The organism is Streptomyces sp. NPDC031445 (genome assembly GCF_055581365.1).
The window spans coordinates 510,675-626,017 of sequence record NZ_JBVIJO010000001.1; the positions used below are offsets into that span (position 1 = coordinate 510,675).

General features: G+C 74.1%; 94 protein-coding genes and 2 pseudogenes (2 of these 96 cut by a window edge). 54 read left to right on the plus strand and 42 right to left on the minus strand.

What is annotated here, in order from left to right:
• Together ACZ5DC_RS02035 and ACZ5DC_RS02040 are read right to left on the minus strand one after the other, a co-directional pair.
• Positions 1-140 carry the 5' portion of a hypothetical protein gene (locus ACZ5DC_RS02035; RefSeq protein ID WP_468648441.1) on the minus strand. It extends 625 nt beyond the left edge of the window, so only the first 140 of its 765 coding nucleotides appear in the window; it begins with the start codon at positions 138-140; the stop codon falls past the left edge of the window.
• 166 nt (positions 141-306) lie between these two features.
• A complete protein-coding gene (locus ACZ5DC_RS02040; RefSeq protein ID WP_468648443.1) occupies positions 307-1,977 on the minus strand; it encodes a PucR family transcriptional regulator in 1,671 nt (556 codons plus the stop codon).
• A 352-nt stretch (positions 1,978-2,329) separates the two neighbouring features.
• Between ACZ5DC_RS02040 and ACZ5DC_RS02045 the strand changes: the two genes are divergently transcribed.
• From ACZ5DC_RS02045 to ACZ5DC_RS02070, 6 genes and pseudogenes are all read left to right on the plus strand, one after another.
• Positions 2,330-3,223 carry an FAD binding domain-containing protein gene (locus ACZ5DC_RS02045; RefSeq protein ID WP_468648445.1) on the plus strand — a complete coding sequence of 298 codons (894 nt, stop codon included), beginning with the start codon at positions 2,330-2,332 and terminating at the stop codon, positions 3,221-3,223.
• On the plus strand, positions 3,223-3,798 hold the full coding sequence (locus tag ACZ5DC_RS02050) for a (2Fe-2S)-binding protein (protein WP_468648447.1): 576 nt from the start codon (positions 3,223-3,225) through the stop codon (positions 3,796-3,798). The genes ACZ5DC_RS02045 and ACZ5DC_RS02050 overlap by 1 nt, the downstream gene beginning before the upstream one ends.
• A 2-nt stretch (positions 3,799-3,800) precedes the next feature.
• Positions 3,801-6,182 carry a xanthine dehydrogenase family protein molybdopterin-binding subunit gene (locus tag ACZ5DC_RS02055; protein ID WP_468648449.1) on the plus strand — a complete coding sequence of 794 codons (2,382 nt, stop codon included), beginning with the start codon at positions 3,801-3,803 and terminating at the stop codon, positions 6,180-6,182.
• Positions 6,183-6,335: 153 nt separating this feature from the next.
• Entirely contained in the window at positions 6,336-7,793 is a 1,458-nt protein-coding gene (locus ACZ5DC_RS02060) for an NCS2 family permease (RefSeq protein ID WP_468648451.1), read from the plus strand.
• A gap of 39 nt (positions 7,794-7,832) precedes the next feature.
• Positions 7,833-9,004, plus strand: a pseudogene (locus ACZ5DC_RS02065) (XdhC family protein).
• A 43-nt stretch (positions 9,005-9,047) separates the two neighbouring features.
• On the plus strand, positions 9,048-9,686 hold the full coding sequence (locus tag ACZ5DC_RS02070; protein ID WP_468648453.1) for a LysE family translocator: 639 nt from the start codon (positions 9,048-9,050) through the stop codon (positions 9,684-9,686).
• A gap of 28 nt (positions 9,687-9,714) precedes the next feature.
• On the opposite strand, the gene ACZ5DC_RS02075 is transcribed toward ACZ5DC_RS02070, so the two are convergent.
• Complete coding sequence (locus ACZ5DC_RS02075; RefSeq protein WP_468648455.1) at positions 9,715-10,155, minus strand: SRPBCC family protein; 441 nt, start codon at positions 10,153-10,155, stop codon at positions 9,715-9,717.
• A gap of 191 nt (positions 10,156-10,346) precedes the next feature.
• On the opposite strand from ACZ5DC_RS02075, the gene ACZ5DC_RS02080 reads away from it, so the two are divergent.
• Positions 10,347-11,360 (plus strand): DUF2278 family protein, encoded by a 1,014-nt coding sequence (locus ACZ5DC_RS02080; RefSeq protein ID WP_468648457.1) that lies wholly within the window; start codon positions 10,347-10,349, stop codon positions 11,358-11,360.
• A gap of 13 nt (positions 11,361-11,373) precedes the next feature.
• Here the strand turns inward: ACZ5DC_RS02080 and ACZ5DC_RS02085 are convergent, their stop codons facing one another.
• Positions 11,374-12,141 carry a polysaccharide deacetylase family protein gene (locus ACZ5DC_RS02085; RefSeq protein WP_468649895.1) on the minus strand — a complete coding sequence of 256 codons (768 nt, stop codon included), beginning with the start codon at positions 12,139-12,141 and terminating at the stop codon, positions 11,374-11,376.
• A gap of 177 nt (positions 12,142-12,318) precedes the next feature.
• Here ACZ5DC_RS02085 and ACZ5DC_RS02090 point away from each other — a divergent pair, with 177 nt between their 5' ends.
• The 5 genes from ACZ5DC_RS02090 (at position 12,319) to ACZ5DC_RS02110 (ending at position 20,366) form a co-directional block, all read left to right on the plus strand.
• Positions 12,319-14,016, plus strand: coding sequence for a trypsin-like serine peptidase (locus ACZ5DC_RS02090; protein ID WP_468648459.1), 1,698 nt, complete (start codon positions 12,319-12,321; stop codon positions 14,014-14,016).
• Entirely contained in the window at positions 14,013-16,280 is a 2,268-nt protein-coding gene (locus tag ACZ5DC_RS02095) for a tetratricopeptide repeat protein (RefSeq protein ID WP_468648461.1), read from the plus strand. The genes ACZ5DC_RS02090 and ACZ5DC_RS02095 overlap by 4 nt, the downstream gene beginning before the upstream one ends.
• A 71-nt stretch (positions 16,281-16,351) precedes the next feature.
• The gene (locus ACZ5DC_RS02100; protein ID WP_468648463.1) at positions 16,352-17,974 is read left to right on the plus strand and encodes a VWA domain-containing protein; all 1,623 of its coding nucleotides are present in this window, start codon (positions 16,352-16,354) and stop codon (positions 17,972-17,974) included.
• Positions 17,971-19,050 (plus strand): hypothetical protein, encoded by a 1,080-nt coding sequence (locus ACZ5DC_RS02105; RefSeq protein WP_468648465.1) that lies wholly within the window; start codon positions 17,971-17,973, stop codon positions 19,048-19,050. Before ACZ5DC_RS02100 ends, ACZ5DC_RS02105 begins: the two co-directional genes overlap by 4 nt.
• Entirely contained in the window at positions 19,047-20,366 is a 1,320-nt protein-coding gene (locus ACZ5DC_RS02110; RefSeq protein WP_468648467.1) for an ABC transporter substrate-binding protein, read from the plus strand. The genes ACZ5DC_RS02105 and ACZ5DC_RS02110 overlap by 4 nt, the downstream gene beginning before the upstream one ends.
• A 271-nt stretch (positions 20,367-20,637) precedes the next feature.
• Here ACZ5DC_RS02110 and ACZ5DC_RS02115 read toward each other — a convergent pair whose 3' ends face one another.
• Positions 20,638-21,480 carry a patatin-like phospholipase family protein gene (locus ACZ5DC_RS02115; protein WP_468648469.1) on the minus strand — a complete coding sequence of 281 codons (843 nt, stop codon included), beginning with the start codon at positions 21,478-21,480 and terminating at the stop codon, positions 20,638-20,640.
• Positions 21,481-21,597: 117 nt separating this feature from the next.
• Here ACZ5DC_RS02115 and ACZ5DC_RS02120 point away from each other — a divergent pair, with 117 nt between their 5' ends.
• Entirely contained in the window at positions 21,598-22,722 is a 1,125-nt protein-coding gene (locus ACZ5DC_RS02120; RefSeq protein ID WP_468648471.1) for a winged helix DNA-binding domain-containing protein, read from the plus strand.
• A gap of 112 nt (positions 22,723-22,834) precedes the next feature.
• Here ACZ5DC_RS02120 and ACZ5DC_RS02125 read toward each other — a convergent pair whose 3' ends face one another.
• From ACZ5DC_RS02125 to ACZ5DC_RS02135, 3 genes are all read right to left on the minus strand, one after another.
• A complete protein-coding gene (locus tag ACZ5DC_RS02125; protein WP_468648473.1) occupies positions 22,835-23,626 on the minus strand; it encodes a S1 family peptidase in 792 nt (263 codons plus the stop codon).
• A 211-nt stretch (positions 23,627-23,837) separates the two neighbouring features.
• On the minus strand, positions 23,838-26,660 hold the full coding sequence (locus tag ACZ5DC_RS02130; RefSeq protein ID WP_468648475.1) for a helix-turn-helix transcriptional regulator: 2,823 nt from the start codon (positions 26,658-26,660) through the stop codon (positions 23,838-23,840).
• Positions 26,661-26,861: 201 nt separating this feature from the next.
• The gene (locus ACZ5DC_RS02135; protein WP_468648477.1) at positions 26,862-27,692 is read right to left on the minus strand and encodes a response regulator transcription factor; all 831 of its coding nucleotides are present in this window, start codon (positions 27,690-27,692) and stop codon (positions 26,862-26,864) included.
• A gap of 115 nt (positions 27,693-27,807) precedes the next feature.
• Here ACZ5DC_RS02135 and ACZ5DC_RS02140 point away from each other — a divergent pair, with 115 nt between their 5' ends.
• On the plus strand, positions 27,808-29,481 hold the full coding sequence (locus tag ACZ5DC_RS02140; RefSeq protein WP_468648479.1) for an AMP-binding protein: 1,674 nt from the start codon (positions 27,808-27,810) through the stop codon (positions 29,479-29,481).
• The gene (locus ACZ5DC_RS02145) at positions 29,478-31,070 is read left to right on the plus strand and encodes an AMP-binding protein (protein ID WP_468648481.1); all 1,593 of its coding nucleotides are present in this window, start codon (positions 29,478-29,480) and stop codon (positions 31,068-31,070) included. Before ACZ5DC_RS02140 ends, ACZ5DC_RS02145 begins: the two co-directional genes overlap by 4 nt.
• 67 nt (positions 31,071-31,137) lie before the next feature.
• On the opposite strand, the gene ACZ5DC_RS02150 is transcribed toward ACZ5DC_RS02145, so the two are convergent.
• Positions 31,138-31,995, minus strand: coding sequence for a hypothetical protein (locus ACZ5DC_RS02150; RefSeq protein WP_468649897.1), 858 nt, complete (start codon positions 31,993-31,995; stop codon positions 31,138-31,140).
• Between the two features lie 683 nt (positions 31,996-32,678).
• On the opposite strand from ACZ5DC_RS02150, the gene gcl reads away from it, so the two are divergent.
• Entirely contained in the window at positions 32,679-34,466 is a 1,788-nt protein-coding gene (gene gcl, locus ACZ5DC_RS02155; RefSeq protein WP_468648483.1) for a glyoxylate carboligase, read from the plus strand.
• A gap of 83 nt (positions 34,467-34,549) precedes the next feature.
• On the opposite strand, the gene ACZ5DC_RS02160 is transcribed toward gcl, so the two are convergent.
• From ACZ5DC_RS02160 to ACZ5DC_RS02180, 5 genes are all read right to left on the minus strand, one after another.
• The gene (locus tag ACZ5DC_RS02160; protein ID WP_468648485.1) at positions 34,550-35,236 is read right to left on the minus strand and encodes a TIGR04222 domain-containing membrane protein; all 687 of its coding nucleotides are present in this window, start codon (positions 35,234-35,236) and stop codon (positions 34,550-34,552) included.
• 159 nt (positions 35,237-35,395) lie between these two features.
• The gene (locus tag ACZ5DC_RS02165; RefSeq protein ID WP_468648487.1) at positions 35,396-35,629 is read right to left on the minus strand and encodes a hypothetical protein; all 234 of its coding nucleotides are present in this window, start codon (positions 35,627-35,629) and stop codon (positions 35,396-35,398) included.
• 465 nt (positions 35,630-36,094) lie between these two features.
• Complete coding sequence (locus tag ACZ5DC_RS02170) at positions 36,095-37,558, minus strand: catalase (protein WP_468648489.1); 1,464 nt, start codon at positions 37,556-37,558, stop codon at positions 36,095-36,097.
• Positions 37,559-37,762: 204 nt separating this feature from the next.
• Positions 37,763-38,650: a 2-hydroxy-3-oxopropionate reductase gene (locus tag ACZ5DC_RS02175; RefSeq protein WP_468648491.1), complete on the minus strand. Its 888-nt coding sequence runs from the start codon at positions 38,648-38,650 to the stop codon at positions 37,763-37,765.
• A 27-nt stretch (positions 38,651-38,677) separates the two neighbouring features.
• Complete coding sequence (locus ACZ5DC_RS02180) at positions 38,678-39,526, minus strand: TIM barrel protein (RefSeq protein WP_468648493.1); 849 nt, start codon at positions 39,524-39,526, stop codon at positions 38,678-38,680.
• 149 nt (positions 39,527-39,675) lie between these two features.
• On the opposite strand from ACZ5DC_RS02180, the gene ACZ5DC_RS02185 reads away from it, so the two are divergent.
• From ACZ5DC_RS02185 to ACZ5DC_RS02225, 9 genes are all read left to right on the plus strand, one after another.
• On the plus strand, positions 39,676-39,951 hold the full coding sequence (locus ACZ5DC_RS02185; RefSeq protein ID WP_366748036.1) for a thiamine-binding protein: 276 nt from the start codon (positions 39,676-39,678) through the stop codon (positions 39,949-39,951).
• Positions 39,948-40,310, plus strand: coding sequence for a helix-turn-helix domain-containing protein (locus ACZ5DC_RS02190; protein ID WP_468648495.1), 363 nt, complete (start codon positions 39,948-39,950; stop codon positions 40,308-40,310). The genes ACZ5DC_RS02185 and ACZ5DC_RS02190 overlap by 4 nt, the downstream gene beginning before the upstream one ends.
• A gap of 151 nt (positions 40,311-40,461) precedes the next feature.
• Positions 40,462-40,974: a 2-oxo-4-hydroxy-4-carboxy-5-ureidoimidazoline decarboxylase gene (uraD, locus tag ACZ5DC_RS02195; RefSeq protein WP_468648497.1), complete on the plus strand. Its 513-nt coding sequence runs from the start codon at positions 40,462-40,464 to the stop codon at positions 40,972-40,974.
• A 4-nt stretch (positions 40,975-40,978) separates the two neighbouring features.
• A complete protein-coding gene (gene uraH / locus ACZ5DC_RS02200; protein ID WP_468648499.1) occupies positions 40,979-41,374 on the plus strand; it encodes a hydroxyisourate hydrolase in 396 nt (131 codons plus the stop codon).
• Between the two features lie 5 nt (positions 41,375-41,379).
• Positions 41,380-42,303, plus strand: a complete 924-nt coding sequence (gene pucL, locus ACZ5DC_RS02205; protein WP_366748032.1) for a factor-independent urate hydroxylase — start codon at positions 41,380-41,382, stop codon at positions 42,301-42,303.
• Positions 42,304-42,367: 64 nt separating this feature from the next.
• On the plus strand, positions 42,368-43,780 hold the full coding sequence (locus ACZ5DC_RS02210; protein WP_468648501.1) for a nucleobase:cation symporter-2 family protein: 1,413 nt from the start codon (positions 42,368-42,370) through the stop codon (positions 43,778-43,780).
• Positions 43,781-43,848: 68 nt separating this feature from the next.
• Positions 43,849-45,234, plus strand: a complete 1,386-nt coding sequence (locus tag ACZ5DC_RS02215; RefSeq protein WP_468648503.1) for an 8-oxoguanine deaminase — start codon at positions 43,849-43,851, stop codon at positions 45,232-45,234.
• Positions 45,235-45,513: 279 nt separating this feature from the next.
• On the plus strand, positions 45,514-46,881 hold the full coding sequence (locus tag ACZ5DC_RS02220; RefSeq protein ID WP_468648505.1) for a nucleobase:cation symporter-2 family protein: 1,368 nt from the start codon (positions 45,514-45,516) through the stop codon (positions 46,879-46,881).
• 179 nt (positions 46,882-47,060) lie between these two features.
• Positions 47,061-47,438, plus strand: a complete 378-nt coding sequence (locus ACZ5DC_RS02225; RefSeq protein ID WP_468648507.1) for a nuclear transport factor 2 family protein — start codon at positions 47,061-47,063, stop codon at positions 47,436-47,438.
• A 144-nt stretch (positions 47,439-47,582) separates the two neighbouring features.
• On the opposite strand, the gene ACZ5DC_RS02230 is transcribed toward ACZ5DC_RS02225, so the two are convergent.
• Complete coding sequence (locus ACZ5DC_RS02230; RefSeq protein WP_468648509.1) at positions 47,583-49,022, minus strand: MFS transporter; 1,440 nt, start codon at positions 49,020-49,022, stop codon at positions 47,583-47,585.
• A 118-nt stretch (positions 49,023-49,140) separates the two neighbouring features.
• Between ACZ5DC_RS02230 and ACZ5DC_RS02235 the strand changes: the two genes are divergently transcribed.
• Positions 49,141-49,542, plus strand: coding sequence for a winged helix-turn-helix transcriptional regulator (locus tag ACZ5DC_RS02235; protein WP_366748025.1), 402 nt, complete (start codon positions 49,141-49,143; stop codon positions 49,540-49,542).
• 13 nt (positions 49,543-49,555) lie between these two features.
• On the opposite strand, the gene ACZ5DC_RS02240 is transcribed toward ACZ5DC_RS02235, so the two are convergent.
• The 6 genes from ACZ5DC_RS02240 to ACZ5DC_RS02265 all read right to left on the minus strand — a co-directional run bounded on the left by ACZ5DC_RS02240 (position 49,556) and on the right by ACZ5DC_RS02265 (position 55,275).
• Entirely contained in the window at positions 49,556-49,978 is a 423-nt protein-coding gene (locus tag ACZ5DC_RS02240) for an acyl-CoA thioesterase (protein ID WP_468648512.1), read from the minus strand.
• Positions 49,979-50,031: 53 nt separating this feature from the next.
• Positions 50,032-50,652, minus strand: a complete 621-nt coding sequence (locus ACZ5DC_RS02245) for a hypothetical protein (protein WP_366748023.1) — start codon at positions 50,650-50,652, stop codon at positions 50,032-50,034.
• A gap of 143 nt (positions 50,653-50,795) precedes the next feature.
• Complete coding sequence (locus ACZ5DC_RS02250; RefSeq protein ID WP_468648514.1) at positions 50,796-51,398, minus strand: histidine phosphatase family protein; 603 nt, start codon at positions 51,396-51,398, stop codon at positions 50,796-50,798.
• A gap of 82 nt (positions 51,399-51,480) precedes the next feature.
• Entirely contained in the window at positions 51,481-52,041 is a 561-nt protein-coding gene (locus tag ACZ5DC_RS02255) for a DUF4232 domain-containing protein (protein ID WP_468648516.1), read from the minus strand.
• Positions 52,042-52,072: 31 nt separating this feature from the next.
• On the minus strand, positions 52,073-53,899 hold the full coding sequence (locus ACZ5DC_RS02260) for a trypsin-like serine peptidase (RefSeq protein ID WP_468648518.1): 1,827 nt from the start codon (positions 53,897-53,899) through the stop codon (positions 52,073-52,075).
• 167 nt (positions 53,900-54,066) lie between these two features.
• Positions 54,067-55,275, minus strand: a complete 1,209-nt coding sequence (locus tag ACZ5DC_RS02265) for a pyridoxal phosphate-dependent aminotransferase (RefSeq protein ID WP_468648520.1) — start codon at positions 55,273-55,275, stop codon at positions 54,067-54,069.
• Between the two features lie 81 nt (positions 55,276-55,356).
• Between ACZ5DC_RS02265 and ACZ5DC_RS02270 the strand changes: the two genes are divergently transcribed.
• Entirely contained in the window at positions 55,357-55,983 is a 627-nt protein-coding gene (locus tag ACZ5DC_RS02270; protein ID WP_468648522.1) for a winged helix-turn-helix transcriptional regulator, read from the plus strand.
• A gap of 56 nt (positions 55,984-56,039) precedes the next feature.
• Here ACZ5DC_RS02270 and ACZ5DC_RS02275 read toward each other — a convergent pair whose 3' ends face one another.
• The 4 genes from ACZ5DC_RS02275 to ACZ5DC_RS02290 form a co-directional block, all read right to left on the minus strand.
• The gene (locus ACZ5DC_RS02275) at positions 56,040-56,840 is read right to left on the minus strand and encodes a hypothetical protein (protein WP_468648524.1); all 801 of its coding nucleotides are present in this window, start codon (positions 56,838-56,840) and stop codon (positions 56,040-56,042) included.
• Entirely contained in the window at positions 56,840-58,102 is a 1,263-nt protein-coding gene (locus ACZ5DC_RS02280) for a VWA domain-containing protein (protein ID WP_468648526.1), read from the minus strand. Before ACZ5DC_RS02280 ends, ACZ5DC_RS02275 begins: the two co-directional genes overlap by 1 nt.
• Before the next feature lie 67 nt (positions 58,103-58,169).
• A complete protein-coding gene (locus tag ACZ5DC_RS02285; protein WP_468648528.1) occupies positions 58,170-58,424 on the minus strand; it encodes an NUDIX hydrolase in 255 nt (84 codons plus the stop codon).
• A 251-nt stretch (positions 58,425-58,675) separates the two neighbouring features.
• Entirely contained in the window at positions 58,676-60,199 is a 1,524-nt protein-coding gene (locus ACZ5DC_RS02290) for an IucA/IucC family protein (protein WP_468649899.1), read from the minus strand.
• A 131-nt stretch (positions 60,200-60,330) separates the two neighbouring features.
• Here ACZ5DC_RS02290 and ACZ5DC_RS02295 point away from each other — a divergent pair, with 131 nt between their 5' ends.
• Positions 60,331-61,830, plus strand: coding sequence for an IucA/IucC family protein (locus ACZ5DC_RS02295; RefSeq protein WP_468648530.1), 1,500 nt, complete (start codon positions 60,331-60,333; stop codon positions 61,828-61,830).
• 20 nt (positions 61,831-61,850) lie between these two features.
• Positions 61,851-62,765, plus strand: a complete 915-nt coding sequence (locus tag ACZ5DC_RS02300) for a HipA family kinase (protein ID WP_468648532.1) — start codon at positions 61,851-61,853, stop codon at positions 62,763-62,765.
• A gap of 51 nt (positions 62,766-62,816) precedes the next feature.
• Here the strand turns inward: ACZ5DC_RS02300 and aceB are convergent, their stop codons facing one another.
• Both aceB and ACZ5DC_RS02310 read right to left on the minus strand, forming a co-directional pair.
• Positions 62,817-64,442 (minus strand): malate synthase A, encoded by a 1,626-nt coding sequence (aceB, locus tag ACZ5DC_RS02305; protein WP_468648534.1) that lies wholly within the window; start codon positions 64,440-64,442, stop codon positions 62,817-62,819.
• A 184-nt stretch (positions 64,443-64,626) separates the two neighbouring features.
• Positions 64,627-65,235, minus strand: a complete 609-nt coding sequence (locus ACZ5DC_RS02310) for a nucleotidyltransferase family protein (RefSeq protein ID WP_468648536.1) — start codon at positions 65,233-65,235, stop codon at positions 64,627-64,629.
• A 144-nt stretch (positions 65,236-65,379) separates the two neighbouring features.
• On the opposite strand from ACZ5DC_RS02310, the gene ACZ5DC_RS02315 reads away from it, so the two are divergent.
• A complete protein-coding gene (locus tag ACZ5DC_RS02315; RefSeq protein WP_468648538.1) occupies positions 65,380-65,733 on the plus strand; it encodes a DUF5955 family protein in 354 nt (117 codons plus the stop codon).
• 11 nt (positions 65,734-65,744) lie between these two features.
• Here ACZ5DC_RS02315 and ACZ5DC_RS02320 read toward each other — a convergent pair.
• Positions 65,745-66,095: pseudogene (locus tag ACZ5DC_RS02320) on the minus strand (DUF6234 family protein); the annotation flags it as partial.
• 175 nt (positions 66,096-66,270) lie between these two features.
• Positions 66,271-67,068 (minus strand): IclR family transcriptional regulator, encoded by a 798-nt coding sequence (locus ACZ5DC_RS02325; protein WP_468648540.1) that lies wholly within the window; start codon positions 67,066-67,068, stop codon positions 66,271-66,273.
• Between the two features lie 275 nt (positions 67,069-67,343).
• On the opposite strand from ACZ5DC_RS02325, the gene allB reads away from it, so the two are divergent.
• From allB to ACZ5DC_RS02350, 5 genes are all read left to right on the plus strand, one after another.
• Positions 67,344-68,684 carry an allantoinase AllB gene (gene allB, locus ACZ5DC_RS02330; protein WP_468648542.1) on the plus strand — a complete coding sequence of 447 codons (1,341 nt, stop codon included), beginning with the start codon at positions 67,344-67,346 and terminating at the stop codon, positions 68,682-68,684.
• Between the two features lie 53 nt (positions 68,685-68,737).
• Positions 68,738-69,853: an allantoicase gene (gene alc, locus ACZ5DC_RS02335; protein ID WP_468648544.1), complete on the plus strand. Its 1,116-nt coding sequence runs from the start codon at positions 68,738-68,740 to the stop codon at positions 69,851-69,853.
• A gap of 124 nt (positions 69,854-69,977) precedes the next feature.
• The gene (locus tag ACZ5DC_RS02340; RefSeq protein ID WP_103811753.1) at positions 69,978-70,793 is read left to right on the plus strand and encodes an AIM24 family protein; all 816 of its coding nucleotides are present in this window, start codon (positions 69,978-69,980) and stop codon (positions 70,791-70,793) included.
• A 318-nt stretch (positions 70,794-71,111) separates the two neighbouring features.
• Positions 71,112-72,020, plus strand: coding sequence for a DMT family transporter (locus ACZ5DC_RS02345; RefSeq protein ID WP_468648546.1), 909 nt, complete (start codon positions 71,112-71,114; stop codon positions 72,018-72,020).
• Positions 72,021-72,215: 195 nt separating this feature from the next.
• Complete coding sequence (locus ACZ5DC_RS02350; protein WP_468648548.1) at positions 72,216-74,570, plus strand: MFS transporter; 2,355 nt, start codon at positions 72,216-72,218, stop codon at positions 74,568-74,570.
• Positions 74,571-74,666: 96 nt separating this feature from the next.
• On the opposite strand, the gene ACZ5DC_RS02355 is transcribed toward ACZ5DC_RS02350, so the two are convergent.
• Together ACZ5DC_RS02355 and ACZ5DC_RS02360 are read right to left on the minus strand one after the other, a co-directional pair.
• Positions 74,667-75,053 carry a guanyl-specific ribonuclease gene (locus ACZ5DC_RS02355; protein WP_468648550.1) on the minus strand — a complete coding sequence of 129 codons (387 nt, stop codon included), beginning with the start codon at positions 75,051-75,053 and terminating at the stop codon, positions 74,667-74,669.
• A 108-nt stretch (positions 75,054-75,161) separates the two neighbouring features.
• Entirely contained in the window at positions 75,162-75,362 is a 201-nt protein-coding gene (locus ACZ5DC_RS02360) for a hypothetical protein (protein ID WP_468648552.1), read from the minus strand.
• 192 nt (positions 75,363-75,554) lie between these two features.
• Here ACZ5DC_RS02360 and ACZ5DC_RS02365 point away from each other — a divergent pair, with 192 nt between their 5' ends.
• The 3 genes from ACZ5DC_RS02365 (at position 75,555) to ACZ5DC_RS02375 (ending at position 78,880) form a co-directional block, all read left to right on the plus strand.
• Complete coding sequence (locus tag ACZ5DC_RS02365; protein WP_468648554.1) at positions 75,555-76,826, plus strand: sensor histidine kinase; 1,272 nt, start codon at positions 75,555-75,557, stop codon at positions 76,824-76,826.
• Between the two features lie 100 nt (positions 76,827-76,926).
• Positions 76,927-77,610, plus strand: a complete 684-nt coding sequence (locus ACZ5DC_RS02370; RefSeq protein WP_468648556.1) for a response regulator — start codon at positions 76,927-76,929, stop codon at positions 77,608-77,610.
• An 85-nt stretch (positions 77,611-77,695) separates the two neighbouring features.
• On the plus strand, positions 77,696-78,880 hold the full coding sequence (locus ACZ5DC_RS02375; RefSeq protein ID WP_468648558.1) for a cytochrome P450 family protein: 1,185 nt from the start codon (positions 77,696-77,698) through the stop codon (positions 78,878-78,880).
• Between the two features lie 40 nt (positions 78,881-78,920).
• On the opposite strand, the gene ACZ5DC_RS02380 is transcribed toward ACZ5DC_RS02375, so the two are convergent.
• Positions 78,921-79,937, minus strand: a complete 1,017-nt coding sequence (locus tag ACZ5DC_RS02380) for a Gfo/Idh/MocA family oxidoreductase (protein ID WP_468648560.1) — start codon at positions 79,935-79,937, stop codon at positions 78,921-78,923.
• A 130-nt stretch (positions 79,938-80,067) separates the two neighbouring features.
• On the opposite strand from ACZ5DC_RS02380, the gene ACZ5DC_RS02385 reads away from it, so the two are divergent.
• The 7 genes from ACZ5DC_RS02385 (at position 80,068) to ACZ5DC_RS02415 (ending at position 88,581) form a co-directional block, all read left to right on the plus strand.
• Entirely contained in the window at positions 80,068-80,805 is a 738-nt protein-coding gene (locus ACZ5DC_RS02385) for a GntR family transcriptional regulator (protein ID WP_103811762.1), read from the plus strand.
• Between the two features lie 163 nt (positions 80,806-80,968).
• The gene (locus ACZ5DC_RS02390) at positions 80,969-81,973 is read left to right on the plus strand and encodes a sugar ABC transporter substrate-binding protein (RefSeq protein ID WP_366747996.1); all 1,005 of its coding nucleotides are present in this window, start codon (positions 80,969-80,971) and stop codon (positions 81,971-81,973) included.
• Entirely contained in the window at positions 81,970-83,013 is a 1,044-nt protein-coding gene (locus ACZ5DC_RS02395; protein ID WP_468648562.1) for an ABC transporter permease, read from the plus strand. Before ACZ5DC_RS02390 ends, ACZ5DC_RS02395 begins: the two co-directional genes overlap by 4 nt.
• Entirely contained in the window at positions 83,010-83,780 is a 771-nt protein-coding gene (locus tag ACZ5DC_RS02400) for an ATP-binding cassette domain-containing protein (RefSeq protein ID WP_468648564.1), read from the plus strand. The genes ACZ5DC_RS02395 and ACZ5DC_RS02400 overlap by 4 nt, the downstream gene beginning before the upstream one ends.
• 125 nt (positions 83,781-83,905) lie before the next feature.
• Entirely contained in the window at positions 83,906-85,051 is a 1,146-nt protein-coding gene (locus tag ACZ5DC_RS02405; RefSeq protein WP_468648566.1) for an ROK family glucokinase, read from the plus strand.
• The gene (locus tag ACZ5DC_RS02410; RefSeq protein ID WP_468648568.1) at positions 85,048-85,629 is read left to right on the plus strand and encodes a sugar kinase; all 582 of its coding nucleotides are present in this window, start codon (positions 85,048-85,050) and stop codon (positions 85,627-85,629) included. The genes ACZ5DC_RS02405 and ACZ5DC_RS02410 overlap by 4 nt, the downstream gene beginning before the upstream one ends.
• Before the next feature lie 96 nt (positions 85,630-85,725).
• Complete coding sequence (locus ACZ5DC_RS02415) at positions 85,726-88,581, plus strand: DEAD/DEAH box helicase (RefSeq protein ID WP_468648570.1); 2,856 nt, start codon at positions 85,726-85,728, stop codon at positions 88,579-88,581.
• A gap of 865 nt (positions 88,582-89,446) precedes the next feature.
• On the opposite strand, the gene ACZ5DC_RS02420 is transcribed toward ACZ5DC_RS02415, so the two are convergent.
• Entirely contained in the window at positions 89,447-89,698 is a 252-nt protein-coding gene (locus ACZ5DC_RS02420; RefSeq protein WP_468648572.1) for a hypothetical protein, read from the minus strand.
• Between ACZ5DC_RS02420 and ACZ5DC_RS02425 the strand changes: the two genes are divergently transcribed.
• The gene (locus ACZ5DC_RS02425) at positions 89,616-91,373 is read left to right on the plus strand and encodes an SWIM zinc finger family protein (protein ID WP_468648574.1); all 1,758 of its coding nucleotides are present in this window, start codon (positions 89,616-89,618) and stop codon (positions 91,371-91,373) included. The genes ACZ5DC_RS02420 and ACZ5DC_RS02425 overlap by 83 nt on opposite strands.
• Positions 91,374-91,827: 454 nt before the next feature.
• Here the strand turns inward: ACZ5DC_RS02425 and ACZ5DC_RS02430 are convergent, their stop codons facing one another.
• Positions 91,828-93,063 (minus strand): MFS transporter, encoded by a 1,236-nt coding sequence (locus tag ACZ5DC_RS02430; RefSeq protein ID WP_468648576.1) that lies wholly within the window; start codon positions 93,061-93,063, stop codon positions 91,828-91,830.
• 145 nt (positions 93,064-93,208) lie between these two features.
• Between ACZ5DC_RS02430 and ACZ5DC_RS02435 the strand changes: the two genes are divergently transcribed.
• Together ACZ5DC_RS02435 and ACZ5DC_RS02440 are read left to right on the plus strand one after the other, a co-directional pair.
• Complete coding sequence (locus tag ACZ5DC_RS02435) at positions 93,209-96,565, plus strand: AfsR/SARP family transcriptional regulator (protein WP_468648578.1); 3,357 nt, start codon at positions 93,209-93,211, stop codon at positions 96,563-96,565.
• Positions 96,566-96,629: 64 nt separating this feature from the next.
• Positions 96,630-98,354 carry a RecQ family ATP-dependent DNA helicase gene (locus tag ACZ5DC_RS02440; protein ID WP_468648580.1) on the plus strand — a complete coding sequence of 575 codons (1,725 nt, stop codon included), beginning with the start codon at positions 96,630-96,632 and terminating at the stop codon, positions 98,352-98,354.
• A gap of 80 nt (positions 98,355-98,434) precedes the next feature.
• Here ACZ5DC_RS02440 and ACZ5DC_RS02445 read toward each other — a convergent pair whose 3' ends face one another.
• Together ACZ5DC_RS02445 and ACZ5DC_RS02450 are read right to left on the minus strand one after the other, a co-directional pair.
• Positions 98,435-98,899 (minus strand): SPW repeat protein, encoded by a 465-nt coding sequence (locus ACZ5DC_RS02445; RefSeq protein ID WP_468649902.1) that lies wholly within the window; start codon positions 98,897-98,899, stop codon positions 98,435-98,437.
• 254 nt (positions 98,900-99,153) lie between these two features.
• On the minus strand, positions 99,154-101,211 hold the full coding sequence (locus ACZ5DC_RS02450) for a SpoIIE family protein phosphatase (RefSeq protein WP_468648582.1): 2,058 nt from the start codon (positions 101,209-101,211) through the stop codon (positions 99,154-99,156).
• Between the two features lie 256 nt (positions 101,212-101,467).
• On the opposite strand from ACZ5DC_RS02450, the gene ACZ5DC_RS02455 reads away from it, so the two are divergent.
• The 6 genes from ACZ5DC_RS02455 (at position 101,468) to ACZ5DC_RS02480 (ending at position 107,243) form a co-directional block, all read left to right on the plus strand.
• The gene (locus ACZ5DC_RS02455) at positions 101,468-102,295 is read left to right on the plus strand and encodes an alpha/beta fold hydrolase (RefSeq protein ID WP_468648584.1); all 828 of its coding nucleotides are present in this window, start codon (positions 101,468-101,470) and stop codon (positions 102,293-102,295) included.
• Between the two features lie 196 nt (positions 102,296-102,491).
• Positions 102,492-103,421 (plus strand): RNA polymerase sigma factor SigJ, encoded by a 930-nt coding sequence (gene sigJ / locus ACZ5DC_RS02460; protein ID WP_468648586.1) that lies wholly within the window; start codon positions 102,492-102,494, stop codon positions 103,419-103,421.
• Between the two features lie 84 nt (positions 103,422-103,505).
• Positions 103,506-104,444, plus strand: a complete 939-nt coding sequence (locus ACZ5DC_RS02465; RefSeq protein ID WP_468648588.1) for an NADP-dependent oxidoreductase — start codon at positions 103,506-103,508, stop codon at positions 104,442-104,444.
• Complete coding sequence (locus tag ACZ5DC_RS02470; protein ID WP_468648590.1) at positions 104,441-104,923, plus strand: cupin domain-containing protein; 483 nt, start codon at positions 104,441-104,443, stop codon at positions 104,921-104,923. Before ACZ5DC_RS02465 ends, ACZ5DC_RS02470 begins: the two co-directional genes overlap by 4 nt.
• Positions 104,924-105,627: 704 nt before the next feature.
• A complete protein-coding gene (locus ACZ5DC_RS02475) occupies positions 105,628-106,353 on the plus strand; it encodes an alpha/beta fold hydrolase (protein ID WP_468648592.1) in 726 nt (241 codons plus the stop codon).
• 38 nt (positions 106,354-106,391) lie between these two features.
• The gene (locus tag ACZ5DC_RS02480) at positions 106,392-107,243 is read left to right on the plus strand and encodes an alpha/beta fold hydrolase (protein WP_468648594.1); all 852 of its coding nucleotides are present in this window, start codon (positions 106,392-106,394) and stop codon (positions 107,241-107,243) included.
• 70 nt (positions 107,244-107,313) lie between these two features.
• On the opposite strand, the gene ACZ5DC_RS02485 is transcribed toward ACZ5DC_RS02480, so the two are convergent.
• The 6 genes from ACZ5DC_RS02485 to ACZ5DC_RS02510 form a co-directional block, all read right to left on the minus strand.
• Positions 107,314-110,064: a helix-turn-helix transcriptional regulator gene (locus ACZ5DC_RS02485; protein WP_468648596.1), complete on the minus strand. Its 2,751-nt coding sequence runs from the start codon at positions 110,062-110,064 to the stop codon at positions 107,314-107,316.
• A 174-nt stretch (positions 110,065-110,238) separates the two neighbouring features.
• Positions 110,239-111,354 (minus strand): AraC-like ligand-binding domain-containing protein, encoded by a 1,116-nt coding sequence (locus ACZ5DC_RS02490; RefSeq protein WP_468648598.1) that lies wholly within the window; start codon positions 111,352-111,354, stop codon positions 110,239-110,241.
• 128 nt (positions 111,355-111,482) lie between these two features.
• Positions 111,483-111,749: a WhiB family transcriptional regulator gene (locus tag ACZ5DC_RS02495; protein ID WP_366752602.1), complete on the minus strand. Its 267-nt coding sequence runs from the start codon at positions 111,747-111,749 to the stop codon at positions 111,483-111,485.
• A 74-nt stretch (positions 111,750-111,823) separates the two neighbouring features.
• Entirely contained in the window at positions 111,824-112,309 is a 486-nt protein-coding gene (locus ACZ5DC_RS02500) for a DUF1269 domain-containing protein (RefSeq protein ID WP_468648600.1), read from the minus strand.
• A gap of 217 nt (positions 112,310-112,526) precedes the next feature.
• Positions 112,527-114,164, minus strand: a complete 1,638-nt coding sequence (locus tag ACZ5DC_RS02505) for a helix-turn-helix domain-containing protein (RefSeq protein WP_468648602.1) — start codon at positions 114,162-114,164, stop codon at positions 112,527-112,529.
• A gap of 34 nt (positions 114,165-114,198) precedes the next feature.
• Positions 114,199-115,343, minus strand: partial view of an ATP-binding protein gene (locus tag ACZ5DC_RS02510; protein ID WP_468648604.1) — the final stretch only. Its footprint extends 1,180 nt past the window's final position; only the last 1,145 of its 2,325 coding nucleotides appear in the window; its start codon lies beyond the right edge, outside the window — the gene reads right to left on this strand; its stop codon occupies positions 114,199-114,201.

Consider the following 115,343-nt stretch of genomic DNA (forward strand, 5'->3'; position numbering starts at 1 on the left):
AGCAGGGCGGCCCGCTGCAACGCCGGGGCGGGGCGGTCGGCGGGCAGCAGAGCCGCCGCGTCGGCCCAGCAGGCCCGGCTGCGCAACCGCCATACCGCGGTCTGGAGCGGATCGTCACCGGTGGTTCCGTTACCAGACATGGCGGTATGCGCCACGTTGCCCTCCCCGAGCACGCCATCGAGCTGTTGAGTGGTGGCGGCATTCCAGCACCGATCGCGGGGCCCGGCCAAGAGGGTGGGTGAAAGATTTCACAAAGTCGTGGGGCGCGGGCGTGACCCCGCCGGGCCGCCGCACGCCCCGCTGACCTCAGCTCATGCGCAGGGCCAGGAAGAAGTCCAGCTTGTCCTCCAGGCGGGACAGGTCCCGTCCCGTCAACTGCTCGATCCGGCCGACCCGGTAGCGCAGCGTGTTGACGTGCAGGTGCAGACGGGTGGCGCAGCGCGTCCAGGAGCCGTCGGAGTCGAGGAACGCCTCCAGGGTCGGGATCAGCTCGGCCCGGTGCCGGCGGTCGTACTCCTTCAGCGGGTCCAGCAGGCGGGCCGTGAAGGCACGCCGGACGTCGTCCGGGACGAACGGGAGCAGCAGGACGTGCGACGCCAGCTCCTGGTGACCGGCCGCGCAGACACGGCCGGAGCGGGCGGCGGCGACCCGGCGGGCGTGCCGGGCCTCCTCCAGGGCGCCGCGCAGGCCCTCCGCCGAGTGCACGGCCGCGCTGACCCCGAGGGTGAGCCGGCCGTCGTCGTCCAGGCCGGCCGACAGCGGCTCGCGCACCGATCGCAGCAGGGCGTCGGCGAGCAGGCCGGTCTCGGAGCCGTCGTGCTCGGCGGCGACCGCGGGCAGCGGCACCAGGGCGACGGCCTCGTCGCCGGTGTGCGCCACGGCTATGCGGTCGGAGGGCTCGGGGCCGGTGGCCAGCGGGTCGACCAGCACCTCCTCCAGCAGGGACTGGGCGACCGGGCCGCCCTCGACCTCGCCGCCCTCCCACTCCACCCGGGCCACCACGACCTGCCAGTGCGGAGCCGCCCCGAGCCCGGGGAGCAGCACCGGGGCCGCCACCCGGAGCCGGGCGGCGATCTCGGCGGGCGCGGCGCCCGTCTGCACCAGCTCCAGCACCTCCTGGGCGAGCCGGCGGCGGACCGTGCGGCCCGCGTCCCGGCGGTCCCGCTCGACGGCGATCAGCTGGGTCACGCCCTGCAGCAGGTCCAGGCGCTCGCCGGGCCAGTCACCGGCGTCCGCCTCGACGGCCAGCAGCCAGTCCGACAGGACCGTCTGGCGGACATCGCGGGCGGCCTGCGGGGAGCGGGCGGAGGAGCCGACCGGGAAGAGGGAGTAGGCGGTGCCGGACACGTGGACGCGGTGCGGGCCGCGGCGGCCGGTGCGGGTGGCCGCCAGGTGCTCGGCGGCGAGCCGGGCGCAGGTCTCGGCGGGCAGCGGGCCCGCCGCCTTGGAGCCGGCGATCATCCGGCCGGTGGGGGAGAGCACCCAGGCGCGCAGGTCGAGGTCGGAGCCGAGCAGGTCCAGGACGACGTCCGGGCCGCCGCCGGCCGGACCCGAGGTCATCATCCGGCGGTGCCGGTCCACGACGGCCGCCAGGTCCCCGGCGCGCTCGCCGGAGACCTGCCGCACCACGTGTTCGGTGATCGTCGCGAACGCCACCGACTCGTGCACGGCGAACAGCGGCAGCCGGTGCTTCGCGCAGGCCAGCACGAGGTCGTCCGGCACATCGCCCAGCTCGGCCTCGCCGGCCGCGAGGGCGGCCACCCCGGCCTGCACCAGGAGGCGTACGAAGGGCTCGGAGTCGGCGGCGTCCCGGCGCCAGGCCAGCCCGGTGAGCACCAGCTCACCGCCGGAGAGGTAGCGGCTCGGGTCGCGCAGGTCGGTGGTCATGACCCCGCGCACCGCGCGGTCCAGTTCGTCCTCGCCGCCGAGCAGCCGCAGGCCCAGCGCGTCGGTGTCCAGCAGTGCGCGCAGCCGCATCTCGTCGCCGCCGTTCTTCTGTCTCGAAACCTACGATGAATCTTGGAGGAGCACCGTGGAGCGGCCCGGTGAGGGGCCGCACCGGCCGGAGTCTGGGGCCGCCGCGCCGTCACCTGTGTTTCTCCGGGAAAACGGAGAGGTGAGCGATGACCTCCGTTCATACGAATCTACAAGATGCTCCCGCTGGCCAGCGAACTCCTTCATGGTTTCGGTGACTGACCCCGTCGGAGCACAGGACGGTGTACTGAGGCCACTCCGCGTGAACAGCACATGAACGAGCCGGGCCCGCCGCACACGGATTGGCTCAATCTGCACGACCTCAAGAGCACTGAGACGAAGAAGAGAGCCGGTCATGGACTTCCTTCGCCCCGCCAGCTGGGAGGAGGCGCTCGCCGCGAAGGCCGAGCACCCCACCGCTGTGCCGATTGCGGGTGGCACCGACGTGATGGTCGAGATCAACTTCGATCACCGCAGGCCCGAGTACCTCCTCGACCTGGGCCGCGTCGGCGACCTCTACGAGTGGGAGGTCGGCGAGGACACCGTGCGGCTGGGTGCCTCCGTCCCGTACACCGCGATCATGGAGCACCTCCGTGCCGAGCTGCCGGGCCTCGCGCTCGCCTCGCACACGGTCGCCTCCCCGCAGATCCGCAACCGCGGCGGCGTCGGCGGCAACCTCGGCACGGCCTCGCCGGCCGGCGACGCCCACCCCGCCCTGCTCGCGGCCGGCGCGGAGGTCGAGGTGGAGTCGGCGGCCCGGGGCACCCGGCGCATCCCGGTCGACGCGTTCTACACGGGCGTCAAGCGCAACGCGCTCCGGCCGGACGAGCTGATCCGCGCCGTGCACATCGACAAGGCCGACGGCCCGCAGCAGTACTCCAAGGTCGGCACCCGCAACGCCATGGTCATCGCCGTGTGCGCCTTCGGCCTCGCCCTGCACCCGCACACCCGGACCGTGCGCACCGGCATCGGCTCGGCCGCGCCCACCCCGGTGCGGGCCACGGTCGCCGAGGAGTTCCTGAACGCGGCCCTGGAGGAGGGCGGCTTCTGGGACAACGGGAAGATCATCACCCCGTCGGTCGCCAAGCGGTTCGCGGACCTGTGCTCCGCCGCCTGCAACCCGATCGACGACGTCCGGGGCACCGCGAGCTACCGCCGGCACGCGGTCGGCGTGCTGGCCCGCCGGACGCTGACCTGGACCTGGGAGTCGTACCGCGGCGCCCGCCGCGCCACCGAGGGAGCTGCGTGATGCGCGTCAACTTCACCGTCAACGGACGTCCGCAGGAGGCCGACGACGTCTGGGAGGGCGAGTCCCTGTTGTACGTGCTGCGCGAGCGGCTCGGCCTGCCGGGCTCCAAGAACGCCTGCGAGCAGGGCGAGTGCGGTTCCTGCACGGTCCGCCTCGACGGCGTGCCCGTGTGTTCCTGCCTGGTCGCGGCCGGCCAGGCCGAGGGCCGGGACGTCGTGACCGTCGAGGGCCTGGCCGACCACGCCAGGCAGCGCTCCTGCGGGACGGGCGCCCGCGGCGGCACGAGTCCGGACGAGGCCCGGGGGCGGCAGGCCGAGGGCGCCGGCCCGCACACCGGCGAGGGCGCCGGACTGAGCCCCGTCCAGCAGGCGTTCATCGACGCCGGCGCCGTCCAGTGCGGCTTCTGCACCCCGGGCCTGCTCGTCGCCGCCGACGAGATGCTGGAGCGCAACCCGAATCCGAGCGACGCCGACATCCGCGAGGCGCTGTCGGGCAACCTGTGCCGCTGCACGGGCTACGAGAAGATCATGGACGCGGTCCGCCTGGCGGCCGCCCGCCAGTCCGAGGGGGTCTGAGCATGCCGGCCAACGGCGCACCCACCAAGATCACCCAGGGGTCGCAGACCAAGGGCGGCATCGGGGAGTCCACGCTCCGCCCGGACGGCACCCTCAAGGTGACCGGCGAGTTCGCGTACTCGTCCGACATGTGGCACGAGGACATGCTGTGGGGCCAGATCCTGCGCTCCACCGTCGCGCACGCCGAGATCGTCTCCATCGACACCTCCGAGGCCCTCGCCCTGCCCGGCGTGTACGCCGTCATGACGTACGACGACCTGCCCACCGAGGTGAGGAACTACGGCCTGGAGATCCAGGACACCCCGGTCCTCGCGCACGGCAAGGTGCGCCACCACGGCGAGCCCGTCGCGATCGTCGCCGCCGACCACCCGGAGACGGCCCGCCGCGCCGCGGCGAAGATCAAGGTGGACTACAGGGAGCTGCCCGTCATCACCGACGAGGCCTCCGCGACCGCACCGGACGCGATCCTCGTCCACGAGCACCGCGACGACCACCACGCCGGGCACGTGCCGCACCCGAACATCGTGCACCGCCAGCCGATCGTCCGCGGCGACGTGGAGGAGGCGCGCCGGCGCGCGGACGTGATCGTGCGCGGCGAGTACACCTTCGGCATGCAGGACCAGGCCTTCCTCGGCCCCGAGTCCGGCCTCGCCGTGCCCGAGGAGGACGGCGGCGTCCACCTCTACATCGCCACCCAGTGGCTCCACTCCGACCTGCGCCAGATGGCGCCCGTCCTCGGCCTGCCCGAGGACAAGGTGCGCATGACCCTGGCCGGCGTCGGCGGCGCCTTCGGCGGACGCGAGGACCTGTCCATGCAGATCCACGCCTGCCTGCTGGCACTGCGCACCGGCAAGCCGGTGAAGATCGTCTACAACCGGTTCGAGTCCTTCTTCGGGCACGTCCACCGCCACCCCGCCAAGCTCCACTACGAGCACGGAGCCACCCGCGACGGCAAGCTGACCCACATGAAGTGCCGGATCGTCCTGGACGGCGGCGCCTACGCCTCCGCCTCCCCGGCGGTCGTCGGCAACGCCGCCTCGCTGAGCGCCGGCCCGTACGTGATCGACGACGTCGACATCGAGGCCGTCGCCCTCTACACCAACAACCCGCCCTGCGGCGCGATGCGCGGCTTCGGCGCGGTCCAGGCGTGCTTCGCCTACGAGGCGCAGATGGACAAGCTGGCGAAGGAACTGGGCCTGGACCCGGTGGAGTTCCGGCAGCTCAACGCCATGGAGCAGGGCACCGTCATGCCGACCGGGCAGCCGGTCGACTCCCCGGCGCCGGTCGCCGAACTCCTGCGCCGCGTCAAGGCGATGCCCATGCCGCCCGAGCGCCAGTGGGAGTCCAGCGAGGGCGCCGACGTGCGCCAGCTGCCCGGCGGACTGTCCAACACCACGCACGGCGAGGGCGTCGTACGCGGGGTCGGCTACGCGGTCGGCATCAAGAACGTCGGCTTCTCCGAGGGCTTCGACGACTACTCCACCGCCAAGGTGCGCATGGAGGTCGTGGGCGGTGAGCCCGTCGCCACCGTGCACACCGCGATGGCTGAGGTCGGCCAGGGCGGAGTCACCGTCCACGCGCAGATCGCCCGCACCGAGCTGGGCGTCGCACGGGTGACGATCCACCCGGCGGACACCCAGGTGGGCTCGGCCGGTTCGACCTCGGCCTCCCGGCAGACGTACGTCACCGGCGGCGCCGTCAAGAACGCCTGCGAGCTGGTCCGCGAGCGGGTCCTGGAGATCGGCCGGCGCAGGTTCGGCTCCTACCACCCCGCCTGGGCCACGGCGGAACTGCTGCTGGAGGACGGCAAGGTCGTCACCGACGGCGGGGAGGTCCTCGCCGACCTGGCCGACGTGCTGGAGGACGAGGCCGTGGAGGTCGAGGAGGAGTGGCGGCACCGGCCGACCGAGCCCTTCGACCTGCGCACCGGCCAGGGCAACGGACACGTCCAGTACTCCTTCGCCGCCCACCGCGCCGTCGTCGAGGTCGACACCGAACTCGGCCTGGTCAAGGTCGTCGAACTGGCCTGTGCCCAGGACGTCGGCAAGGCGCTCAACCCGCTCTCCGTCATCGGCCAGATCCAGGGCGGCACGACCCAGGGCCTGGGCGTGGCCGTGATGGAGGAGATCGTCGTGGACCCGAAGACCGCGAAGGTCAGGAACCCCTCCTTCACGGACTACCTGATCCCCACCATCCTCGACACGCCGACCATCCCGGTCGACGTGCTCGAACTCGCCGACGAGCACGCCCCGTACGGGCTGCGCGGCGTCGGCGAGGCCCCGACCCTGTCGTCCACCCCGGCCGTCCTCGCGGCGATCCGGAACGCGACCGGGCTGGAGCTCAACCGCACGCCGGTGCGGCCCGAACACCTGACGGGAACGTGACCCTTCGGGGATCCAGCCGGTGATTCTCCGGGGGGCCTCGTCCCCCCGGCCCCCACTGTTCGTCTCGGGCCGTCCCCCGGGTCGTCCCATCCCAAATCCCGTGCCCGGACAAGGCGCCGCACGGGTGCACCTATGAACCTTGGGAGTTGGCCCATGACCCAGCAGTCAGTGGAGCCCGGGACCGCCGCCGAGGACGCGGGCGAAGGCAGCCTCGTCCCGGCCGGGCGGTCCTGGCTCGACCGGTACTTCCACATATCCGGAAGAGGATCCACGGTCGCGCGTGAGGTGCGCGGCGGCATCACCACCTTCATGGCGATGGCCTACATCCTCCTGCTCAACCCCCTCATCCTGTCCGGCAAGGACGCCGCCGGGGACACGCTCGGCCAGAAGGCGCTGATCACCGCGACCGCGTTCGCGGCGGCCTTCACCACGCTGCTGATGGGGTTCGTCGGCAAGGTGCCGCTCGCCCTCGCCGCCGGCCTCTCCGTCTCCGGCGTCCTGTCCTCGCAGGTCGCCCCCGCCATGACCTGGCCGCAGGCCCTGGGCATGTGCGTGCTGTACGGCGTGGTCATCATGCTGCTGGTCGTCACCGGCCTGCGCGAGATGATCATGAACGCGATCCCGCTCGCGCTCAAGCACGGCATCACCATGGGCATCGGCCTGTTCATCGCCCTCATCGGCTTCTACAAGTCCGGCTTCGTGCACCAGGGCAAGGCCACCCCGCTCGCCCTCGGTCCCGCCGGGGAACTCGCCGGCTGGCCGGTGCTGCTCTTCGCCGGCACCCTGCTGCTGATCTTCATGCTCCAGGCCCGGAACGTCCCCGGCGCCATCCTCATCGGCATCGTCTCCGGCACGGTCGTCGCCGCCGTCCTGAACGGCCTCGGTGTCATCGCCCCGGCGCAGTGGGCGGGCGGCGCCCCCCAACTGCACGGCAGCGCCGTGTCGATGCCCGACTTCTCGCTCTTCGGGCACGTGGAGTTCGGCGGCTGGGGCGACGTCGGCGCGATGACGATCGGCATGATCGTCTTCACCCTGGTGCTCGCCGGCTTCTTCGACGCGATGGCCACCATCATCGGCGTCGGCACCGAGGCGGGACTGGCCGACGGCGAGGGCCGGATGCCGGGCCTGTCCAAGGCGCTGTTCATCGACGGCGCCGGCGGCGCGATCGGCGGTGTGGCGGGCGGCTCCGGCCAGACCGTGTTCATCGAGTCGGCGACGGGCGTCGGCGAGGGGGCCCGCACGGGGCTCGCCTCCGTCGTCACCGGCCTGTTCTTCGCGGCCTGCCTGTTCTTCACCCCGGTCACCGCGATCGTGCCGCAGGAGGTCGCCTCCGCCGCGCTGGTCGTCATCGGCGCCATGATGCTGATGAACGCCCGGCACGTGGACTGGGCCGACCGCGCGACCGCGATCCCGGTCTTCCTGACCGTCGTCCTGATGCCGTTCACGTACACCATCACCACCGGTGTCGCCGCGGGCGTCATCTCCTACACCGCCATCAAGGCGGCACAGGGCAGGGCCCGCGAGACCGGCGCCTTCATGTGGGGCCTGACGGCCGTCTTCCTCGTGTACTTCGCCCTCCATCCCATCGAGGCATGGCTGGGCGTGCACTGACCATCCTTACACCCGCCACCCGTTCGAGGAGACCGACAGATGCTGGACATCGCCGAGGAGCTGGACCGGTGGGCCGAGCAGGGCCGTGACTTCGCCGTCGCCACCGTGGTGGCCGTCGGCGGCAGCGCCCCGCGCCGGCCCGGCGCCGCCCTGGCGGTGGACGCCGACGGCACGGCGATCGGCTCGGTCTCCGGCGGGTGCGTGGAAGGCGCCGTGTACGAGCTGTGCCGGCAGGCGCTGGAGGACGGCCAGACCGTCCTCGAACGCTTCGGGTACAGCGACGAGGACGCCTTCGCCGTCGGCCTGACCTGCGGGGGCGTCATCGACATCCTCGTCACGCCGGTCCGGGCGGACGGTCCCGCCCGGCCGGTGTACGCGGCCGCGCTGGCCGCCGCCGCCCGCGGGGAGGCGGCGGCGGTCGCGGGGAGGCGGCGGCGGTCGCGCGGATCGCCGAGGGCCCCGGGGAACTGCGCGGCCGGCCCCTCCTGGTCCGGCCCGACGGGTCGTACGACGGCGGCTTCGGCGCCCACCCCGAGCTGGACCGCACGGTCGCCGCCGAGGCCCGGGCCTTCCTCGACGCGGGCCGCACCGGCACCCTGGAGATCGGCGCACAGGGCTCGCGCTGCGGCACCCCGCTCACGGTCCTCGTGGAGTCCGCCGTACCCGCACCCCGGATGATCGTCTTCGGCGCGATCGACTTCGCGTCGGCACTGGTCCGGATCGGCGCGTTCCTCGGCTACCACGTCACCGTGTGCGACGCCCGCCCGGTCTTCGCCACCCGCGCCCGCTTCCCCGAGGCCGACGAGATCGTCGTCGACTGGCCTCACCGGTACCTGGAGCGCACCGAGGTCGACGGCCGCAGCGTCCTGTGCGTCCTCACCCACGACGCCAAGTTCGACGTCCCGCTGCTGAAGCTGGCGCTGCGGCTGCCGGTCGCCTACGTCGGCGCGATGGGTTCCCGCCGCACCCACCTGGACCGCGCCGAGCGGCTGCGCGCGGTCGGCGTCGGCGAGCGGGAGCTGGCCCGGCTGCGCTCCCCGATCGGGCTGGACCTCGGCGCCCGCACCCCGGAGGAGACGGCGCTGTCCATCGCGGCGGAGATCGTCGCGGGCCGGCGCGGCGGCAGCGGAGTGCCGCTGACCGGTGCGCACACCCCCATCCACCACGACACGGCGGCGGGGACGCCGGGACGGATCGGGTCGGTGGCCTGAAAAGCGTTTGCCGGCCGCCGCCGCCCCTGTGTTGCATGACGGCATGGTGTCCCCCGACCGGCTGGCGGCCTTCGCCGTCCTGTCCCTCCTGCTCATCATCGTCCCCGGCCCCAGCGTGCTGTTCGTGATCGGACGGGCGCTGGCCCACGGCCGCCGGGCCGCGCTGACCACCGTCGTGGGCAACACGCTCGGCGCGTACCTGCTCGTCGTCGCGGTGGCGTTCGGCGTCGGACCGGTCGTCGAGCGCTCGGTCCTGGTCTTCACGGTCCTGAAGCTCGCGGGCGCCGCGTACCTCGTGCACCTCGGCGTCAAGGCGTGGCGGCAGCGCGGCTCGCTGCGGGCCGCGGTCGCGGAGTCCGGCCCGGCGCGCGGTGGTCTGCGCACCCTGGGGGAGGGGTTCGCGGTCGGCGTGGCCAACCCCAAGACGATGGTCTTCTTCGCCGCCGTACTGCCCCAGTTCGCGGACCGCGAGCAGGGGCACGTGCCCGCGCAGATGCTGCTGCTCGGGCTCGTCTTCAACGCCATCGCGGTGATCTCCGACGCCGTCTGGGGCCTGGCCGCCTCGGCCGCCCGCGACTGGTTCGCCCGGTCCCCCCGCCGGCTGTCCGCGGTCGGCGGAACGGGTGGCCTGACGATGATCGGCCTGGGTGTGACGGTGGCCCTGACGGGCCGCAGGGACTGAGGGCCGTGCCGGGGCGCCCGCCCCTGGCTCACCCCCGGGTCAGCAGGTGGTCCGCCGCCCGGCCGAACAGCAGGCGGGAGGCCGACTCCAGGGGGCCGTCGAAGGCCCGGGGGAGGAAGCGGACGCTCAGGTCCTCCCGCCACACCACGCGGCTGCGGCCCCCGGGCGCCGGGTGGACCTCGATCTCCGCCCAGCCGAGGACCAGCCGGCCGCGTTTGTCCAGGCGGCACAGCGCGGGCGCGTCGCCGGCGGGCGGGCGCCACACCGTCACCTCCATCACGTCGTCGACGGCGAGCGGGCCGACCCCCGACCGGGCCACGAAGCGCGTGCCCTCACGGGTCGGCGGGGGCGTGAGCACCCTGATCCGGGTCAGCGGCACCGCGTCGGCGTGGCGCGGCCAGTCGGTGAGCCGGCGCCACGCCTCGCCGGGCGACAGCGGGACCGTGCGTTCGAAGGAGATGGTGGGCACGGCACGATCCTAGGCAAGGGGTCCCGGTCACCTGCGCGTTCAGCCGCCGCGCCGTCCCGTTCGCGTGGCAGGGGTCCGCCAGGAGTCGTACTCTGGGACCGTGGGCGCGCGGGCGGTGCCACGGGGACACCGCTTCCGCGCTTCCTGCCCGGGCCGGTCAAGCGGCCCGTCGTACGGGGGAGTTGATCGTCATGCCGGTGAAGAACTACGGCGTCCTGGTGGCCCGCGTCGTCGAGACACGGCGCGAGGGCGCGCGGGAGACACCGCACTACCAGATCCACCTGACGGACGACCACGGCACGCACTACCGCGCCGCGGTCAACGTGCTCTCCCAGGAGCACCCCTCCGAACTGCTCTACCTGGTCGCCGACGACTTCCGGCACCCGCTGACCACCGCCCTGGAGGGCCTGCCCGGCGGCTGGAACACCCTGCCGGCCGGCCCCGGCGGCCCGGCCCTCGACTTCGTGCGCGGCAACCTGTTCGACCCGGCCGGGATGCGTACGCTCCCGCCGGACGTCGAGGGACCGGACAACGACCTCGCCGACCTCCTCGACCACTACGTGCAGCGCGCGGTCGCGGCCCCGGAGGCGCGGGCGTACGTCTTCGGCTCCCGCTTCGGCCCCGAACCCGCCGTCAAGGACAAGGTGTTCGGCTTCCTGCCGGGCAACGGCGTGCACGACGTCCACATGAACCAGGGCAACAGCAGCCGCTTCCGGGGCGACGACGAGGTGTGGCAGGACGGCGGACTTCTGCTGCGCTTCCCCGCGCAGTCCCGCTGGGTCGGCATCTTCCTGGCCTTCCAGAGCCAGTCCTGGCACACCGACGACACCACCGGGCACACCCTGGAGGACGTCGACGGCACCCGGCCCGCGTCCGGCGCGCAGCCCGTGGTGATCATCGCCGCGGCGGTCAACCCGAAGGGCCCCGCCCCCGAGGCGGAGACCGTGACCCTCCTCAACGCCTCGCCCGAACCCGTGGACCTGACCGGCTGGCGGATCGTCAGCCGCCTCGGCCACGGCTCCCCGGTCCCGGCCACGGCCCCGCTCGCGCCCGGCGAGTGCCTCGCCGTGCCGCTCACCGAGGAGACCCCGCTCGGCAACCAGGGCGGCGAGATCACCCTCCTCGACGCGGCCGGCCTGAAGGTCCACGGCGTCTCCTACACCGCCGGACAGGCGTCCCGCGAGGGCTGGTCGGTGGTGTTCTGAGCCCTGGGAGGCGCTACGGGCGGTACACCTCGCCCGGCTCGGCCCTGCCGGGCGCCAGCAGCTGGGGGACCGTCACGAAGACGTAGCCCCGCGCCTTCAGCGCGTCGATGATGCCGGGCACGGCGGGCACGGTCCCGGGGTAGATGTCGTGCAGCAGGATGATCCCGTCCCGGGACGACTGGTCGAGGACCCGCTTGGTGATGAGCGCCGGGTCGTCGGTCGTGTAGTCCTTGGCGGTCACGCTCCACAGCACCTCCGCCAGGCCCAGCTCCTTGCAGATCCTGTGCACGTCGGCGTCGGTGCGGCCCTGCGGCGGGCGCATCAGCGTCGGCTTGTGCCCGGTGAGCCGCTGGATGGCCTCGTCGGGCCGGTTCAGCTCCTGACGTATCTCCTCGTCCGATATCCGGGTGAGGATCTTGTGGTCCCACGTGTGGCTCGCGACCTCGTGGCCCTCCGCCGCCATCCGCTTGACCAGCTCGGGGTACTTCTCGATGTGCCGCTTGCCGAGCAGGAAGAAGGTGGCCGGGACCTTCTTCTCCTTCAGGATGTCCAGCAGCCGCGCCGAGTTCTCGCTGGGGCCCGCGTCGAAGGTGAGCGCGATGCACTTGGCCTGACGGCAGTCGACGGTCCCGAACCGGGCCGGCGCCCCGTGCGCCGCCTCGGCGCGAGCGGTGCTCGGGGCGGTCGTGTCGACCTCGGCGCACCCGGACAGGGTGAACGCCAGGCAGGCGGCGGCGGACGCGAGCGCCCAGCCACGCAACCTCCCGCCGGTTTTGCGCATCTTCCTGGGCGCGCCGGTGCTCGCGGCTGGGGGCGTCGGGGTCGCTTCGGTCGTCAGAGGCATGCCGGGACTATACACCGTGTGTATAGCGCACGCGTTCGGGCCCCCGTACAACTTCCGCGACGACCCCGTGCACACCAGTAGTACCGGGCGGGTACGCGGAGTAACCTCTGGACCATGACGCGCACGGGGGAGCGAGTCGTCGCATCGCGCTTACGGACACCGTCCTGGATCGCGCGCATCGAGACACCGGACGGCCGGGTGCTGGGCGCGGGCGTGCTGCTCGCCCCCGAGCGGGTCCTCACCGCCGCACACGTCGTCAGCCCCGGCCACCGCTACACCGTCCGCCTGGTCGGCGTCCCCGGCCTCACCGCCGTGACCGCCACCGTCCGGCCGGACGAACACGTACCCCAGAGCGAGGACACCTTCGGCGACCGCAGCGGCGACCTCGCCCTGCTGCGCCTGGACGCCCCCCTGCCCGCCGCGCACACCACCCGCCTCTACCGGCTCGCCGCCCCCCACGGGCCCGTCAGCATGTACGGCTTCCCGCGCGGCGACGACGGCGGCCGCTGGCACGGCGCCACCCTGGTCGCCGCGCGCGGCCGGGACAGCCAGGTGCAACTGCGCCCGCTCACCCCCGAGGAACTCGCCGACGACGGCTTCAGCGGCGGCGGCGTCGTCGACCACGCCACCGACCAGGTCATCGGCATCGTCCTGAGCGTCGACGACGGGCCGGGCTCCGCCTTCAGCTACATGAGCCCCACCGAGACCATCCTCAGCCATCTGCCGCAGGTCGCCGCCTGGACCGACGGCGCCGAGGCCGTCGACCCCCGGCTGCGCACCGGCACCGGCCCCGGCGCGGCCGCCGGCCGGCTCGACGTCCCGTTCGCCACCGAACTCGCCTCCTGGTTCCGCGGCGAAGGCTGGCCGGTGCTCGTCACCGTCGTCCCCGCGCGCGGGGACCGCGCCTGGACCCTGCGGCGGGCCGTCACCCTCGCCGACCGCGAACTGCGCACCCACGGCAACACCAGCGCCGTCAGCCACGACCCGCCCGAGACCGTGCCCCCCGCCGGCGCCCACGACCTCGCCCTGGACGTCAAGGGGCTGACGGCCGCGGAGGTCATGGACCGGATCGCCGAACGCCTCGGCATCCGCGACGACCCCCGGCCCGAACGCCTCGGCACGCTGCGCCTCCCGCTCGCCGCCGTCCTGGTCGCCGTCGACGAGGCCGCCGACCCCGACGCCCTGCTCGGCCTGCTGGACCGGCTCGCCCGGCAGGGCGCACGGCTGCTGCTGGTCTTCCGCGAGCGGGGAGAACGCGCCGAACAGGCCGCCGAGTTCCTCGTGCACCGGCCGCTGCGCGAGCGCTGGGCCCGCCTGCACACCGAACTCGACCGGATCACCGACGAGCTGGGGCCCGCACTCGACGCCCGCCGGGACCGCGTCCTGCCCCCGCCCGGCGCCCGGCTGCTGCTCGACCGGGCCGAGGCCGGCGTCCGGCGCAGCCGCATGCTGCGCGCCTGGATCGACCACGCCCCCGACCGGGAACGCCAACCCGCGCGCGCCGGACTGCTGTTCACCTTCGAGGACGCCGTCGGCCGCCGCCGGAGCCGTCTGGAGAAGGCCGTCCGCCTGCTCGACGCCCGGCTGCGCCGCCGCGAGGAACTCCTCGGCCGCGTCGGCGCCGAGTGGCCGCTGTGCCGGCAGCGCGCCGCCGCGCAGGGCGACCGGGTCGTGGCGGCGTACCGGCTCTACGAACAGGCCGTCTCGCTGCTGCGGCAGACCCCCTGCGACATCGAGCGGGCCGAGGCCGCCGTCGAGCGGTTCGTCGGCTTCTGCTCCGCCACCCCACCCGGTGAGGAGGGCGCCTCGTGACCTCGTGCGTCCGGCCCGGCTGCGCGGGCCGCATCATGGGCACCGGCTACTGCGACACCTGCGGCCACCGGCACGCCGAACCGCGCACCGCGCCGCCGGCCCGGCCCCCCGCCGGCACCGCCGACGAGCCCGAGCCACCCGGCCCGGCGGCCGTGCACGCCGTCGCCGGCATCGGCGAACTCGACCAGCACGGCCTGGTCGTGCTGCCCGAGGTCCCCGTCCCCGACGACGTCCTCGTCGAGGACCCGCGACCGCCCACCGGGGGACGCCGCTGCGGCGCGAACGGCTGCACCATGACCATCGGCATCGGCTACGGCGGCCAGCCCGCCCGCGACACCGGCCGGTGCCCCCGCTGCGGCACGCCCTACTCCTTCCGGCCGCAGCTCACCAGGGGCGACGTCGTCGCCGGCCACTACAAGGTCCTCGGCTGCCTCGCCCACGGCGGCCTCGGCTGGGTGTACCTCGCCGAGGACACCCGCGCCGACGGCCACCGGGTCGTCCTCAAGGGCCAGATCAACGTCCACGACGCCCTGGCCCGCCGCACCGCCGTCGAGGAGCGCCGCTCCCTGACCGGCCTGCACCACCCCGACATCGTCCGCATCATCACCTACGCCGAACACCGGGCCCCCGGCCACGCGCCCACCGGCTACCTGGTCATGGACTACATCGGCGGACGCTCCCTGCAACAGCTCTTCGACGCCGACGACGTCGAGCGGACCTTCCACGGCCGCCCACGGCTCGACCACGTCCTCACCTACGGCTGCAAGATCCTCGGCGCCCTGCAGTACATGCACGAACGCGGGCTGCTCTACTGCGACATGAAGCCCGCCAACGTCATCCACTTCGGCCGGGCGGTCAAGGTCATCGACCTCGGGGCCGTCCGCGCCATCGGCGACCGCACCTCCGCCTACGTCCACACGGCCGGCTACGCCCCGCCCCAGGAGGAGATCGACCGGCGCGGCTGGCACGTCGACAGCGACCTCTACACCGTCGGCATGACCCTCCAGGCCCTGGCCCGCACCACCGAACCCGCCCGCGGCCTCGCCCCCGACTCCTTCCGCCGCCTCATCGCCCGCGCCACCCACGCCGAACCCCGCGCCCGGTTCCGTTCCGCCGCCGAGATGTCCCGCCAGCTGTGGGAGGTCCTCCGGGAGTTCCGCTCGCTCCAGTTCGGCGAGCAACTGCCGGAGAGCTCCACCCGGTTCCGCGCGACCGGCGCCAGCCTCGACGCCGGACTCGGCGCCATCCCCGCCCTGGACCACTGGACCACCCGTCCCGGCGAGCGGCCCGCCGGCCTGGACGTCTCCCCACCCCCCGCCGCCGAGGTGGCCGGCGCCCTGCCCGAGCCGCTGCCCGACCCCGACGACGGCGCCGCCCTGCTCCTGGACACCTTCCCGCCCGACGCCCCCGACCGGGTCGCCCGGCAGTGGCCCCGCGAATCCCGCCTCGGCACCCCCGAGACCGCGCTGTGGCTGTGCCGCGCCTACCTCAGGAAGGGCGAGCAGCGGGCGGCGGAGAGCTGGCTCGCCGAGGCCGAGACCCAGCTCGGCGAACGCGCCGCCCACGACTGGCGCATCGCCTGGCACCACGGCGTGCTGCACCTCAGCAAGGGCGAGGTGGAGCCGGCCGGCGCCCGCTTCGACGCCGTCTACCGGGCCCTGCCCGGCGAGTACGTGCCCAAGCTGGCCCTCGGCTACTGCGCCGAACACACCGGCTCCCGGCCCGCGGACCGCGGGCGCCCCACGCGGGCCATGCGGTACTACGAAGCCGTCTGGAAACGGGACTCCGCGCACACCGCCGCCGCGTTCGGCCTGGCCCGCGGCCACCTGGCCGGCGGCGACCGGGACGCCGCCGTCCGCGTCCTCGACGAGGTGCCCGCCACCTCCCGGCACCACGACGCCGCCCGCATCGCGGCCGTCCGCGTCCGCGCCGGCGTCCTGCACGGCGACCCGCCCACCCCGGCCGGCCTGCGGGACGCCGTCCGGCGGCTGCCCGAACTGCGCCTGGACGGCGGCGCGGCGGCCGGGGAGTCCCGGGCCCGGCTGGTGGCGGAGGTCCGCGAGAACGCCCTGCACGGCCGGCCGGCCCAGGGCTGGGGACCGGACTTCCCCGCCGGGGAACTCCTCGGCCCCGGGGACGAGGACGGCCTGCGCACCCGGCTGGAGCACTCGTTCCGGCAACTGGCCGCCCAGGCCCGCACCGCGGGCGAACACGGCCGGCTCCTCGACCTGGCCCACGCGGTCCGGCCGATGACCCGGTTCTGACCCCGCACGGTCCTCCGGGAGCCCGACGCCCGGAGGAGACGACCTTCAGGACCACTTGGGAAGAGGCAGCGATGACCGTGGCCGAGGAGACCGAGGTGACGCTCGCGGTCGGCCAGCAAAAGGAACTGCCGGTCGCGCCGGACCCCGCCGGGCGGCACCCGGACCCGGAGATGCACGCCATCCTGGAGATCGGGGTCAGGAGCCACGGCCGCCCGGCGCGCCCCGGCGCGCCCGTGCCCGGCACCGGGCCCGCGCTCGCGGAGGTGCTGATCGTCGACACCTCCCGCTCGATGCTCCACCCCGCCGCCAAACTGCACGCGGCCAAGGACGCCACCGTCGCGGCGGTCCGGATGCTGCCCGACGGCACCGCGTTCGCCGTGCTCTCCGGACGGTTCGACGCCACCCTCGTCCACCCCGGCGCCGGCAGCGCGGTGCTCGCCGTCGCCGGTCCCGGCGAACGCGAGGCCGCCGAACGCGCCGTGCGGATCCTGGACGCGGACGGCGGCACCGCCATCGGCCCCTGGCTCGACCTCGCCCGGTGGCTGCTCAAGGACCACCCCGCCCCGGTGAAACACGTCCTGCTGCTCACCGACGGGCGCAACGAGCACGACCACCGGGCCGCGATGTCCCTGGAGACCGCGCTCGACGCCTGCGAGGGCCGGTTCGTCTGCGACGCCTGGGGCATCGGCGACGACTGGGACGCCGATCTGCTGCTGCGCATCACCCGGCGGCTGCACGGCCGCGCCCGCGCCGTCCGCGCCGAGTCCGAACTGACCGCCGCCTACGAGGAGCTGGTGGCCGGACTGCTCGGCACGGCGGTGCCCGAGCTGCGCATCCGGCTCACCCCCACCCCGGGCACGGTGATCCGGCAGGTCAAGCAGGTGGTGCCGAGCGAACAGGAACTGCCGCCCGTGCCGGCCGGGCCCGGCGGGCGCGCCGCGGAGTACGTCACCCGCGCCTGGGGCGAGGAGGTACGGCACTTCCAGGTCGTCCTGACCGCCGACCCGGCCGGCCGCGAGACCGGCGAGGACCTCCAGCTCGCCGCCGTGGAGATCGCCGTACCCGACTTCGGCCGGCCGGTACGGCTGCCCGCGCCGCGGCCCATCCTGGTGCGCTGGACCGACAACCCCCTGGACGCCTCCCGGCAGCACCCCGGGGTCCGCCGGCACGAGCTGTACCAGCAGGCGAGCGCCGCCGTCGCCGGCGCCTACCGGGCCTGGCTGGGCGGCGCGGACGGCCGCGACACCGCGGACCGGGAACTCGCCCGCGCGCTCGGGCTGGCCGCCGAACTGGGCGACGCCCAGCTGCTCGGCGCGCTCCGGCTGATCGAGGCCGCCCCGGGCGCCGGCCGGGTCCGCACCGGCCTGAAGGACGTCGACTGGCAGCACCTGATCCTCTCCAGCGCCCTGACGACGCCACCGGAACAGCCGGCGGCGGGCCCGGGGGAGGGGAGCGCCGCCGCACGCGGCGCCGGGCCCGCCGGGACCCCACCGGGCTCCGGCAGCCCGCGGGAAGCCGCCCCGCCCGGCTCCGCCCCACCCCCCGGCGCCACCCCGCACGGCGCCGGCGAGCCGGCCCTCCCCGTCCGCGCCGACGGACTCGTCGAGTGCCCGGGCTGCAAGTGGCTCGGTCCGGCCGACTCCGTCTACTGCGGCGGCCGGTGCGGCCGGCCGCTGAGAGGGGCACCCGCATGACCACCGGCGGAGGGACGACACCCGGCCCCGGACCCGCGACCGGCGCGCGGCCGGCGGCCCCGCCCGCCCCGCGCCCCGCACAGGGCCGCCCGGACGACCGCCGCGCCCGGGGCAGGGCGGCCCCCCGGCTACGGCTGCCCGGTGCCGGGCCGTGCCCGGCGCCCGGCGTCAGCACGACCGCCCACGACCTGACCGTCCGCCACCGCCTGCTGCTGGCCCTGTCGGCCCTGCTCGCGCTCTCGCTGTTCGTGTCGTACCAGGGCGTGCACGGCGACGCGAACCCGCTGCGCACCTCCAGCGCCCCGGCCGTGCTGTCCCTGGACACCGCGCTGTACGCGCTCGGCGAGGCCGAGCGGGACGCCCGCGCACCCGCCCCGACCAGCGACTTCCAGAAGCAGATCTCGGTCGCCGCGCAGAGCCTGTCGGCCGCCGCCGCGGACGACGACGTGGGCGGGCCGGCGGGCCGGCAGACCCTCCAGACGATCACCGGGCTGATCACGGTCTACGCGATCAAGGTCCAGAAGTCCCAGCTCCAGCCCGACGGCAGCCTGCTGCGCGAGGCGTACCGCAGCTACGCCACCAGGATCCTGACGGAGAAGGGCACGGGCGTACAGGACCGTCTGAAGGCGCTGCAACGCCAGCAGCGGGCGGCCGTGCACCGGCAGACCTCGTTCGGCCCGCTGCTGTGGCTCGCCTGGAGCGTCAGCCTGCTGCTGGCCCTCGCCCTGGGGGCCGCGCTGGTGGAGACCCAGCTCTTCCTCCGCCGCCGTTTCCGGCGCCGGTACAACCGCCAGCTCCTGGCCGCCCTGGCGCTGTCGGCGGCCGGTGTCGCCACCGCCGTGCTGTTCACCGTGTGGACCCAGCAGGGCATGGCGGACACCCGGCGGCTGCTCGACCGTCCGCTGCCCGGACGGCTCATACCCGACGCGGGGCGGGACACCGCCTCGTACCTGGCGCACACCGGCTTCCGCGCGTCGGCGGCGGTGTGGATCCTGATAGGAGGCGTCCTGCTGATGGCACTGGCCGAGACGGGCCTGCGGCGGCACATCGACGACTACCGGTTCAGGCCCCGGTGAACGCGCGCCCCGGCGGCTTTGCGACGGCCGTCCCCGCGATCCGCTCCCGCCCCTCCCGCCGCCTGGTCCGCATCGTCACGGTGGTGGCGAGCTGCCTGGCCGTGCTGGCGGCGGCCGTCGTGGCGGGCGTACGGGCCCTCGGGCAGGAGCCGACCGTCACCCTGCTGGCCAACTGGACCGGCGAGGACGAGAAGAACTTCCGCGAGGCGGTCATCGAGCCGTTCGAGCGCGAGCACCACATCCGCGTCGACTACCAGGGCAGCAACGCCGAGAGCCAGGTGCTCGGCGCCGACGTCGAGGCCGGCACGCCACCCGACGTGGTGGCGCTCACCGGCCCCGGCGAACTCGCCGAGTACGCCCGGCAGAAGCAGCTCCTGCCGCTGGAAGACCTGGTGCACCAGGGGGACTTCGGCACGTTGTGGGCCAAGCCGCTGGCCGACGGGCACGTGTACTGGTTCCCCCTCAAGGCCGATGTGAAGAGCATCGTCTGGTACCCGGCGGGCGTCGGGGAGCAGGAGCGGAAGCAGGCGGCGCACCGGCCGGCCGCGTGGTGCGTAGGCATGGGCTCCGGCGCCACCAGCGGCTGGCCCGGCACCGACTGGATCGAGGACATCCTGCTGCAACGCTACGGCCCCGGGGTCTACGAGCAGTGGGCGCGCGGCACGCTGCGCTGGGACTCGGAGCAGGTCAGGACGGCCTGGACCACCTGGCGCGACCTGGTCGGCGCCGGAGGCGACCCGGACCTCGTCCGGCGGGCCCTGATGACCCCGTACGACGCGGCGTCGCGACCGGTCACCGCGAGCCCGCGCGGCTGCACGCTGGAGCACCAGGCGTCGTTCATCCGGGGCCGCCAGCACGCCTGGAAGGACGTCGACGGCCGCTACGAACCCTCCGCCCGGCTGCTCCTCGGCGCCCCCGCCAACCGGGCGTGGGAGGTCTCCGGAGACCTGGTCGCCCTGCTGCACGCCACCCCGGCGGCCAAGGAACTGATCCGGTACCTGGCCTCCGCCGATGCCCAACGCGCCTGGAGCGCCCAGCAGTCCGGCTTCTCCGTCCACACCGGCGTCCCGCCCGCCGGCGCCACCGACCCGGACTGGCGCCGCTCCCTGGCGCACACCCTCCGCGACCCGCGGGCCGTGCACTGCTTCGACGCCTCCGACGCGATGCCGCCCGCGGTACGGGACGCGTTCGCCGAGGCGGCGATCGAGTTCCTCGCCCATCCGGGCCACTTGCGGGACCTCCTGCGCTCCCTGGACACCCTGAGCGCCACCCGGGGCCTGACCTGGCTGCCGTCCGTGTGCGACCCCACCCGGTGAACGTCCGGCACGCGGGCGGGGGCGCCGCGAGGGCACCCGCGTGGGCGGGGCGCCGTCCGGCCGGCCGTGTGTCACGCCCAGGCGGGGTACGCGTGGGCCGTATCCCGTGGAGTGGGCGGTGTGCGGGGCGCGTTCGCCGAGGCGGCGATCGAATCGGGGCGCCGCGAGGGCGCCTGCGCGGGCGGGGCGCCGTCCGGGTCCGGCCGTGTGTCACGCCCAGGCGGGGTACGCGCCGGCCGCACCCCGTGGAGCCGGCGGGGTACGGGACCGCTCAGTCCCGCGTCCAGGGCAGCGTGAGTGCGCGTCCTTGGGCCCGGCCCGCCTCGGCGGCCGGGCGGCGGGTGGCCGGGTCGAGGGCGTTGTCGCCGATCGCCGCGGCCGACGCCTCGTCGGGAGCGACGACCACGACCTCGGCGCCCGCCGCGCGCAGCTCCGCCACGGACCGCTCCAGCGGCCGCTCGCTGGGGAAGGGCTCGGTGGCGCCCAGCGGCACCAGCACCAGCACCCGGTCGGCACCGGCGGCGAGGTCGGCGTTGGCGACGGACCGCACCCCGCCGTCCACGTACCGGCGTCCGCCGATCGTGACCGGCGGCCACACGCCCGGCACGGCGCAGCTCGCGGCGACGGCGTCCACCAGCGGCACGCCCGAGGTGCGGTCGAAGACGCGCGGCTCACCGCTCACCGCGTCCACCGCGACGATCCGCAACGCCCGCTCCGGCCACCCGTGGGACGGCAGCCGGGACTCGATCACCGCGCGCCGCTCCGCCTCGGAGACCGTCCGCGCGTCCAGTGCCATCCGCCCGACCGCGCGCCGCACCTCGGCCAGGGAGGCGGCCGATGCCAGGGCCGCGCCGATCTCCGCCGCGAACTTCTCCAGGTCCATCTCGGCCGTGATCTCGGCGGCCTGGAGGGCGGGGTCCACCTGCCGGGCGTACAGCTCCTCCAGACCCAGACCGCTGCCCACCTGCGCCGCCACGGTGGACCCGGCGGAGGTCCCCACGAGCAGACCGGCGCCGGTCACGTCCCGCCCGGCCTCGGCGAGCCCCGCCAGCACCCCGGTGATCCAGGCGATGCCGCCCACGCCCCCGCCGCCCAGCACCAACGCCTCGTTCATGTCCGCCCCTTCCGCAGAGTCCCCGGTCCCCGCGTACGACACCACAGGCGACGGCGGACGGACAACCGCCGGGCATCGCGGACAGAACTCGTCCGCGAGGGGTGTCAGCGTACGGTCATGAGCCACAGCACAGGGAAGCGGAGCGGGCCGGGAAGCGCACCCGTCATGGACGTCCGGGCACTGAACCGCGCCACCCTCGCCCGGCAGCTCCTGCTGAGCCGGTCCACGCGGCCGGCCGGGGACGCGGTGAGCCATCTCCTCGGACTCCAGGCGCAGAACACCAGGCCCCCGTACTACGCCCTCGCCGCCCGGCTGGACGGCTTCACGCCGGAGCGGCTGTCGGCGCTCATGGCCGGCCGGGACGTGGCCCGGATCGTCACCCTGCGCTCCACGATCCACACCCACACCGCCGACGACTGCCTGACCCTGCCGTCCTTCGCCCAGCCGGCCAGCGACCGCGGACTGGGGACCTTCCGCGCGGGGCTGACCGGCGTCGACCTGGACCGGCTCGCGGCCGTCGCCCGGGAGCTGGTGGAGGCCGAGCCGCGGACCCTGGCCGACTTGCGCGCGGCGCTCGGCGCCGAGTGGCCGGACGCCGACCCGCGGGCCCTCGCCGTGGCGGCCCGCTGCACGCTCCCGCTCGTCCAGGTGACCCCGCGCGGCCTGTGGGACGAGAGCGGCCAGGTCGCGCTCACCACCGCCGAGCACTGGCTGGGCCGCCCCGCCGGGGCCGCCCCCGAGCCGGACGCCGTGGTCCTGCGCTACCTCGCGGCCTTCGGCCCCGCCTCCGTGCGGGACATGCAGACCTGGTCCGGACTCACCCGGCTCAGGCCCGCCTTCGAACGCCTGCGCCCCCGGCTGCTGACCTTCCGTGACCTACGCGGCGTCGAGCTCTTCGACCTCCCCGACGCCCCGCGCCCCGACCCGGCCACTCCCGCACCGCCCCGCTTCCTGCCCGAGTTCGACAACCTCCTGCTCTCCCACGCCGACCGCACCCGGGTCGTACCGCCCGAGCACCGCGGCCGGCACTGGCGGGGCAACCAGGCCTACCGCACGCTGCTGGTCGACGGTTTCCTGGCCGGCCTGTGGAAGCTCGACGGCGGCACTCTCGTCATCGAGACCTTCGCCGAGCCGGGCCGGGCACGGCGGGAGGAGGTGACCGCGGAGGCGGAGCGGATGCTCGCGGTCATGCACCCGGGCACCGCGTACGACATCCGGTTCGGGCACGTCGTACGGCGGTGAGGGCGTCGTACGACGCGACCGCAGGGGTGGAGAGGGGGCGTTGCGGGCCGCTCGTGGTGGCCCGCAACGCCCCCCGGCCGTTACCCGAGCGGTGCTCGGGAAGTCTTCCGGGTCACGAGCCGACCTGTGCGGTCACCAGGTCCGAGAAGGTGGTCAGCCGGGTGTAGACACCCGGGTAACCGGCCTCCGCGCACCCCTCGCCCCAGGAAGTGATCCCTGCCAGGACGCCCCCGATGAGCAGGGGACCGCCGCTGTCGCCCTGGCAGGTGTCAACGCCGCCGGACGTGTATCCGGCGCAGACCATGTCGGACTGGACGAAGTCCGAACCGTAGGAGGAGCGGCAGCTGGAGTCGGACACGACCGGGACGGTCGCGGTCCGCAGCTGGTTGGAGGAGCCGCCGTTCTCCGAGGTGGTCCCCCAGCCGAGGATGCGGGCGGTGGTCCCGGCCGCGTACACGCTCGTCTGGGAGGAGGTGACGTACTTCGCCGTGGTGTACGGCATCGACGTCGAGAGGGTCAGCACGGCCACGTCGTCGCCGTTGGTGGCGTCCGTGTAGTCCGGGTCGATCCAGATCTTGCTGACCCGGCTCACCGTGCCGTTGGTGCCGTTGAGGTAGGTCCGGCCGCCGACCACGCGGACGCTGCCCGTGGTCTCGCCGGCCATGCAGTGCGCGGCCGTGACCACCTTGTCGGGCGCCACCAGGGTGCCGCCGCAGAACTGGTTCTGGGACGCGTCCGTGATCTGCATCATGAACGGGTACGCGGTCGTCGTGGTGGTCGTGCCGCCGACGATGGGCTGGGGGGCGGCGCTCGCCGTGGGGGAGGCGAGCAGCGCGGACGCCGCCGCGGCGGCAGTGGCCACCACGGTCGCGGCGGTCTTTCTTGCACGTGTGAGCCCGAACATGAGTCTCCTCAGTGGGGTTGCACCGGTGGGGGGTTCGCGCGGGTCTGTGTGGGGGGTTTGCATGGGGGTCGCGGGACCGACCCCCATGTGCCCGGGCGAGCGGCACGCCCATTACGCTAGGACCCGGCACCCTCGGCTCCCAATGAGGGAACCCCCTAGGGGGTTGGGTGAGGGAAAACCCTCGGTCCGGTTCAGTTAACAAGAGCACCGCTCAGGGCGCGCGGTGACCTGCCGCCAATCGGACGATGTCCACCCGCGAACGGATCCCCAGCTTGCGGTACACCCGCGTCAGGGTCGCCTCCACCGTCTTCACGCTGATGAACAGCCGGGCCGCGATCTCCCGGTTCGTGGCCCCCTCCATGACGAGCGCGGCGACCTGACGCTCCATCGCGGCCAGCGCGTGCAGCGCGTCCAGGGCCTCCGGCACGGCCGGCGCGGGTTCCGGTACGGCGGTGGCCGGGGATTCGTCCACCTGGCGCAGCCAGGGCAGCGCCCGGCAGCGCCGGAACAGCCGGGTGGCTTCCTCGAACACGGCCGGCCCGGCCCCCGGGCCCCCGCGCAGCCGGGCCAGCGCGAACGCGGCCCGTGCCTCCTCCAGGCCGTAGCCGAGCTTGCCGAGCCGGTCCTGAGCGGACGTCAGCTGGGCGAGCGCGGCCTCCCGGTCGCCCCGGGCGGCGCGCACCAGCGCCTCGGACCGGTCGAGCACGGCGAGGACGCTCTCCCGGCCGAGCCGCAGGGCGTGTTCCCGGCTGACGTCGATGACGTCCTGCGCCTCGGCCGTCTCACCGATCAGGACGAGCGCCTCGGCGAGGTCGCCGTGCCAGCGGCCCCGCGCCGGGTCGGTGATGCCGAGGCCCAGCTCCAGGGTGCGCACCCGGCGCAGCGAGCGCACGGTGCCCGCCGGGTCCCCGGCCACCAGCTGGGCGTACCCGAGGGCGCCCAGCGCCCGGGACAGGTACATCTGGTCGCCGTCCTCCTCGGCGTGGTGCGCCGCTTCCCGGGCCAGGGCCAGGGCGCGGTCCACGTCGCCGCCGGAGGCCTCGGCGAGCGAGGTGAGCATCGCCGAGGCGGTCTCGCCGATCCCGGAGTCCCGGGCGAGCCGCAGGCCGTCGCGGGCCAGTTCCAGGGCCCGCCCGCAGTGTCCGGCGCGCAGCTCGGTCTCGGCGAGACCGCGCAGGAAGTGCACCTCGCTCTCCACCGAGCCGCGCCGGCGCACCTCGCGCAGCAGCCCGGTGACCGCGGCCCGGGCCTCGGCCAGCTGGTCTCCCATGACCAGCCAGCGGAACCGGGCGCTGCCCGCGCCGTTGTGATGCCACGCCACCCGGGGGTCCTGGGGCTCCTTCAGGGCCCGCTTGATGGTGCGGGGCGCCTCCGGATGGCCCATCAGGGTCTCGGTCTGCGCCTGGAAGGCGAGGGAGAGCAGCTCGGTGCGCCGGTCCGCGCCGCGGGCGGCCAGCCCGGCGGCGTGCGCGGCGGCCTCCCGGGCCTCGGTGAAGTCGCCCTCCACGATGAGCGCCCGCCAGGCCAGCTGGTAGTGGACCAGGGCGAGCAGCCGGGGGTCGTCGCCGGCGTCGGCGAGGGCCTGCGGGAAGACGGCGTCGACCTCGGCCATGGTGTGGCCGGCGGTGTCGATGACGATCATCCAGGCCCTTACCCGGTCGGCGGGCACGGTCGCCCGGGCGAGCACCTCCCGGGCGATGTCCCGGGCCAGGTCGACCTCGCCGGCGGTGATGGCGTCCTCGGCGGCCGTCAGCCGGCGTTCCTGCGGGCTCGGGGCGCCGTCGGCGGGGGTGTGCCGGGCGGCGAGCAGCCCCAGCTGGGCGGCGACCGAGGGCGCTCCGCGGTCCCGGGCGAGGGCGGCGGCCTCGGCGAGCCGGGCGGCGACCTCCGGGTCGGTGCCGGTGGTGGCCAGGGCCAGGTGCCGGGCCCGTTCGATCGGGTCGGAGGCCGCGGTCGACAGCGCCGCGTGCGCGGCCCGCCGTTCGTGGGCGGGCGCCTCCGCGTACAGCGCGGCCGATATCAGCGGGTGTGCGAACCGTACGGCCGGGGCGTCCGGCTCGGTGGCCAGCAGCCCGAGTTCGGCGGCCTGGGCGCACTCGGCCTCGGCGTTCTCCCGGCCGGCCGCGTGCAGCAGGGCCGGGGTGGGGCGGGCGCCGGCGCTGGCCACCAGCAGGGTGCGGCGGGCCTCCACCGAGAGCATGTCAAGACGGCTGAGCACCAGGGCGCGCAGCGAGGTCGGCACGGGCAGCGGCTCGCCCGGCCGGGGCGGGGTGGGGCTGTCGGCGAGGGCGCGGCCCAGTTCCAGGGCGAAGAGCGGGTTGCCGCCGCTGGTGCGGTGGATCTCGCGGACCGTGGAGCGGGACAGGCAGCCGTGGCCGCGGTGGTCGAGCAGCTCGGCGACCTGGGTGCGCGAGAGCGGGCCCAGCCGGACCGCGAGGGTGCCCGGCGGACAGGCGCGCAGGTGGCGGTCGTACTCCTGGCTCTGCCGGCCCTCCGTGCGGACCGCGCACAGCAGTTGCACCGGGGTGCCCTCCAGGCGCCGGGCGGCGAAGCCGAGGAGTTCCGCGCTGGCCGGGTCCAGCCACTGGAGGTCGTCGGCGACCACCAGGACGGGGCCGTGGACGGCGAGGGCGCGCAGCGCGGAGAGCACGGCGAGGCGCAGGGCGAGTCCGTCGCGCTGGAGGCTGGACTCGCCCCGGCCGGTGAGCGCCGACTCCAGGGCGGTGCGCTGGGCGGCGGGCAGTCGCGGGGAGACCTCGTCGAGCACCAGGCCGAGGAGGTCGGCGAGGGCGAGGAAGGGCAGGTGGGATTCGGACTCGGTCGCCGAGCAGCGCAAGACCGTGCGCGCGGTGGCGCCGTATTCCTCGGCCAATGCCCGCAGGACGGTGGATTTCCCTATTCCGGCGGGGCCGTGGAGCAGCACACTGCCCCCGGAGGCGAGTCGCTCACGGGCGTCGGCGAACAGCTCCTCGCGGCCTATGACCAGGTCGGGGCGGCACCTGGCAGGCTCCTTGAAGTCCCGTCGCACGGTCACCGCTCCCCTCGTGTGTCGTGTCCGGAGCAAATTCTAGGCAACGATCCCTGAAATCCGGACGGAAGCCCTGGTGAGGGAAATAACAAACGGTCAAGCAGAGGGAAATTCAAAGTGGCGCCGGATGAATGGTCAGGTTTCCTGACCAACGGGTTTCCGGATCGGCGGGTTGCATGACCGTCAGGTTTCCCGGCAGGCCCCGGGCTACGGCAGCAGCCCCGCCCTGCGCGCCGCGGTGACCGCCTCCCCTCGCGTGTGCGCGCCCAGCTTCCGCATCGCCGAACGCAGATACCCCTTGACCGTCTCCGGGCCGATGCCCAGCCGCTCGGCCACCGCCGCGTTGGTGGCACCCGCCGCCACCCAGGACAGCACGTCCACCTCGCGTGGCGCCAGGGTCACGCTCCCGGCTCGCGGCGGCGCGGTCAGCAGCCCGCACGCGGACAGCAGTTCGGCCCGCAGCCGCGGATCGGCGATCCGCGGGGCCAGCGCCCGCAGTGCCGCGTGCGCCTCGCGCACCTGTTCCCACATGGCACCGCCCTCGGGGACGGTCCGCTCGGGCCGGGCCGCCGCCAGCAACTCCCGCGCCCCGTCCCGCACCACCAGCGCCTGCTCCACGTCCCGCGCCACCGCCACCGCCGCGTCCAGCGTGCGGTCACCGAGCGGCCGGGCCGAGCGCAGCGCGCCGTACAGCACCCCGCGCACCCGGCGCCGCACCACCACCGGCACGGCGAGCACCGCCCGGATGCCCTCGGCGGCCACCGGCACGTCGTACTCGTGGCTGATCTGGCGTGAGCTGGAGTAGTCGGTCACCGCGCATGGCCGGGCCAGCGCCACCGCCTTGCCGCCGAGCCCGCTGCCGGAGGTCACCGCGAGCGAGCGCAGTGCGGCCGTGGTCGTGCCGCTCAGCTCGCTGATCCGGATCTGCGGCCGGCCGGACTCCACCAGGCCGCCGAAGGCCACGGGCAGTCCCGTCACCCGCCGCAGCCGGGCCAGCGCGCCGCCGATCTCCACCGTCCCCACCGCGTCTGCCGTCACCCGTTCGCCCTTTCGGCCGCCCACACCCCCGTTCGGGGGTAGTGAGACCCGCATCACGGATTAGACGATGCCAGAGAGCCGCCCGGCAATGGTCCGGAGCATAGGAGGAGAACCGATGACGACGGCGACGGAGATGTTCCGCAGGGCACGGGACTTCCTGCTGGAACACCGAGAGGACTACGCCACCGCCTACGAGGGCTTCCGCTGGCCCCGGCCCGAGCACTTCAACTGGGCGCTGGACTGGTTCGACGAGATCGCCGACGGCAACGACCGCGCCGCGCTGCACATCGTCGAGGAGGACGGCACCGAGACCCGGCTCTCCTTCGCCGAGCTGTCCGAGCGGTCGAACCGGGTGGCCCGGTGGCTGCGCGAGCGCGGGGTCGCCGCCGAGGACCGCGTCCTCGTCATGCTGGGCAACCAGGCCGAGCTGTGGGAGACCGCGCTGGCCGCGATGAAGCTGCGCGCGGTCGTCATCCCGGCCACCCCCCTGCTCGGCCCGGCCGACCTCGCCGACCGGGTGGAGCGGGGGCGGGTGAAACACGTCGTCGTCCGGGCGGAGGACACCGCCAAGTTCGCCGACGTGCCCGGCGCCTACACCCGCATCTCGGTCGGCGGCCTGCCGCAGGAGGGCTGGGAGCCGTACGAGGACGCCTACGCGGGCCCCGCCGACTTCGTCCCGGACGGCCCGACGCTGGCCGACGACCCGCTGATGCTGTACTTCACCTCCGGGACGACCGCCCGCCCCAAGCTGGTCGAGCACACCCACACCTCGTACCCGGTCGGGCACCTGGCCACCATGTACTGGATCGGCCTCAAGCCCGGCGACGTCCACCTGAACATCTCCTCGCCCGGCTGGGCCAAGCACGCCTGGTCCAACCTGTTCGCGCCGTGGAACGCGGAGGCGACGGTGTTCGTCTTCAACTACACCCGCTTCGACGCGGCCCGGCTGATGGCCGAGATGGACCGGGCCGGCGTGACCACGTTCTGCGCGCCGCCGACCGTGTGGCGGATACTCATCCAGGCCGACCTCGGCCAGCTGCGCACCCCGCCCCGCGAGATCGTGGCCGCGGGCGAGCCGCTCAACCCCGAGGTCATCGAGCAGGTCCGGCGTGCCTGGGGGGTGACCGTCCGGGACGGCTTCGGGCAGACCGAGACGGCCGTGCAGGTCTCCAACAGCCCCGGCCAGCCGCTGAAGACCGGTTCCATGGGCCGTCCCAGCCCCGGCTTCCGGGTGGAACTGCTGGACCCGGTCTCCGGCGCTCCCGGCGCCGCCGAGGGCGAGATCGCGCTCGACCTCGCCGAGCGCCCGGTCGGCCTGATGACCGGCTACCACGGCGACCCGGACCGCACGGCCGAGGCCATGGCGGGCGGCTACTACCGCACCGGGGACATCGCCGCCAGGGACGAGGAGGGCTACCTCACCTACATCGGGCGCAGCGACGACGTCTTCAAGGCCTCCGACTACAAGGTGAGTCCGTTCGAGCTGGAGAGCGCCCTGCTGGAGCACGAGGCGGTCGCCGAGGCGGCCGTCGTCCCCGCCCCGGACGAGCTGCGGCTCGCGGTGCCCAAGGCGTACGTCGTCCTCGCCGAGGGCTGGGAGCCCGGCCCGGACACCGCGAAGGTCGTCTTCGAGCACTCCCGTGACGTGCTCGCGCCGTACAAGCGCGTCCGCCGGCTGGAGTTCGGGGCGCTGCCCAAGACCGTCTCCGGCAAGATCCGCCGGATCGAGCTGCGCGAGGCCACGGCGGCCGGCTCGGAGAACGAGTACCGCGAGGAGGACTTCCGGTGACCCCGCAGCTGTCGTACACGCACGGGACCAGCCCGACCGTCCTGCTCGGCGACACCATCGGCGCCAACCTGGACCGTGCCGTGGCGGCCTGGCCGGACCGCGAGGCCCTGGTCGACGTGCCGTCAGGGCGGCGCTGGACGTACGCGGAATTCGGCGCGGCCGTCGAGGAGCTGGCGCAGGCCCTGGTGGTCAGCGGCGTCGCCAAGGGCGACCGGGTGGGCATCTGGGCGGTCAACTGCCCGGAGTGGGTGCTGGTGCAGTACGCCACCGCCCGCGTCGGCGCCGTCATGGTCAACATCAACCCCGCCTACCGCACCCACGAGGTCGAGTACGTCCTGAGGCAGTCGGGCGTCTCGCTGCTGGTGGCCTCCCTCAGCCACAAGACGAGCGACTACCGGGCGATGGCCGAGCAGGTGCGGGGCGACTGCCCCGAGCTGCGCGAGATCGTGTACATCGGCGACCCGAGCTGGGAGGAACTGCTGCGGCGGGCGACGCCCGGGGTGTCGTACGAGGAGCTGTCCTGCGACGACCCCATCAACATCCAGTACACCTCGGGCACGACCGGCTTCCCGAAGGGCGCCACCCTCTCCCACCACAACATCCTCAACAACGGCTACTTCGTGGGGGAGGCGATCGCCTACAGCGAGCAGGACCGCATCTGCATCCCGGTGCCCTTCTACCACTGCTTCGGCATGGTCATGGGCAATCTGGCGGCCACCTCGCACGGCGCCTGCATGGTCATACCGGCGCCGTCCTTCGACCCGGCGGCCACGCTGGAGGCGGTGCAACGGGAGCGGTGCACCTCGCTGTACGGCGTCCCCACCATGTTCATCGCGGAGCTGAACCTCCCCGACTTCGCCTCCTACGACCTCTCCACCCTGCGCACCGGCATCATGGCGGGCTCCCCCTGCCCGGTGGAGGTGATGAAGCGGGTGGTGGCCGAGATGCACATGGAGCAGGTCTCCATCTGCTACGGCATGACGGAGACGTCCCCGGTGTCGTTGCAGACGCGGATCGAGGACGACCTGGAGCACCGCACCGCGACGGTCGGCCGGGTCCTGCCCCACCTGGAGGTCAAGGTGGTCGACCCGGCCACCGGGGTCACCCGGCCACGGGGCGAGGCGGGCGAGCTGTGCACCCGCGGCTACAGCGTGATGCTCGGCTACTGGAACGAGCCGGAGAAGACGGCCGAGGCCATCGACGCGGGCCGCTGGATGCACACCGGGGACCTGGCGGTGATGCGCGAGGACGGGTACGTCGAGATCGTCGGCCGGATCAAGGACATGATCATCCGGGGTGGCGAGAACGTCTACCCGCGCGAGATCGAGGAGTTCCTGTACGCCCACCCGGGCATCCGGGACGTCCAGGTCGTCGGGGTGCCGCACGAGCGGTACGGCGAGGAGGTCCTCGCGTGTGTCATCCCGAGCGACCCCGCCGACCCCCTCACGCTGGAGGAGCTGCGTGACTTCTGCGCGGGGCGGCTCGCGCACTACAAGATCCCCAGCAGGCTCCAGCTCCTCGACGCCTTCCCGATGACGGTGTCGGGGAAGGTCCGCAAGATCGAGCTACGGGACAGGTACGGGGTGTGATCCGGGTGCGCGGCGGCCGGGCACGAGCATGCGGTGGATGTCCCACGGCGGTCCTCGGGGGAAGGGGTCAGGTCCACCCGTCCCGCGTCCTCGTTCCCCGCTCCGGTGCGCCCCTGGTGTGCAGGGCCTCGGCGGGGTCGTTCACGGGCTGGGGCACGCCCGCGAGGTCGAGCACGAACAGCGGGATGCCGAGGGCGTCCGCGCCGGCCCGGGCGGCGTCGGTGTGGCCGGCGAGGGAGAAGTGCGCGCACTCGGCGGACTCGGTCATCGCCGTCAGCCACAGGCACTCCACGTCCCTCGGGCCGGCCGGCCGCACGGTCGGGTCCACCTGGGCGAGCAGCCCCCGGGCGGCGAGCCCGATGCCGGTCACAGGCCGCTGGTCGGCCCGGCGGATGTCCCGGTAACCGAGCCAGCGGAGGTACAGCGCGGCGGCGGTGACGGCGTCCCGGGCGGTACGGATGGTGCGGGGCTGGAAGGGGGGACGGTGACCGGGCGCGGGGCGGCCGCCGACCGGACCCGGCGCGTCGGCCGGCCCACCTGAACGGGCGCGTTCCCGTGCGTTGGTGGGTGTGTGGGGAGTGGCGGGTTCCCGTGCGTCGGCGGGTCGGCTCGGACCAGCCGGTCCCCGTGCGTCGGCGGGTGTGTCGGGAGTGGCGGGTTCCCGTGCGTTGGCGGGTGTGTGGGGAGTGGCGGGTTCCCGTGCGTCGGCGGGTCGGCTCGGACCAGCCGGTCCCCGTGCGTCGGCGGGTGTGTCGGGACCGGCCGGTCCCTGCGCGCCGACGGGTTCCTCCGGGCCGGCCGGTGCCGCTGGGCCGACGGGTCGCCCTGGGCCGGCGGTTGCCCCTGGGCCGGCGGGCCCACCTGGGTCGGCGGGTCCCCCGAGACCGATGGGTCCCCCGGGACTTATGGGCCCCCCGGGACCGATGGGTCCCCCGACGACGGCGGGTCCCCCGAAGCCGGCGGGTCCCCGGGTGCCCTTCGCTGGGTGCGGGCCGGTGGGTTCCGGTGGGCCGGCGGGGCGCTGCGGGGCGGCCGGGGGCCAGGCGCCGCCCGGGTCCCGCGTCCCCGGTGGTCCCCCCGCGCCGGGCGGCCCCCACGTCCCCGCCGCAGGTTCCGCCGGCCACGCCCCCGTCACCGGAATGCGCAGGACCGTGCCGCACTTGCAGCCCAGTTCGGGGCGGGGCCAGTGGCCCAGGCGCCCGCAGCCGGCGCACGGCAGTGTGAGCCACTCGTCGTCCCAGGCGCGGTGCGCCGCCACGGCCGGTTCGGCCGCCGGGTCCAGCCGGGGCGCGGCCGGGGCCCCGCACGCGCAGGGATACGCCGGCGCGGTGTAGAGGTGCGTGCGCCGGCAGACCGGGCAGCGCACCGGAACGCTCTCGGGCATGTCCCACTCCAAGGCGTCGCGTCGGGACGGCGCTCCCATGGTGCTCCTCCCCGGCCGCCCCTGTCCGGCGCTTGCCGGTGTCCGGACCGCTCTTGACGGCCTTGTCGCACCCCCTTACATTGCTTCCAGATAGCAGAAGTAACTTTCCGTTATACGGAAAACATGGGTGCTCACCGCGGGGCGCGACGGGAGTACGCATCCGACAGCCGAAGCAGGAGTACTCGATGGCTCGTATGACCGCTGCCCGCGCGGCAGTTGAGATCCTCAAGCGCGAGGGCGTCACCGACGCCTTCGGTGTGCCGGGCGCGGCGATCAACCCCTTCTACAAGGCCCTCAAGGAGGGCGGCGGCATCAACCACACCCTCGCCCGCCACGTCGAGGGCGCCTCGCACATGGCCGAGGGCTACACCCGGACCACGCCGGGCAACATCGGTGTCTGCATCGGCACTTCCGGCCCGGCCGGCACCGACATGATCACCGGTCTGTACTCGGCGATCGGCGACTCCATCCCGATCCTGTGCATCACGGGCCAGGCGCCCACCCACGTGATCCACAAGGAGGACTTCCAGGCCGTCGACATCGCCTCGATCGCGGGGCCGGTCACCAAGATGGCCGTCACCGTCCTGGAGGCCGCGCAGGTCCCCGGTGTCTTCCAGCAGGCGTTCCACCTGATGCGCTCCGGCCGCCCCGGCCCGGTCCTGATCGACCTGCCGATCGACGTCCAGCTCGCCGAGATCGAGTTCGACCCGGAGACGTACGAGCCGCTGCCCGTCTACAAGCCGGCCGCGACCCGCGCCCAGATCGAGAAGGCCCTGACCTTTCTTCTGGAGTCGCGGCGCCCCGTCATCGTCGCCGGCGGCGGCGTCATCGGAGCCGACGCGGCCGACCTGCTGGTGGAGTTCGCCGAGCTGACCGGCACCCCCGTCATCCCGACCCTGATGGGCTGGGGCGTGCTGCCCGACGACCACGAGCTGAACGCCGGCATGGTCGGCGTGCAGACCTCGCACCGCTACGGCAACGCCACCTTCCTGGAGTCGGACTTCGTCCTCGGCATCGGCAACCGCTGGGCCAACCGCCACACCGGCTACAAGCTCGACGTCTACCGCGGGGACCGGAAGTTCGTCCACGTCGACATCGAGCCCACCCAGATCGGCAAGATCTTCCCGCCGGACTACGGAGTCGTCTCCGACGCCAGGGCCGCGCTGGAGCTGTTCGTCGAGGTGGCGAAGGAACTGAAGGCCGGGGGCAGGCTCCCCGACCGCTCCGACTGGGTCGCCGCCACCCAGGAGCGCAAGGCCACGCTGCTGCGCCGTACCCACTTCGACAACGTGCCGATGAAGCCGCAGCGCGTGTACGAGGAGATGAACAGGGCCTTCGGCCCCGACACCCGGTACGTCACCACGATCGGCCTCTCCCAGATCGCCGGCGCGCAGATGCTGCACGTGTACAAGCCGCGCCACTGGATCAACTGCGGCCAGGCCGGCCCGCTCGGCTGGACCATCCCGGCCGCGATCGGCGTCGCCAAGGCCGACCCGGACTCCCCGGTCGTCGCGCTCTCCGGCGACTACGACTTCCAGTTCCTGATCGAGGAGCTGGCGGTCGCCGCGCAGCACAGGATCCCGTACGTCCACGTGCTGGTGAACAACGCCTACCTGGGCCTGATCCGGCAGGCGCAGCTCGGCCTGGACATCGACTTCCAGGTGAACCTGGAGTTCGAGAACGTCAACACGCCCGAGATCGGTGTCTACGGCGTCGACCACGTCAAGGTCGCCGAGGGGCTGGGCTGCAAGGCGATCCGGGTCACCGAGCCGGACGAGCTGGGCGCCGCCTTCGAGCAGGCGAAGAAGCTGGCCGCCGAGTACCGGGTGCCGGTCGTCGTCGAGGCGATCCTGGAGCGGATCACCAACATCTCGATGAGCCGCACCATGGACATCAGCGACATCACCGAGTTCGAGGACCTGGCCACCGAGCCCGGCCACGCGCCGACGTCCGTCAAGCCGCTGAAGGTCTGATCCGCCGCACGTACCGCGCACCGCGGGGGCGGCCCGTCGTCGGGACGGGCCGCCCCCGCGTCGTACGCGCGCCCGCCCGGCCCTCAGCCGAACCCGCCGCCCCCGCCGCAGCCACCCCCGTAGTCGTGACCGCCGTGGCCGTGACCCCCGTCGCCGTGGCCGCCGTACCCACCGCCACCGCCGTCCCAGCCGTCGTCCCCGCCCTCGCCCCCCACGACGTACCGGAAGGCGGTGCCCCGGCCGAACGGGAAGCGGCCCTCGTCCGCGAGCGCGCCCCGGCCGGTGAGCCCCGCTTCGCGGGCGAAACGCGGGGCGAGGGCGGTCAGGGCCCGCCCGCCGTACAGCGCGACGGCCAGCAGCACCTCGTCCTGCGGCAGCCCGTCCGGCCCCTCGGGCAGCGGACGGCGCGCGCGGAGGTCCGCCAGCAGACGCCGGGCCGCACGGGTGCGGCCCGGCGGCAGCACCCGCAGCAGCCCCTGCGCCGCCAGCTCGGCCCGCATCCGGGCGAGGGCCCGCCGCACCACCGCGCGGCCGGGCAGCTCCCGGGGACCGGCGGGCCGGTAGAGGGCGGTGCGGACGGCCTTCTCCAGCGGATGCGGCAGGGGCCCGGCGTCGACGGCCGCGCTCTTGCGCAGCGTGCCCGGCCGGCCCGCCTCGACCGCGCCGCGCAGATGCATCCCGAGCACCGCGACGGTGAGGGCGGCACGGTCGCCCCCGCGCAGCAGCGCGACCGCGCACGGGTCCGGCGGATTCGGCGCCGTACGGCTCATCAGACACCCCCGTACGGGGCCCGTCGCCCCCGTGCCGACGGGCCCCGTGTGCCCTCAATGTGCCCTGCCGACGGGGTGGTTCAAGCCTGCGCCGCGGTCTTCAGAGGTTAATTTGAGGGTGACGCACCCGGTCTACGACCGCTGCCGTACGCGCCGCCGTCACCACTCGTGCTCCGACAGCCCCGGCCAGTCGTCCGGGCCGCCGCCCTGCCATTCGATCAGGTCGCTCTGCTCCACCTCGATCCGGTCCAGATCGGCCAGCCGCAGGATCTCCACGACGTCGTCGAGATGCGAGGCGATCCCCAGCGTCACGTCCCCCTCGGTCACCCGCCGGGAACCGTCCAGCGCCGGGGGGTGGACCACGATGTGCGGGTCATGGGTCGGATTGGCCATGCCTTCAGCCTGCGGCGCGCGAAGCGGATCTGCACGCCGGGACGGTGTCCGCACCGCACGTCACCCGGGCCGAGGTGCTCACCTGCAAGGAGCTGCCGGACAACGCCGAACGCCCCCTCACCGGGGACATGACCCGGTGCCGGGAGCGCTTGGTGGCCGTCCGACGGCGCGAGGCTGGGCGCGACAGGTCGTTCGCGCCGCCGGACGGGGCGGGTGGGCCCCTCGGGAGGGGCCGGGCGGGACCGCGGTGGACGCGACGGAACCGGGGTCCCTTCCCTCTGGTCGAGAAGGGGACGCGGGTCCTTCACCACCGCACTGGCTCGCGGGCCGCCGCGGTCCTCGCCCTGCCCGCGCGCCGCGCCGGCGGCCATCCCTCATCGGGGCCGTCCGGCGTGCCGCGCGGGCCGCGTACGGAGATCATGACCTCCCGTCAGATCCCGTACGCAGCTTGCGGTTTCTCCCTGCTCAGTCCTCGCGCAGGGCGCGGACCGCTTCCTCCACGCGCTTGCCGTACCGGGGGTCGGCGGCGTGGAAGTGGGCCAGGTTCTTCTCGATCACGTCGTCGCGGGAGACCTGCGCGAGGCCGCCGGCGATGTTCGCGACCAGGCGGGACTTCTCCTCCGGCGACATCAGGCGGTACAGCTCGCCGGCCTGGAAGAAGTCGTCGTCCTTGGTGTGCAGGGGCGCCTCGTGGGTGCCCGTGTGGCCCGAGACGGCCAGCGGAGCCGACAGGGGGCGGCCGGTCTCGACCGGGCCGTCGTAGGAGTTCGGCTCGTAGTTCTTGGCGTGGCGGCCCTGCGCGTTGAGCGCCATGAAGCCGTCCCGGCCGTAGTTGCGCGCGCCGCCGGGAACCGCCTTCGGGGCGTTCACGGGCAGCAGGGTGTGGTTGACGCCGAGGCGGTAGCGGTGGGCGTCGGCGTAGGCGAACAGGCGGCCCTGGAGCATCTTGTCCGGGGACGGGCCGATGCCGGGCACGAAGTTGTTCGGGGAGAAAGCGGCCTGCTCCACCTCGGCGAACACGTTGTCCGGGTTGCGGTCGAGGACCAGGCGGCCCACCCGCTGGAGCGGGTAGTCCCCGTGCGGCCACACCTTGGTCAGGTCGAACGGGTTGAAGCGGTAGTCCGCCGCCTCGGCCGCCGGCATGATCTGCACGTACAGCGTCCAGGACGGGTGCACGCCCCGCTCGATCGCCTGGAGCAGGTCGGTCTGGTGGGAGGCGGGGTCCTTGCCGGCCAGCTCCTGCGCCTGCTCGGCGGACAGGCAGCGGATGCCCTGGTTCGTCTTGAAGTGGTACTTGACGAAGAAGGCCTCGCCCTCGGCGCTCGTCCACTGGTAGGTGTGCGAGCCGTAGCCGTTCATGTGCCGGTACGACGCCGGGATGCCGCGGTCGCCCATCAGCCAGGTCACCTGGTGCGTGGCCTCGGGGGAGTGCGCCCAGAAGTCCCAGACGTTGTCCGGCTCCTGGCGGCCCGTGAACGGGTCCCGCTTCTGCGAGTGGATGAAGTCGGGGAACTTGACCGGGTCCTTGACGAAGAACACCGGGGTGTTGTTGCCGACGAGGTCGTAGTTGCCCTCCTCGGTGTAGAACTTCACCGCGAAACCGCGCGGGTCGCGGACGGCGTCGGCGCCGCCGAGGGAGTCGGCCACGGTCGAGAAGCGCACGAACACCTCGGTGCGCTTGCCGATCTCGCCGAGGAAGGCGGCGTGGGTGTAGCCGGTGACGTCGTCCGTCACCTCGAAGTGGCCGTACGCGCCGGAGCCGCGGGCGTGCACCACACGCTCCGGGATCCGCTCGCGGTTGAAGCGCGCGAGCTTCTCCAGGAGATGCTGGTCCTGGATCAGGAGCGGGCCGCCGACGCCGGCGGAGGCGGAGTTCTGGTTGTCGGCGACCGGGGCGCCGGACTCGGTGGTGAGCACGCGCTGCGACATCGTGGACCTTCCATGCGGGTGTCAGCGGAAACCTGTTTCCGCTTCGTGGAGCCTAGAAGTGCGGCGATCTGAGCGTCAACAGTTTGTTGATCTGTTTCAGGGCCGCGGTGGAGCCGGGGGGAGGCGGTTCCGGGCCGCGGCGCCGCCTGGGCGCGACAGGACAGGTGTCGGCGGCGCCGCGGCCCGGAAGTCGGTGCGGGCCCGTCAGACCTGGGCGCCGGACAGGCGCTCCACGGCCCGCAGCAGCGCCGAGTGGTCCAGCCCGCCGTCGCCCTGGGCGCGCAGCGACGCGACCAGCTGGGCGACCACGGCGCCGACCGGCAGGGCCGCGCCGACGGCGCGGGCGGCGTCGGTGACGATGCCCATGTCCTTGTGGTGCAGGTCGATGCGGAAGCCCGGCTGGAAGTCGCGGTTCAGGAAGTTGTCCTTCTTGCGCGTCAGTACGGTCGAGCCGGCGAGGCCGCCGCCCAGCACGTCCAGCGCGGCCCTCAGGTCCACGCCCGACTTCTCCAGGAAGACCACGGCCTCCGCGCACGCCTGGATGTTGACGGCGACGATCAGCTGGTTGGCCGCCTTCACGGTCTGGCCCGAGCCGTGCGGACCGCACAGCACGATGGTCTTGCCGAGTGCCTCGAAGACCGGCCTGGCCTCGTCGAAGTCGGGCTGCTCGCCGCCGACCATGATCGACAGTACGGCCTCGACGGCACCGGCCTCGCCGCCGGAGACGGGCGCGTCCAGGACGCGGACGCCCTTCTCCTTCGCGTTCCTCGCGAGGTCGACGGAGGTCTGCGGGGTGATGGAGGACATGTCGATCAGCAGGGCGCCCTGCCGGGCGTTCTCCAGGATGCCGTCCGGGCCGTAGGCGATCGCCTCGACCTGAGGCGAGGCGGGCACCATCGTGATCACCACGTCGGCGTCCCGGACGGCCTCGGCGATGGAGGCGGCGGCCGTGCCGCCGGCGGCGGCCAGCCGGTCCAGCTTCTCCCGCTCCAGGGTGTAGCCGGTGACGTCGTAACCCGCCTTGATCAGGTTCTCGGACATGGGGGAGCCCATGATGCCGAGGCCGATCCAGGCGATCTTGGGAAGACTCATCGGGGGTGCCTTTCTCAGTGCGTGTGGTCAGCGGGCCGCGCGGGGCAGCCAGTCGAAGGCCTCGGCGCTCGGGCGGTCGCCCGGCTTGTACTCCAGGCCGGCCCAGCCGTCGTAACCGGCCTTCCTCAGCCGGCCGAGGAGGTCCTCCAGGGGCAGCGAGCCCGTGCCGGGGGCGCCGCGGCCCGGGTTGTCGGCGATCTGCACGTGCCCGGTCCTCGCGGCGTACCGGTCGATGACCGACGGCAGGTCCTCGCCGTTCATGGACAGGTGGTACAGGTCCATCAGGAACTTCGCGTTCCCGAGGCCCGTCGCCTCGTTGACCTTGTCCACGACCTCGATGGCGGCGGGGGCGCTCACCAGCGGGTACAGCGGCGACTCGGGCTTGTTGAGGGCCTCGATCAGCAGGATCGCGCCGATCCGGTCGGCCGCGCGGGCCGCGAGGGCCAGGTTCTCCAGGGCGAGGGCGTCCTGCTCGGCCGGGGCCACGCCCTCGACGCGGTTGCCGTAGAGGGCGTTGAGCGCCGTGCAGCCGAGGGAGGCCGCGAAGTCGGCGGCGACGTCGACGTTGGCGCGGAACCTCTCGGACTCCTCGCCGGGGACCGACAGGGCGCCGCGGTCGGGGCCCGGCAGCCGGCCGGCGTAGAAGTTCAGGCCCGTGAGCCGGACTCCCGCGTCCTCGACCGCCTTCTTCAGGGCGTCCAGTTCGGACCGGGCGGGGGTGGGGGAGTCGGTCCAGGGCCACCACAGCTCGACCGCGGAGAAGCCCGCCGCGGCGGCGGCCGCGGGGCGCTCCAGGAGCGGGAGTTCCGTGAAGAGGATCGACAGGTTGACGTTGAAGCGGTGGTCCGCGGCGGTGCTCCACTCGAAACCCGGCATTCGGGCCGCGCTCCCTTCCGTGGGTCGAGTTTCCGTATTACGGAAGTTTGTTTCTGCTTAATGGAACACTGCCGTCGGGTGTCGGAGCTTGTCAAGGGGGGCCGGCCGCCGGGCGCCCGAAAAGCCGCGCCGGGCGTTAGGTTGAGCGCGTGCGATTGAGAGTGGAGTTCACGACCGAACCCTTCGACCTGGACGAGGCGCCCGCGCACGCCCTGGTGGCGCGGGAGGTCATCGAGACGGCCGGGCTGGACGCCGTCGACGTCGGCCCGTTCGGCAACACGGCCGAGGGCGGCGCCGACCGCGTGCTCACCGCGGTGGACGCGCTGCTGCGCAAGGCTCTGGAGGCCGGCGCCACCCGTGTCTCGCTCCAGGTCAACGTGATCGACGGCGTGAACGGCGACGGGGCCGCGGAGCGCGGCAGATGACCGGGGACGAGTCGTTCATCGCGGCCGTGAAGCCCCTGGTCGACGCCATGGGCGGGGAGATGCTGCCGCCCGACGAGGCCGGCCCCGAGGACGTCGTGCTCGCCTGGGAGGGCGTCGACGTCGTCGCCGTGCGCCTGCCCCAGCTCGCCGACTCCCTGGACCACATCCTCGCCGCGATGGAGCGCAGACAGGGCCGGCCGCTGGCCGATCTGGACCGCAAGGCCAAGCAGGAACTGGTGCGCAGCCTGGAGGCGCGCGGCGCGTTCGCCGTGCGGCACGGCGTGGAGACCGTGGCCGGCGCGCTCGGCGTCAGCCGGTTCACGGTCTACAACTACCTCAACCGGGAGAAGGGTTCCTGACCGGGCCGGAAGCGGGGCCCGACGTGCCGTGAGGGCGTGTCCCCGCTTGTTACGCGGAATTTTCAACAAAGTGTTGACGGGATGTTTCCGAGGGCGTTAGCTATCGGCAGCCCGATCAGCACGACGGCCCATCGTGGCCACGGAGGCTCCCGTGACGTCGACTTCCACGCCCCCGGGCCTGGCCCGGTTCAACGATCTGGAGGAGCGCGCGGCCCTCGCCGCCCTCCACGAGGCGTGCGCTTCCACCGAGTGGGCCCGGCGACTGCTCGCCGCCCGCCCCTACGCCACCCCGGAGGACCTCTACGCCGCCAGCGACGCCGCCACGGCCGAGCTGACCACGGCGGACCTCAAGGAGGCGATGGCCGGGCACCCGCCGATCGGCCGCCCCAGGCCCGGCGACCCGGCCTCCGCCCGCGAGCAGCGCGGCATGGCCGGCGCCTCCGACGAGCTCAAGGCGGAGATGCTCGAACTGAACCTGGCCTACCAGGAGAAGTTCGGCCACGTCTTCCTCGTCTGCGCCACCGGCCGGACCGGCGAGCAGATGCGGGACGCGGTCAAGGAGCGGATCGGGAACGCGCCGGAGCGGGAGCGGGAGATCGTCCGCACCGAGCTGGGCAAGATCAACCGCATCCGACTGGCCCGACTCGTCGAAGAGGACGCCTGACACCATGAGCACCAGCACCACCGCCTCCGTGTCCACGCACATCCTGGACACCTCGATCGGCCGCCCCGCCGGGGGCGTCGCCGTCCGCCTCTTCGCCCGCGGCGGCCAGGGAGGGGACTGGCAGGCACTCGGCGGCTCCGCGACCGACGCCGACGGCCGGTGCAAGGACCTGCCGGCGCTGCCGGAGGGGACCACCCACGTACGGCTCGACTGCGAGGTGGAGCCGTACTTCGCGAAGAAGCAAGCCGATGCGCAGCAGGACGCCCCCGCGAACCGGGACAGCGGGCCGGCGGTGTTCTTCCCGGAGGTGGCGATCACGTTCGCCGTCGTACCGGGCGAGCACTACCACGTACCGCTGCTGCTCAACCCGTTCGGCTACTCCGTTTACCGAGGGAGCTAGCTCACATGCCGACCATCCTGGGACAGAACCAGTACGGCAAGGCCGAGAACCGAGTCGTCAAGATCACGCGGGACGGCGCCACCCACCACATCAAGGACCTCAACGTCTCGGTCGCGCTGAGCGGCGACATGGAGGAGGTCCACTACTCCGGCTCCAACGCCAACGTCCTGCCGACCGACACCACCAAGAACACGGTGTTCGCGTTCGCCAAGGAGTACGGCATCGAGTCCGCCGAGCAGTTCGGCATCCACCTCGCCCGGCACTTCGTCACCAGCCAGGAGCCCATCCACCGGGCCCGCATCCGCATCGAGGAGTACGCCTGGGAGCGGATCGAGACCTCCGACGCCAACAGCAGGTTCATCGGCGCCGACGAGGTCAAGCACTCCTTCGTCCGCAAGGGCCAGGAGACCCGCCTCACCCAGATCACCTACGACGGCGAGCGGTGGGAGGTCGTCTCCGGCCTGAAGGACCTGGTCGTGATGAACTCGACCAACTCCGAGTTCTGGGGCTACGTCAAGGACAGGTACACCACCCTCCCGGAGGCGTACGACCGCATCCTGGCCACCCAGGTCTCCGGCCGCTGGCGGTTCAACTGGACCGACGACGAGCAGAAGATGCCCAACTGGGAGAAGTCCTACGAGCAGACGAAGAAGCACATGCTCCAGGCCTTCGCCGAGACGTACTCCCTCTCCCTCCAGCAGACGCTGTACCAGATGGGCGCGCGCATCATCAACAACCGCGGCGAGATCGACGAGGTCCGCTTCTCGCTGCCGAACAAGCACCACTTCCTGGTGGACCTGGAGCCGTTCGGGCTCAAGAACGACAACGAGGTCTACTTCGCCGCCGACCGCCCCTACGGCCTCATCGAGGCCACCGTCCTGCGGGACGGCTGTGAGGCCCGTATCCCGGTCGACATGACCAACCTCTGACGCGGGACGCGTGCCCCCGGCCCCGCCACCCGGGCCGGGGGCCCGCCACACCGGAGGGAACGAAATGGCACAGCCTGCGAAGGGGCCCGCCACAGCCCCCTGTTCCACCCCGCCGGAGCACACCGAGGACGCCGTCACGTCCGTGCACCCGGTGGACGAGAAACTCCACCTCTCGCGGCTCGTCCCCGCCGCGCTCCAGCACATCGCCGCCATGTACGCGGGCGTTGTCACTCCTCCGCTCATCATCGGCCAGGCCTGCGGACTCGACATCGCGGCCCGCACCCGGCTGATCGCCGCGAGCCTGCTCATCGCGGGCGTCGCGACCGTCCTGCAGACCCTCGGCGTCAAGGGCCTCGTCGGCAACCGGCTGCCCTTCGTCAACGCCGCCTCCTCCGCCGGCATCGCCCCGATCCTCGCGATCGCCGAGACCACCACCAAGGGCCACCAACTCCCCGCGATCTACGGCGCGGTGATGGTCGCCGGCGCCTTCTGCCTGGCCCTCGGCCCGTTCTTCGGCCGGCTGCTCCGCTTCTTCCCGCCCCTGGTCACCGGCGTCGTCATCACCCTGATCGGCGTCACGCTGATGCCCGTACCGGTCGGCTGGGCGCAGGGCGGCGACAGGACCGCCGCCGACTTCGGCTCCCTGCGGCACCTCGCGCTCGCCGGGTTCACCCTCGCCGTCATCCTGTTCATCCAGCGCTTCGGCAAGGGCTTCGTCAAACAGGTCGCGCTGCTGTTCGGGCTGCTCGTCGGCACCCTCGCCGCGATCCCCTTCGGCATGGCCGACTTCAGCGGCCTTCAGTCCGCGCCCGTCGCCGCGCTGCCCACGCCGTTCGCCTTCGGCGCCCCCGAGTTCCAGCCCGCGGCCATCCTCTCCCTGTGCATCGTGATGCTGGTCCTGATGACCGAGTCCAGCGCCGGCATGCTCGCCCTCGGCGAGATCTGCGACCGCCGTGCCGATGCGCGGACCATCACCCGCGGACTGCGCACCGACGGCATCGCCACGCTGCTCGGCCCCGTCTTCGGCGGCTTCCCCACCTCCGCCTTCGCCCAGAACGTCGGCGTCGTCTCCCTCACCCGGGTGCGCAGCCGGTACGTCGTCGCCGTCGCCGGCGCCGCCCTGCTGGTCCTCGGCGCCTTCCCGGTCCTCGGCGCGGTCGTCTCCCTCGTCCCCATGCCGGTCCTCGGCGGCGCGGGCATCGTCCTCTTCGGCTCGATCGCCGTCAGCGGCATCCGTACGCTGGCCGAGGCGGGCCTGGACGACAGCTCCAACATCATCCTGGTGGCCGTGGCCCTCGGCGCCGGCATCATCCCGCTGGCCGCGCCGACCTTCTACGCCGGCTTCCCGGCCTGGGCGCAGACCGTGCTCGGCTCCGGCATCAGCGCCGGGGCGCTCGTCGCGGTCCTGCTCAACCTGTTCTTCCACCACCTCGGCACCCGGAACGGGCAACCGGCTCCGGCACTCAAATCCTCCTAGGGTCCTGCCGTGCCCTCCCCGCGGACCCCTCCCGTCCACGGGCCGCCACCGAAAGACAAGGAAGCACGATGGCATCACCGGCAGCCGAGCGCATCGTCATCGAGAACTGCGCCGTCGCGACCGTGGACGCGGGCGGCACCGAACACGCCTCGGGACACCTCGTCCTGGCGGGCAACCGCATCGAGTCGGTCGGCGCGGGCAAGGCCCCCGAGGGCCTGGAGAACGTGGTGCGCCGGATCGACGCGACCGGCCACCTGGCCACGCCCGGTCTGGTCAACACCCACCACCACTTCTACCAGTGGATCACCCGGGGCCTGGCCACCGACCACAACCTGTTCGACTGGCTGGTCGCGCTCTACCCCACCTGGGCGCGCATCGACGAGCGGATGACGTACGCCGCCGCGCAGGGATCGCTCGCCATGATGGCCCGCGGCGGTGTCACCACCGCCATGGACCACCACTACGTCTACCCGCGCGGCTCCGGCGACCTGTCCGGCTCGATCATCCGGGCCGCCGCCGAGACGGGCGTCCGCTTCACGCTGGCCCGCGGCTCGATGGACCGCGGCGAGAAGGACGGCGGACTGCCCCCGGACTTCGCCGTCGAGACGCTGGAGGGCGCCCTCGCCGCCACCGAGGAGACCGTCCGCACGCACCACGACGCGTCCTTCGACGCGATGACCCAGGTGGCGGTCGCGCCGTGCTCGCCGTTCTCCGTCTCGACCGACCTCATGCGCCACGCCGCCGAACTGGCCCGCCGTCTCGGCGTACGGCTGCACACCCACGGCTCGGAGACGGTGGAGGAGGAGAAGTTCTGCCACGAGCTGTTCGGCATGGGCCCCACCGACTACTTCGAGTCCACCGGCTGGCTCGGCGCGGACGTGTGGATGGCGCACTGCGTCCACATGACCGACTCCGACATCGCCGCGTTCGCCCGCACGAAGACCGGCGTCGCCCACTGCCCGTCCTCCAACGCCCGCCTCGCGGCCGGCATCGCCCGCGTCCCCGACATGCTCGAGGCGGGCGTCCCGGTCGGCCTCGGCGTCGACGGCACCGCCTCCAACGAGTCCGGCGAACTCCACACCGAACTGCGCAACGCGCTCCTGATCAACCGTCTCGGCGCCCACCGCGAGGCCGCCCTGAGCGCCCGGCAGGCGCTGCGGCTCGGCACCCACGGCGGGGCCCAGGTGCTCGGCCGGGCGGAGCAGATCGGCTCGCTGGAGCCCGGCAAGCTCGCCGACCTGGTGCTGTGGAAGATGGACACGCTCGCCCACGCCTCCATCGCCGACCCGGTGACCGCGCTGGTCTTCGGCGCCGCGGCCCCGGTCACCGCGTCCTTCGTGAACGGCCGGCAGATCGTCGAGAACGGCCGCCTGCTCACCGTGGACGAGGACGCCATCGCCGTCTCCACCCGCACGGAGGCCCAGCGCCTGGCCCGTATCACCGCGCGGGCCTGACCGGCCCGGGCCCGCACAGACTCCGGCCGGGAGGGACGGCTCCCGGCCGGGACCCGTGGATTCCGAGCGGGGTCCACGGCAGCCGTCCCCGGGGCACGTGCGTGCACCCGCCCCGGGGACGGCCACCTCCACACCGCTCGCCCCCGCTCACGCGCCACCCCCGTCAGGTCCCTCCCCCGGTTCTCGGCTTCGCCCGAACAGGGAGGTGCCCATGCCCATCCGCACCACCTCCATGAAACCCACGTCGGCGACGACGTGTTACCCGCCCGGAGGACCGCCGTGGCCGACCATCCCGTAGACGAGAAACTCCCCGCCCTGAAAATGGCGACCAGTGGCCTGCAGCACGTGGCCGCCATGTACGCCGGAGTCGTCGCCCCACCGCTCATCGTCGGCGCGGCCATCGGCCTGAGCGCGACCGACCTGACCTTCCTCACCGGTGCCTGCCTGTTCACCGCGGGCCTCGCCACCTTCCTCCAGACGCTCGGCTTCTGGAAGATCGGCGCCCGGCTGCCCTTCGTCAACGGCGTCACCTTCGCCGGTGTCGCCCCCATGACCGCGATCGTCGCCTCCACCGAGGACAAGTCCGACGCCCTGCCGGTCATCTTCGGCGCGGTCATCGTCGCCGGACTCCTCGGCTTCCTCGCCGCGCCCGTCTTCTGCAAGGCGGTCCGCTTCTTCCCGCCGGTCGTCACCGGCTCCGTCATCACCCTGATCGGCGTGTCCCTGCTGCCGGTCGCGTTCGGCTGGGCCCAGGGCCCGGACCCCCGGGCGCACGACTACGGTTCCACGACCTACCTCACCCTCGCCGGCGTCACCCTGCTCATCGTCCTGCTGCTGCGCCGCTTCACCCGCGGCTTCGTCAAGCAGATCGCCGTGCTGCTCGGCCTGATCGTGGGCACGCTCGTCGCGATACCGTTCGGCGTCACGGACTTCGGCCCCGTCGCCCACGCCGACGTGGTCGGCTTCCCCACCCCGTTCCACTTCGGCGCCCCGCGGTTCCAGCTCGCCGCGATCCTCTCGCTGTGCGTGGTGATGGTGGTCTCGATGACCGAGTCGACCGCCGACATGCTGGCGCTCGGCGAGATCGTGGAGCGTCCCGCGGACGAGAGGACCATCGCGGCCGGCCTGCGCGCCGACACCCTCGGCTCCGCGATCAGCCCGCTGTTCAACGGCTTCATGTGCAGCGCCTTCGCCCAGAACATCGGCCTGGTCGCCATGACGAGGATCCGCAGCCGGTACGTCGTCGCGACCGGCGGCGGCTTCCTGGTCCTGATGGGCCTGTGCCCGATGGCCGCCTCGCTCATCGCGGTCGTACCCCGCCCGGTCCTCGGCGGGGCCGGTGTCGTCCTGTTCGGCTCGGTTGCCGCGAGCGGCATCCAGACCCTGGTCCGGGCCGGTCTCGACCGGGACAACAACGTCCTGATCGTGGCCGTGTCCCTCGCGGTCGGCATCATCCCGATCACCGCGCCGGAGTTCTACCACGCGTTCCCCGAAACCGCGAAGATCGTTCTGGACTCGGGCATCTCCACGGGCTGCGTCACCGCCGTGGTGCTCAACCTCCTCTTCAACCACCTCGGCAAGGGCCGCGAGGCCCAGGACGTCACCCACCCCATGGAGTCCGGCCAGGAGATCGCCGCCGCGCACTGAGACCGGCGGCCGGGACCCGACCGGCCGGGGGACACGACGGCGACGCCGCGGCCCCCGGCCGCTTCATGAGGCCGGCCGGCGTTCCGGGCGACGTCTGGTGCGGTGACCGGGACGGTTCACCGTGATCGGAAGGCGGCTCGCGGGACGAGCGCACGCGGAACGGCTGGTATTACTGGGGCATGCAGGAAGAGATTGCACGCTCCGCGATCGACACGTTCATCTCCGCGTTCAACGCCTCGGACGACAGCTATGTGACTGCCCTGCTCTCCCAGGCTGTGACCTCAGACGTGGTCTTCTGGGGGCCGTTGGGCCGCAGCGAAGGCATCGCGGCGGTCGAGCGGTTCGTGCTGGACATCCGGAGCCACCCGGCGGGGACCGGCACGATGGTGCGCTGCTCGGCGGTGGACATGCCCGACGAGTGGGCCCGGTACCAATGGGTCTTCACCACGCCGGACGGAGGTCCCCGCCTGGCGGGAACGGACGTCGTCCATCTGCGGCGGAGCCTCATCGACCAGGTCATCGTCTTCGCGGGGGAGATCGAGCCGTTCGCCTCCTGAGCCGCCCTTCTGCCGCTGTCCTTCTCCTGAACCGGCCCCCTTGCGTGGGGCGGTGAGTACGTCGGGGTGGCGGGAGTCGGCCAGGACCCACGGCCTGCCGCCCCGGCCCGGGTCGGGCACGGCCCGCCCCGTCCTCGCCCGGCGTCAGGCGCGGCGCTCGCGCAGGAGCAGGGCCGCCAGGGCCAGGGCCGTCGCCGCGGTGCCCGTGGCCACGGTGAACGCCAGCCGGTAGCCCCCGGCGGTCGCGGGCAGCAGGGGCGTGCCGTCGGCGAGCAGGCCCCCGGTGCGGGCGGCCGCGAGCGTCGTCAGGACGGCCAGGCCCAGCGAACCGCCCACCACCTGCGTGGTGTTGAACAGCCCGGAGGCGAGTCCCGCGTCCTCCGCCCGGGCGCCCGACATCGCCAGCCCGGTGAGCGCCGGCATGGCCGCCGCGAACCCGGCGGACAGCAGCAGCATCGCCGGCAGCACATCGGTGGCGTAGGAGCCGCCGGCGGGCACCCGGCCCAGCAGGGCCATGCCCGCCGTGATGAGCGCCAGGCCGGTCAGCAGCACCCGGTAGCCGCCGAACCGGGCCACGGTCCGCGCCGACAGCCCCAGCATCAGCACACCGATCGTGACCGGAGCCGGCAGGAACGCGGTGCCGGTGGCGAGCGCGCCGTACCCCAGCACCCGTTGCAGATACAGCGCGCCGATGAACTGGAAGCCGTACATCGTGGCGATCATCAGCACCTGGACCGCGTTGGCGCCGGTCAGCAGCCGGGAGCGGAACAGCCGCAGCCGCAGCAGCGGGCGCGCGGCCCGGGCCTGGCGCACGGTGAACGCCGCGAACAGGGCGACGGCGAGGGCGGCCGGCAGCAGGGTGACGGTGGTGGAGCGGTCGCCCGCGCCGACGATCACGTACACCGTCAGCATCAGTGCGCCGGTGACCAGGGCCGCACCCGGGTAGTCGGCGCCCCGGCCGAGCCCGGCGCCGGGTTCCGGGGCGAGCACCCGCACCGCGGCCAGCCACGCGGCGACGCCGATCGGCAGGTTGATCAGGAAGATCCAGTGCCAGCCCAGCGCCTCGGTCAGGGCGCCGCCGAGGAAGGTGCCGAGGGCGCCGCCCGCCGCGCCGACCGCGCTGAACGCCGCGATGGCACGGGCCCGTTCGCGTGGCTCGGGGAAGAGTGCCACCAGCATCCCGAGGACCACCGCCGAGGCCATCGCCCCGCCCGCGCCCTGCACCGCACGCGCCGCGATCAGCATGCCCTGCCCGGTCGCCGTCCCGCACAGCACCGACGCCAGCGTGAACACCGCGAGCCCCGCCGTGAACATCCGCTTGCGGCCCACGAGGTCGCCGAGCCGTCCCGCCAGCAGGAGCAGTCCGCCGAAGGCGATCAGATAGGCGTTGACGACCCAGGCCAGCCCCGGCCCGCTGAAGCCGAGGTCGCTCTGGACGGCCGGCATCGCCACCGTGACGATGTTGCCGTCCAGTACCGTCATCAGCGTGCCCGCGCACAGCACGGCGAGGGAGGCCCAGCGGGAGTACCGTGCTCCCGGAGCCACCGCCGCCGGTGACGGACCGTTCTCGATCATGGCCGACATCGTGTGCCGCCTCCCCGTTCTTCCTCGGCGCCTCTGTTCTTCCCGTGCACCTTGGTGCACGACTTGTAACGGGGGACATCGTGGGTGACCATGAGGGCCGGTGTAAGGAGGCAGTCCGATGTCCCAGGGGAACACCGGTGTTACCGTCCAGGCAGTGAACGCGCACGCCTGCCCCGTCCGCGAGGTTCTTGACAGGGTGGCCGGCAAATGGAGCGTGCAGATCCTCGTCGCCGCCGCGCACGGACCCATCCGGTTCACGGAGCTGGAGCGCGGCATCGAGGGCATCAGCCGTCGCATGCTGACCCTCACCCTGCGCAACCTGGAACGGGACGGCCTGGTGACGCGCACCGTCCATCCGACGGTGCCGCCGAAGGTGGAGTACGAACTCACCTCCGTCGCCCACGAGTTGCACGACACCCTGCAACGGCTGACCGACTGGGCCGAGCGCAACCGGGTGTACGTCGCCGAGGCGCGGGCGGCCTACGACGCCGAGCACCGGCCGGACCCGCTCGACGCGTAGGCCGCCGGCCGGACTACAGGCCGAACAGGGCGGGGTCCGCGGCCAGTTCCGCGAACACCTCGCGGGGACCGGGCAGCAGCTTGCGCGCGGTGAGGTCCATCAGGCCGCCCACCGCGACGACCTCGGCGGCCAGGGTGCCGTCGGTCTTCACGATCTCCTGCCGGATCCGGAAGGTCTTTCCCTCCCCCCATTCGAACGCGCAGGTCACGTCGACCTCGTCGCCGGCGAGCAGCTCACGGCGGTAGCGGATGGTCGTCTCCAGCGCCACCGGGCCCACGCCCCGGCCCGCCAGCCGGGCCTGGCTGATCCCGGCCGCCTGGAGCAGCGACCAGCGGGCGTGCTCCGCGTAGTTGAGGTACACCGCCTGGTTGAGGTGCCCCTGCACATCGGTCTCGTAGCCGCGGACGGTCACACGGACGGAAAACGGTTCGGCCACTGCTTGCCCTTCTCCCTGTTCGAATCTCCGGTCGACCGATCCTGGCACGCCCGTCACACCCGGCGCGGTGAGGCCAGCAGATAGCGCGCTCTCGTCCGGGGCTCGGTGTACTCGCCCGCCTGCCAGCCGGCCCGCTCCAGGGTGACCGCGCAGGCGGCCAGCGTCCGCGCGTCCGGCGCGTACACCGCCACCGCCTCCGGCTGCGGAGTCGCCCGGACCCGGTAGCCGTCCGTGTCCCCGCCCGCCGGCCGGTGCCCGGCCGCCTCCAGCGCGAGCGCCGCGGCCCGCACCAGATGCGTCCGCTCCCACCCGCACGGCCGGTCCGCCGCGCCGTCGGGATTCGTCATCCGGCGCAGCTCCAGCAGCCCCTGCCACGCACTGTGCACCTCGCGCCGCCGCGCCGGCCCGGACTCGGGCGGCTCCTCCTCGCCGCCGACGCGGGCCGTGAACACGCCGGTGTCCGGCGCCGGCTCCACCGGTGGCTCGGGCACCGCGTCCCGTATCCGGTGGCCCGCCGGGGTGAGGAAGTGGTCGTGCGGCGGCCGGGGATGCCGGAAGGCGAGCCCCCGCTTCACCAGCGCCGCGAGCTGGGTCCCGGTACCGCGCAGCCGGCCGGTGACCGGATCGGCGTCCTCGATCACCCGCCGCTGCGCGGGTGTGGGCGGTCGGGTCACGGGGGTGCTCCTCTCAGGGGCGTTGCCGGGGGACGGCCGGGGAACCGCCGGCGGGCCGCTCCCGAGGAACCGCCGGACGGGTGACTCCCTCGCAGGGTACGGCCCGGGTCCGACAACGCCCTCCCCCTCGCCCCCTCGGTTCCTCACTCCCCCCGGGGCCGGATGTTCCACCCCGCGACGACCGGCCGGCCCTGCTCCGTGCCGAGCCGGCACAGTGCCCCCGTCGCGAGCTGGAAGAGGGCCCCGTGCCGCGGTGGCAGGCCCAGGCGGCGGGCGGTGAGGACGCGGAGGAAGTGGCCGTGGGCGATCAGGACGACGGCCCCCTCGGTGCCGGCGAGCGCCGCGTCAGCCTTGGCCAGCATCCGGTCGGCGCGCTCCCCGACCTGCTCCGGGGTCTCGCCCGGGTGGTCCGGCGGCCCCGGCGCGACGCCGTCCGTGAACAGGAACCAGCCGGGCCGGCTCCGATGGATGTCCGCGGTGGTCACACCCTCGTAGCCGCCGTAGTCCCACTCGCGGAGGTCGGCGTCGACCCGTGCGTCCGGGACACCGATGAGCCGGGCGGTCTCCCGGGCGCGCTCGAGGGGGCTGACGAACGCCGCCCCGATCCGGTGCGAGCGGATCAGCGGGACCAGCAGGCGCGCCTCCTCCCGCCCGTGCTCGGTGAGCGGCACGTCGGTCCGGCCGGTGTGCCGCCCGGACCGCGACCACTCGGTCTCACCGTGCCGCACGAGAAAGAGGTCACCCATGACGGCACGGTGGCACAGGGCGCCCGCCGCCCGCAGGACGGACTGCGCCAGACGGCGGGTCGGCCGGGGCGGCGGCCCCGCCTCAGGACCCGGCCGGGGTGCGGCGCGGCACCGCCATGGCGAGGGTCTCCCCGCAGGCGTCGATCGTGGCGGCCTTCCCGTGCGCGTCCGTGACGGGGACGACCGCGCCGCGGGTGTCGTGCGGTGCGCGGACCGAGGCCTCGCCCTGCCGCACGCACCAGTCGTCGTCCGCGCCCTTCGTGCCGCGGCGCGTGTAGTCGAGGTCCACGGTCACGGAGGCCCCGCCGGGCAGGGTGAGCGGGGCCGGGCGGCCCCGCCCGGTGCCCTCGACGCTCTCCGCCTTGCCGTTGTGGATCTCCAGGAGCGGGTAGCCCGCGAACACGCACGGGCCGGGGCCCTTGTTGACGGCGGTGAGCCGCGCGTCGGGGCGGCCGCTTTCCTGCCGGGTGCCCTCCTCTTGGAGCAGGGACAGCGTCCACGTCAGCGAGGCGGTCCGGCAGTGCGGTGCGGAGGCTTCCGGTCCGGCCGTCGTGCCGGTGGCGGTGCCGGTGCCGCAGGCCGTCAGCGCCAGGCCGGCCGTGAGCAGGGCGAGGCCGCCGGCGAGGCGGTTGGTCACGCGCATGGTTCCCCCTTGGCGGTACGCGGTGGTGTGGTCAGGTGCCGGGGTGGACCAGCGTGTGCTCGGTGCCGACCGTCTTCGTGCCGGTGTCGGCGTACAGCGTCGTCTCCCCGTCGGACCAGCGCACGACGAGGTCGTTCCCGGTGCCGCCGTGGCGCAAGCCGCCGACCGTCAGCGTCTGCGCGTGCCGCCACAGGGCGTTCGGGCCGCGCACCCGCGTCCTGGTGCCGAGCCCCGCCGCCGAGGTGCCGGTGTACGTGTCGAGCGTGCCGTCCGCCCAGCGCACCAGCAGGTCCCCGCCGGCCGTGCCGTCGAAGTCGCCGCCGGCCAGCGCCGCCGTCTTGGTCCAGGTGCCGTTCGCCGCGACGAGCCGCGTACCGGTGCCGAGGCCACCGGCCCCGATCCCCGGGTACAGCGTGAGCGCGCCGTCGGCCCAGCGGACCAGCAGCCCCGTGCCCCCGTCCGGCCCGAACGCCCCGGAGGTGAACTGGACGGCCTTCTTCCACGCGGAGCCGGGCGGCGCCATCCGGATCTCCCGGCCCAGGCCGGCGGGGCCGGGCCCCGGGTAGAGGGTGACCTCGCCGTCGGACCAGCGCACCAGCAGGCCGGACCGGTCGCCCTCGGTGAAGGTGCCGCCCGTCAGGGCGCGGGCGTGGGTCCAGGTGGAGTTGGCCCGCAGCAGCCGCTTCTCGGCGAGGAAGCCGCCCTTGCCGTCACCCGGGTGGAGGGTGATCCCGCCGTCGGACCAGACCACGAGCAGATCGCCGCGCCGGTCGCCGGTGTAGTCGCCGGACGCCATGAGCGCGGCCCCGCGCCAGCGTGCGGCGCCGCCCGGCAGCGCGCCCTTGAGCCCCCGGTACGGCGGCAGGTCTGCGGGCGGGGTCCGGTCGGCGACGGCGTCGGCGAGGAGGTTGGCGGCGTCCGCGCCGAACGCGGTGGCGTAGCTGATGTAGTCGGCGTTGGCGTCGTTGCCGCCGCCGTTGTAGCCGCCGAGGTCGCCGATGACGTGCCCCGAGCGGCCGTCGTCCTCGTAGCCGGTGATCCACGGGCTGCCGGAGACGCCGCCGTAGTAGCCGCCGCAGGTCATCGACAGCTGGCGGTAGCCGCGCAGCTGCTTGGTCGGGACGGTGCACTTGACGGCGCGCCCGGCGGTGTTGTGCCGGTGCGAGGGGTAGCCGACGACGGTGACGTTCCGGTGGGTGTAGCCGGCCGGCCGGGTGAAGGTCAGGCCGCCGCCCACCGCGTCCTGGAGGGACGTGCCCCGCTGGTTGGCCGAGACCCGGGCGAACGCGGTGTCCAGGTCGGACGCGGTCTTCCTGGTGGTGGCCGAACCGTGGTCGGGCACGTACCGGGGGTCGATGAAGATCCGCTGGATGTGGAAGATGCCGTACGGCTGCCGGTCGGGGGCCGCGCCCTTGACGAACTTCGGGACGAAGACATAGTCGGCGTTCATGTTCAGCGCGCAGTGGGCCGCGGTGAGGACGATGTCCCGCGCCTTGGTGTCGATCACGCTGCCGGTGCAGTGCCAGGCGGTGCCACGCGGTCCGTCGGCGCCGAAGAACGTTCCGACCAGGCGGGTTCCCCGGAACAGGGTGCCCTTCGGCCGGGCCGCCGCCGCGGGCGCCGCGCCCCGCCCCGACGGCGGGTGCCGCGCCGCGTCCAGCGGCCGGGCGTCGGCCAAGCGCCGCGCGGTCCAGAACGACGCGGCCTGTCGTGCCTCCCGCCCCGCGGCGGGCGCGGACGGCCGCAGCTCCTCTCCGGCGCGGGCGCCGGGCGCCGTGAGGCCGAGTACCACCGCGCACAGCACGGCGACAGCCGTACGGCGCCTTCCGCGCGTACGGCGTTGTCCGTACGAGAACACCGCTGCTCCCCCTGGTCTGACATCCCCGGCCGGTCCGCCGGAACCGGACCGGGGGGTGCCGCGCCGGTCAGCGCGCACCGGCGGCCGGTGGGCGGCCCGCCCCCGGCGGACCCCTGGTCGTCGACGGGGGTGATCTTCGCACGGAACGCGCGGCACGGGCCAGGCGCCTACTGCCGGTACCCGCCGAGGAACCTGCCGATCCGGCCGATGGCCGCCTCCAGGTCGTCCGCGTGCGGCAGGGTCAGGATGCGGAAGTGGTCGGGGGAGGGCCAGTTGAAGCCGGTGCCCTGGACCACCTGGATCTTCTCGCGCAGCAGCAGGTCCAGGACGAACTTCTCGTCGTCGTGGATCGGGTGGACCTTGGGGTCGATGCGCGGGAACGCGTACAGCGCGCCCTTGGGCTTGACGCAGGACACGCCCGGGATCTCGTTGAGCTTCTCCCAGGCCACGTTCCGCTGCTCGTACAACCGCCCGCCGGGCACGGTGAGTTCACCGATGGACTGGCGTCCGCCGAGCGCGGCCTGGATGGCGTACTGGGCGGGCGCGTTGGCGCACAGCCGCATGGAGGCCAGCATGGTCAGGCCCTCCAGGTAGTCCCTGGCGTGCTGCTTCGGCCCGGTGACGACCAGCCAGCCGGAGCGGAAGCCCGCCACCCGGTAGGTCTTGGACAGGCCGCAGAAGGTGAGGACGACGAGGTCGGGGGCGAGCGCCGCGGCCGAGTGGTGGACGGCGTCGTCGTAGAGGATCTGGTCGTAGATCTCGTCGGCGAACACCATCAGGCCGTGCCGGCGGGCCAGGTCGAGGATGCCCTCGACGACCTCCTCGGGGTAGACCGCGCCGGTCGGGTTGTTCGGGTTGATGATGACCACGGCCTTGGTGCGGTCGGTGATCTTCGACGCCATGTCGGCCAGGTCCGGGTTCCAGTCGGCCTGTTCGTCGCACAGGTAGTGCACGGCCTTGCCGCCGGCCAGTGTGGTGACGGCCGTCCAGAGGGGGAAGTCCGGTGCGGGGACGAGGACTTCGTCGCCGTCCTCGATCAGCGCCTGTACGGCCATGGAGACCAGTTCCGAGACGCCGTTGCCCAGGTAGACGTCGTCCACGTCCACGTCGAGGCCCAGGGTCTGGTAGCGCTGGGCGACCGCGCGGCGGGCGGAGAGGACGCCGCGGGAGTCCGTGTAGCCGTGGGCCCGCGGCAGCATCCGGATCATGTCCTGGACGATCTCCTCCGGCGCCTCGAAGCCGAAGGCCGCGGGATTGCCGGTGTTCAGGCGCAGCACGCTGTGCCCCGCCTCCTCCAGCGCGTCGGCGTGCTCGATCACCGGGCCGCGGATCTCGTAGCACACCTCGCTGAGCTTGTTGGACTGCCGGAACTCCATGCGCCCCTCCGGAAACTCGTGTTGCTTGGTTTTACCAAGCGGGAGCTTGGAAAGTCCAACAACGCGTCTAGACTGCGCCGCATGTCTCCTCGCCGAAGCTACGACCAGTACTGCTCCGCAGCCCGCGCCCTCGACCTCGTCGGCGACCGCTGGACCCTGCTGATCGTCCGCGAGCTGCTCGCCGGCCCGCGCCGCTACACGGACCTGCACGCGGACCTGCCCGGCGTCAGCACGGACGTACTCGCCTCGCGGCTGAAGGACATGGAACGGGACGGGCTCACCACCCGACGGCGGCTGCCCCCGCCGGGCGCGGCGTACGTGTACGAACTCACCGGCCGGGGACGCCGGCTGCTGCCCGTGCTCCAGGCGCTGGGCACGTGGGGCGAGGAGGAACTGGGGGAGCGCAGGCCCACCGACGCCGTCCGCGCGCACTGGTTCGCGCTGCCGCTGCTGCGGGCGCTGGACGGCCAGGGCGTCGTGGAAGTCCGCCTGGAGGAGGGGGACTTCCACCTCCACGTCGGCGCGGATCAGGGCCCGGTGTACGGCGACGGGCCCGCCCCCGGCGAGGCGGACGCGCGGCTGGAGATGGACGCGGCGACCTGCGAGGCCATCGCCCGCGGGGAGACCCGGCTGCCGGACGCGGTGCGCGACGGCCGGGTCACGGTGACCGGGGACGGCACGCTCGCCAAGGCGCTGCGGGAGGCGTGACCGCCCGGAGAAACGCGAAGGCCCGCCGTCCGGCGGGCCTTCGCACCATCAGCTCGTCACACGTTCGGCGGCACCCGGGACGGCCGCCCGGACCCCCGGGTCAGCACGTACCCCCCGATCCCGGCGAGCGCGGCCAGCACCGCGCCGATCCCGGTCCACACCCACCGGTCGGACCACCAGCCGGACGACCAGCCGTCGTCCGACCCGAAGCTGGACAGCACGGCGCCCTTGGCGCCGTCCGCGTCCTTCCGCGACGTGACGGCGATGCCGGGGACGAGCGGCTTGCCCAGCGAGCCGTCCACGGCCGCCGCGCCGCCGATGTCCTTGGAGTCGACGCGCACCTCGGCGCCCACCGGCTTGCCGAGGTCGGCGGCGGCGAGGTCCACCACCGTCAGCCGGACGTAGTACGTGCCCGGCAGCGGGTCGTTGGCCCACGGCTCCGCCCAGCCCCGCACCGTGCGCAGCACACAGGCCAGTTCGACCGAGCCGGCGCCCTGCGCGGCGGTCCGGCTCTGGGCGCCGTACTGGCAGGACTGGCGGCGCCGCAGCCCGTCGTACACGTCGAGCTGCCAGGTCTCGGAGCCGTGCGCACCGGGGAGCTTCACCGTCGCCCTGACGGTGGGGCGCTGCCCGGTGTCCGCCGGGAAGGACCAGTACAGGTAGTCGCCGGTGGAGCCGGAGGCGGTGGCCTGCTGCCCCTGGTCGATCTCGGTCGCCGTACGGAAGGAGGTGCCCGCCCGGGTGGGCGCGTCGCCGTCGGCGGAGGCGCTCGGGGAGGGCGAGGAGTCGGCGGCGGCCGGTCCGGCGGCCAGCCCCAGCGCCAGCAGGGCGGCGCCCAGCACACGTGTGATCCGCATCAGTTCGTCCTCCAGACGGCGACCCGCCAGCGCGACAGCCAGCCCCACAGCAGACCGGCGAGGAAGCCGATCAGCACCAGCGTGCCGAGCAGCCACCAGCCACGGCCGAGACCGAAAGCGGCCACGTCGTGGTGACCGGACGGCCCGTCCACGACGTCGACGGTCAGCTCCAGCGGCAGACCAGGGCTCGTCTTCACGCCCGACGCGGCCGAGAAGGAGCTGGTGACCTGGAGGCACACCGTCTCCGCGGGCGCCGCGTCGTCGTCGCTGTCCGGCCGGGGGTAGCGCAGGCCGGTGGAGACGACGTCCGTACGGCCGGTGCCGGCGGCCTCGCCGCGGACGATCTCCCGCCCGTGCACGGTCACCGCCCGCAGCAGCACACCGTAGTCCGGCTGGACGGCCCGGTCGTCCGCCACGCTCACCGAGGCGCGCAGCTCCTGGCCGGGTTCCACGTCCACCTTGTACCAGCGCTGCTGCCCGAACCCGGCGCGGTCGGTGTACAGGCCGGACTTCAGCGCCGGCGCCTGCTCGCACCGGTCCGCGCCCTCGGTGGCCACCGGTGTGACCACGGGGTCGGCCGCCCGGTCCACCAACTCGCCGACGCGGTCGCTCAGTTCCTCCTTGTGCCGCACGTCGGTGTAGGTGCCGCCGGTGGCGTCGGCGATGCAGCTGAGCTGGTCGCGGGTCTTGGCGTCCGGCACCAGGCCGAGAGTGTCGATGGTCAGCCCGATGCCCTTGGCGGCTATCTCCCGGGCCACCTCGCACGGGTCGAGCGGCTGGCAGGTGTCCTCGCCGTCGCTGATCAGGACGATACGGCGGGTGCCGTCACCGCCGTTCAGGTCGTCCGCCGCCTTCAGCAGCGCGGGCCCGATCGGCGTCCAGCCGGTCGGCGCCAGGGTGGCCACGGCCGTCTTCGCGTCGGTCCGGTTCAGCGGGCCCACCGGGTAGAGCTGCTCGGTGTCCTTGCAGCCCTCCTTGCGGTCGTTCCCGCGGTAGTTGGCGCCGAGCGTACGGATGCCGAGCCGGACCTCTTCGGGGGTCGCGTCCAGCACCTCGTTGAACGCCTGCTTCGCCGCGGCCATGCGGGTGCCGCCGTCGATGTCACGGGTGCGCATGGAACCGCTGACGTCCAGCACCAGTTCGACCTTCGGAGCGGCCTGGTCCGTCTCGTCGGCGACCGCACCGGCGGGAAAGGCGATCCCGGCCGTCAGGGCGGCGAGCAGAGCACAGACGCCCGCCGCCAGCCGTTGTCTTGTGATCATCGCCGGATCTTATTGATCGGACCGGCCGTCCTCCAAAACGGCCGCCGGCCGCCGGTCCGGAGCCGCCTCAGGTCCCGTCGCCCGGCGCCGGAGTCCCGAACAGGCCCGCCAGGCGCGCCCGGTAGAGCGCGGCGACGGTGAAGCCGTCGGTGATCCGCCCGTCGGCGACCATCTCCTCCGCCTCGGCCGGGGTCACCGTGACGGCCCGGTGGATCGCCTCCCCCCGCTCGACCGCGCCGATGCCGTCCACCCGGGCCGCGTAGAGGGAGACCTTGTGGCCGAGCAGCCCGGTGTCGGGGTGCAGTTCGCCCAGCGGGACCACCTCCGTCGGGGTGGCCGCGATCTCCTCGCGCAGTTCCCGGGAGAGGAGCCCGGGGGCGGCAGGATCCGGTCGTACAGGCCGAGACGGCCGTCGGGGAAGCGCACCGGATCGCGCGGGTACCGCAGGTGGCGGCCGGCCGACACCACACCCGCGGGCACCGGCCGCAGCACGGCCTGGCTCACCAGGCGGTACACCGCCGGACGGCGCCCCGGAGAACAAACAACTCCTCGGTCAGGGAACGTGACGCGAAATCAGCCCTGTACCGCGAACGGCACCGCGCCGGGACGAGGCAGGGTCGTCCAGATGTCCCCCGCGTGGTCGGGCGACAGGCGCATCAGCGTCAGCGCCTTCGCCGGGAGCGGGTCCTCGCGCAGGGACGCCAGGTCCGGGCCGGGCGGCAGATCGGGCAGGGCCGCCCGCAGCGCGGTGTCCAGTGCGGCGGCCGAGCCCGCCGTGCCCGCCAGCGCCCCCGCCACCAGGGAGCCGAACAGCTTGCGGCGCAGGGCGGTGTCGTCGTCCGTGACCAGACGGCCGGTGAGCGCGGGCGGGGTGATGCCGTGCCGGGCCAGGCGGGCCGGGCTGATCCGGACGTCCGCCAGGTCGCGGTAGACCAGGCGCAGCGGGGTGCCGTCGGCCGACAGGACGACCAGCAGGTTCTGGCCGTGGGCCTCCAGGGCCACGCCGAGGTCCAGCAGCCGCAGGCCCACCGTGAGCGCCAGCCGGGTGAACGCGGCCAGCCAGGCGGGGGAGCCGGGCAGGGACGTGGTGGCGAGGGCGGCCACCGGCAGGACGCGCTCGCCCGGACCGGCGTACACCTCCGGCGACTCCCGCAGCAGCGCGGCCAGGTCGGGGGAGTGGGCCGTGACCGCCCCCAGCGTGCGGGTGATGTGCAGCAGGCCGTCCGTGCGCGCCGCCAGGTCCCCGGCGAAGGCGGACAGGGGCGCCGCGGCCCGCACCGAGTACACCGAGATGTCCCGCACCGACGACGTCAGCCGGGCGCTCAGCGCGGTCTTCACCTGCGGTCCGCCGGGCACCGCCAGCGTGCGCAGGGACATCAGCGGGTGGGCGCGGCGCCAGACGTCGTACGACCGCCCCAGCACGTGCGCGGCCTGCCAGGGGTGGACCGGCACCAGGACGCGGTCGCCGTCGCGGAGCTCGGCCGGCCAGTCGCCCGACACCAGGCACTCCTCCGCCGGCACCGGTACCGTCCCCAGCTCCACCACCGGCCCGTGCTCGGGGGCGTACGCCAGCTGGTCCGCCACCGAGAACCCCGGCCGGGAACGGCAGGTGGGGTGGTACGGGTGCCCGTCGACCACCCGCTGCTCCCACTCCCAGTCCCTCTCCCCGCCGTCCACCGGCCACTCCTGCGGGTGACCGGCGCCGGCCCGGGACAGCGCCAGCGAGGCCGCGCTGTGCGCCAGCTCCGCGGCGAACGCGGACCCGTGCGGCACCCCGAGCGCGGTCATCAGCCGCGCCGGATCGTCGTACCGCTCCCGGTCCAGCCGTACGGCGGTGACGTACGCGCCCGTGGCGTACGGGTCCGCGTGCGGCCCGCGCAGGGTCCGCCCGTCGGCCAGGCGCAGGGCGAGGCCGTCCGCCCCGGCCACCCGGCCGGACAGCCACGGCAGCGGCTCGTGGGCCAGCGCCCGCCACAGCCGGGTGAGCACGGCGGCGCGGGCACCGGGCAGCTCCGCCGCGTACCGGGGCAGCAGCGCGGGCCGGACGGCGGCCAGCTCCTCGGCGATATCGGCGTCGGCGGTCGGGGGACGGTGCACGGTCGGCTCCTCGGGTACACGGGCCACGGCACGATTGTCCGGGACGGCAGCCATACTGATCGTCACCGGCTCCCGCACGGCGCACCCCGCCCGCCGCGGGCACGGCCGCCGGCCTCCTGGACGAAGAACGAATGGATCGCGTGGACCTCACACCCCCCAACGGCGCGGTCGGCCGCCGTGCCGACGCGTACGCGGCCGCGCCGTTGCTCAACTGTCTCCTGCGGGAGGTCGCCGCGCCGCTCACGGACGGCGGGGACGGCCGGGTCCACCGGCTGCCGGACGGCCGGCTGCTGCGGGTGCGCCCCGGCCGGCGCCCCGCCGACCCCGAGCTGTACACGGCCGGGGCCTGGCGCCGCATCGGCCACTCGGAGCTGGTCAAACTGGTCGCCGAGGAACTGCGCCGGCACACCGGACTGCCCGGCGGCGACCTGCCCGCCGAGATGATCGACAGCCGGGACGCGATCGCCGCCCTGCTCACCGCCCGCGGCCGGGCCACGGCGCCCGGGGACCCGTACCTGCGCTCGGAGCAGTCCCTGCTCACCGGCCACCCCCACCATCCGGCCCCCAAGGCGCGCGGCGGCGGGCCCGTCGCGTCCTGGCTGCCCTACGCCCCCGAGGCGCACGCCCGGTTCCCGCTGACGCTGCTCGGCGTCCGCGAGGACCAGGTGGCCGAGGAGGGCGACACCCGGGCCCTGGACGCCCTCGGCACCGCCCCGCCCGGCTACCGGCTGCTGCCCGCCCACCCCTGGCAGCTCGAACTCGTCGCCCGCGAGCTCGCGCCCGCCTTCGCCGACGGCCGGCTGCTGCGGCTGGGCACGACCCCGTTCGACACCTGGCCCACGGCCGCCGTCCGCACGGTGTACGAGCCGCGCCGCGACCTGTTCTTGAAGTTCAGCCTGGACGTCCGCATCACCAACGACATCCGCCGGCTGTGGCGCCACGACCTGCGGAAACTGCGCCGCACCGACACCGCGGCCGGGCACGCCTTCGCGGCGATGGGCCCGCCCGCGGCCTGGCTGAGCGACCGCGGCTACCGCACCGCCGCGTTCGCCTTCGAGGAGCTGGCCGTCCTGGTCCGCGACGGACTGCGCGGCCATCTGCTGCCGGGCGCCACGCCCCTGCTCGCGGCGGCTCTCGCCGAGGGCTTCGACGGCAGCCCGCTCGCCGCCGCCGCCGACCCGGCCGCCTGGTGGGAGGCGTACCTGCGGCAGGTCGTGCCGCCCGCCCTGACCGCGTTCGGCGACCACGGGGTGGTCCTGGAGGCCCATCTGCAGAACACGCTGGTCGCCGTGGACGCGGCCGGCACGCCCGTGCAGGCCCTGTTCCGGGACGCGGAGGGCGCGAAGCTGCTGCCGGACGTGACCCGGGCCGCCGGCTGGGAGCGGCTGGTGTACTGCCTGATCGTCAACCACCTCGTCGAGATCGCCGGCGCCCTCGCCGAGCACCACCCCGGCCTGGACCCGTGGCCCGCCGCCCGCCGGGAACTGGCCCGCCACGACCTCCCCGAGATCCCCGCCCTGCTCAGCGCCCCCACCCTGCCGGGCAAGACCAACCTGCTGCTGCGCTGGACCGGCGCGGACGGCGCGGACGCCCGCTACCTGCCGCTGCCGAACCCGCTGGCCGGCGCCTGACCTGCCGTAGTCTGGCCGGTGTGCTGCGCGACGTGACTGCTGTTCGATACGTGACCCCGCTCCACTCCGGCGGCTCCGTCCCCGGAGTCGTGGAGGCCGACGACGACGGCACCTACGTCGTGAAGTTCACGGGCTCGGCACAGGGGCACAAGGCGCTGGTCGCCGAGATCATCGTCGGCGAACTCGCCCGCGCGCTCGGCCTGCGCTTCCCCGAGCTGGTCCTCGTGCGCTTCGACCCGGCCATCGCCGCCGCCGAGCCGCACGAGGAGGTGCGCGAGCTGCACAGCGCCAGCGCGGGCGTCAACCTGGGCATGGACTATCTGCCGGGCGCCCGGGACCTCACCCCGGAGATCGCCCGGACGTTCCCGGTGGACCCGCTGGAGGCCGGCCGGATCGTCTGGCTCGACGCGCTGACCGTGAACGTCGACCGCACGGTCCACAGCTCCAACCTGATGGTCTGGCCCACGCTCGGCACCGCGCCCGCGCGCCTGTGGCTGATCGACCACGGCGCCGCCCTGGTCTTCCACCACCGCTGGGACACCACGGCCCCGGGCCGGCGCTACGACTTCCGGCACCACGCCCTCGGCCTCTACGGCCCCGACGTGCGCGCCGCCGACGCCGAACTGGCGCCCCGGGTCACCGAGGAACTGCTGCGCGGGATCGTCGCCGAGGTGCCCGACGCCTGGCTGGCCGAGGACGCCGGGTTCGCCACGCCCGACGACGTCCGGGACGCCTACGTCGGCTACCTCCTGGACCGGGTCCGGCTCTCCCAAGAGTGGCTGCCCACCGACTTCCCGAGCCGTGAGGAGCTGGCGGCCGAGGAGGCCGCCCGCGCGGCGAAGACGCAGGCGGGCCGCCCGAAGTGGCTGAAGCGGGTGCCCGACCTGCACGGGAAGCCGGCGGCGGAACAGGACTGGTCGGTGCACCTCGGGTGACCCGCCGGGCGGCCCCGGGGAGGTCCCCGGTCCGCCCGGACGGGCACGGTGTCAGCCGCGCAGCCGCCGGTACGCCGGCAGGGTGAGGAAGTCGGCGTAGTCCTCGTCCAGGGCCACCGTGAGCAGCAGGTCGTGCGCCTCCTGCCAGTGACCGGCGGCGAAGGCCTCCTCGCCGGTCTCCTCGCGGATGGCGTCCAGTTCCTCGGCGGCGACCTTGCGGGCCAGCTCCGGCGTGGCCTTCTCGCCGTTCTCGAACTCGACGCCCGCGTTGATCCACTGCCAGATCTGCGAGCGGGAGATCTCGGCCGTGGCCGCGTCCTCCATCAGGTTGAAGATGGCGACCGCGCCGTGCCCGCGCAGCCAGGCCTCGATGTACCGGATGCCGACCTGGACGGCGTTGACCAGCCCGGCGTACGTCGGCTTCGCGTCGAGCGAGTCGATCGCGATCAGGTCGGCCGCCTCGACGTGGACGTCCTCGCGCAGGCGGTCCTTCTGGTTCGGCTTGTCGCCGAGGACCTTGTCGAAGGACTCCATGGCGATCGGGACCAGGTCGGGGTGGGCGACCCAGGAGCCGTCGAAGCCGTCGTTCGCCTCGCGGTCCTTGTCGGCCCGGACCTTCTCGAAGGCGACCTTGTTGACCTCGGCGTCCTTGCGGGACGGGATGAAGGCCGCCATGCCGCCGATGGCGTGGGCGCCGCGCTTGTGGCAGGTGCGGACGAGGAGTTCGGTGTACGCCCGCATGAACGGGGCCGTCATGGTGACCGCGTTGCGGTCCGGGAGGACGAACCTGGCGCCGCCGTCACGGAAGTTCTTGACGATGGAGAACAGGTAGTCCCAGCGGCCGGCGTTCAACCCGGAGGCGTGGTCGCGCAGTTCGTAGAGGATCTCCTCCATCTCGTACGCCGCCGTGATGGTCTCGATCAGCACGGTCGCGCGGACGGTGCCCTGCGGGACGCCCACGTAGTCCTGCGCGAAGACGAACACGTCGTTCCAGAGGCGGGCTTCGAGGTGCGACTCGGTCTTCGGCAGGTAGAAGTAGGGGCCCTTGCCGAGGTCGAGCAGCCGCCGCGCGTTGTGGAAGAAGTACAGCCCGAAGTCGACAAGGGCGCCGGGGACGGCACGGCCGTCGGCGTCGGCCAGGTGCCGCTCGTCCAGGTGCCAGCCGCGCGGGCGCATGACGACGGTCGCCAGCTCCTCGTCCGGCCGCAGGGCGTACGACTTGCCGCTGCGCTCGTCGGTGAAGTCGATGTTCCGGGTGTAGGCGTCGATCAGGTTGAGCTGGCCGAGGACCACGTTCTCCCAGGTGGGGGCGGAGGCGTCCTCGAAGTCGGCGAGCCAGACCCGCGCGCCCGAGTTGAGCGCGTTGATGGTCATCTTGCGGTCGGTGGGGCCGGTGATCTCGACGCGCCGGTCGTTCAGCGCGGCCGGGGCCGGGGCGACCTTCCAGGAGTCGTCCGCGCGGATCGCGGCCGTCTCCGGCAGGAAGTCGAGCGTGGAGGTGCGGGCGATCTCGGCGCGGCGCTCGGCCCGGCGGGCCAGGAGTTCGTCACGGCGCGGGGTGAACCGCCGGTGCAGCTCCGCCACGAAGGCGAGCGCCGCGTCCGTGAGGACCTCCTCCTGCCGGGGCAGGGGCTCGGCGTCGACGATGGCCAGCGGGGACGGCGCTGGTGCGGACATGAGCTGTCACTTCCTTCAGCGGTGGCACCTGGTGCCAAGGGGCACGAGCAGGACGGTGAGCGCCGGATGTGCGGACAGGCGCTTCTGGTCAGTGGATACTAGTTTCCTCATCGTGGAAGTTCAATGGTTTGTTGATGTCGAGATTCTTCGGGTCGAGGCAAGGTGGCGCCCGGTGTCACCCCGGTCACCGCAGGTGGCCGAGGTCGGCCTCCGTGTCGATGTCGTACGGCTCGGCGACGTCCGCGCACTCCACCAGCCGGATCTCCCGCTCGTGCGCCTTCAGGTACGCCCGCGCCCCGCGGTCCCCGGTGGCCGTCTCCGCGATGCCCGCCCAGTGCGCCGCACCGAACAGCACCGGGTGCCCGCGTACCCCCGCGTAGGCGGCCGAGACCAGGGACGTCTCGTCCTGGCAGGCGCCGAGCACGCGGGCGGTCGCGGCCGGGCCGATGCCGGGCTGGTCGACCAGGCTCACCAGGGCCGCGCGGACGCCCGTGCCGGCGAGGGAGGCCAGTCCCGCGCGCAGCGAGGAGCCCATGCCCGCCGCCCAGTCCGGGTTGTCCACCAGCACACAGCCGTCGAGCCGGGCGCGGTGTCGTACCTCGTCCGCCGCGGCGCCCAGCACCACGTGGATCGGCCCGCATCCGGCCGCGCGCAGCACCCCGGCCGCGTGCTCGACGAGGGGCCGGCCGTGGTGCGGGAGCAGTGCCTTGGGGCGTCCGCCGAGCCGTCTGCCGCCGCCGGCGGCGAGCAGCAGCCCCGCGACGTCCCCCCGGAGATCCTGGTTGTCCGTCATGGGTCCTGCATACCCGACGGCCGTGGATTCGGCCGGTCTTCCGGTGCCGCTTCCCTTGGGCTGAATTTCGGTCCGCGCTGTGGCGCTCCCGCACGCGGTGGCGTTTACTGGCCCGCGCACGAGGGGGTGCCAGGGGGGAGGGCTGTGTTGCGGAGCTTGGGGCAGAGGCCGGTGACCGGCAGCGACGAGGACCCGAGGGTGACGGAACTGCGGACCGCGGTGTCCCGTCTGCGCCGCGAACTCGCCGCGCTGCCCGCGGACTTCCCCGACCGGGCGATAGCCGAGGACGAACTGGCGGCGCTGGCCGCGATGGCCGCCGGCGGCCCGCCGGAGATCCCTCGCCTGCGCAGCTCGCTGTTGCTCGTCGCCGGCGCGATCGGCTCGATGAGCGCGCTGGCCCGGGGACTGTCCGAGGTGCGCGACGCCGTGGACCTGTTCGGCGAACCGCCCCGCGACCGGGCCGCGCGACGCCGGGACGATCCGGACGGCAGGGGCTAGCCAGCCGTCCGCTACGGCCGTTCGTCGCCCCGGCGGCCCGAGGCCGACGGCAGGTCGCGGCAGACCTGGTCCTGGTGGGACTGCGCGGCGGCCCCGCCGAAGACGAGGAGGCAGACCAGGGCGGCCATCACGGCCTGGCCGGCCACCGTGACGACGGCGCCGTCCCGCGCGGCGGCCGGACCCGCCACGAGGGCGAGGAGACCGACCCCGCCGGCGGCGGCCAGGTAGTTCCACAGCGGATCGGCCGTGACGGTCTCGGCCGTGTCGGAGGTCCACTCCGACAGCACCCACAGCCCGGAGATCACCACCAGGGCGACCAGCTCCAGGAACACCAGCCCGCACCCGTTTCCGACGTCGGCACCCCGGTCGGCACGGCGGCGCGGCCCGGGACCGGTGGTGGCGTCGAAGGCGGGAGGGGCGGCGGGGAGGTCCCTGCCGTCGACCCTGCCCGGGCGGGCCGGAGGGGCGCATGCGTACGGGTACTCAGCCGGCCGGCGCCCCGGACGCCCCGGGAACCGGCTCCCGGTGTCCTCGGGGTCAGCCCTGGTTCTGGCTGGCCAGTGCCGCCGACAGTTCGCCGGCGATCTGCTGGAGCACCGGCACGATCTTCTCCGTGGCCGCTTCCGTGACCCGTCCCGCCGGTCCGGAGATGGAGATGGCGGCCGCCGTGGGGGAGTCCGGCACGGACACCGCGAGGCACCGCACCCCGACCTCCTGCTCGTTGTCGTCCACGGCATAACCGAGGTCGCGCACCTCCGCCAGCGCCGCCAGGAACCCCTCCGGCGTGGTGATGGTCCTCTCCGTGGCGGCCGGCATGCCCGTCCGGGCCAGCAGCGCCCGCACCTCGTCGTCCGGCACCCCGGCCAGCAGCGCCTTGCCCACACCGGTCGAGTGCGGCAGCACCCGCCGGCCGACCTCGGTGAACATCCGCATCGAGTGCTTCGACGGCACCTGGGCCACGTACACGATCTCGTCGCCGTCGAGCAGCGCCATGTTCGCCGTCTCGCCGGTCTCCTCCACCAGCCGGGCCAGGTACGGCCGCGCCCAGGTGCCGAGCAGCCGGGAGGCGGACTCGCCGAGGCGGATCAGCCGGGGGCCGAGGGCGTAGCGCCGGTTGGCCTGCTGGCGGACGTAGCCGCAGGCGACCAGCGTGCGCATCAGCCGGTGGATGGTCGGCAGCGGCAGCCCGCTCGCCGCGGACAGCTCGCTCAGCCCCACCTCGCCGCCCGCGTCCGCCATCCGCTCGAGCAGGTCGAAGGCGCGCTCCAGGGACTGCACACCGCCGGCGGCGGGGGGCTTGGCGGAGTCGGTGGTGCTGGCGCTGGACGTCGGCACGGCGCGTTCCTTTCGGGACTGGCGGGGAGAGCAGAAGCCTACCCGGCAGTCGGTTGACTCCCTGCTTGTACGTAGCTACGTTCTGCTTGCTGGAATTCTAATTCCGCTTTGTGGAAACGTCCAGACCTGGCGACGCTTCGATGCTGCCCAGAAGTGTGCCTCTTGACGACGGGGAAGCGGGAGTGAAGACTCCTTCAACAGAACGTTGAAGTCCGTTACGTGGATGTACATCCCGTTTCCTGGGCGTAAAACGGGCGGGAGAGAGAGGGGTTCGGGTGTCCGACGCTGAACTGGTGCTGCGCTCCACGCGCGTGATCACTCCGGAGGGGACACGGGCCGCCACCGTCACCGTGTCCGCCGGGACGATCACGGCCGTCCTGCCGTACGACGCCGGGGTCCCGGCCGGCGCCCGGCTGGAGGACGTCGGCGACCACGTCCTGCTGCCCGGCCTGGTCGACACCCACGTGCACGTCAACGACCCGGGCCGCACCGAGTGGGAGGGCTTCTGGACCGCGACCCGCGCGGCGGCGGCCGGCGGCATCACCACCCTGATCGACATGCCGCTCAACTCCCTGCCCCCGACCACCACGGTCGAGCACCTGCGGATCAAACAGGACGCCGCCCGGGACAAGGCGCACATCGACGTCGGCTTCTGGGGCGGCGCCCTGCCCGGCAACGTCAAGGACCTGCGCCCGCTGCACGAGGCCGGCGTCTTCGGCTTCAAGGCCTTCCTGTCCCCCTCCGGCGTGGACGAGTTCCCGCACCTCGGACAGGAACAGCTCGCCCGGTCCCTGGCCGAGGTCGCCGGATTCGACGGACTGCTCATCGTGCACGCCGAGGACCCGCACCACCTGGCCGCGGCCCCGCAGCAGGGCGGCCCGAAGTACGCCGACTTCCTCGCCTCCCGGCCGCGCGACGCCGAGGACACCGCCATCGCGAACCTCATCGCACAGGCCCGGCGCCTGAACGCGCGCGTGCACGTACTGCACCTGTCCTCCGGCGACGCCCTGCCGCTGATCCGCGCCGCCCGCGCCGAGGGCGTCCGCGTCACCGTGGAGACCTGCCCGCACTACCTCACCCTGACCGCCGAGGAGGTCCCGGACGGCGCCAGCGAGTTCAAGTGCTGCCCGCCCATCCGCGAGGCCGCCAACCAGGACCTGCTCTGGGAGGCGCTCGCCGACGGCACCATCGACTGCGTGGTCACCGACCACTCGCCGTCCACCGCCGACCTGAAGACGGACGACTTCGCCACCGCGTGGGGCGGCATCTCCGGCCTCCAGCTCAGCCTGTCCGCCGTCTGGACCGCGGCCCGCGAACGCGGCCACGGCCTGGAGGACGTCGTGCGCTGGATGTCCACGCGGACCGCCGGCCTCGTCGGCCTCGGCGCCTCCAAGGGCGCCATCGCGCCGGGCCACGACGCCGACTTCGCCGTCCTCGCCCCCGACGAGACCTTCACCGTCGACCCGGCCGGCCTGCAGCATCGCAACCGGGTCACCGCCTACGCCGGCAGGACCCTGTACGGCGTCGTCAAGTCCACCTGGCTGCGCGGCGAACGCATCGTGTCCGGCGGCGAGTTCACCGCCCCGAAGGGCACGCTGCTCGCCCGCCCCCAGTGACCCACCACCGCAACCGCACCCGGCCGACTCCCAGAGAGGACCCACTGATCACCGTGACGGCGATTGAGAGCTTCACCGGCGACGCGAACCCCTACGGAGGCGGCGACCCGTACGCGGACTACCGCACCGCCGACTTCCCCTTCACCCGGTACGCCGACCTCGCCGACCGGCGGCTCGGCGCCGGAGTCATCGCCGCCAACGACGAGTTCTTCGCCGAGCGCGAGAACCTGCTGGTGCCCGGGCGGGCCGAGTTCGACCCCGAGCACTTCGGGCACAAGGGCAAGATCATGGACGGCTGGGAGACCCGCCGCCGCCGCGGCGCCTCCGCCGGACACCCGTGGCCCACCGCCGAGGACCACGACTGGGCGCTGGTCCGCCTCGGCGCCCCCGGGGTGATCCGCGGGATCGTCGTCGACACCGCCCACTTCCGCGGCAACTACCCGCAGGCCGTCTCGGTCGAGGCCACGTCCGTACCCGGCTCGCCGTCCCCGGAGGAACTCCTGGGCGACGACGTGAAGTGGACGACGATCGTGCCGCGCACCGCCGTCGGCGGCCACGCGGCCAACGGCTTCGAGGTCACCGCCGAGCAGCGCTTCACACACCTGCGGATCAACCAGCACCCCGACGGCGGCATCGCCCGCCTGCGCGTGCACGGCGAGATCGTCCCGGACCCCGGGTGGCTGGCGGCCCTCGGCACCTTCGACGTGGTCGCCCTGGAGAACGGCGGCCGGGTCGAGGACGCCTCCGACCTCTTCTACTCGCCGGCCACCAACACCATCCAGCCGGGCCGCTCCCGCAAGATGGACGACGGCTGGGAGACCCGCCGCCGCCGCGACCAGGGCAACGACTGGATCCGCTACCGGCTCGTCGCCCAGTCCCGGATCCGCGCCGTCGAGATCGACACGGCCTGCCTGAAGGGCAACAGCGCCGGCTGGGCCTCGGTGTCCGTCAAGGACGGTGAGGACGGCGCATGGCGGGAGATCCTGCCCCGCACCCGCCTCCAGCCCGACACCGGCCACCGCTTCGTCCTGCCCGAGCCGGCGGTCGGCACCCACGCGCGGATCGACATCTTCCCCGACGGCGGCATCTCCCGGCTGCGCCTGTTCGGCTCCCTGACCGAGCAGGGCGCGAGCGGCCTCGCCGCCCGCCACCAGGAACTGGGCGGCTGATCCCCGCACGCGCGCGCGTGGGGCGCTCCGGCCGGACAGCACCGGGGCGCCCCGCCGGTCACCCGCGCGGACCACTGTTCCGGCCTGCCGGAACTCTTCCCGCCTCCTTTCGCGTTCCTTTCACGTGACCCTTAAGCAAGAGATCGTCGGCAACGCCATGCAGATGGCGGTCGTCAACCTGCACCCCGGCCAGACCGTGTACTGCGAGGCCGGGAAGTTCCTGTTCAAGACCACGAACGTGACCATGGAGACGCGGCTGTCCGGCCCGTCCGGCAGCGGCGGGCAGCAGCAGGGCGGCTCGGGCGGCGGCATGGGCGGTCTTCTCCGGCAGGCCATGGGCACCGCCATGCAGGTCGGCCAGCGCATGCTCGCCGGTGAGTCGCTGGCCTTCCAGTACTTCACCGCCCAGGGCGGCGAGGGCACGGTCGGCTTCGCGGGCGTGCTGCCCGGCGAGATGCGCGCCCTGGAGCTGGACGGCACGCGCGCGTGGTTCGCCGAGAAGGACGCCTTCGTGGCCGCCGAGTCCACCGTCGACTTTGGCATCGCCTTCGCCGGCGGGCGCACCGGCATGAGCGGCGGCGAGGGCTTCGTCCTGGAGAAGTTCACCGGACACGGCACGGTGATCATCGCGGGCGCGGGCAACTTCATCGACCTCAACCCGGCGGACTTCGGCGGACGCATCGAGGTCGACACCGGCTGTGTGGTCGCGTTCGAGGAGGGCATCCAGTACGGCGTCCAGCGCGTCGGCGGCCTCAACCGCCAGGGCCTGATGAACGCCGTGTTCGGCGGTGAGGGCCTGTCCCTGGCCACGCTGGAGGGCAACGGCCGGGTGATCCTCCAGTCCCTCACCATCGAGAGCCTCGCCAACGCCCTGAAGAAGGCCCAGGGCGGCGACAAGCAGGGCCCGACCGGCGGACTGTTCTCCACGCACGCCGGCTGAGCCGGACCCCCCGGGGGCAACCGGCCGGGCCGACGAGTCGCGGGCGGGCGCGGGGTCCGGCCTGCCGGCCGCAGACCCCGCACCCGGAAGAAGGCACCCGCCACGGGCAAGCTCGGCCAGGGCGGCCGGACTTCCGAAGACGACGGTGGTGCCGGCCCACCCGGGCGCCGGGGCACGCTCCCCACCGCGCCCGGCCCCCGTCGGTGGAGGCGTCCTCGTCCTGGCCGGGGACCATGGCGGCCGGTAGCGTGAGCGCGCCCCCGTGCGAGCCGCCGATGTCTCCGCACCCGTTCCCGGAGACCAGGAGAGCCGTACCCCGTGTCCTCGCTCGCCGTACCCGCCGCGCTCGCGCCCCGCCGGACCTGGCACACCGACCTGCCCGTGCTGCTCGTCGCGGTCTGCTGGGGCGCCAGCTACCTGGCGGCGAAGGAGATCACCACCGCCCGGACGGTGCTCGCCGTCCTGGTGCTGCGCTTCGCCCTCGCACTGCCCGCCCTGGCCGTCGCCGGCCGTCGCTCCCTGCGCGCGCTCACCGGCGCCCAGTGGCGCGGCGCGGCCCTGCTCGGGCTGATCCTCGCCGGGATCTTCCTGCTGGAGACGTACGGCGTGGTGCACACCTCGGCGACCAACGCCGGTCTGATCATCAGCCTCACGATGATCTTCACCCCGCTCGCCGAGGCCGCCGTCACCCGCACCCGGCCCACGCCGTCCTTCCTCGGCGCGGCGGCCCTGTCGGTGCTGGGCGTCGTCCTGCTCACCCAGGGCGCCGGCTTCACCCGGCCCTCCCTCGGCGACCTGCTGATGCTGCTCGCCGCGTGCGCCCGCACCCTGCACGTCCTGGCCATGTCCCGGATCAAGGCCGTACAGGGCGCCGGCGCGCTGCCGCTGACGACGGTCCAGCTCGGCTCCGCCGTCGCCGTCTTCGCCCTGCTGTCGGCCGCCGGCGGCGGACCGGCGCCGTGGACGGCCGCGACCGGCTTCGGCGCGCGGGAGTGGGCGGGGCTGCTGTTCCTGTCGGCCTTGTGCACGGTGTTCGCTTTCTTCGTGCAGATGTGGGCCGTCCGCCGCACCTCCGCCTCCCGGGTCAGCCTGCTGCTCGGCACCGAGCCGCTGTGGGCCGCCGGCGCCGGTATCGCGCTGGGCGGCGACCGGCTCGGCGCGCTCGGCCTGGCGGGCGGCGCGCTGGTGCTCGCCGGGACGGCCTGGGGGCGCCGGGCGGCGGGCTGACCCGGGCGCCGACGCTCCCCGGTCCGTGACCTGCCGCACATCGCCCGCAGGCCGATCGAAACGTTTGAGTTTCGCTGCGGGATTGCCTACCTTTGCAGTACGAAACTGTTTCGGACCCATGGCGACGGGGACACGGTCGTCCTGCCGGCGCTGACGCACAACCGAGCAATCCGAGCCCCCTGAGGGAGTTCCATCGTGGAAGCCATCCCGGTCGCCACCGTCCAGGCCGGGCCGTCCGGCCAGACCCACGCCCCGCCGAAGCACCGGTGGTGGGCCCTGGCGGTGATCGGCCTCGCCCAGCTCATGGTCGTGCTCGACGCCACGATCGTGAACATCGCCCTGCCGTCCGCCCAGCAGGACCTGGGCTTCGACAACAACGGGCGGCAGTGGATCGTCACCGCCTACTCCCTGGCCTTCGGCAGTCTGCTGCTGCTCGGCGGCCGGCTCGCCGACCTCGTCGGGCGCAAGACGACCTTCATCATCGGCATCGTCGGCTTCGCCGTCGCCTCCGCGGTCGGCGGCGCGGCGAACGGCTTCACGATGCTGGTCGTCGCGCGTGCCGTGCAGGGGCTGTTCGGCGCCCTGCTCGCCCCCGCGGCGCTCTCCCTGCTGACCACCACGTTCACCGAAGCCAAGGAACGCGCGAAGGCGTTCGGCATATTCGGCGCCATCGCCGGCTCCGGCGCCGCCGTCGGCCTGGTCCTCGGCGGTCTGCTGACCGAGTACCTCAACTGGCGCTGGACGCTGTACGTCAACGACGTCATCGCGATCCCCGCGCTGATCGGCGCGGCCGTCCTCATCGGCCGTTCCGTCCCGGCCGAGCGGCCCAAACTGGACATCCTCGGCGCCGTCCTGGTCTCCGGCGGCCTGTTCGGTGTCGTCTACGGCTTCGCCAACGCCGAGACGCACGACTGGGACAACTGGATGACCTGGGGCTTCCTCGCCGCGGGCGGTCTCCTTCTGGTGGCGTTCTTCCTCTGGCAGACCCGTGCGAAGCACCCCGTCCTGCCCCTGCGCGTCCTGGCGGACCGCGACCGCGCCGCCGCCCTGTCGACCGTGCTGATCTCCTCCGCCGGGATGTTCGGCGTCTTCCTCTTCCTCACCTACTACCTCCAGGCGACGCTGGGCTACTCACCGGTCAAGAACGGCGTGGCCTTCCTGCCGATGGTGGGCGCGCTGATGGTGATGGCGCAGCTGTCCACCAACTGGCTGGTGCCGAGGATCGGACCCAAGATCGTCGTGCCCGCCGGCCTGCTCCTGGCCGCCGGCGGCATGGTCTGGCTGACCCGCCTCGACCTGCACAGCAGCTACGCGCCGCATGTGCTGCCGCCGCTGCTGCTGCTGGGCGCGGGGCTCGGGATGTCGATGCCCGCGGCCATGAGCTACGCCACCCTCGGGGTGCGGGCGAGCGACCAGGGCGTGGCCTCGGCGGCCGTCAACACCACCCAGCAGGTGGGCGGTTCGATCAGTACGGCGCTGCTGAACACCCTGGCCGCCAGCGCGGCCACCGACTACGCGAAGCACCACTTGGCCGACCCCCTGGTCAAGGCGGACGCGGCGCTGCACAGCTACACCGTCGCCTACTGGTGGTCGGCCGGCTTCTTCGCCTGCGCCGTGCTCGTCACCGTGCTGCTGTTCCGCGCCAGGAAGAAGGCGAACGCGTCCGCCGAGGACGCCGGCGGGCCGGTCCGGGCCGAGGCCGCTCCCGCCGGATCCATGGCGGCCGCCGGGACCGCGCCCGAGGCCGCCGGGGCGACCGCCACCGCCCCCCTCGCGTCCGTCGGCGCGGAGGGTCCGGCGGCCATCCGCGGGCAGGTGCGGGACGGTGCGGGCGTACCCGTGCCCCGTACCGCGATCACCGTGCTGGACGCGGCGGGTCACCAGCTGGCCCGCACCACCTCCGGGGACGACGGCTGGTACGCCGTGGACACTCCCGTGCGCGGCAGCCTGGTCCTCATCGGCTCGGCGCCCGGGTACCAGCCGCAGGTCGCCACGCTGGGCCTGGACGGCACACCCGTCGCCCACGACCTCGTGCTCCTGCCCAGCCCCGGCGGCGTGGCCGGCACGGTGCGCGGCGGGGACGGGGAGGTGCTTTCCGGCGCGCTGGTCGTGGCGACGGACCGGCACGGTGACGTGACGGCTTCCGCGACCACCGGTACGGGCGGCGGTTACCGGCTCGGCGACCTGCTGCCCGGGGACTACACGCTCAGCGTCAGCGCGCCCGGCCACCGCCCGGCCGCCGTGCCGGCCACCGTCTCCGGCGAGACCACCCGCTGCGACATCCGGCTGTCCGCGGCGGCGACCCTGCGGGGGACGGTGCACACCCAGGACGGACGGGCTCTGGAGGACGCCCGGGTGACCCTGATCGACGCCGCGGGCAACGTCGTCGGGACGCGCACCACGAGCGTCGACGGCAGCTACTCCTTCACCGACCTCGCCAGCGAGCAGTACACCGTGATCGCCGCCGGATACGCGCCGGTGGCCACGCAGGTCACCGTGGACGGCGGCCAGACCGCGGTCGACATCCTGCTCAGCCACAAGGAGGCGTAGTCCGCACGTCCGCGCGGCCGCGCGGACTGGGCCGGGCTCCTCGCTTCCGGGTCCTCCGTGGGGGGAGCACACGGGGCGGGGAGCCCGGCCCGGACCTCAGCAGCCGAAGTCGACCAGGTCGAACGTGGCGTAGTGGTCGGAGGTGTAGTAGTCCTCCTGGTCCTCGTCGCCGGTGACGATCCGGCGGGCGCCGCGCGTGGGCGAGCCGGGGGTGATCACCGTGTACTCGTGGTAGTAACCGGACGGCCGGCCGGGCAGGACGCGTTCCCGGTTCTGGAAGACGACGCCGTCCTGCGCGTACGGGAACGGCCCGCCCCGCTCGATCAGGCCGAGCGTGTCGTGCGCCTGTGCGGGCAGGTCGCCGTAGCAGACGCTGCCGACCGCGGCGGCCGCCGGGGTCGCGGTGACGGTGCCGCCGAGGAGGAGGGCGGACAAGACGGCGGCCGCGGCGCCGGCGCGTGTGATCCGTGGGGGGAATCTCATGGCCTCATGATGACGCGCGTAGAAGGTGGCATGTCAATGACAACCCGGGCGAATGTCCCGTGAAGTCCGGGGAGTTTTCGCGCAGCCGGCCCCCGCTGCCACGGCGGCTCAGCCGGGCCCCACGCTCTCCGCCGCGGCGAACAGGGCGAACGCCAGCAGCAGGAGCGCGACGCTCACGTAGACCCCGTGGCCTTCCAGGAGGCCGATCCGCTGCACGAGGCCCGCATGCCAGTCGGTGAACTCGTGCACCAGGCCCAGCGCGCCCTGCACCAGGGCGATGAATCCGAGGAACTCCAGTACCTGTTTCACCCCACGACCCTCGCCGCCCGGCCGCCGCCCGCGCATCGGCCCCGGGGCGGATGCCCGGCGCCGAAAGACCCCGTCCGCGCCGGCCGGTGTCATCCGAAGGTCCACGCCGGTGCGACTTAGGTCGACGGTCCCGGTCGTCCGGTCGGTGATCCGGGGACCCAGACGGCCGCGGGGCCCGTACCGTGCGTAGATTTGCGGACCGTGACCGAAGACGAACAGGCGCGGGCGCCGAGGGAGTTCACCGGCCGCCGGTGGCTGTTCCCCTCCGCCCTCGTCCACGAGCTGGACCCGGCCGCCGGGGCCCCCGGCCGGCGGCCGCGGCGCACGGCACGCGACTGGGTCGTCGACTTCTCCTGCTTCCTCCTGGCCGTCCTCCTCGGCCTGGCCGCCGCCCGGGGCCTCGACGAGGAACCCGGCCTGCCGCACTCCCTCGCCGTCCTCGACCAGATGCTGGGCACCCTGTCCTGCGGCGCCGTCTGGCTGCGCCGCCGGTGGCCCGTCGGGCTCGCCGTCGCGATGATCCCGGTCGGCCTGCTGTCCAACAGCTCGGGCGGCGCCGCGATGGTCGCCCTGTTCACGCTCGCCGTCCACCGGCCCTTCCGGTACGTCGCCTGGACCGCCGGCGTCGAACTCGCGCTCGTCCCGCTGTTCTACTGGATGCGGCCCGACCCCGACCTGCCCTACACGGGTGTCGTCGCGATCACCACGCTGCTCACCGTGTCCGTCATCGGCTGGGGCATGTTCGTCCGCTCCAAGCGCATGCTGATGCTGAGCCTCAGGGACCGGGCGCACCGGGCGGAGACCGAGGCCCGGCTCCGCGCCGAGCAGGCGCAGCGGCTGGCCCGCGAGGCCATCGCCCGCGAGATGCACGACGTGCTCGCCCACCGGCTCACCCTGCTCAGCGTGCACGCGGGCGCCCTGGAGTTCCGGCCGGACGCACCCCGCGAGGACATCGCGCGGGCCGCCGGGGTGATCCGGGAGAGCGCCCACGAGGCCCTCCAGGACCTACGGGAGATCATCGGCGTCCTGCGGGCCGGGGAGTCCGACGAGCCGCCCGGCGGGCGTCCCCAGCCGACGCTGGCCGCGCTGGACGCCCTCGTCGCCGAATGCCGCGAGGCCGGCATGCACGTCACCCTCGACCACCGCGTCGCCGACCCGGCCGCCGTCCCCGCCTCCACCGGCCGCACCGCCTACCGCATCGCCCAGGAGGCCCTGACCAACGCCCGCAAGCACGCCCCCGGCACCGAGGTCACGCTCCGCCTCACGGGCACCCCCGGCGACGGCCTGACGATCACGGTCGCCAACCCCGCCCCGCCCGCCGAGGTCCCGGCCGTCCCCGGCTCCGGACAGGGCCTGATCGGCCTGAGGGAACGGGCCACGCTGGCCGGCGGGCGCCTGGAGCACGGCACGCGTCCGGACGGGGGGTTCGCGGTGCGGGGGTGGCTGCCGTGGCCGCGGGGCTGAGGGCCCCGGCGCCCTACACCGGCGTACGCACGCGCACGCGTGCCCCCGGCTCCCGGCCGTTCCCCCCGTCCAGCCCCCGCACCCGTGATTACGTGACCCCATGACTGCGACGCCGATCAGACTCCTCCTCGTGGACGACGACCCCCTCGTACGCGCCGGTCTGGCGCTGATGATCGGCGGGGCCGGGGACATCGAGATCGTCGGCGAGGCGGCCGACGGCGCGGAGGCCGAGGAGGCGGTGGCGCGGGCCCGGCCGGACGTCGTCCTGATGGACCTCCGGATGCCCGCGGTGGACGGGATTACGGCGACACGACGGCTGCGCGCGCGGCCGGACGCGCCGCAGGTCGTCGTGCTCACCACCTTCCACGCCGACGAACAGGTCCTGCACGCCCTGCGCGCCGGGGCCGCCGGTTTCGTGCTGAAGGACACCCCGCCCGCCGAGATCGTCGACGCCGTGCGCCGGGTCGCGGCCGGCGACCCGGTCCTGTCGCCCGCCGTCACCCGGCAGTTGATGCGGCACGCGGCCGGTACCGCCGCCGACGCCCGGCGCAGCCGCGCGCGTGAACGGCTCGCCGTGCTCAACGACCGCGAACGCGAGGTCGCCGTCGCCGTCGGCCGCGGCCTCGCCAACGCCCGGATCGCCGGCGAACTCTTCCTCAGCGTGGCCACCGTCAAGGCCCACGTCTCCCGCGTCCTGACCAAGCTCGGCCTGGACAACCGGGTCCAGATCGCCCTGCTCGCCCATGACGCGGGGCTGCTGGACGACACCGGCGACGGGGCCTGAGCCCCGGGCACGATCCGGGCGCCGCGCGCGTTGTCCCGGGTACCGGCCGCGTTCCGGGACCTCGGGGCAGTCCACAGGGGGAGACATGGAACGAGTGATCGACCTGACGGAGTACGCCGACGCGCTCCGCCGGGACCCGCACCCGGTGTACGCGCGGCTGCGTGAGCGGGGGCCCGTCCACCGGGTCCGGCTCGCCATGCCGGGCGGAGCCTGGGAGACCTGGCTGGTGGTGGGGTACGAGGAGGCGCGGGCCGCCCTCGCCGACCCCCGGCTGGCCAAGGACAGCGCCAAGACGGGCCACGTGCCCCTGGACGAGCAGCTGATCGGCAAGTACCTGCTCGTCGCCGACCCGCCGCAGCACACCCGCCTGCGGGGCCTGGTCGCGCGCGCCTTCACCATGCGCCGGGTCGAGCGGCTGCGCCCGCGGATCCAGCGGATCACCGACGACCTGCTGGACGCCATGCTGCCGCGCGGCCGCGCCGACCTCGTCGACTCCCTCGCCTACCCGCTGCCGATCACCGTCATCTGCGAGCTGCTCGGGGTGCCCGAGACCGACCGCGCGGAGTTCCGCGAGATCTCCACGGAGGTGGTCGCGCCGACCGGCGCGGACTCCGAACACGCGGCGACCGTCCGCTTCGCCGAGTACCTCACCGAGCTGATCGAGGACAAGCGGTGCGCGGGCCCCACGGGCGACCTGCTCGGCGACCTGATCCGCACCACCGCCGAGGACGGCGACCGGCTCTCGATGGACGAGCTGCGGGGCATGGCCTACCTGCTGCTCATCGCCGGTCACGAGACCACGGTCAACCTCATCGGCAACGCCGTCCTCGCCCTGCTCACCCACCCCGCGCAACTGGCGGCCCTGCGCGCCGACCGCACCCTCCTGGAGGGGGCGGTGGAGGAGACGCTGCGCTGGGAAGGGCCGGTGGAGAACGCGACGTACCGGTACGCCGCCGAGCCGCTTCAGATCGCGGGCAGCGGCATCGGGCGGGGCGACGACGTGCTGATCGGCCTCACCGCCGCCCAGCGCGACGGCGGCCGGTTCGCCGACCCCGACCGCTTCGACATCCGCCGCGACACCCGGGGCCACCTCGCCTTCGGCCACGGCATCCACTACTGCCTGGGCGCACCCCTGGCCCGACTGGAGGCAAGCATCGCCCTCGGCACACTCCTGGACCGCGCTCCCGGCCTCGCCCTGGACGGCGAGCCGGGGGAGTGGCTGCCGGGCATGCTCATCCGAGGCGTGCGGAGCCTGCCGGTCCGCTGGTGACGGGACGCCGCCCCCGGACGGCCGGTCACGGACGAGAGTTCTACGGCGCCCCGGTTGCGCCCGGGACCTCGGACAGCGCCACCGGGCGCCGCTCGCGGCGGGAGCGTTCGCAGGCCTCGGCGACGCGCAGGGCCTGAAGCGCCTCCCGGCCGTCGCAGGGGTTGGGCCGTTCGCCGCGGACCACCTCCACGAAGGCGTTCAGTTCGGCCTCGTAGGCGGGGCCGAACCGCTCCAGGAACCCCGTCCACGGCTTGTCCGCGGGCGGGGGACCGGTCGGCTCGGTGGACGCGAGGGGCGTACGGTCGTCCAGGCCCACCACCACGGTGTCGCGCTCCCCGGCCAGCTCCATGCGGACGTCGTAGCCGGCGCCGTTCAGCCGGGTCGCCGTCGCCGTGGCCAGGGTGCCGTCGTCCAGCGTGAGCAGCGCCGCGCCCGTGTCGACGTCCCCGGCCTCCCGGAACATCGCCGGGCCGCGGTCCGAGCCGGCGGCGTACACGTCGGTCACCTCGCGGCCCGTCACCCAGCGCAGCACGTCGAAGTCGTGGATCAGCGTGTCCCGGAACAGCCCGCCGGACAGCGGCAGCCACTCCACCGGTGGCGGGGCCTGGTCGCAGGTCAGGGCCCGTACGGTGTGCAGCCGGCCGAGCCGGCCCGCGCGGACGGCCTCCCGGGCGCCGGCGTAGCCCGCGTCGAACCGCCGCTGGAAGCCCATCTGCAGCACCGTCCCGGCCGTCTCCACCTCGGCGAGCGCGTGCAGCGTGCCCGGCAGGTCCAGCGCGATGGGCTTCTCGCAGAAGACCGGCAGGCCCGAGCGGGCCGCCCGGCCGATCAGCTCGGCGTGGGCCGCCGTCGCCGTGGTGATCACCACCGCGTCCACGCCCCACCGGAAGATCTCGTCGACGCCCGGCGCCGCCGTCTCGCCCAGCCGGTGCGCCAGCGTCTGCGCCCGCGCCGGGTCCGTGTCCGTCAGGATCAGGGACCCGACCTCGCGGTGGCGGCTGAGCGTCCTCGCGTGAAGGGTGCCGATGCGGCCCGTACCGATGACCCCGATGCGCATGGGAACAAAGTGAGGGCCGACCCCGTACCCTGTCAATGCATATGTCCGGACAACCGGACTACACGACTTCCCGTCAACCGGGCACAGGGCTACGCTCGGGCCCGTGCCGAAACCAGATGTGGACCCGACCGTGTCGCTCGACCTCCGCGTGGACCGTAGCTCCCCGGTGCCGCTGTACTTCCAGCTCTCCCAGCAGCTGGAGGCCGCCATCGAGCACGGCAGCCTCACCCCGGGCAGCCTGCTGGGCAACGAGATCGAGCTGGCCGCGCGGCTCGGGCTGTCCCGGCCGACCGTCCGCCAGGCCATCCAGTCCCTCGTCGACAAGGGCCTCCTCGTGCGGCGCCGGGGCGTGGGCACCCAGGTCGTGCACAGCCAGGTCAAGCGCCCGCTGGAACTGAGCAGCCTGTACGACGACCTGGAGGCGGCCGGTCAGCGCCCCGCGACGAAGGTCCTGGTCAACACGGTCGTCCCCGCCTCCGCCGCGGTCGCCGCGGCGCTCGGTGTCGCGGAGGGCGGTGACGTGCACCGCATCGAGCGGCTGCGCCTCGCGCACGGCGAGCCGATGGCGTACCTGATCAACCACCTGCCGCCCGGCCTGCTCGACCTGGACACGGACCAGCTGGAGGCCACCGGTCTGTACCGGCTGATGCGCGCCGCCGGGATCACCCTGCACAGCGCCCGCCAGTCCATCGGGGCCCGGGGCGCGACGGCCACCGAGGCCGAGCGGCTCGGCGAGGCCGAGGGGGCCCCGCTGCTCACCATGCAGCGCACCACCTTCGACGACACCGGCCGCGCGGTGGAGTTCGGCGACCACACCTACCGCCCCAGCCGCTACTCCTTCGAGTTCCAGCTCCTCGTACGCCCCTGAACGACCGGTCGCCTTCGTCGCAATGTCCGGACAATGCGACCCGTGGAGGCTCCCCGGTCATGTCACGGGTGTTCCCCGTGTTCGATACTGGAGTGTTTGGGGCCGCTGACGCGATCGACGGCCCCTTGCGTCTGTACGAACACGGCAAGAAGGGCACGGCCTCGTGGCACGGTTTCGGACCTGGGTAGGCATAGCGCTGGCGGGGGCACTCTCCGTGTCCCTGGCGGCATGCAGCAGCACCGGCGGCAAACGGGCGGAGGACGCCCGCAAGGCCGCCGCCGCCCAGGGCAGGGCAGCGGTGGACACCCCGCGCTGGACCTTCGCGATGATCACCCACTCGGGTGATGGCGACACCTTCTGGGACATCGTGCAGAGCGGCGCCAAGCAGGCCGCCGTCAAGGACAACATCAACTTCCTGTACTCGCACGACGACGAGGCCCAGCAGCAGGCCCAGCTGGTGGACGCGGCCGTCGACAAGAAGGTCGACGGCATCATCGTCACCCTCGCCAAGCCGGACGCCATGAAGGCGGCCGTGGCCCGTGCCGAGAAGGCCGGCATCCCGGTGATCACCGTGAACTCCGGTTCCCAGGAGTCCAAGGCCTTCGGCGCCCTCACCCACATCGGGCAGGACGAGACCGTCGCCGGTGAGGCCGTCGGCGAGGAGCTGAACAAGCGCGGGAAGAAGAAGGCCCTGTGCGTGCTGCACGAACAGGGCAACGTCGGCCACGAGCAGCGCTGCGACGGCGTCGCCAAGACCTTCCGCGGCACGCTGCGCAAGCTGTACGTCAACGGCACCAACATGCCCGACGTGCAGTCCGCCGTCGAGGCCAAGCTCCAGGCCGACAAGTCCATCGACGCCGTCGTCACCCTCGGCGCGCCCTACGCCGACACCGCCGTGAAGGCGCGCACCGACGCGGGCAGCAAGGCCGAGATCGACACCTTCGACCTCAACGCCAAGGTGGCGGCCTCGCTGAAGGACGGCACCCTCGGCTTCGCCGTGGACCAGCAGCCGTACCTCCAGGGCTACCAGGCCGTCGACCTGCTGTGGCTGTACAAGTACAACGGCGACGTCCTCGGCGGCGGCCGGCCGGTGCTGACCGGCCCCCAGATCATCACCAAGGACCAGGCGTCCGCCCTCGCGGAGTACACCGAGCGGGGCACCCGATGAGCGCGGTCACGGACGAGAAGCCGCTCGACGGCGGACTCCTCGGCAGCTCCCCGCTGCGGACGCTGCTGACCCGCCCGGAGCTGGGCTCGGTCGTCGGCGCCCTCGCCGTCTTCGTCTTCTTCGCGTTCGCCGCCGACGGCTTCCTGCGCGCCACCAGCCTCAGCACGGTCCTGTACGCCTCCTCGACCATCGGGATCATGGCCGTACCCGTGGCCCTGCTGATGATCGGCGGCGAGTTCGACCTCTCGGCGGGCGTCCTGGTGACGTCGTCGGCGCTGGTCTCCTCGATGTTCAGCTACCAGATGACGGCGAACACCTGGGTCGGCGTGGGCGTGTCCCTGCTGGTCACGCTGGCCATCGGTGCCTTCAACGGCTTCATGCTCACCCGCACCAGGCTGCCCAGTTTCATCATCACGCTGGGCACCTTCCTGATGCTGACCGGCATGAACCTCGGCTTCACCAAGCTGATCGACGGCACGGTCTCCACCAAGACCATCGCCGACATGGAGGGCTTCTCCAGCGCCCACGCCGTCTTCGCCTCGACCATCGGCATCGGCGGGGTCGACATCAAGGTCACCATCCTGTGGTGGCTCGGGCTGGTCGCCCTCGCCTCCTGGATCCTGCTGCGCACCCGCACCGGCAACTGGATCTTCGCCGTCGGCGGCAACGAGGACGCGGCCCGCGCGGTCGGCGTCCCGGTCGCCCGGACCAAGATCGGCCTCTACATGGGCGTCGCCTTCGGCGCCTGGATCTCCGGCCAGCACCTGCTCTTCTCCTTCGACGCCGTCCAGTCCGGCGAAGGCGTCGGCAACGAGCTGATCTACATCATCGCCGCCGTCATCGGCGGCTGCCTGATCACCGGCGGCCACGGCAGCGCGGTCGGCTCGGCCGTCGGCGCGCTGTTGTTCGGCATGACCAGCAAGGGCATCGTCTTCGCCGAGTGGAACCCCGACTGGTTCAAGTTCTTCCTCGGAGCGATGCTGCTCCTCGCGACCCTGCTCAACGCCTGGGTCCGCAAACGCGCGGAGGCCACCAAGTGACACTCGTCGAGCTGACCGGCGTCAGCAAGCACTACGGCACCGTGCGCGCCCTGGAAGGGGTCTCGCTGGAGGTCCACGCGGGGGAGATCACCTGCGTCCTCGGCGACAACGGCGCCGGCAAGTCCACCCTGATCAAGATCGTCGCGGGCCTGCACCGGCACGACGGCGGCACCCTGCGCGTCGAGGGCGAGGAGACCACCCTCTCCTCCCCGCGCGAGGCCCTGGACCGGGGCATCGCCACGGTCTACCAGGACCTGGCCGTCGTCCCCCTCATGCCGGTCTGGCGCAACTTCTTCCTCGGCTCCGAGCCCCGCAAGGGCACCGGCCCCTTCAAGCGCCTGGACACCGACTTCATGCGCCGCACCACCCGCGAGGCGCTGCTCCGCATGGGCATCGACCTCCGGGACGTCGACCAGCCCATCGGCACGCTGTCGGGCGGCGAGCGCCAATGCGTCGCCATCGCCAGGGCGGTCCACTTCGGCGCCAAGGTCCTGGTGCTGGACGAGCCGACGGCGGCACTGGGAGTCAAGCAGTCCGGTGTGGTCCTCAAATATGTGGCGGCGGCACGGGACGAGGGCCTGGGCGTTGTCTTGATCACCCACAACCCGCACCACGCCTACCTGGTGGGGGACAGGTTCGTGCTGCTGCGGAGGGGCACGATGGTGGGCCATTACACACGGGACGACATCACGCTGGACGAGCTGACCCAGCAGATGGCGGGGGGGTCCGACCTGGACGCTCTGCGCCACGAACTGCGGCGGGGGTGAGGGAGGCGGGGCCGTGCCGCGGTGCGGCCCCGCGCGTCGGCGCTCCGGACCGTGACGCTCGGCACGCGCTCCCGCCCCCCGCCCCGCGCAGCACTCGGCGTGAGCGTGCGGCACAATCGAGCCCGATGAGCACCTACCGCGACCTCACCGCCCCCATCGGTTCCCGCCGAGCCCCGGTCCTGCGCACCGTGGGCACACGAGAGCGCCGGTCACATCTGACCGCACCCCGTGTCCCCACCGTCGGCATCGACATCGGCGGCACCAAGGTCATGGCGGGCGTCGTGGACGCCGACGGCAACATCCTGGAGAAGCTCCGCACGGAGACCCCGGACAAGTCCAAGAGCCCCAAGGTCGTCGAGGACACCATCGTCGAACTGGTGCTGGACCTGTCCGACCGGCACGACGTGCACGCGGTCGGCATCGGCGCCGCCGGCTGGGTCGACGCCGACCGCAACCGCGTCCTGTTCGCCCCCCACCTGTCCTGGCGCAACGAACCGCTGCGCGACCGCCTCGCCAGCCGCCTGTCCGTCCCGGTCCTCGTGGACAACGACGCCAACACCGCGGCCTGGGCGGAGTGGCGCTTCGGCGCCGGCCGCGGCGAGGACCACCTGGTGATGATCACGCTCGGCACCGGCATCGGCGGCGCCATCCTGGAGGACGGCCAGGTCAAGCGCGGCAAGTTCGGGGTCGCCGGCGAGTTCGGCCACATGCAGGTCGTTCCCGGCGGACACCGCTGCCCGTGCGGCAACCGCGGCTGCTGGGAGCAGTACAGCTCCGGCAACGCGCTCGTCCGGGAGGCGCGCGAGCTGGCCGCCGCCGACTCACCGGTCGCCTACGGCATCATCGAGCACGTCAAGGGCAACATCGGCGACATCACCGGCCCGATGATCACCGAGCTGGCCCGCGAGGGCGACGCGATGTGCGTGGAACTGCTCCAGGACATCGGCCAGTGGCTCGGCGTGGGCATCGCCAACCTCGCCGCCGCCCTCGACCCCTCCTGCTTCGTGATCGGCGGTGGCGTCTCGGCCGCCGACGACCTGCTCATCGGCCCGGCCCGGGACGCCTTCAAGCGGCACCTCACCGGGCGCGGCTACCGCCCCGAGGCCCGCATCACCCGCGCACAGCTCGGCCCCGAGGCGGGCATGGTGGGCGCCGCCGACCTGGCCCGGCTGGTCGCCCGCCGGTTCCGCAGGGCCAAGCGGCGCCGGGTGGAGCGGTACGAGCGCTACGAGCGGTACGCCCAGTCCCGCCGCGACCAGGACACCGCATGACGCCGTCGCTTCCCCACCAGGGCGGCCCGCCGGACGAGCCGCAGCCGCCCGCCGAGGACCCGCGCCACAAGGCCAGACGGCGGGCGCTCACCCTGCTGATCATCGTGCTGCTGATCGGCGTCCCGGCCGGCTACCTGGTGATCTCCGCGAACCAGAGCCGCGACAGCGGCAAGGACAAGGAGGCGAAGTACTCGGCGACCGGGCTCACCCCGGGCTGGCCGTCGAAGGTGCAGCGCCGGCTCTACCAGGTGAGCGTCCCGCACCCCGCCGACGACATCGCCTACTACGAGACCAACAACTGGAAGACCAGCCGCCTGTACGTGCAGTTCCGCACCAACCCCGCCGGTCTGGACAGCTTCCTCCAGGCCATGGGCGTGCGCCGGGACCAGCTCCAGAAGGGCGACATCGCCGTCGGCGCGCGCGACCGGAAGGTCAGCGGCTGGACCTTCGGCGGCACCGGCCCCTGGTGGGGCCTGACCCACGCGCAGAAGAACCCGGCGCCGACCCAGGACGTGGTCGTCAACCTGTCCGACCCGCAGTATCCGATGGTGTTCGTGGTCTCCCGCACGGTCCCGTGACGACGGCCGGCACCCGCCTGCGGAGCCGATTGTCAGACCCCGCCCGTAGAGTCGGAGACGTCTGATCCGACACGCGGGCGGGAGGTGGCAGGACGTATGACGGGCACGGCTGCGGTGGCCGAGCGCACGGCAGGTCCCCGGGAGACGGGGACCGGGCACCCGGTCCCGGTGCGCCTCGCGTCCGTCTACCTGCCCGCGCCCCTGCCGCGCCAGGGCCGCCTGGCCTTCTGGGACCCCGCCGGCGATCCGCTGCCCACCGCGAGCGGCGGCGGCCTGGAGGAGCTGACGGTCGTACGGCGGCACGGCGCCGGTGTGCGCCGCCGGCAGGTGCCCGCGCTGGTCCTGCCCCTCGCCGAGGCCCTGCCGCTGCTGGCCGGCGCCCGGCGCGACCCGGCCGCCCACCCGGCCACCGCCTGCTGGAGCGCCGCCGCCCTGCACGCGCTGCGGCTCGTCGCCCGCGGCCGGCTGCTGCCGGGCCTGACCCCGGCCGGCCACGACGCCTGGCGGGCGGGACCGCTGGAACCCGGCGACATCGCCCACCTGCGCGCCATCGCCGCGGCCCTGCCCCCCGAGGGCCACGCCGTCCCCCTCCCCGGCCCGGGCGCCATCCGGCTGCCCGAACCCGAGGCCCTGATCCGCTCCTTCCTGGACGCGGTCGCCGACACCCTGCCGCGCACGCCGGCGGCGCCGTACACCGCCGGCCGGCCCTTCGCCGCCCGCGAGCCCCAGGCCCTGCCCGGGGCCCACGAGTGGGCCGCCGAGGTCGCGGCCGGGATGGACGCGGGCGTCCGGATCTCGCTCCGCCTCGACCTGTCCGCGTACGACGTCTTCGACGCCGCCGCCGACGCGGGCACCCGCGCCGCCGGAGCGGCTGTCGTCCAGGTGCACAGCCTCGCCGACCCCACCCTGGTGGCCGACGCCGCGGCCCTGTGGGCGGGCGAGGCCGGCGAGGCGTTCGGGCCCCGCGCGCGCGTCGACGCGGCCCTCGCCGTGCGGCGCGCCGCACGCGTGTGGCCGCCCCTGGACCGCCTCGCCGAGCAGGACGTCCCCGACGTGCTCGCGCTGTCCGAGGAGGAGCTGGGCGAACTGCTCGGGGTGGCCGCCTCCCGCCTGGCCGCCGCCGGGGTCGCCGTGCACTGGCCCCGGGACCTGGCCCGCGACCTGACCGCCACCGCCGTCGTCCGCCCGGCGCCCGGCTCGGCCACCGACGGCACCGGCTTCTTCGAGAGCGAGGATCTGCTCCGGTTCCGCTGGCAGCTGGCCCTCGGCGGCGACCCGCTCGACGAGGCCGAGATGGACGCCCTGGCCGAGGCCCACCGCCCGGTCGTACGGCTCCGGGACCGCTGGGTGCTGGTCGACCCCGCGCTGGTCCGCAAGGCCCGCACACGCGAACTGGGCCTGCTGGACCCGGTCGACGCGCTCGCCGTCGCCCTCACCGGCACCGCCGAGGTCGACGGCGAGACCGTCGAGGCCGTCCCCGCCGGCGCGCTGGCCACCCTCCGCGACCGCCTCACCGCCGGCCTGCGGCCCGCCGACCCGCCCCCCGGCCTGCGCGCCACCCTCCGCGACTACCAGCTGCGCGGTCTCGCCTGGCTCGACCTGATGACCTCCCTCGGCCTCGGCGGCTGCCTCGCCGACGACATGGGCCTCGGCAAGACCGTCACCCTCATCGCCCTGCACCTGAAGCGGGCCCGCACCGAGCCGACCCTGGTCGTCTGCCCGGCCAGCCTCCTCGGCAACTGGCAGCGGGAGATCACCCGCTTCGCGCCCGGCGTCCCGGTCCGCCGCTTCCACGGCCCCGAACGCACCCTGGACGGCGTGGACGGCGGCTTCGTCCTCACCACCTACGGCACCATGCGGTCCACCGCGGCCCGCCTCGCCGAACAGCCCTGGGGCATGGTCGTCGCCGACGAGGCCCAGCACGTGAAGAACCCGTACTCGGCCACCGCCAAGGCGCTGCGCACGATCCCGTCCCCCGCGCGCGTGGCGCTGACCGGCACCCCCGTGGAGAACAACCTCTCCGAACTGTGGGCCCTGCTCGACTGGACCACCCCCGGGCTCCTCGGCCCGCTGAAGTCCTTCCGCGCCCGGCACGCGCGGGCGGTGGAGAACGGCGAGGACGAGGAAGCGGTGCGGCGCCTGGCCCGGCTGGTCCGCCCCTTCCTGCTGCGCCGCAAGAAGTCCGACCCCGGCATCGTGCCCGAGCTGCCGCCGAAGACGGAGACGGACCACCCGGTGCCGCTCACCCGGGAGCAGGCCGCGCTGTACGAGGCGGTGGTGCGCGAGTCGATGCTGGCCATCGAGACGGCGCAGGGCATGGCCCGCCGGGGCCTGGTGCTGAAGCTCCTCGGCGCCCTGAAGCAGATCTGCGACCACCCGGCGCTCTACCTGAAGGAGGACCCGCGCCCGGACCGCCTGGCCGCCCGCTCCGGCAAACTGGCCCTCCTGGACGAACTGCTGGACACCCTGCTCGCCGAGGACGGCTCGGCGCTCGTCTTCACCCAGTACGTCGGCATGGCCCGCCTCCTCACCGCCCACCTGTCCGCCCGCGCGATCCCCGTCGACCTGCTGCACGGCGGCACTCCCGTGCCGGAACGCGAACGCATGGTCGACCGCTTCCAGGACGGCGGCACGCCGGTGCTGGTGCTGTCCCTGAAGGCGGCCGGCACCGGCCTGAACCTCACCCGCGCGGGCCATGTCGTCCACTTCGACCGCTGGTGGAACCCGGCCGTGGAGGAACAGGCCACCGACCGCGCGTACCGCATCGGCCAGACCCAGCCGGTGCAGGTCCACCGCCTGGTCACCGAGGGGACGGTGGAGGACCGCATCGCCGAGATGCTCGCGTCCAAGCGCGCCCTGGCCGACGCGATCCTGGGCTCCGGCGAGGCGGCCCTCACGGAGCTGACGGACCGCGAGCTGTCCGACCTCGTCTCCCTGCGGAGGACCTCATGACGCCCCCGCCCCGCCCCGGCGACGCCGCCCGCCGGGCCCTCCGCGCGGCCCGCGAACGCGCGGAGACCGAGCCGGAGCGGACGGCGGGACCGACGCGGGACGCCCCGGAGGAAACGGCCGCCGAACCGGCCGAGGCGCCACGGGCCCGCGCCGAGGAGACGACGACTCCCGCGGAGAGCGGGGACGGAACCGGGCACGGGCCGGTGGACGAGGGGCGAGCGGCGCTCTCCGGGGGTGGCGCGAGGCCCGGCGGCGGCCTGCCGGCCGACGGCGACGGCGAGCCGGGGGACGTCCCACACGCGTCGCGCGGCGCAGACGGCGAGGCCGGGCAGGGCACGGGTGAGGCGGTGCCGTCCGGCGGCGAGGGCGAACCGGGCGACGACGGGCCGGCCGGGCCTGCCGGCACCCCAGGGGCCAGGCCCGGCGATGCGGCACGCGCGGCTCTGCGGGCCGCCGTTGCCACGCGGCGGGGCCTGGGCGCACCGCGAACGGCCGCCGGTCCGGTGGCGGAGGGTGAGGAGGAGGCCGCGAAGCCCGGAGTGGAGGACGGGCGGGGGACGGATGCGGCTGGTGCGGGCTCCGTTGCCGCCGGTGCTGACTCCGGTGCCTTGGGTGCGAGTGGTGTTGCCGGTGAGCGGGGCGGCGATGACGCGGGGTCGGCCGGTGCCACGGGCGGGCGTCCCGGCGATGTCGCCCGGGAGGCGCTGCGGGCGGCCCGGCGGGAGGCGTCGCGGGCGCGGGCGACGGAGTCCCGGAGCGAGCGGCGGACACCGGCGCGTTCCGCTGCCGCGCCGCCGCGCACCTCGCCCGCACCGGGGCAGCGGCCCTCGGCCGCCAGGGCCAAGGCCGCCCAGGACATGCGGGACTACCTGGCGACCGCCTTCCGCATGCCGACGTGGTCGGACACCCCCGAGGGGGCTGAGGGGCACTCCCCGGAGGAGCACGCCTCGCCCACGCCGTCCGGACCGACCCCGTCGGCCTCGGCGTCAGCACCGCGGCCCCCGGCGTCCGACCCGTCCGACCCGGCCCCCGCCGTGCGGACCCCCGCCCTCCCGACGGAGCCCTCGGCCTCCGTCCCGTCCGCGCCCGTCCCTTCCGCGGAGGTGCCCCGGACCACCCCCTCGACCCGGCCGGCGCCGACGCCCGCGCCCTCGCCTTCGGAGAACACGCCCGCACCTTCGGCGCCGGCGCCCGCGTCTTTGGAGCACACGCACTCGCCGTCGGGGCACACGCCCGGACCTTGGGTGTCCTCGCCTCCGCCTCCGGCGTCCGCGCCCGCGTCTTCGGAGCGGACGGCTTCGCTGTCGGGGTACACGCCCGGACCCCCGGCGTCCACCCCCGGACCCTCGGTGCACGCGGCCGCCCGCTCCGGCCCGGCCGGGCCGTTCGCCCGTTGGACGCCGGCCGCTCGGGTCACCCCGGCCGGGGGTGCCCCGGCGCCGGCCGGACCGTCCGACGCTTCCGCGCACCCCGGCGCCGGCACCCCGCCCAGCCCGGCCGCCCCGCAGTTGCCGACGACCATGGCGGCTCCCCACCGTGACACCGAACTCCGCCGTACCTTCCCGGCCTTCGCCCCGCGTGGAACCGCCGGTGGCGACGGGCCCTTCGCCGGGACCTGGTGGGGCAACGCCTGGGTCGGGGCGCTGGAGCGGGGCGCGCTGGACGCGAAGCGGCTGGCGCGCGGGCGGGGCTACGCGGACCAGGGGCATGTGGACGCGATCACCGTCACCCCGGGACTCGTGCTGGCGTACGTGCGCGGAAGCCGGCCCCGGCCGTACCGCGTGCAGGTGCGGGTGCGGACACTGGAGGACGAGGACTGGGAGACGTTCCTGGACGCCGCGGCCGACCGGCCGGGGCACATCGCGGCGCTGCTCGACAAGGAGTTGCCCCAGTCGCTCGCCGACTGCGGGGTGCCCCTGCTGCCCGGCCCCGGTGACCTCGCCCCCCGGTGCAGTTGCCCCGACTCCGGTCACCCCTGCAAGCACGCCGCCGCACTCTGCTACCAGACGGCCCGTCTGCTCGACGCCGATCCGTTCGTGCTGCTCCTGCTGCGCGGCCGGGGGGAGAGGGAACTGCTCGACGCGCTGTCCCGGCGCAGCGCCGCCCGGGCCGCCCGCGCCGCCCGGGAACGGCAGCCGCGGACGCTGCCGGGCGTCCGTGCCGCCGACGCCCTCGCTCCGCGCGAACTGCCGCCGCCGCCCCCGCCGTTGCCGGTGCCCCCGCACCCGGAGCAGCCCCCGGTGTACCCGTCGGCGCCCGGCGGCCCCGACCCCTTCGCGCTGGACCAGCTGGCGACGGACGCAGCCGCCCGCGCGCACGCCCTGCTCGCCACCGGACGCGACCCGGTCGGGGAGCTGACCCTGTGGCAGGACGCGGTACGGCTCGCCGCGGCCCGCCCCGGCTCCGGGCTGACCGCGGCCACCCGCACGCTGTACGCCACGCTCGCCGACGCCGCCCGCCGCACCCCGGCCGATCTCGCGCGTGCCGTCGCGGCCTGGCGGCAGGGCGGCGCGGCGGGGCTGGCCGCGCTGGAGGAGCCGTGGGACCCGCCGGCCGGACGCTTCGACCGGGCCCGCCCGCTGCTGCTCGCCGCCGACCTGCCGGCGTTCCGGCCGTGGCGCAACCGGCTCACCCACCCACGCGGCCACGTCCAGCTGCGCCTCGGGCGTGACGGCCTCTGGTACGCCTACGAGTCGGACCCCGGCCAGGACGACTGGTGGCCCCGCGGCACCCCGGACCTCGACCCGGTCGGCGCCCTGACCGGCCTGGGCATACCCGACGACGCGACCTGAGCGACCGCCGCGCGTCCCAAGCGCGTTGCACGCGCCGTTCAGGATCGCGTCCGGCAGGCCGGGGTAGCGCAGGTCGAGGCCCGCGCGGCACAGCGACAGGGGGACCCCCCGGCCCGAAGGGCACTGCCGGATGACGCCGGCGTCGCGCGGCACGCGCCAGTGGTGCGTCATCGACGACCGCGAGACCCCGTCCAGGACGCTGCCGCAGGCGTGGTGTGCTCGCCGCCGTCGCCGAGAACGCGGACAACGGTCAGCCGCATGGGGTTGCCGAGGACGCCGCGCGACCGGCCGCCTGGTGTCCGGCCGTCCCTCGCGGACGCGCACGGCGGCCGACGCGCTCGGTGCGCCGGCGGCCACGGCCACCGGGGCGCTCTCCCGCTCCGCGACGACGGCATCGGCGAGCGGCCGGGAACCCCCGCGCGTCAGGCCGCGGACCGTCACCGGCGTACGCGTGTCACGCGGCGCGCCGCCGGGAGGGGAAGCCGTGGGCGCGCGCGGCGAGGACCACGGCGAGCACGGGCAGCAGGAGCACCAGCACGGTCCAGGGGAAGGCGCCGCTGCCGGCCGCGTCCAGCAGGACGCCGCCCAGCACGCCGCCGCCGGCCATGGCCACGTTCCACAGCGTGACCAGCATCGCCTGCGCCGCGTCGGCGCGGTCGCCGCCCGCGTCCCCGACGGCGGTCTGCAACAGGGTGGGCATCCCGCCCCAGCCCAGCCCCCACAGCGCGGCGGCGACGTACACCGGCGCGCCGCCGTCGCCCAGCACCCCGAGCCAGGCCGCGGCCACCGCCACTAGCACGGTGCCCGCGATGGTCAACGAGCGCAGCCGGTACTGGATCCGGGCCCCCACGACCCAGACGCCCAGCAGCGAGGCGACGCCGAACGCGAGCAGTACCAGGTCGGTGTCGTCGCCCATCCCGAGACCGTCCAGGAACGTGGCGATGTAGGCGTACAGCACGGTGTGGGCCAGCACGAAGACGAGCGTGACGAAGAGCACCGGGCGCACGCCCGGGACCCCCAGCGCCCGCAGCATCCGCGGGCGTTCGCCGCGCGGCAGGCCCGGATGGTCGGGCACCACGGCGGTGATCCACAGCAGCAGCACCACCGTGAGCGCCGACATCGCCAGGAACGCCACGCGCCAGCCGAGGGCCTGGCCGAGGAAGGTCCCGGCGGGCACACCGAGGGAGAGCGCCAGCGGAATCCCCGTCATGGCCACGGCGATCGCCCGGCCCTGGAGGGGGACGTCCACCATGCGCCGCGCGTAGCCCGCGAGCAGGGACCACGCCAGGCCCGCGGCGACCCCGGCGAGGAAGCGGGCCGCCATCGTCAGGCCGTAGACGGACGACAGCGCCGTGACCGTGTTGGCCACGGCGAAGCCCGCCACGGCGGTGAGCAGCAGGCGCTTGCGCCGCCAGGCGGCGGTGGCCGCCGTCAGCGGGAGCGCGGTGAGCGCCGTGCCGAGCGCGTAGACCGTGACCGTCTGCCCGGTCGCGGACTCGCTCACCCCCAGGTCGTGACTCATCCCGGGGAGCAGGCCCGCCGGGAGCGTCTCGGTGAGGCTGGTGAGGAACACAGCGGTGGCGAGGGCGAGCAGCGCCGGCAGCGGCAGTCGCCCGCCACCGCGCCGCACGGGCGGTGCGGCACCAGAATCACTGCCGGACGGGGCGGCCGTGTCGGGGGAGGCGGTCATGGTGGGGCACTCCGTATCTCGTGGATCCGTGTCTCGGGGAACTGTGCGGGCGGGCCCTTCGGGAGTGCTTCGGAAATCCTTCGGGACCGTCGCGGAACCGGACGGGACAGCCGGGCCGCGCACTTGGGCGGGTACGGTGGTGCGCATGCGGTTTGGGGTGCTCGGACCACTCGCGGTGTGGGACGACGAGGGGGAACCGCTCCAGGTCCCCGAGACCAAGGTGCGGGCGCTGCTGGCGGACCTGCTCGCGCACGACGGCGGACCCGTCTCCACCGACCGGCTCGTCCACGACCTGTGGGGCGGCCACCCTCCCGGCAATCCGGCGGGCGCGCTCCAGGCGAAGGTCTCCCAGCTGCGCCGGGTGGTGGGCCGCGAGCGGCTGGTACGGCAGCCGCCCGGCTACCGGCTGATCCTCGGCCCGGCCGACGACGTGGACACCGAGCGGTTCGGCCGGCTCGTCACCGAGGCGCGCCGCGCCGTGGACCCGCGGGCGCGGGCGGCGCTGCTCACCGAGGCCGTGGAGCTGTGGCGGGGGCCGGCGTACGCCGACTTCGCCGACGAGGAGTTCGCCCGCGCGGCCCGGGAGTGCCTGGCGGAGCAGCGGCTGGCCGTGCTGGAGGAGCGGGCCGAGGCCCGGCTGGCGGCGGGGGACCACCTGCTCCTCGCCGGTGAACTGGCCGCGCTCGTGGCCGGGCATCCGCTGCGGGAGCGCCTGCGCGCGGTGCAGATGCGGGCGCTGTACCGCGCGGGTCACCAGGGCGAGGCGCTCGCGTCGTACGAGGATCTCCGCACCCGCCTCGCCGACGAACTGGGCGCCTGCCCCGGCCCGGCCCTGAGCGCCCTGCACCGGGCGATGCTCCGTCAGGACCCGTCGCTGACCGCCGACTCCGCGGCGCCGGCCGGGGACGCCGTGCCGGGTTCCCCGGTCACCGTGCCGGGTCCCCAGGGCTCCATCACCCCTGCCATCACCCCTGTCTCCCCCACCACCCCGGTCACTCCCACCAACCTCCTCCACCCCCTCACCCCCCTCGTGGGCCGCGACCGAGCACTGGCCGACCTCGTCCCCCTCCTCGCGCGGCAGCGGCTGGTCACCCTCACCGGGCCCGGCGGCGTCGGGAAGACGCGTCTCGCGGTGGCCGTCGCGCAGGACTTCGCGTCCGCAGACGTACCCGGCGGAGTCTGGTTCGTGGAGTTCGCCGGTGTCCGCGACGCCACCCCCGACGACCTCGCCGGGATCGTCGCCGCGACCCTCGGCATCCGCGACGGCGCCCCCTCCGCGCCGCCCGCCACCGGCACCGCGACCGCGTCCCCCGTGCACCGGCTGGCCGCCGCCCTGCGTGACCGCCGTACCCTGCTCGTGCTGGACAACTGCGAGCACGTCGTCGCCTCCGCCGCCGAACTGGTCGCGCCGCTGCTGCACCGCGCCCCCGGGCTGCGCGTCCTCACCACCAGCCAGGAACCGCTCGCCCTGGCCGGTGAGACGGTGTTCCTGGTCGAGCCGCTGCCCACCCCGGACGCCGTACGCCTGTTCACCGAGCGGGCCGCCGCCTGCGCGCCCGGGTTCCGGCTCGGCACCGGCGAGGACGACGGCACCGGCGGGGACCAGGGAGCCGACCCCGCCGTCGTGGCCGAGATCTGCCGGCGGCTGGACGGCATCCCGCTCGCCCTGGAACTCGCCGCGTCCCGCGTACGCGCGCTCGGCGTACGGGAGCTGGCCGCGCGCCTCGACGACCGGTTCCGGGTGCTGACCTCCGGGCAGCGGGGCGCGCCCGCCCGGCAGCAGACCCTGCGCGCGATGATCGACTGGAGCTGGGAACTGCTCAGCGTGCCGGAACGCCTCGTGCTGAGCCGGCTCGCCGTGCACGGCGACGGCTGCGCCCTCGACGCCGCCGAGGCGGTGTGCGCGGGGGAGTGCGTACCCGGCGGCGCGGTGCTCGACCTCGTCACCCGGCTCGTGGAGAAGTCCCTCGTCGTCGTCACGGCCGGCCCGGCCGGCCCCCGCTACCGCCTGCGGGAGTCGGTCGCCGCCTACGCCCTCGACCGGCTGCGCGAGACGGGCGACGAGAGCGCCGTACGCGAGCGGCACCTGCGCCACTACCTCACGCTCGCCGAACGCGCGGAACGGCGGCTTCGCGGACCACGGCAACGGGACCGGCTCGCCCGCCTGGACGCCGAGGCGGGCAATCTGCGCGCCGCCCTGGACGAGGCGGTGCGCCGGGCCGCCGCCGGACGGGGTGCGGAGGCCGTACGGCTGGGCACCTCCCTGGCCTGGTGGTGGCTGCTGCGCGGCCGGCTCACCGAGGCCCGCCGGGGCCTGGCCGCCGTCCTCGCCGCCACCGCCGGTGATCCCGATCCCGAACTCGCCCTGCTGCACAGCGCGTTCGTGCTGCTCACCGGGGAGCGCACGGCGACCCCCGCCGCCGACGCCGTACCCGACCCCGCGCGCCGCGCCAGGGCGCTGTGGCTGAACGCCTACGGCAGGTTCAGCGTGGGCGACCTGGACGGCAGCCGTGCCCTGAACACCCGTGCCCTGGCCGGTTTCGAGGCGGCCGACGAGCAGTGGGGCGTCGCCGCCGCGCTCGGCCTGCGGGCGGCGCTGGCCCTGGTCCGCGGTGATCTGGACGCGGTCGCCCGTGACGGACGCCGCAGCCGTGCTCTCTTCCGCGAACTGGGCGACCGCTGGGGGGAGTTGCAGACCGTCTCGCCGCTCGCCGTGCTCGCCGAGATCAAGGGGGAGTACGCGCGGGCGGCCCACCTCCAGCACGAAGGGCTCCAGATCGCGGAGGAGTTGCGTCTGGAGGCCGAGGTGTCGGCGCGGCTGTCCGGGCTCGGCCGCCTGGCGCTGCTCGCCCACGACGTCGACCGCGCCCGCCGACTGCACGAGCGGGCCCGCCGGATCGCCGTCGAACAGGGCTACAAGTACGGTGAGATCCACGCCGACATGGGCCTGGCCCTCGGCGCGCGGCGCTCCGGCGACCTGGACGCGGCCGAGGCGCACCTGCTGCGCATCCGCGCCGCCCACGCCGACGTCTCCTCCCCGGCCGGTGACCACCTCCTGCACGCCGAACTCGGCTTCCTCGCCGAACTCCGCGGCGACGCCGCCCGCTCCGCCGCGCACCACCTGCGCGGCCTGCGTATCGCCCGCTCGCTGGACGAGCCCCGCGCCCTCGCCCTCTCCCTGGAAGGGCTCGCCGGGACGGCCGCCCGGTGCGGACACCGGTCCGGCGCCACCTGCGCGGCCCTGCTCCTCGGCGCCGCCGACGCCGCGCGCCGCGGCGTGGGCGCACCCCTGCCGCCCGCCGAGCGCGGCGACGTCGACCGCGTCACCGCCGCGGCACGGGCGGTCCTCGGCCCGCGTGCCTTCGCCGAGGCGTTCGCGCGCGGTGAGCGGCTGACCCCCGCCGAGGCGGTGCGGCACGCACGCGCCACCCTGGCCCGGCCGGCGGACCCGGCCGCGTGCGCCGTCACCGTCCCCCGCGCGCACGGCCCCGCTCACCCCTGACGAGGTGGTGCACCCAGGTCCGCCGGGTACCCGGTGGGCCGAGGGAGTCCAGGGAGCGATGCGCATGGCCGGGAACGCGGGGCCGGAAACCGAAGGCGTGGTCCGGGCCGAGCGTCTGCGCCGTACGGCGGCGGACGTCTTCGGCTGGGAGCACCTCCTGCCGGAGCAGCTCACGGCCATGGAGTGGGTCCTTCAGGGCCACGACAGCCTGGTCGTGATGCCGACGGGCTCCGGCAAGTCGGCCGTCTACCAGGTGCCGGCGCTGCTGCTGCCCGGCCCGGTCGTCGTGGTGTCACCGCTGCTCGCGCTCCAGCGGGACCAGATCGCGGGTCTTCCCGAGGGCGACGACGCCCCCGGCGCCGTCGCGGTCAACTCGGACCTGGGCGCGGCGGAGACCGAGGCGGCCTGGGAGGACGTACGGTCCGGCCGGGCCCGGCTCGTCTACCTGGCCCCGGAACAGCTCGCCCGGGACGACGTCGTGGACACGCTGGCCGGGGTGGGCCCGGCCCTGTTCGTGGTGGACGAGGCCCAGTGCGTCTCCTCGTGGGGCCACGACTTCCGCCCCGACTACCTGCGCCTGGAACAGGCCGCGCACCGCGTGGGCCGACCGCCCGTGCTGGCGCTGACCGCGACCGCCGCCCCGCCCGTGCGCCGGGAGATCACCGAGCGCCTGGGCATGCGCGAGCCCCGGCTGATGGTCACCGGATTCGACCGGCCGAACATCCGGCTGGAGGTCCGCCGCTTCCTCGACGGGGACGAGCGCCGGCAGGCCGTGGTCGAGCGGGCCGCCGCCGAGCCCAAGCCCGGCATCGTCTACGCGGCGACCAGGAAGGACACCGAGCGCTACGCGGCCGAACTCGCCGCACTCGGACTGTCCGCCGAGGCTTACCACGCCGGGCTGCGCGCCGCCGAACGCGCCCGCGTCCACCGGGCCTTCCTGGCCGGTGAGACCGACGTCGTCGTGGCGACCTCGGCGTTCGGCATGGGGATCGACAAGGAGGACGTGCGGTTCGTCCTGCACGCCTCGCTGCCCGGCTCCCTGGACGCCTATTACCAGGAGATCGGGCGCTGCGGCCGGGACGGGGACCCGGCGCTCGCGGTGCTGCACTACCGGGCGCGGGACACCGGGATGCAGTCGTACTTCGCGGGCCGGGCTCCGGGCCGCACGACCCTGTCCCGGGTGGCCGAAGCCGTGCACCGGCGCGGCGGGAACCCCTTCGGCCTGGAGGAACTGCGCAAGGAGACGGGACTGTCCCGCAACCGGGTCACCGCGGCGGTCAACCTCCTTCAGGAGGCCGGAGCCGTCGCCACCGCGGAAGGGGGCGCGGTGCGCCCGGCCGAGGGCGTGTCACCGGTCCGGGCGGTGGAGCGAGCGGAACGGGCGGCCGAGGCCCACCGCCGTACCGACCGGTCGCGGGTGGACATGGCCCGGTCCTTCGCCGAGACGACCGGCTGCCGGCGGCACTTCCTCCTGGGCTACTTCGGCGAGGCGTACGAGGCCCCGTGCGGGAACTGCGACATCTGCGAGGAAGAGGCCGCCGCCCGCACCGACCACGGCGCGGGCGGCGACCAGCGGCCCGCGCACCCCGCCGCCGCGTCCTTCCCGACCGGGACCGAGGTGCGGCACGACAAGTGGGGCGAGGGCACGGTGCTCGGCGAGGAGGGGGACCGCATCACCGTGCTGTTCGACCGGGCCGGCTACCACACGCTCTCCCTGGAGGCCGTGGCGGACCACGACGGCCTGCTCACGGTCCTGCGCCGCCCCGGCGAGGAACAGCGGGACACCTGAGAAACCCCCGGCACGGGCTCGCGGGGCCACCGGGTCCTGCCCGGTGGCCCCGCGAGCCGTACGTCCACGCGGAAGCGGGCTCAGCCGCGACCGGGCGCGTACGACGTCGGCATGCCGCGCCGCGCCTCGGACGACTCCGCCGCGCGGGCGGCCGCGCTGGCGGCCAGGGCCAGCAGCAGCGCCAGCGCGCCGACGATGACGTTGTTCACGATCGTCTTCGTCGTGCTGACGTTGCCGGCCACCACCCACGGCGCGATGATCGCCCACACGCCGAGGGCACAGGATGCCCACGCCATGCTGTGGGTCCGTTCGAAGGCCCGGCCGAATCCGCCGCTCATCAGGACCGCGTAGGCGATACCGGTGAGCAGGTTCGTCACCGCCAGGGTGGACAGGCCGTTGAAGCCCGTGATCCAGGGTGACGCCGCGAGGTACAGACCGGTGAGCAGCGCCATGGTCTCGATGGCCTGGCCTTGGGGCGTGCTCGTGGCGCGCTCGGCCATCTCGTGCCGAAGGCGCATGTCGACGATGTCGGGGTGCGTCTCCATGGACGGCCTGGGGGAAGTGGTCATGGTCTCCACCTTCGGAGGGTGTAGTACGTCCGGACGTCCCGCGAGTACCCCGATCAGATCACGCAATCTATGACGAAAGGGACGATATGTCCCCCGGGAGGCCGCTCCGGTCAGGGCGGGGAACTCTCCGCGGGAACGGGCGTCGGAACGCAGCACGCCGAGGGGGCGACCCCGGCCACCAGGGCGAGACGGCACAGGACCCCTGAGGGGTCGCGGGCCGGCGGTGTTCCTCAGGCTCCCGCCGGCCCCCGCCGGCCGGCGGCGGGATGAGTGCGGGCCAGCAGGAGGGTGATGTCGTCGTCCACCGGACCCTCGGGGACCAAGGTGTCGATGACCGAGGCGCACAGTTCGTCAAGACTGGAAACGGGCCCGGCGAGAGCGGTGCGCAGCCGCTCCAGTCCGCGGTCGACGTCGCGGTCCGTCTCGATCAGGCCGTCGCTGTACAGCCCGACCACGCTCCGCTCCGGCAGCTCCACCTCGACCGCCTCGTAGGAACCGAGCCCCACCCCGATGGGCGCGCCCGGGGGTACCTCGGCGAAGTCGACCGATCCGTCGGGGGAGATGATCGCGGGCGGGGGGTGGCCGGCACTGGACATGGTGCACCGCCGGGTCGCCGGGTCGTACACACCGTAGAAGCAGGTGGCTCCGAAAGCCGACGGCAGCGAGGTGCCGTCGTCGCAGTGGTCCCGGGCGGCGTCGAGGGCGAGTTCGTCCATGAGCCGGAGCAACTCCTGCGGCGGCAGGGCCAGCTTGCTCAGCGCACGGGTCGTGGCGCGCAGGCGTCCCATGGTCACGGCCGCGTGGATGCCGTGGCCGACGACGTCCCCCACGACCAGGGCCACGCGGGCGTCGGACAGCCGTATGACGTCGAACCAGTCGCCGCCGACACCGCCGTGGGTGTCCGCGGGCAGGTAGCGGGTGGCCACCTCGACCGTGCTGCCCCCCGACAAGTGGTGCGGCATCAGGTCGCGTTGTATGGCGAGCGCCGCCGTTCGCCCCCGCGTGAAGCGCAGGGCGTTGTCGATGACCAGTGCGGCGCGGGCCGCGAGTTCCTCCGCGAGGGCGAGGTCCGCCGCGCTGAACGGGACCGGGTTCTCGCTGCGCACGAAGACGGCGATGCCGAGCACCGCGCCGCGGGCCTGCAAGGGGACGATCATGAGGGAGTGCATCCCGGTCCGGCGGATGACCCGGGCGCGGTCCGGGTCGTCGTCGAGCCATGTGCCGGGGGAGGTGTCGAGGACGGGCTCGAAGTAGGACCTGCGACGGTCGAGCACGGTGGTGAACGGGGACGCCGGCGGGACGTAGACCGGTGTTCCGCGTGCCCAGAGGGACTCGCGGAGATCGTCGTGGATGGAAGCGGCGGCCGCGCGGTAGAAACCGGGGATGCCCGACCCGGTGGGCTTGAGGCGCCTCAGGGGCTCCTTGTCCAGCGGCACGGGCTGGACGAGGTCGATGGTGACGTAGTCGGCGAGGTCGGGCACCGCCGTCTCCGCCAGGCTCTGACTGGTGACCAGCGGGTCAAGGTCGGTGCCGATGCGGCTCTTCGCGGCATTGAGCAGACACAGCGGCCCGCTCTCCTGCCCGGGGCCGGCCCGGACCGCCACGGAACAGACGCCCAGCGGCCGTCCGTCGGACCCGTCGAGACGCACCAGGTCGACACGGTAGCGACGGACGGGCGACCGGGGCCCGGCCGCCCACAGTTCGTGCCCGAGCAGCGGTTCGCCGGTCCGCAGGACGCGCGCCATGGCCCGTTCCAGGAACTCCGGGTGACGGGCGCGGACCACCTCCGTCACGTGACCGCCCAGCTCCGGTCCGGAGCCGTACAGATCCCGGTGGTGCACGCTGTCGTTGAACCACACGCAGCGCGCATCCCGGTCCCAGAGGGCCAGACTGACCGGCGAGTGGTGGACGAGCGCGTCCAGCGCGGCCGGCTCCAGCCCCGGCCGGTCGTACGCGCTCGGCCCCCACACGAGCCGGCCCGCACGGCCGTCGGCGTCGAGAGGAGTGATCCGCAGGTACGCGGTCGCCTCCCGGCCGTCGCGGCGGCGGATGCGCACCGGCCCCGACCAGGGGCCGCCGGCGAGGACACGGGCACTTCCCGGGTCGCTCGGCACCAGCAGCCTCTCGGCGGGGCCGTGCAGCACCTGGCCGGCCGCATAGCCCCAGAGGCGTTCGGCGGCCCCGGTCCACACGGACACCGTCATGCCGGAACCGAGCACTGCCAGGACGTCACCCGGTTCCCCGGCCCGCTCCCCGGCCGGGGAACTCGCGGCCCTATCCGAGGACATACTGCAACTATGCCGCGCCCGCGCCGCTTCCTGCCACGGCAGCGGGGAGCGGCGGCGTCCCGCGCACCGGGCCGTCGCGGACCGTCCGGCGCGCTGAAGCGGGGGCTCCCGAGTAGCGTGGGAGCCACGACGTGCTCATCGGCCGCCTTCTGCGCGGACCCGTCCCTCGTCCCCCCTGCGGCGTGACACGGCCCCTGCGGCTCGGGCACCGGATCCTCGGGAAACGCGAACCCCGGACAAGGCTGGAGGGGCGATCATGGCCTTCGCCACCGCCAAGGACGGCACACAGATCTATTTCAAGGACTGGGGGTCGGGCCCACCGGTGGTCTTCTCCCACGGCTGGCCACTGATCGCGGACGCGTGGGACCCGCAGCTGAAGCTGATGGCGGACAACGGCTTCCGGGCCGTGGCCCACGACCGGCGCGGCGGCGGACGCTCGGACCAGCCCTGGCACGGGAACGACCTCGACACGTACGCCGACGACCTGGCCGCGGTCATCGAGACCCTCGACCTCCGCGGCATCGTCCTGGTCGGTCACTCGACCGGCGGGGGCGAGGTCACGCGCTACATCGGCCGGCACGGAACGGACCGTGTCGCCAAGGCGCTCCTGCTCGGGGCGATCCCCCCGCTGATGCTCAGGACGGAAGCGAACCCCGAGGGGCTGCCGGTCGAGGTCTTCGACGAGATCCGCAAGGGCGTGCTCACGGACCGCTCCCAGTACTACGAGGACCTCAGCGCCGCCTTCTACGGCGCCAACCGCGAGGGATCGACCGTCTCGCAGGGGACCCGCGACGAGTTCTGGCTCTGGAGCATGTCCGTGGGCATCAAGGGCGCCCACGACTGCGTCAAGGCGTTCTCCGAGACCGACCTCACCGAGGACCTGAAGAAGTTCGACGTGCCCACGCTGATCATCCACGGCGACGACGACCAGATCGTCCCCATCGTGGCGTCCGCCGAGAAGTCGTCGCGGATCGTCGAGGACGCGACCCTCAAGGTGTACGCGGGTGCTCCGCACGGCCTGTCGATGGTCCCCGAGTATGCGGAGCGGTTCGACGCCGACCTGCTGGAATTCGTCCGGGGCTGACCGGGCCGCCTGTCCGGATACGGGTGGCTCACGGCCGGACGGAGGCGGCGCCGGGCGCGCGCCGGCGGGCAGTCTGGAAGGCGGACGCGGCGTCCGTGCGGGGCGCACCGACATCGGAAGGTTCACAGGCCATGAGCGAGACCGGCGCGGGGGCGCGATCCCCGCAGCGGCGGCGGTCGCCGGAACCACCCGCCCCATGACGCCTCTGTCCGCCGGGGAGCGGCGCTTCGGGCAGGAGGACCGGCTCGCGGCCGAGTGGGAGCGGCACCGGCCCGCCGTCTTCGGTGCGGCCTACCGGCTGCTCGGGAGTGTGGCCGACGCCGAGGACGTGACCCAGGACGTGTGGCTGCGGGCGGCCGGGGCGGATCTGCGGGACATCGGCGATCTGCGGGCCTGGCTGGTGACGGTCGCCGCGCGACGCTCGTACGACATCCTCAGGAGCGCCCGCTTCCGCCGGGAGACCTATGTCGGACCCTGGCTGCCGGAGCCGCTGCTGACCGGGGCGGACGCGTCGCAGCCGGTCCTCGTCGACGAGTCCGTCAGCGCGGCGATGCTCCTGATCATGGAAGAGCTGCGTCCGCCGGAGCGGGTGGCCTTCGTCCTGCACGACGTCTTCGGCCTTGAGTTCGGCCGGATCGCCGACGTGCTGGGCGTCTCCGTGCCGGGTGCCCGGCAGCTCGCCTCGCGGGCACGACGGCGGGTGGCCAGGGCGAGGCGGTCCACGCCGCGGGCGTCGAAGACCGAACGCGAACGCGTCCTCACGGCCTTCCGCGCCGCCTACGAGACCGGGGACCTGGCCGGCCTGGTCAGGCTCCTCCATCCGGACGCCGTCTACGTCACCGACGGCGGCGGCAAGGTCTCCGCGGCACGCAAGCCCATACACGGCGGCGAGCGCGTCGCCCAGGTCATGCTGCGTACCGGGCGCCGGTGGCACCCGGACCGCATCGACCTCGCCGAGGTCGGCGGTGAAGCCGCCCTCGTGTTCCACCGGGAAGGCCGGGTCTACTCCGTCGACACGGCCGAGATCGCGGACGGTCTGATCACCGCGTACCGCAGGGTCATCAACCCGGACAAACTCGAGCGGCTCCGGGCTGTCACACCCGGAAGGGCCGCCTCGTCTCCCTGATGAGAAACGCAAGACGGGCGACGGAGGAACGCGCGGGCCGAACGGGCCGCGCGCCGGCCGTCGCCCCTGCCCGTAAGGACCTGTATGCAAGCCATCACAGTCCGGGACCGTGCCGCCGGTACCGGCGGGATGTCCCTGACGGACCTGCCCTACCCGCACGCCGCCGAGAACGACGTCATCGTGCGGGTGCACGCCGCCGGCTTCACCCCCGGAGAGCTGGACTGGCCCGCCACGTGGACCGATCGCGCCGGCCGCGACCGGACGCCGAGCGTGCCCGGACACGAGCTCTCGGGCGTCGTCGCCGAGCTGGGGTACGGCACCACCGGCCTCACCGTCGGACAGCGGGTGTTCGGCCTGGCCGACTGGGCGCGCGACGGCACCCTCGCCGAGTACACCGCCGTGGAGGCCCGCAACCTCGCCCCGCTGCCCGCCGGCATCGACCACACCCTGGCCGCCGCACTGCCGATCTCCGGGCTCACCGCCTGGCAGGGCCTGTTCGACCACGGCCGGCTCACCACGGGCCAGACCGTCCTGATCCACGGCGCCGCGGGCGGCGTGGGCTCGATCGCGGTACAGCTCGCCCGCGGGGCCGGCGCCCGCGTCATCGGCACCGGCCGGTCCTCCGCCCGGGAGAGGGCGCTCGCACTGGGCGTCGACACCTTCATCGACCTGGAGACCGGGAAGCTGGAGGAGGCCGGCGAGGCCGACGTCGTGTTCGACGTGATCGGCGGCGACATCCTCGACCGCTCGGCCGCCCTGGTCCGCCCCGGCGGCACGCTCGTCACCATCGCCGCGCCGCCCACGACCCGGCCCAAGGACGGGCGGGCCGTCTTCTTCGTCGTCGAACCCGACCGCGCCCGGCTCACCGACCTCGCCGCGCGGCTCAGGGACGGCCGGCTCAAGCCGCTCGTCGGTGCCGTGCGGCCGCTCGCCGAGGCACCCGCCGCGTTCGCCCCCGGCACCCACGCCCCGGGCAGGACGATCATCCGCGTCACGGACGACCGAACAGGAGACCCGTCATGATCGGCACCCGGATCGCCGGCGGTCTGCTGGCCGCCGCCGCGCTGGCCACGGCCACGGCCTGCTCGACCACCGGCCCGCCCGCCCACGCCGTCCGGCCGACCCCGGCCGCGGCATCCCCTCAGGCCATGGCGTCGACACGCCCCGCCGAAACCCTCACACCGCTGCTCCAGCAGGCACTTCCGAACGTGAAGGGCAAGACGTTCACCTCGGCGATCGTCGACTTCCCGCCCGACGCCCGCGCGATGCCGCACCGGCACGGCCAGGCGTTCGTCTACGCCTACGTCCTCGAAGGCACCGTGCGCAGCAGGCTCGGAGGCAAGCCGGTGCACACGTACCACCAGGGCGAGAACTGGGTCGAGGAGCCGGGCGCCCACCACGTCCTCACCGAGAACACCAGCCAGACCCGGCGGGCCCGGCTCCTGGTCGTCTTCGTCGCCGACACCGGAGCCAAGCTCAAGGTCGACGACCCGACGCCATAGCCGCGCCCCACCGCGCCGTCCCCCGCCGGCCCGGCAGGTCTGCCGACCTCCGCCCGGCCGGACGGACGCGTGACGAGCGTGCCGGGCCGAGTGCAGGAGTGTGATGCCGGTCGTGGGCGCTGCGGGCGGGGATCGTCGAGTGCCGGTACCCCGGGCGCGGCCGTGCGGGTCGGCGTGGTGCCGGTGACGAGCTGGGTGGGCGGGCCGGTCTCGACGAAGCGGCGGGCGGGGTGGCCGTCATCGAGGGCCGGTGCGGTCGTGCCGCTCGGCACGCATGTCGGCACAGGCCGCACCGCGTGCTTCGCGCGACGCCCCGCGGGGGAGACGGCGGGGTGCACCCGTGCCGGGCCGCGGCGTCCGCTTCCGTGGGCGGGAACCGCCACGGCACCGCCTCCGGAGGGGGGGGCACGGGTCCTCCCGTCCAGTGCGGCGGCGGGGCCGCGGGGTGCCGGACCACCCGCGTTCCCTGTCAGCGGTGCGGGTGCGGTGCCCTCTCCCGGCCGGCACGGCCCGGTCGGCCCCCGGTACGAGGCGGCTCCCCGTCCGGGCCGCCTTCCGCGGTGTGGCGCGCAGAGGCCACCCCCGGGGCGCGCAGAGAAAAGTCCCGGCTCCGCCCGGTCCTAGGTTCTCCTCAGGCCCACGGCCTCCGCCCCCGCGCAGGGGCGCGTACCGCCTTCACCGGACCAAGAGAATCGAGTTCCGCCATGTCCCGTGCCCAGAAGCCGACCGTCGTCCTCGTCCACGGCGCGTTCGCCGACGCCTCCAGCTACGCCGCCGTCATCCCCGGTCTGCTCCAGCGCGGCCTGAACGTCGTCGCCCCCGCCGTACCCAACCGCAGCCTCATCGGCGACGCCGCCTACATCTCCTCCGTCATCCGCCAGATCGACGGCCCCGTCGTCCTGGTCGGCCACTCCTACGGCGGCGCCGTCATCACCGTCGCCGGCGTCGAGGACAACGTCCAGGCCCTCGTCTACCTCTCCGGCTACGCCCTGGAGGCCGGTGAGAGCCTCGGCGAACTCCAGGGCCGCTTCCCCGACTCCGACCTCGCCGCCGCCCTCGTCTACACGCCCTTCCCCATCGAGGGCTCCGACACCCCCGGCACCGACGTCTCCGTCGAGGTCGACAAGTTCCCCGCCATCTTCGCCGCCGACGTCGACCCGGAACTCGCCAGGGTCCTCGCCGTCTCCCAGCGCCCCCTCGCCGCCCAGGCCTTCGCCGACGCCGCCCCCGCCGCCGCGTGGAAGACCAAGCCCTCCTGGGGCCTGGTCTCCTCCTCCGACCACACCATCAACCCCGACGTCGAACGCTTCGGCTACCGGCGCGCCGGCATGACCACCATCGAGGTCGACTCCTCCCACCTCGTCATGCTCGCCCACCCCGCCCGCGTCATCGCCCTCATCGAAGAAGCCGTCGCCGCCACCACCAAGTAGCAGCCCGCGCACCGCACACACCCCTCGGGAAGCCACCGATGAACACACCCCTGTCACGGCGCACCGTGACCCTGCTGGCCGGCGCGGCCGCCCTCGGCGCCACCGGCCCCGCCCGCGCCACCCCGGCACCCGCCCCGGCCGGTACGACCGCCCCGGCCGCCCCCGACGCGGCCCGCCCCACCGTCGTCCTCGCCCACGGCGCCTTCACCGACGCCTCCAGCTGGGCCTCCGTCGTCGCGCGGCTGATCGAGCGGGGGCACCGCGTCGTCGCCCCGCCGGTACCCCTGCGCTCACTGGCCGGTGACGCCGCCCACCTCCGCAGCGTCCTCGACACCATCGAGGGCCCCGTCGTCCTCGTCGGCCACTCCTACGGCGGCTCCGTGATCAGCCGTGCCGCCGTCGGCGCCGCCCACGTCAAGGCCCTCGTCTACATCGCCGCCTTCGTCCCCGACGCCGGCGAGAGCGCGGCCGGGCTGACCGACACCTACCCGGGAAGCTCCCTGGCGCGCACCACCGTCACCCGGAAGTACCCGCTGCCCGGCGGCGGTCAGGGCGACGAACTCCTCATCCGCCAGGACCTGTTCCACCGGCAGTTCGCCGCGGGCGTCCCCGCCGCCACGGCGGAGGTGATGGCCGTGGGGCAGCGTCCGGTCACCGTGGCCGCCCTGCGGGAACGCGCCACCGCGGCCGCCTGGAAGGAGCTGCCCACGTGGTACCTCATCGCCACCGAGGACCGCAACATCCCGCCCGCCGCCCAGCGTTGGATGGCCACCCGGGCCAGGGCCCGCACCACCGCCGTCCACGCCCCGCACGCCGTCGCCGTCAGCGACCCACGCGCGGTGACCGACGTGATCCTCGACGCCGTGCGGTCCGTGCGCGCCGGCCACTGAGCGGGCGGGCGGGGGCGTAGGGGCCCATGTGCGCCGGGGTCGCCTCCCGCGAACGGACCCGGTGCGCCGGTCAGTCGTCCTCCGAGGCGGCGACCACGCGCGTGAGCTGGACGCGGGAGTTGACGGACAGCTTGCGGAAGACAGAGGACAGGTGGGTGTTGACCGTGTGCGGCGACACGACGAGCAGGTCGGCTGCCGAACGGTTGGTGTGGCCCGCGGCGACCAGGCGCGCGACCTTCCGCTCCGACGCCGTCAGCGCCTCCCAGCCGTGGGCCGGACGCGGGCCGGCCGGCACCCGCCGGGCGCGCCTTCCCGCACGTCCCGACAGGCCGTGCGCCCGCGCCGCGGCGGCATGGGCCCCCGCCTCGGCGTACGTGGCCCGCGTCTCCGTCAGGGCCTCGGCGGCCTCCGTCCGCAGACCGGCGTTCACCAGCGCCGTCCCCAGGTCGACGAGCGCCGCCGCCCGGTTCAGCGGCCGGGGACCGCCCCGCAGGAGGGTCACGGAGCGCCGGAGCAGGTCGACGTCGTTGGCGACCAGCCCCCGTGCCTGCGCCGCCAGACCCGTGGCGGTGGGCACGTCCGGGTTGCGGGCGGCGTGCGCCTCGGCCTGCGCGGCGAGATCCTCGGCCAGCTCGCGGTCGCCGCCCCGCAGGGCGATGCGGACCGCGTCGTCCACCCAGGCGCGCAGCAGGCGCCACCGCATCAGGACGTCGTGCCGCTGGACCTCCCGGAGCCGCTCCAGGGCCAGTGCGTGATCGTCCGCGGCACGGGCGTGGAGTGCCTCCAGGAACCGTACGGCGGCGGTGTTGCCGGGATTCGGCTTCGCCGCCAGCCGTTCCCGCGCCGCGGCCAGGTCGCGCCGCGCCGCCTGCCGGTCGCCGCGCAGCAGGCCGATGCGGGACCGGATGACCCGGGCGTTGACCTGGTGCACCGGCGCACCGACCTCGTTCTCCAGGCGTTCGACGGTGACGAATTCGGCCTCGGCGTCGTCGAGCCGTCCGAGCCCCAGACGCTGGTGTCCCTGGGCCCACAGCAGCATGCCCTCGCGGAGCGAACCGTCCTTCCGGCTCGTCGCCCGGGCGAGCAGGCGCTCACCGCGCGCGAAGTCGTCCAGGTGCTGACACGCCATGATCTCCTCGGGCAGGTACGCGGGATCGACCGCGCCGAGGGTGGTGAACAGGGTCAGGGCCTCGGCCGTCTCGCCGGCGTTGAGTGCCGTCTCACCGAGCCCGAACAGCGCCTGGACGTGTGCCTCGCTGTCGCCGGTCGCGACGGCCTGCCGTAGCGCCGCCTCGCCGTCCGCCCGCGCGGCGGACAGGTCGTTGCCGCGGGAGCGGGCCAGGGCGCGCAGGGCCGTCAGCCGCGCCGCGGTCTTCGGACCGGCGCCGCCGGCCGCGAGCGCGGTGTCGACGCGGCGCCGCAGGTCCTCGGCCCGGTCCAGGTTCCACAAGGTGGCACCGATCGCCGCCTGGAGGCGGCTGGACAGGTCCGGCGGGGGCTGCCGCGCGAGGAGCCGTTCCCCGGTCGCCAGCGCCTCCTTGTTCCGCCCGGCCCGGGTCAGGGCCACGATCACCCGCTCGCCGACGTCATAGCCGGCGGGGCTCCGCGGCGGTGTCAGTTTCAGCGCGCGGACGAGCAGGTCGGCGGCGAGGCCCGGGGTCACGGGCAGCACGTCCTCGGCGGCTCGCCGCAGCAGCGAGACCGCCTGCTCGTCACCGGGCAGTGCCCCGGTGAGCAGGTGGGAGACGGCCTCGATGGGCTGGTGACCGGCGGCGACGAGCTGCTCGGCGGCCTCCCGGTGCAGCGCCCGGCGGTCGCAGGGCGGGATGCCGGCGTAGACCGCCTGGCGCAGCAGGTCGTGACGGAAGACCAGGAAGTCCCCCTCGTCGGCGAGTACGTTGACGCGTACCGCCTCGTCCAGCATCCCGACCATGTCCAGCGAGGGCCGGCCGCTCAGCGCGACGGCGTCCTGGAAGCGGAACCTGCGCCCCAGCACGGCCCCGATCTCCAGGAAGCGCAGCGTGCCGGGGGAGAGGGCCGAAAGCCTGCCGCGGACACCGGCCACCAGGCCCGTCGGCACCGGCTCACCGGAGGGGTTCGTGGACCGCAGTCCCGTGAGCAGTTCGACCGCCAGGAAGGGATTGCCTCCGGCGCCCGCGAGCAGGCCGCGCACCTGTTCGTCGACGTCCGTCCCCAGCACGTCGTCCGCCAGCTGCTCGATGGCCGACGACGAGAGGGGGCCCAGGCGCACGTCGACGGCCGGCAGGGCGCGGGACGCGGCGGCGAGCGTCTCGTCCGCCTCCCGGGACGGATGCTGACGCCTGGTCAGCAGCCACAGCACGGGCGAGGCGCGCACGCGTGCCGGGAGCTGCGTCAGGACGAAGCGGCTCAGCGGATCGGCCCATTGCACGTCGTCCAGACCGATGAGCACCGGGGTGCGCGCCGCCAGCGCCTCGATCTGCTCCGCCAGGTGCTGCACCAGCCAGATCCGGTGGTCGTGACCCCGTGACAGATCCGCGAACGCCTCGTCCGACAGCAGTGGCCGGTCATGGTGGGTGAGGCAGGCCAGCAGCGAGGAGAGCGGCACCAGGTGGTGCAGTTCGTCGGCCCTGCCCAGGCCGACGGAGAAGCCCAGCGCTTCCGCGTGTCCGGCGCAGTCCTCGAGCAGCGCCGTCTTGCCGATGCCCGCCTCGCCCGAGATCAGCGCCAGGGCCGCGCTGCCCGTACGGGCCACCGAGCCGGCCAGCGTCCGGAGCCGCTCCACCTCGGCTTCCCGGCCGCGCAGACCGCTTCTGGACAGCGATTGCCCCGCCGCCGTCACAGGCGTTCCCTTCCTCCACGAGCACCCGGCCGAGGCCAGGCCGTACCACACCGACCGGTGCGTGCGCCCCGCACGACGCGCCGGGGGTTCACTATCGCACGCACAGGCGAGTTCGGCCGAAAAACACAGGGATGACGGGAAAAGCCCCCTTGGCCGGGAGGGCGGCCGACCGCATCAGGCCGCGGCGGTCCCGGACGGCCGTCGGGCCGGAAGCGCACTCAGGCGCGGCACCCGCTGTTCCGCCCCGGCCCGGTGGGCGGCGGCTCCTCCGGCAGGCGTGGGCTCACCGTCCAGGAGCGCCTTCTCCCGCCACTCGGCCGGCGACATCCCGTACATCCTGCGGAAGGCGCGGCTGAAGTGGGCCGCGCTGGAGAAACCGGACTGGCGCGCTATGGCGGAGATGGTCATGGCGGCGGACCCCTGACGGGCCAGCTCGCGCCGGCACCGCTGCAACCGGCGGCGCTGGATCCACCGGCTGGCCGTGGTGTCCTCGGACTCGAAGAGCTTGTGCAGGTAGCGGGTCGAGATGTGGTGGCTGCGGGCTATGGACAGCAGGGTCAGGTCCGGATCGCCGAGCCTCTGGTCGATGTACGACTTCACGCGGGCGAGCAGGTCCTGTGCGCCCCCGGGCAGCGGGACCTCCTCGGGCAGCTGCTCCTCGGCGAGGACGGAGAGCAGGCCCACGACGTGGCGCACCAGTACCTCGCTGGTGCCGGGCGGCAGCTTCGCGACGGTGTCCCCGAGGCGGGCGAGCAGCGGCGACAGCAGCACGGCGGAGGGCGCGCACCCGCTGATCGGCGTCGCCAGCACCCGCTTCAGGCGCGTCTCCGTCAGGCCGATCAGCCCCCGGGGGAAGACCAGGCAGGCCACGCGGAAGGTGCCGGTGAAGGCGATGCGCATGGGGTGGGTGGCGTCGTAGAAGACGGTCTCACCGGGCCCCACGCGCGTCTCCCGGTGCCCCTGGCTCACGACGGCGCCGCCCTCGAACAGGGACATGACCATCAGGCAGCCGTCGGGCGGGGACTCGGCCGGCTGCGCGGGCCGGCGTATCCGCACGGGACCGCCCTCGACGGTGACCACCTGTACCGGGCCGAGCCGGGTGGTCTGGAGCCTGCCCCGGCAGCGGCCACCCGGGACGGAGGCTTCGGCACCCGCGAACGTGCGGGCCAGGGCGTCGGACCAGTAAGCCGCCCTGTGGTGCTCGGGCACCGCGTCGGTGGAGTAACGAGCGCTGAACGAGTTCCTGGTCCTGCCCGGTGTCCTGCCCGGTGTGATTGCGTCTGCCGGCACGTGTCCTGCCCCTCAGCCTGTCTGCCTCAGGACACCGTGCCAGCCGCCGGACGCCGGTACATCGCGTGAACGTTCCAGATACGCGAACCGTCCGGCCGCGCACCCCGTCGTGCGCTTCCGGGCCCGGTTCAGCCGCCGGGGCCGAGGGCGCGGCGCTGCCGTTCGGTCGAACCGCCCCAGACGCCGTACGCCTGCCGGGAGTTCTCGGCGAAGGACCGGCAGTCGGACTGGACCGGGCAGCCACGGCAGACGGCGATGGCGCGCGCCTCCCTGCGCCTGCGGGCACTTCCGCGCTCGCCCGCCGGAGAAAAGAACATCGAACTCTTCATGCCACGGCAAGCGGCTTGGGCCTGCCATTCCCAGAAACGCAACAGTGGCTTGGTGGTGGATTTCACGAGATTCCTTCCTCTCTCGCTTGGCGCTGCCCCAGTTCCTTCCCGTGGAGGACCGGCCCGCCCCTCGGTGGAGTTCAGCCCTCGAAGACCTCGCGCAGGCGGGCTTCCTGGTCCCGGTCGAGGTTCGAGCGGATGAGCTCGGCGTGCTCCGTGGGGAACGCCTCCTTCACCCGGTCGAGCACCTCGTCCTGGGTCAGCAGGAACAACGCGGACGTACCGCGGGTCACTTGCGCCTTCACCGACTCGATGAAGTCGTCGTCGATGCCCACGTCGGTCAGCTTGCCGCCCAGGGCGCCGGCCGCGGCGCCCACGGCGGCGCCGAGCAGCGGCATGAGGAAGATGAGGCCGAAGAGCAGCCCCCAGAAGGAGCCGGACAGGGCACCCGCCCCGACCAGATCGGTCAGTTGCCTGGTCCTGGGCTTCTTCGCCGTCTCGGGCCAGCTGACGGTGGCGGCGTCCACCACGGTGATCAGTTCCTGCTTCTGCAACCCGAGCAGTGTCTGCTCCACCTGCTCCGCACTTTCCGGCGTGTCGAATTTCCAGACCGTCAGCGTGGCCATCGATAAACCTTTCCGTTCGCGGCTGTGCGTCCCAGTAAAGAGGCGTCTGCGGCGTTTTTCAGGCCCGGCCGTCCCGGCGTGCGGTGTCAGCACACATCGATGCACGCAGAGGCAGAAACGCCGCCGCACGCCCGCTTGCCGACGGGACGGGCGCGCGCCGTGAGCCCGGTCCGGGGAGGAGCGGGCGCGCGCCCGTCGCGGAATTCCGTCCGCGCGGTCAGGGGCCGAGGCGGATGGTTCCGGCTGCCCCGTCGCCGAGCCTGCCGGCGCTGGACGCGGCCATCCGGAACACCTCCGGCCAGTGGCCCCAGAGGATCCACCGGCCGGAGAACCAGCGCACGGACTCCGCCACCTCCACCACCACGGAGTGTTCTCCCGCGTCCGCCGCGGCGCGCAACGCGGCCAGCCAGTTCGTGCCCTGACTGCGCAGCCACCGACCGGCGAGATCGGCGGAGGACAGGTCCACCAGCCCCCGCCGGGACGACGGAGGGGCCGCGCGTCCCGGTTCGAACCACCGGCCGGCCGCGACGGTCGTCTCCAGCAGCCAGCGGTACAGGCCGGCCCGCACGCGTTCGGCTCCGGCCTCCCCTTCCGCGGCCTCCAGACGGTTGTGCGCGTACAGACGCAGGAGATCGTGCAGCCGGAAGCGGTCGCCGACGGCCTCGAGGAGGCCGGCCCCGACGAGTTCGCCGAGGACGTCCTCGGCGCGGGACAGGCCCTGGCCGAGCAGATGCGCGGCGCAGGCCGCACCGGCGTCCGCGCCGGGCACGACGGACAGACGCCTGAACAACCGGGCGGCGTCGGGCGTGAGTTGACGGTAGGACAGGTCGAACGCCGCCGAGACCTTGCGGTCCCCGGCCACCAGGACGTCGAGCCGGCGCCGGTCCACGGCGAGCCGGTCGGCCAGGAGGCGCACGCTCAGGCCGGTACGCGTCGCGAGCCGGCTGCCGGCGATCCGCAGGGCCAGGGGCAGGTACCCGCACCGCAGGGCCACCTCACCGAGGGCAGCGGCTTCCCGGCGGGCGCGCTCCTCCCCGATCATCCCGCCGAGGAAGGCGACGGCTTCCCCTGGAGACAGTTCCCCCAGACTCATGCGCCGCACGTCCCGCAGACCGGTGAGCACCTTGCGGCTGGTCACCACGCACAGGACCCGGCCCCGCCGGGGCAGCAGCGGGGCGATCTGGGACTCGTCGCGGGCGTTGTCGAATATCAGCAGGCACCGCCGGTCGCCGAGGGCGCTCTCGTAGAGCGCGGCCCGTCCGGCGGCACCCGCCTGCACGATCTCGGCGTCCGCGACGTGGAACTCCTTGAGCACGCTCAGCATGACGTCCGTCGCCGACGGCGGATCCTCGTCCATGCCCCGCAGATCCATCACCACCCGGCCGTCCGGGAAGTGGCCCGCGAGGACCCGGGCCGCCTGCAGCGCCAGCGCGGTCTTGCCCATGCCCGGCGGAGCCGACACGGCCACGACCGTGGGCCGGGGCCCGCCGGCCGCGGCGTCGGGTGCCGCGGCGAGGGCCGTCGCCGCGGCCGCCAGCGCGGCCAGTTCGTGCCGCCGTCCGACGAAATCGTCGATGCCGCGCGGGAGCGTACGGACCGACACGGGAGGCGCCGACCCGGAACGGTCGGCGCGCGCCGCGGCCAGCAGGCGCCGGCGCTGCTCCTCGTCCAGGCGCAGGCCGGCCGCGAGCGCGGCCACCGTGCGCCGCTGCGGGGCGGCGCGCCGGCCCCGTTCGAGGTCCCCGATGCCCCGGACGCTCACCCCCGAAGCCCTGGCGAGGCCCTCCATGGTCAGCAGCCGGTCCGTCCGCAGGCGTCGCAACAGCACGCCGAACTCGTGTGTCCCCTCACTCACCCTCGCGGCTCCCCACGGTCTTGCGCGAACACGGTCAGAGGGCGACGGCGTCGAGGGCTTCGAGCCGTGCGGCGGCCTCCCGGACGACCCGCGGGTCCGCGGAGGGCCCCAGAGCGATGACGCGGGCGAAGACGGCCCGCGCGTCCGCCGTGCGTCCCAGCTCCAGCAGCATGACGCCCAGCCGGTGCAGATCGCGGCTCTGCAAACCGGTGTTGCCGCTCTCGGCGCTGAGCCCGACGGCCGTGCGCCGGTGGAACACGGCCTCCTTGGACCTGCCCAGCCGCTCGCAGCAGTCCGCCATGCCCCCGTGGATCCCGATCCGGGCGAAGACGACCGCGTGCGGCTCCAGACGGTCCCTCGCCGCGTCGATGTACTCCAGGGCCCGGCGGAAGGCGTCGAACGCCTCCTCGGCGTGGCCGGCTTCCGTCAGGATCAGCGCGACCCCGTGCCGGGCGGACAGGCCCCCTTCGAGGTCGCCCACCGAGTCGAAGAGACGGCCCGCCCGGCTCATGTGGTCGGCCGCCGTTCCGTACGTGGAGAGTTTGCGGTGTGCCCAGGCCCGGTAGAAGTGGGCCCACGCCTGCTGCCGCCGGTCGCCGGCCAGCCGCGCGACGTCGAGGGCCCTGGTGGAGAGCGCGAGGCTGTCCCGGTAGCGTCCTTCGCACACCAGGCGCGCCCAGGCCAGGTAGTTGAGGTGGGTGGCGTGCAGGACCGGGTCGCCGGTCCGCTCCGCGCTGTCGGCGGAGACGGCGAACACCTCGGGCCAGTGGCCCCAGAACACCCACTGGTCCGAGAACCAGTGCAGGGACTCCGCCACCTCCACCACCGTCGCGTGCCGGCCCGAGGCCGCCGCGGCGCGCAGCGCGGCCAGCCAGTTCGCGCTCTCCTCCTGAAGCCACGCACGGCCCTTGTCCGCCGTGGACAGGTCGACGTCTCCGTCCCAGCCGGCCGGCGGCGCCCCGTAACCCGGCTCGTACCACCGGCCGGCCACGATCGCGGTCCGCAGCAGCCAGTCGTGCAGGGCCTTTCCGGCCCGTGCCACGGCGGCCGCGTCCTCCTCCTCGCCCAGCTTGTTCCCCGCGTGGAGCCGCAGCAGGTCGTGCATGCGGTAGCGGTCCCGCTCGACGCCCAGCAGCCCCGCCTCCACCAGTTCCTCCAAGGCGTCCTCGGCGTCGAAGA

Bases quoted from the DNA above. Each gene is read 5' to 3' on its own strand.
- ACZ5DC_RS02040 (WP_468648443.1), bottom strand. From the start codon at position 1,977: ATGCGGCTGCGCGCACTGCTGGACACCGACGCGCTGGGCCTGCGGCTG.
- ACZ5DC_RS02045 (WP_468648445.1), top strand. From the start codon at position 2,330: ATGGACTTCCTTCGCCCCGCCAGCTGGGAGGAGGCGCTCGCCGCGAAG.
- ACZ5DC_RS02050 (WP_468648447.1), top strand. From the start codon at position 3,223: ATGCGCGTCAACTTCACCGTCAACGGACGTCCGCAGGAGGCCGACGAC.
- ACZ5DC_RS02055 (WP_468648449.1), top strand. From the start codon at position 3,801: ATGCCGGCCAACGGCGCACCCACCAAGATCACCCAGGGGTCGCAGACC.
- ACZ5DC_RS02060 (WP_468648451.1), top strand. From the start codon at position 6,336: ATGACCCAGCAGTCAGTGGAGCCCGGGACCGCCGCCGAGGACGCGGGC.
- ACZ5DC_RS02070 (WP_468648453.1), top strand. From the start codon at position 9,048: ATGGTGTCCCCCGACCGGCTGGCGGCCTTCGCCGTCCTGTCCCTCCTG.
- ACZ5DC_RS02080 (WP_468648457.1), top strand. From the start codon at position 10,347: ATGCCGGTGAAGAACTACGGCGTCCTGGTGGCCCGCGTCGTCGAGACA.
- ACZ5DC_RS02085 (WP_468649895.1), bottom strand. From the start codon at position 12,141: ATGCGCAAAACCGGCGGGAGGTTGCGTGGCTGGGCGCTCGCGTCCGCC.
- ACZ5DC_RS02090 (WP_468648459.1), top strand. From the start codon at position 12,319: ATGACGCGCACGGGGGAGCGAGTCGTCGCATCGCGCTTACGGACACCG.
- ACZ5DC_RS02100 (WP_468648463.1), top strand. From the start codon at position 16,352: ATGACCGTGGCCGAGGAGACCGAGGTGACGCTCGCGGTCGGCCAGCAA.
- ACZ5DC_RS02105 (WP_468648465.1), top strand. From the start codon at position 17,971: ATGACCACCGGCGGAGGGACGACACCCGGCCCCGGACCCGCGACCGGC.
- ACZ5DC_RS02115 (WP_468648469.1), bottom strand. From the start codon at position 21,480: ATGAACGAGGCGTTGGTGCTGGGCGGCGGGGGCGTGGGCGGCATCGCC.
- ACZ5DC_RS02120 (WP_468648471.1), top strand. From the start codon at position 21,598: ATGAGCCACAGCACAGGGAAGCGGAGCGGGCCGGGAAGCGCACCCGTC.
- ACZ5DC_RS02125 (WP_468648473.1), bottom strand. From the start codon at position 23,626: ATGTTCGGGCTCACACGTGCAAGAAAGACCGCCGCGACCGTGGTGGCC.
- ACZ5DC_RS02140 (WP_468648479.1), top strand. From the start codon at position 27,808: ATGACGACGGCGACGGAGATGTTCCGCAGGGCACGGGACTTCCTGCTG.
- gcl (WP_468648483.1), top strand. From the start codon at position 32,679: ATGGCTCGTATGACCGCTGCCCGCGCGGCAGTTGAGATCCTCAAGCGC.
- ACZ5DC_RS02160 (WP_468648485.1), bottom strand. From the start codon at position 35,236: ATGAGCCGTACGGCGCCGAATCCGCCGGACCCGTGCGCGGTCGCGCTG.
- ACZ5DC_RS02165 (WP_468648487.1), bottom strand. From the start codon at position 35,629: ATGGCCAATCCGACCCATGACCCGCACATCGTGGTCCACCCCCCGGCG.
- ACZ5DC_RS02170 (WP_468648489.1), bottom strand. From the start codon at position 37,558: ATGTCGCAGCGCGTGCTCACCACCGAGTCCGGCGCCCCGGTCGCCGAC.
- ACZ5DC_RS02175 (WP_468648491.1), bottom strand. From the start codon at position 38,650: ATGAGTCTTCCCAAGATCGCCTGGATCGGCCTCGGCATCATGGGCTCC.
- ACZ5DC_RS02180 (WP_468648493.1), bottom strand. From the start codon at position 39,526: ATGCCGGGTTTCGAGTGGAGCACCGCCGCGGACCACCGCTTCAACGTC.
- ACZ5DC_RS02190 (WP_468648495.1), top strand. From the start codon at position 39,948: ATGACCGGGGACGAGTCGTTCATCGCGGCCGTGAAGCCCCTGGTCGAC.
- uraH (WP_468648499.1), top strand. From the start codon at position 40,979: ATGAGCACCAGCACCACCGCCTCCGTGTCCACGCACATCCTGGACACC.
- pucL (WP_366748032.1), top strand. From the start codon at position 41,380: ATGCCGACCATCCTGGGACAGAACCAGTACGGCAAGGCCGAGAACCGA.
- ACZ5DC_RS02210 (WP_468648501.1), top strand. From the start codon at position 42,368: ATGGCACAGCCTGCGAAGGGGCCCGCCACAGCCCCCTGTTCCACCCCG.
- ACZ5DC_RS02215 (WP_468648503.1), top strand. From the start codon at position 43,849: ATGGCATCACCGGCAGCCGAGCGCATCGTCATCGAGAACTGCGCCGTC.
- ACZ5DC_RS02225 (WP_468648507.1), top strand. From the start codon at position 47,061: ATGCAGGAAGAGATTGCACGCTCCGCGATCGACACGTTCATCTCCGCG.
- ACZ5DC_RS02230 (WP_468648509.1), bottom strand. From the start codon at position 49,022: ATGTCGGCCATGATCGAGAACGGTCCGTCACCGGCGGCGGTGGCTCCG.
- ACZ5DC_RS02235 (WP_366748025.1), top strand. From the start codon at position 49,141: ATGTCCCAGGGGAACACCGGTGTTACCGTCCAGGCAGTGAACGCGCAC.
- ACZ5DC_RS02250 (WP_468648514.1), bottom strand. From the start codon at position 51,398: ATGGGTGACCTCTTTCTCGTGCGGCACGGTGAGACCGAGTGGTCGCGG.
- ACZ5DC_RS02255 (WP_468648516.1), bottom strand. From the start codon at position 52,041: ATGCGCGTGACCAACCGCCTCGCCGGCGGCCTCGCCCTGCTCACGGCC.
- ACZ5DC_RS02265 (WP_468648520.1), bottom strand. From the start codon at position 55,275: ATGGAGTTCCGGCAGTCCAACAAGCTCAGCGAGGTGTGCTACGAGATC.
- ACZ5DC_RS02270 (WP_468648522.1), top strand. From the start codon at position 55,357: ATGTCTCCTCGCCGAAGCTACGACCAGTACTGCTCCGCAGCCCGCGCC.
- ACZ5DC_RS02275 (WP_468648524.1), bottom strand. From the start codon at position 56,840: ATGCGGATCACACGTGTGCTGGGCGCCGCCCTGCTGGCGCTGGGGCTG.
- ACZ5DC_RS02280 (WP_468648526.1), bottom strand. From the start codon at position 58,102: ATGATCACAAGACAACGGCTGGCGGCGGGCGTCTGTGCTCTGCTCGCC.
- ACZ5DC_RS02295 (WP_468648530.1), top strand. From the start codon at position 60,331: ATGGATCGCGTGGACCTCACACCCCCCAACGGCGCGGTCGGCCGCCGT.
- aceB (WP_468648534.1), bottom strand. From the start codon at position 64,442: ATGTCCGCACCAGCGCCGTCCCCGCTGGCCATCGTCGACGCCGAGCCC.
- ACZ5DC_RS02310 (WP_468648536.1), bottom strand. From the start codon at position 65,235: ATGACGGACAACCAGGATCTCCGGGGGGACGTCGCGGGGCTGCTGCTC.
- ACZ5DC_RS02355 (WP_468648550.1), bottom strand. From the start codon at position 75,053: ATGAGATTCCCCCCACGGATCACACGCGCCGGCGCCGCGGCCGCCGTC.
- ACZ5DC_RS02370 (WP_468648556.1), top strand. From the start codon at position 76,927: ATGACTGCGACGCCGATCAGACTCCTCCTCGTGGACGACGACCCCCTC.
- ACZ5DC_RS02375 (WP_468648558.1), top strand. From the start codon at position 77,696: ATGGAACGAGTGATCGACCTGACGGAGTACGCCGACGCGCTCCGCCGG.
- ACZ5DC_RS02380 (WP_468648560.1), bottom strand. From the start codon at position 79,937: ATGCGCATCGGGGTCATCGGTACGGGCCGCATCGGCACCCTTCACGCG.
- ACZ5DC_RS02395 (WP_468648562.1), top strand. From the start codon at position 81,970: ATGAGCGCGGTCACGGACGAGAAGCCGCTCGACGGCGGACTCCTCGGC.
- ACZ5DC_RS02405 (WP_468648566.1), top strand. From the start codon at position 83,906: ATGAGCACCTACCGCGACCTCACCGCCCCCATCGGTTCCCGCCGAGCC.
- ACZ5DC_RS02410 (WP_468648568.1), top strand. From the start codon at position 85,048: ATGACGCCGTCGCTTCCCCACCAGGGCGGCCCGCCGGACGAGCCGCAG.
- ACZ5DC_RS02415 (WP_468648570.1), top strand. From the start codon at position 85,726: ATGACGGGCACGGCTGCGGTGGCCGAGCGCACGGCAGGTCCCCGGGAG.
- ACZ5DC_RS02430 (WP_468648576.1), bottom strand. From the start codon at position 93,063: ATGACCGCCTCCCCCGACACGGCCGCCCCGTCCGGCAGTGATTCTGGT.
- ACZ5DC_RS02435 (WP_468648578.1), top strand. From the start codon at position 93,209: ATGCGGTTTGGGGTGCTCGGACCACTCGCGGTGTGGGACGACGAGGGG.
- ACZ5DC_RS02440 (WP_468648580.1), top strand. From the start codon at position 96,630: ATGGCCGGGAACGCGGGGCCGGAAACCGAAGGCGTGGTCCGGGCCGAG.
- ACZ5DC_RS02445 (WP_468649902.1), bottom strand. From the start codon at position 98,899: ATGGAGACGCACCCCGACATCGTCGACATGCGCCTTCGGCACGAGATG.
- ACZ5DC_RS02450 (WP_468648582.1), bottom strand. From the start codon at position 101,211: ATGTCCTCGGATAGGGCCGCGAGTTCCCCGGCCGGGGAGCGGGCCGGG.
- ACZ5DC_RS02455 (WP_468648584.1), top strand. From the start codon at position 101,468: ATGGCCTTCGCCACCGCCAAGGACGGCACACAGATCTATTTCAAGGAC.
- sigJ (WP_468648586.1), top strand. From the start codon at position 102,492: ATGACGCCTCTGTCCGCCGGGGAGCGGCGCTTCGGGCAGGAGGACCGG.
- ACZ5DC_RS02465 (WP_468648588.1), top strand. From the start codon at position 103,506: ATGCAAGCCATCACAGTCCGGGACCGTGCCGCCGGTACCGGCGGGATG.
- ACZ5DC_RS02470 (WP_468648590.1), top strand. From the start codon at position 104,441: ATGATCGGCACCCGGATCGCCGGCGGTCTGCTGGCCGCCGCCGCGCTG.
- ACZ5DC_RS02475 (WP_468648592.1), top strand. From the start codon at position 105,628: ATGTCCCGTGCCCAGAAGCCGACCGTCGTCCTCGTCCACGGCGCGTTC.
- ACZ5DC_RS02480 (WP_468648594.1), top strand. From the start codon at position 106,392: ATGAACACACCCCTGTCACGGCGCACCGTGACCCTGCTGGCCGGCGCG.
- ACZ5DC_RS02500 (WP_468648600.1), bottom strand. From the start codon at position 112,309: ATGGCCACGCTGACGGTCTGGAAATTCGACACGCCGGAAAGTGCGGAG.